Raw genomic sequence first — 87,354 nt, forward strand, 5'->3', positions numbered from 1 at the left:
CTGGCGCGGTCACAGCCGTTCAGTGTCTCGTGGATGCCTTCTATAGTGGGAAGGGATTCACGGGGCCTGAACGGCTTTTTGTTATCCTTGTCAGACTATGGGCGGAGCGTGCCTTATCCTGCTCTGCTTCGGTGCCGTCGGGCCCGCCAGTGGCCGCGTCTGCCGCAGTTTAGTGCGCGATCGTGCCTTTTCTTTTCCATCAAACAAGCACTGCATGAACTATCCTCATCCGCTGATCGCCCGTGAAGGCTGGCCATTCCTGGCCGGCGCCTTTCTTATCTCGCTGCTGGTCCATGCCAGCGCGGGTTTCTGGTGGGCATTGCCGTTGTGGATCATCACGCTGTTCGTGCTCCAGTTCTTCCGTGATCCGCCGCGCCCGATTCCCGCGCAACCGAATGCCGTGCTGGCACCCGCCGACGGGCGCATCGTCTCGGTGGAAAAGGTCCAGGACCCGTATGCCGGCCGTGAAGCGCTGAAGATCAGCGTGTTCATGAACGTGTTCAACGTGCATTCGAACCGCGCTTCGGTTGACGGTCAGGTCGAAAAGCTCGAATACTTTCCGGGCAAGTTTGTCAACGCCGACCTGGACAAGGCATCGACAGAGAACGAACGCAATGCGCTGGTGATCCGCCGCGCCGTCGATGGCCAGATCGTGACACTGGTGCAGGTGGCAGGCCTCGTGGCACGCCGCATCCTGTGCTACACCCGCGTCGGCGAAAGCCTGTCGCGCGGCCAGCGCTATGGGTTTATCCGTTTCGGTTCCCGCGTGGACGTCTACCTGCCGCTGAATGCGCGACCGCGTGTCACCATCGGTGAAAAGGTCTCGGCATCGTCGACGATCCTCGCCGAGCTGGATGAACTGAAGTAAGCGACAACCAGACAGGAGCGCTGTAATGGTTGCCTTCCATCGACGCAACAAGCGGAACACCAATGGCAACGTGACGCACCTGCGTCCGTTCCGCCACAACCAGCTGCGCGGCGCGGATGAGCTGGACGACGATGTCGCGGATGACCAGGACATCATCTACGAGCGTCCGCGCCGCCGCGGTATCTACCTGCTGCCGAATGCGTTCACCACGGCAGCGCTGTTCGCCGGCTTCTTTGCCATCGTGCAGGCCATGAACATGCGCTTCGACGTGGCGGCCATTGCGATCTTCGCCGCGATGGTGCTCGATGGCATGGACGGGCGCGTGGCGCGCATCACCAACACGCAAAGCGCGTTCGGCGAACAGTACGATTCGCTCTCGGACATGACCTCGTTCGGCGTGGCGCCAGCCCTGGTGATGTACGAATGGATCCTCCATGACCTCGGCAAATGGGGCTGGATCGCGGCCTTTGTCTATTGCACGTGCGCAGCCCTGCGGCTGGCGCGCTTCAATGCCAATATCGGCGTGGTCGACAAGCGCTTCTTCCAGGGGCTGCCGAGTCCGGCGGCCGCGGCGCTGGTCGCCGGTTTTGTCTGGCTGGTGATCGACAACAAGCTGCCGGTCAAGGAACTGTGGATGCCGTGGGTGGCGTTCGGCATCACGTTGTATGCCGGGCTGTCGATGGTGTCGAATGCGCCGTTCTACAGCGGCAAGGCGCTCGATGTCCGCTACCGCGTGCCGTTCGGCATGATGGTGCTGGTACTGGTGCTCTTCGTGCTGGTGTCGACCGATCCGCCGGTCGCCCTGTTTGCACTGTTTGTCGCCTATGCGATTTCCGGCTACGTACTGTGGGCCTGGCGCGGCATTCACGGCCAGCCCGGGGTGGCCAGGCGGGCGCGCGATAGCGGCAATCACTAGTTGATGCGAAGGGGAAGGGCGCTGCGGCGCCCTTCGTGCTTTGCAGCGGGACGCTTCACCACGGGTTCCGCTTTGCCATGGCAGCCACCATGGCATGGATTCTGTGTTTCCACTCACCGTCAGGAGGATGTCATGGGCATGTTCGACTTCATCAAGGAAGCGGGGGAAAAGCTGTTCGGCACCGGCGAGGCCAAGGCCGCGCAGGCCGCCGCGACGGCCGACGCATCGGCCGAGAACGTGGATGCGGCCAACCGCGCTGCCGGCGATGCCATCGAGGCGTACATCAAGCAGATGGGTCTCGATGCCACGGGCCTGATGGTGCAGGTGGATGGCTCCCAGGGGCTGGTGACCGTTTTCGGCGTGGCGCCCGACCAGGCTACGCGGGAAAAGATCGTCCTGTGCTGCGGTAACGTTCAAGGCGTGGACAAGGTCGAGGACAAGATGTCGGTCAACGTCGAGTCGTCCGAGTCGCAGTGGCACACCGTGGTCAAGGGCGACACGCTGTGGGCGATCTCGCAGGCGGCCTACGGCAACGGCGCCGAGTACAACCGCATCTTCGAGGCCAACAAGCCAATGCTGTCTCACCCCGACAAGATCTACCCGGGCCAGAAACTGCGGATTCCTCCGAAGGGCTGAGACCGGCGCCGACCTTGCCCGTGATTACCCGTCTTGCATGGGCGCGGCAACTCCGCTATATTCCTTGCCATGATTTCGCGCCAAGCCCTACTCGCCCGCACCACCCTAGGTGGCCTACTAGGCCATCAGGTCGGGACGCGCGTGCGCTAAGGCTACCCATACCTTAGCGCGGAATCACCAAGGAATTTTCCAACGCCCCGGCCTGCATCGATGCACGCCGGGGCGTTTTGCATTCCCGCATCAGGGATGCGCGAAACAGGCGATACCCGGCGGCACGATGGCGGGGACCGCACACGATAAAGCCCAGGAGCTCCAATGTCTGACAAACTCATCATTTTCGACACCACCTTGCGCGATGGCGAGCAGTCGCCCGGCGCCTCGATGACGCGCGAGGAAAAGATCCGCATTGCGAAGCAGCTGGAGCGGCTGAAGGTCGACGTGATCGAGGCTGGCTTCGCGGCAAGCTCCAACGGCGACTTCGAAGCCATCCGTTCGATTGCCCAGGTCGTCAAGGATTCGACCATCTGCTCGCTGGCCCGCGCCAACGACAAGGACATCGCCCGCGCTGCCGAAGCGCTGAAGCCGGCCAATTCGTTCCGTATCCACACGTTCATCGCCACCTCGGCGCTGCACATGGAAAAGAAGCTGCGCATGACGCCTGACCAGGTGTATGAGCAGGCCCGCCTGGCCGTGCGCTTTGCGCGCCAGTTCACGGACGATATCGAGTTCTCGCCGGAAGACGGCAGCCGCTCGGACATGGATTTCCTGTGCCGCGTGCTCGAAGGCGTGATTGCCGAAGGGGCGACCACCATCAACCTGCCGGATACCGTGGGTTATGCCGTGCCGGAAGGCTATGCCGGCCTGATCCGTTCGGTGCGCGAGCGTATCCCCAACTCCGACAAGGCCGTGTGGTCGGTCCATTGCCACAATGACCTCGGCATGGCGGTGGCGAACTCGCTGGCAGCCGTGAAGCTCGGCGGCGCCCGCCAGATCGAGTGCACGATCAACGGCCTGGGCGAGCGTGCCGGCAATACCAGTCTCGAAGAAGTCGTGATGGCCGTGAAGACGCGCCGCGATTACTTCAATCTCGACGTCGGCGTCGATACCTCGCAGATCGTGCCGGCCTCGAAGCTGGTGTCGCAGATCACCGGCTTCGTGGTCCAGCCGAACAAGGCCGTGGTCGGCGCCAATGCGTTCGCGCATGCCTCGGGCATCCACCAGGACGGCGTGCTGAAGGCGCGCGACACCTACGAGATCATGCGTGCGGAAGATGTGGGCTGGACCGCCAACAAGATCGTGCTGGGCAAGCTGTCGGGCCGCAACGCGTTCAAGCAACGCCTGCAGGAGCTGGGTGTCGAGCTCGAAAGCGAAGCCGAGGTCAATGCCGCCTTCGGCCGCTTCAAGGAACTGGCCGACCAGAAGGCCGAGATCTTCGACGAAGACATCATGGCCATCGTCTCGAACGAGGCGCAGCATGACGCCAACGAACACTATCGCTTCATCTCGCTGTCGCAGCGCTCGGAAACGGGGGAGCGTCCGCGTGCCCGCGTGGTGTTCAACATGGATGGCCAGGAGCACGCCGGCGAAGGCGAGGGCAATGGTCCGGTCGATGCCACGCTGCACGCGATCGAATCGCAGGTGAACAGCGGCGCCGAGATGGTGCTGTACTCGGTGAACGCCATCACCGGCGGTACCGAGGCGCAGGGCGAGGTGACGGTGCGTCTGTCCAAGGCCGGCCGTATTGTCAACGGTGTCGGTACCGACCCGGATATCGTGGCGGCATCGGCCAAGGCCTACCTGGCCGCGCTGAACAAGCTGCACGACAAGGCCGTCCAGAAGATCAACCCGCAGATCTGATTTTCAGACCCGCATCCTGGCGCCGTTCCTACCCGGAGCAGCGCCGGGGGCGAAGGGCTTACCGGCCCTGAACGCCCGAACCAGCCCGCCGGCCATCAAGCATGGTCCGCGGGCTGTTTTCATGGGGTGGCGCAAGCGTAGGGTCAGACTTCGCGCCACATGGGCCGAAGATACTGATCGTTGCTGAGAACATTCGACAAATCCGCGCATCGGCTCCGCATTTCGGCTGGGAACGGCGCGGCATTCTGATTTGCCGCGGCGCGGGCGCTGCCTTACCATGCGCCCTTTCGTGGAGGCATGGCATGTGGAAACAGGCGAAGGGTTGGCTGGCAGTTGGCCTCATGTGGTTGGCAGCGGGAGCCCAGGCGCAGGAGCCGATCCGGCTCGGCATGATCGACGGGCTGTCCGGGCCGTTCGCCAATGCCGGCGATGCCGTGGTCCGGAATCTGCGCATCGCGATCGAGCGGATCAATGCGCGGGGCGGCGTGAAGACGGCTCAGGGCAAGCGCCCGATGGAGCTGGTGACCTTCGACAGCAAGGGCAACGTCGACGAAAGCCTGATCCAGTTCCGCGGGCTCGTGGACAAGGGCATTCCCTTTGTCCTGCAAGGCAACAGCTCGGCGGTGGCGAGCGCGCTGGTGGCGGCAATCAACCGGCATAATGCCCGGCAGCCCGACGCCCGGGTACTGTTCCTGAACTATTCGGCCGTCGACCCGAGCCTGACCAACGAGAATTGCAGCTTCTGGCATTTCCGCTTCGACGCCAGCGCCGACATGCGCATGCAGGCACTGGCCGAAGTCATCCGGCAGGACCGCGCGGTGCGCCGCGTGTACCTGTTCAACCAGGACTACAGCTTCGGCCATCAGGTGTCGCGCTCCGCGCACGAGATGCTGGCGGCCAAGCGGCCGGACCTGCAGTTTGTCGGCGACGAATTCCACCCGATCGGCAAGATCAAGGACTTTGCGCCCTACATCGCCAAAATCAAGGCCAGCGGGGCCGACGCGGTGGTGACAGGAAACTGGGGCAATGACCTGACGCTGATGGTCAAGGCTGCACGCGAAGGCGGCCTGCAGGCCAGGTTCTATACCTTCTACGGCAATGGACTTGGCGCACCCGCCGCGATGGGGGATGCCGGCGTGGGTCGTGTGCTCGCCGTGGCGGAATGGCACCCGAACGTCGGTGGGGTCGCCTCGGACGCCTTCTACGAGCAGTTCCGCGCCCGCTACCCGGACCCAAGGGACGATTACGTGCACCTGCGCATGCAGATGATGGTGGAAATGCTGGCGCGCGCGATTGAGAAAGCCGGCTCGACCGATGCCGTGCAGGTAGCCCGCGCGCTGGAGAACATGCGATACGTCAATGACTTCCATGAGGCCACGGTGCGCGCCGACGACCACCAGGTGCTTCAGCCGCTCTATGTCTCGGTCATGGAGCGGCAGGGCGGCGAAGTACGATTTGACAACGAGGGCTCCGGCTACGGCTTCCGCACGGTGCGCAAGCTCAAGGCCGCCCAGACCACGCTGCCGACGACGTGCCGTATGCAGCGCCCATAGCGAGTCGGGTCAGGGAAGAGGAAGGCAGGCTGGCCTCCGGAAAGGCTTTCCGCTATAATCCGCGGCTGTCGTCACCCGGTATTCCCGGCGTGAGGGCAGATGCCAGTTTATGCATGGCACGACGCAAGCGGCGCATCCCGCGCTGTGGCGTTCGCAAGTAAAAGGAAATCATCATGGCATTCGCCAATATCAACAAGTCTGAAGTCATTCAGCAGTTCGCCCGTGGCGCCAACGACACTGGCAGCCCCGAAGTTCAGGTGGCCCTGCTGACCACCCGCATTAACGAACTGACCCCGCACTTCAAGGCCAACATGAAGGACCACCACAGCCGCCGCGGCCTGCTGCGCATGGTGAGCCGTCGTCGTCGCCTGCTGGACTACCTGAAGTCCAACGACGCTGACCGTTACCGCGCCCTGATCGAAAAGCTGGGCCTGCGCAAGTAAGGATTGGCTGGCATGGCAGCGCGATTCCAGGGTTTGCACGGTTTCGCGTGACGCCTCGATGCCTGCTTCAGCACTGCTGGGGCAGGCATTTTGCATTTCTGGCGGGGCAACGCATGCCCGGTCCGCAATGCAGTAATACTTGAGTGATCTTCGCTTCACTGGACCTGAGGGGATTCCGATTCGCCGGTCCCCCGTTGCGGCAAGCCCCGCAACGGAGTAAGTTGCTCTTTTTCATGGTTTTCAGTATCCGGATCGGCCAAGGAAACGGGGTTTTGTGTCATTCCAGCGCGGCATCGGCAACCGTGCCGCGCTGGAATGGCATAGCACTTCCCTGCCACTGCGACTGTTTCCGGCAGTTAGCCTGCGGCTGAGAACGCAGGCGGCGCACGCCGAGCAATGATTCCGGCGTGCACGCAAGACAAGGAATGCAAATGTCCATGTTCAACAAAGTAGTCAAGCAGTTCCAGTGGGGCCAACATTCGGTCCGTATGGAAACCGGTGAAATCGCCCGCCAGGCCGGTGGCGCGGTGCTGGTCGACGTGGAAGACACCGTCGTGCTGGCGACCGTTGTCGCCGCCAAGAGCCCGAAGGCCGGCCAGGACTTCTTCCCGCTGACCGTCGACTACATCGAAAAGACCTACGCTGCCGGCAAGATCCCCGGTGGCTTCTTCAAGCGTGAAGGCCGTCCGTCGGAAAACGAGACCCTGACCTCGCGCCTGATCGACCGTCCGCTGCGTCCGCTGTTCCCGGAAGGCTTCTACAACGACGTACAAGTTGTCGTGCACGTGGTGTCGCTGAACCCGGACGTGCCGGCTGACATCCCTGCGCTGATCGGTGCCTCGGCCGCGCTGGCCGTGTCGGGCATTCCGTTCAGCGGTCCGGTGGGCGCTGCCCGCGTCGGCTACAAGGACGGCCAGTACCTGCTGAACCCGACCCGTTCGCAAATGGCGACTTCGGACCTCGACCTGATCGTCGCCGGTACCGAGCGCGCTGTGCTGATGGTGGAATCGGAAGCGAACCAGCTGTCGGAAGATGTGATGCTGGGTGCCGTGGTGTATGGCCACGAGCAGATGCAAACCGCGATCAATGCGATCCACGAACTGGTCCGTGACGGCGGCAAGCCGGAGTGGGACTGGGCCGCTGCGCCGAAGAACGAAGCGCTGATCGCCAAGGTCACCGAAGTGGCGCTGCCGCTGCTGCAGGAAGCCTACCAGCTGCGCCAGAAGTCGGCCCGCAGCCAGAAGCTGAAGGAAGTGTCCGCCAACGTGGCGGCCGCGCTGGCAGCCGCCGGCGTGGAAGCCGACAAGGTGGAAGTCGGCAACATCATGTTCGACCTGGAAGCCAAGATCGTGCGCGGCCAGGTGCTGGCAGGGGAGCCGCGTATCGACGGCCGCGACACCCGCACCGTGCGCCCGATCGAGATCCGTTCGTCGGTCCTGCCGCGCGCCCACGGTTCGGCGCTGTTTACCCGCGGCGAGACCCAGGCACTGGTGGTGGCTACGCTCGGTACCAAGAGCGACGAGCAGATCATCGACGCGCTGGCCGGTGAATACCGCGACCGCTTCATGCTCCACTACAACATGCCTCCGTTCGCCACCGGCGAAACCGGTCGCGTGGGCAGCCCGAAGCGCCGCGAAATCGGCCATGGCCGCCTGGCCAAGCGCGCACTGATCCCGGTGCTGCCGAAGGACGACGAGTTCGCCTATACCATTCGCCTGGTTTCGGAAATCACCGAATCCAACGGTTCGTCGTCGATGGCTTCGGTCTGCGGCGGTTGCCTGGCACTGATGGACGCCGGCGTTCCGGTCAAGGCGCACGTGGCCGGCGTGGCCATGGGCCTGATCCTGGAAGGCAACAAGTTCGCCGTTCTGACCGACATCCTCGGTGACGAAGACCACCTGGGCGACATGGACTTCAAGGTCGCGGGTACCGACAACGGCATCACCGCACTGCAGATGGACATCAAGGTGCAGGGCATCACCAAGGAAATCATGCAGGTTGCCCTGGCGCAGGCCAAGGAAGGCCGCCTGCATATCCTGGGCGCGATGCACAGCGCCATGGGCCACGCCCGCACCGAACTGTCGGCGCACGCTCCGCGCATGATCACCATGAAGATCCATCCGGACAAGATCCGCGAAGTGATCGGCAAGGGCGGCTCGACCATCCAGGCGCTGACCAAGGAAACCGGCACCACCATCGACATCCAGGAAGACGGCACCATCACCATCGCCTCGACCTCGACCGAAGGCATGGCCGAAGCCAAGCGCCGCATCGAAGGCATCACCGCCGAAGCCGAAGTGGGCAAGATCTACAACGGCACGGTGCTGAAGCTGCTGGACTTCGGCGCGATCGTGAACATCCTGCCGGGCAAGGACGGTCTGCTGCATATCTCGGAAATCGTCAACGAGCGCGTGAAGGACATCAAGGACTGGCTGAAGGAAGGCCAGCAGCTGCGCGTCAAGCTGATCCAGGCTGACGAGAAGGGCCGTCTGCGCCTGTCGCTGAAGGCCGCGCTGGCGGAAGAGGGCGGCAGCATCAGCCCGCAGACGCACGCCGAAGCAGCGCCGGCTCCGGCTGCGCCGTCGGACCAGCAGCAGTAAGCTGAATCCGGCGCCGCCATCCGGCGGTATCGAAGAAAAAGCGGCTGGCGATGTCCAGCCGCTTTTTTGTTTACACTGCCGGGCAACCCAATTGAGCGACCGCTCTCACCGACACGCCGCGATGGCCTCTTGCGTCGCGCGCGAGACCAAGAAAAGGAGCAGCAATGCAAGCCATCGAGATTCGCGAATACGGTGCGCCCGAAGTCCTGCAGGAGACGCAACGCCCCGACCCGGTGGCGGGTGCCGGCGAGATCCTGATCCGCGTGGCCGCGGCCGGCGTCAATCGCCCCGACGTGTTCCAGCGCACCGGCAACTATCCGGTACCGCCCGGCGCGTCGGACCTGCCTGGCCTCGAAGTGGCTGGCGTCGTGGTCGGTGGAGACCTCTCCCATGCGGATAACCGCTTCGGGCTCAAGGTTGGCGATCGCGTCTGCGCGCTCGTGCAAGGCGGCGGCTATGCGCAACTGTGCACGGCGCCGGTGGCCCAGTGCCTGCCGGCTCCGAAGGGCCTGAGCGATATCGAAGCCGCGGCGCTGCCGGAAACCTTTTTCACCGTGTGGAGCAATGTGTTCGACCGCGGTTACCTGGGCCAGGGCCCGCGCGGAAAGGATGAGACGCTGCTGATCCAGGGCGGCTCCAGCGGCATCGGTACAACCGCGATCCAGATTGCCAAGGCGCTCGGCTACAAGGTGTTCGTCACGGCCGGTACCGATGAGAAATGCAAGGCCTGCGAGGATCTCGGCGCAGACCGTGCCATCAACTACAAGACCCAGGATTTCGTTGCCGAAGTGGCCACGCTGACCGCTGGCAAGGGCGTCGACGTGATCCTCGACATGGTGGCTGGCTCCTATCTGGGCCGTGAGTTGAAGTGCATTGCCGACGATGGCCGCATCGTCATCATCGCGCTGCTTGGCGGCGCCAAGGCGGAGATTCCGCTTGGCGATATCCTGCGCCGCCGAATCACGGTCACTGGCTCCACCCTGCGTCCGCGGTCCGCGGCATTCAAGGGGCAGATCGCCCAGGCGCTGCATCAGCAGGTGTGGCCGCTGCTCGAGGCGGGCAAGATCAAGCCGGTGATCCACAAGGTGTTTCCGGCGGCCCAGGCGGCCGAAGCCCATCGGCTGATGGAATCCAGCGAGCACATCGGCAAGATCGTCCTGACCTGGTAAGCGGCCTTGAAAAGTTGCCGCGCCGGCCTGGCCGCGCGCGGTAGCGCCGGTCCCCTGCCGCAAGCTACAATAACGGGTTTGATTTGGGAGGGGACCCCGTGAGACAAAAGCTCGTCATCGGCAACTGGAAGATGCACGGCAGCCTGGCCGCCAACGCCGCGCTGCTCGAGGGAATCAAGGCTGCACCGGCGCGCGCGCGGCTGGCAGTCTGCGCACCTTTCCCCTATCTTGCACAATGCCAGGCGATGCTGAACGGCTCGCAGGTGGTCTGGGGCGCACAAGATGTGTCTGCCGAGGCGCGCGGCGCCTTCACTGGCGAGGTGGCTGCGTCCATGCTGGGGGAGTTTGGGTGCACCTACGCGCTGGTGGGTCACTCGGAGCGTCGTACCTACCATGCGGAAACGGACGCGGTGGTTGCCGCGAAGGCGCTGCGCGCGCTGGAATTCGGCATCCTGCCAGTGATCTGCGTTGGCGAGACGCTTGCCGAGCGCGAAGCTGGCCAGACCGAGGTCGTCGTGGGTCGGCAGTTGCAAGCAGTCCTGGACGCGCTGTCAGTTGAGCAACTGGGTCGCGTGGTTCTGGCCTACGAGCCGGTCTGGGCGATCGGCACGGGCAAGACCGCGACCAGCGAGCAGGCGCAGGCCGTGCACGCTTTCTTGCGCGGCCAGGTTCGCGAGCGTGACGCCGGCGTGGCGGAGCGCATGGCGATTTTGTACGGCGGCAGTGTTAAGCCGGACAATGCGGTCGAACTGTTTTCCATGCCCGATATTGACGGAGGCCTGATTGGTGGTGCCTCGTTGAAATCGGAAGATTTTCTCGCGATCGGCAACGCCTGAATGCCCGTCGCGCCGGATATCCGATCAGGCAAGTAACGCTAAATTTATCCAAATGGCAATTTTCAAGACTTTGTTGGTACTGGTGCAAGTGTTGTCGGCGCTGGGCGTCATCGGCCTGGTGCTGATTCAGCACGGCAAGGGTGCCGATGTAGGTGCGGCGTTCGGGTCAGGTGCTTCTGGCAGCCTGTTCGGCGCCACGGGCTCCGCAAACTTCCTGTCGCGCACGACTGCGGTGCTGGCGACGCTGTTCTTCATCTGCACGCTGAGCCTGACGCTGATGGGTAACTACAAGCCCGCCGCGTCGCTGGGCGTGATGGGCTCGGCCCCGGTGACCACGCCGGCTCCGGCTGCTGGTGCCTCAGCGCCTGCTGCGGCGGCTGCGGACGCCTCGGCTCCGGCTGCGCCTGCGGTTCCGAAATAATCGAGCGGCCTTGTATTCGATTCCTGATTTTTTTTGCAGTTGTGCGTTGAACAATGCAGCAAAGCGGGTTAGAATCCAAGGCTTGAAACGATTCCCCAGCGATGGGGCTTGAGCAAAGGCAAAAACCTCTGCGAAAGCTCTGAAGGGCCTGAAAACCCGGCGCCAGGCAATATTGTTTCTCCCCCAGCCGACGTGGTGAAATTGGTAGACACGCTATCTTGAGGGGGTAGTGGCGAAAGCTGTGCGAGTTCGAGTCTCGCCGTCGGCACCAAAAAACTTGATCGAAGTCCGCTGTCGGGCAATGCTCCCGGCAGGGGGCTTTGGCAATCCGCAAGGCGGCGCGCCAGCAGTTTCGGCATAGCGCCTGGGGTGGGCAACAGGACGCCGCTTCAGCTGGTGCTGTTGACAACATTCCAGATAAGGCTGGCCGTACCTTGACTCTCGAAGCCTACTTCCCCGTTCTCATCTTCATCATCTTCGGCGTTGTGCTCGGCATAGCGTTGATGTCGATCGGTCGGATCCTCGGCCCGAACAAACCTGACCCCGCGAAGCTGTCGCCATACGAGTGCGGCTTCGAAGCGTTCGAGGACGCGCGCATGAAGTTCGACGTGCGCTACTACCTCATCGCCATCCTGTTTATCCTGTTCGATCTCGAAACCGCCTTCCTGTTTCCGTGGGGTGTTGCCCTCAAGGATATTGGCTGGCCGGGATTCATCGCCATGGGCGTGTTTCTGCTGGAATTCATCGTGGGCTTCGTCTACATCTGGAAAAAGGGCGCGCTCGATTGGGAGTGATGTGAAATGGCAATCGAAGGCGTTCTCAACGAAGGCTTTGTCACGACTACCGCTGACAAGCTGATCAACTGGACCCGCACCGGGTCGCTGTGGCCGATGACTTTTGGCCTGGCCTGCTGTGCCGTGGAAATGATGCATGCCGGCGCCGCGCGCTACGACCTGGACCGCTTCGGCGTGGTGTTCCGCCCGTCGCCGCGCCAGTCGGACGTGATGATCGTGGCTGGCACGCTGTGCAACAAGATGGCGCCTGCGCTGCGCAAGGTCTACGACCAGATGGCCGAGCCGCGCTGGGTCATCTCGATGGGCTCTTGCGCCAATGGCGGCGGCTACTACCACTATTCGTATTCGGTGGTGCGTGGCTGCGACCGCATTGTGCCGGTGGATATCTACGTGCCGGGCTGCCCGCCCACGGCTGAAGCGCTGATCTACGGCGTGATCCAGCTGCAGAACAAGATCAAGCGTACCAACACCATCGCGCGCAAGGGCTGACATGGCGAAGCTTGAGACCCTGAAGGCCGCGCTCGAGAAAGTTCTCGGCAAGCGCGTGCAGAAACTGATCGAGGCGACTGGCGAGCTGACGCTGATCGTCAAGGCCGACGACTACCTGGAAGTGTCCCGCATCCTGCGCGACGATCCCGCGCTGCGTTTCGAGCAGCTGATCGACCTGTGCGGCGTGGACTATTCCGACTACGGCGACGGCGCCTGGGACGGCCTGCGTTTTGCGGCTGTGTCGCACCTGCTGTCGGTGACCTACAACTGGCGCCTGCGCGTGCGCGTGTTTGCCCCGGATGATGAGTTCCCGGTCGTGCCGTCGGTGATCGACGTGTGGAATTCGGTGAACTGGTTCGAGCGCGAAGCCTTCGATTTCTACGGCATCGTATTCGAAGGTCACCCGGACCTGCGCCGGATCCTGACCGACTACGGCTTTGTTGGCCATCCGTTCCGCAAGGATTTCCCGACCTCGGGTTACGTGGAAATGCGCTATGACCCGGAGCAGAAGCGGGTCATTTACCAGCCGGTGACGATCGAACCCCGCGAAATCACGCCGCGCGTGATCCGCGAGGACAACTACGGCGGCACGCAGCACTGATTACGCGCCATGGCAGATATCAAGAATTACACCCTGAACTTCGGCCCGCAGCACCCGGCCGCGCACGGCGTGCTGCGCCTGGTGCTGGAGCTGGACGGCGAAGTGATCCAGCGCGCCGACCCGCACATCGGCCTGCTGCATCGTGCCACCGAAAAGCTGGCCGAGCAGAAGAGCTGGATCCAGAACGTTCCCTACATGGACCGTCTCGACTACGTGTCGATGATGTCCAACGAACACGCCTACGTGATGGCGATCGAGCGGCTGCTCGGCATTGAAGTGCCGGTGCGCGCCCAGTACATCCGCGTGATGTTCGACGAAATCACCCGCCTGCTGAACCACCTCATGTGGATCGGCGCGCATGCGCTCGACGTGGGTGCCATGGCGGTGTTCCTCTACGCGTTCCGCGAGCGCGAGGACATGTTCGACATGTACGAGGCGGTGTCGGGCGCGCGCATGCACGCGGCCTACTACCGTCCGGGCGGCGTCTATCGCGACCTGCCTGACACAATGCCGCAATATCGGGCGTCCAAGGTTCACAACGAGCGTGCCATCAAGGCCATGAACGAAGCGCGTTCGGGCTCGCTGCTGGACTTTATCGAGGACTTCACCAACCGGTTCCCGAAGTACGTCGACGAGTACGAGACGCTGCTGACCGACAACCGGATCTGGAAGCAGCGCCTGGTGGATATTGGCGTGGTGAGCCCGGAACGCGCGCTGCAGATGGGCTTCACCGGTCCGATGCTGCGCGGCTCGGGCATCGCCTGGGATCTGCGCAAGAAGCAGCCGTACGAGGTGTACGACAAGATCGACTTCGATGTGCCGGTGGGCGTGGGCGGCGACTGCTACGCGCGTTACCTCGTGCGTATCGAGGAAATGCGCCAGTCCAACCGCATCATCAAGCAGTGCATCGAATGGCTGCGCCGCAATCCGGGCCCCGTGATCACGGACAACCACAAGGTTGCGCCGCCGTCGCGGGTGGACATGAAGTCGAACATGGAAGAGTTGATCCACCACTTCAAGCTGTTCACCGAAGGCATTCACGTGCCCGAAGGCGAGGCCTATGCAGCGGTGGAGCATCCGAAGGGCGAATTCGGTATCTATGCGATCTCGGACGGCGCGAACAAGCCTTACCGCCTGAAGATTCGCGCGCCCGGCTATGCGCACCTGGCCGCGCTGGACGAAATGGCCAAGGGCCACATGATTGCTGACGCGGTGACGATCATCGGTACGCAGGACATCGTCTTCGGCGAAATCGACCGCTAATCACGGACCGCCGGCCCGGACGACGATCCGGGCGCTTTCTTGCCACGAGGGCAGGGAGCGGCGGGGACACCGCGGCGGAACGGCAGGGCCTCAGGCCCGCCGGCGGAACAGGCAGCGACGGCTGCAAACCTGCGGATGCAAGCCCCGGTACGCTGCCTCCGCCGTTTTACTGCAATGACCATGCTATCAGCAGAAGCTCTCAAGGAAATCGATCGCGCGATCGCGAAGTATCCGGCCGACCAGAAGCAGTCGGCCGTGATGGCGGCGCTTGCCGTGGCACAGGGCGAGGTGGGCTGGGTTTCCCCCGAAGTCATGCAGTTCGTCGCCAGCTATCTCGACATGCCGCCCGTGTGGGTGGAAGAGGTGGCGACCTTCTACAACATGTACGACACCAAGCCGGTGGGCAAGTACAAGCTCGCTGTCTGCACCAACCTGCCGTGCGCCCTGTCGGGCGGCGAGCGGGCCGGCGAGTACCTCAAGCGCAAGCTCGGCATCGACTACAACGAGACCACCGCCGACGGCTGCTTCACGCTCAAAGAGGGTGAGTGCATGGGCGCCTGCGGCGACGCGCCGGTAATGATCGTCAACAATACCCGCATGTGCAGCTTCATGAGCGAAGACAAGCTCGACGCGCTGGTCGAAGAGCTGAAGGCCGACGCTGCCGCCAAGGGGGCAAAGTAACATGACCTCTCTGCACGACCGTCACATCCAGCCGCTGATCCTGGCCGGCCTGGACGGCAAGAACTGGCACCTGGAAGACTACGTCAAGCGTGGTGGCTACCAGCAGCTCAAGCGCATCCTGACCGAGAAGATCCCGCCCGAGCAGGTGATCGCCGACGTCAAGGCCTCGGGCCTGCGCGGCCGTGGGGGCGCAGGCTTCCCGACCGGCCTGAAGTGGAGCTTCATGCCGCGTACGTTCCCGGGCCAGAAGTACCTCGTCTGCAATACCGATGAAGGCGAGCCCGGTACGTTCAAGGACCGTGACATCATCCGCTTCAATCCGCACTCGCTGATCGAGGGCATGGCCATCGGCGCGTACGCGATGGGCATCACCGTGGGCTACAACTACATCCACGGCGAGATCTGGAACGAGTACAAGATCTTCGAGGAAGCCCTCGAAGAGGCGCGTGCAGCCGGCTTCCTGGGCGACAACATCCTGGGTTCGGGCTTCAATTTCCAGCTGCATGCCCACCATGGCTACGGTGCCTACATCTGCGGCGAGGAAACCGCGCTGCTCGAATCGCTGGAAGGCAAGAAGGGCCAGCCGCGTTTCAAGCCGCCGTTCCCGGCCAGCTTCGGCCTGTACGGCAAGCCGACCACCATCAACAACACCGAGACCTTTGCCGCGGTGCCGTTCCTGCTGGCCATCGGCCCGGAGAACTACCTGAAGCTCGGCAAGCCGAACAACGGCGGCACCAAGATCTTCTCGATCTCGGGTGACGTCGAGCGTCCCGGCAACTATGAGATCCCGCTGGGCACGCCGTTCGCCAAGCTGCTGGAACTGGCTGGCGGCATGCGCGGCGGCAAGCGCATCAAGGCGGTGATTCCGGGCGGCTCGTCCGCGCCGGTGGTGCCGGGCGAGATGATGATGGCGTCGGACATGGACTACGACTCGATCGCCAAGGCCGGCTCGATGCTGGGCTCGGGCGCCGTGATCGTCATGGATGAGACGCGCTGCATGGTGCGCTCGCTGCTGCGCCTGTCGTATTTCTATTTTGAAGAATCGTGCGGCCAGTGCACGCCGTGCCGCGAAGGCACCGGCTGGCTCTATCGCATGGTCAATCGCATTGAACACGGAGAAGGGCGCCAGGAAGACCTGGACCTGCTCAATAACGTCGCGGAAAACATCATGGGCCGCACCATTTGCGCGCTCGGCGATGCCGCGGCGATGCCGGTCCGCGGCATGCTCAAGCACTACTGGAAAGAGTTCGAATATCACGTCGAACACAAGCAGTGCATGGTTCCGGCCTACATCTAAGCGTGGCAGAACATGGTTGAACTCGAGATCGACGGCAAGAAGGTAGAGGTTGCTGAAGGCAGCCTGGTGATGGAAGCCGCCCGCAAGCTGGGCACCTACATCCCGCACTTCTGCTACCACCGCAAACTGTCCATCGCGGCGAACTGCCGCATGTGCCTGGTTGAAGTTGAAAAGGCGCCCAAGGCGCTGCCCGCCTGTGCCACACCCGTGACGCCAGGCATGAAGGTCTTCACCAATTCGGAGAAGGCCGTCAAGGCGCAGAAGTCCGTGATGGAATTCCTGCTGATCAACCACCCGCTCGACTGCCCGATCTGCGATCAGGGCGGCGAATGCCAGCTGCAGGATCTGGCCGTGGGCTATGGTGCATCGGAGTCGCGCTACAAGGAAGAAAAGCGCGTGGTGTTCCACAAGAACGTGGGCCCGCTGATCTCCATGGAGGAGATGACCCGCTGCATCCACTGCACCCGCTGCGTGCGTTTCGGCCAGGAAGTGGCCGGCGTGATGGAGCTGGGCATGCTGAACCGCGGCGAGCATTCGGAAATCACGACGTTCGTCGGCCAGACCGTGGATTCGGAGTTGTCGGGCAACATGATCGACCTGTGCCCGGTCGGCGCGCTGACCAGCAAGCCGTTCCGCTATTCGGCCCGTACCTGGGAACTGGCTCGCCGCAAGTCGGTGTCGCCGCACGACGGCCTCGGTGCCAATCTCGTGGTCCAGAGCAAGAACCAGCGCGTCATGCGCGTGCTCCCGCTTGAGAACGAAGACGTCAACGAGTGCTGGATCTCGGACAAGGATCGTTTCGCGTATGAAGGCCTGAACAGCGCCGACCGCCTGACCCGCCCGCTGCTGAAGCAGGGTGGCCAGTGGATCGAAACCGACTGGCAGACCGCGCTCGAATACGTGGCCAATGGCCTGGCGAGCATCAAGCGCGACCATGGCGCCGACCAGATCGCTGCGCTGGCGAGCCCGCACAGCACGCTCGAAGAGCTGTTCCTGCTGGGCAAGCTGATGCGCGGCCTGGGCAGCGACAACGTCGACTTCCGTCTGCGCCAGTCCGATTTCTCGACAGCGCTGAAGGGCGCGCCGTGGCTCGGCATGCCAGTGGCCGAGGTGTCCACCCTGCAACGCGTGCTGGTGATCGGCTCGTCGCTGCGCAAGGACCACCCGCTGCTGGCTGCGCGCCTGCGCCAGGCTGGCAAGAAGGGCGCCCGCGTTGCCGTGCTGGGTGCCGGCGGTGAAGACCTGCTGATGCCGCTGGCCGCGCGTATCGACGTGGCGCCGTCGGGCTGGACTGCAGCGCTGGCCGGTGTGGCCCGTGCCGTGGCCACCGCCAAGGGCGTTGCCGCACCCGCTGGCACCGAGGGTTTTGATGGTGGCGATGCTGCCGGCAAGGCTGCGGAAGCCCTGCTGTCGGGCGAGCGCCGCGCCGTGTTCCTCGGCAACGAGGCCGTGCGTCACCCGCAATTCGCCGCGCTGCACGCGCTGGCACAGTGGATCGCGACGGAAACCGGCGCTACGCTGGGCTTCCTGACCGAAGCTGCGAATACGGTCGGCGGTTATATCGCCGGCGCGCTGCCGAAGCAGGGCGGTGCCAATGCCCAGGCGATGCTCGAGTCGCCGCGCAAGGCCTACGTGCTGCTCAACACCGAACCCGAGTTCGACGCTGCCGACCCGCAGAAGGCCCTGGCCGCGCTGGCCCAGGCCGGCACGGTGGTGGTGCTGTCGCCGTTCCGCTCGGAAGCGGCCATGCAGTATGCCGACGTGATCCTGCCGGTTACGCCGTTCACGGAAACCGCGGGCACCTTCGTCAACTGCGAAGGCCTGCCGCAGAGCTTCAACGGTGTCGTGCGCGCGCTCGGCGAATCGCGTCCGGGCTGGAAGGTCCTGCGCGTGCTGGGCAACCTGCTGGACGTCGCCGGTTTCGACTACGACAGCGCGGAAGCGGTTCGTGCCGAAGTCCTGGCCGCGCCGGTTGCACCGCAGCTGAACAACGCCACCGACGCGCCGATCCGCGTGAGCGCGGCCGCTGCCAATGGCATCGAACGCATTGCCGATGTGCCGATCTACCACGCCGACCCGATCGTGCGCCGCGCCGAATCGCTGCAGTTGACCGCCGCGGCCCGCCGCGCGCAGCAGGTGGCGCTGTCGGCCGACCTGTTCGCCGGCTTGGGTATCCAGTCGGGTGATCCGGTCCGCGTGACGCAGGGCGAAGGCAGCGTGGTGTTGCCGGGCGTGCTGGAAAACACGCTGCCGGCCAATACGGTGCGCGTCCCGGCCGCAACCCCGGCCGCGATGAGCCTCGGTGCGATGTTCGGTACGGTCAAGGTCGAGAAGGCCGTGGACCTGTCCGCCGGCCAGAAGGCTGCGGCAACGGCCGGGGCGGCCTGAGCCATACAAGAATAGCGAGAAAGCAACATGATCGACTGGATTACCTCGCAAGGCCACGCCATCTTCGGCGGCGCTTGGACGCCGCTGTGGATCCTCATCCGGGCCGTGCTTATCGTGGTGCCGCTGCTGCTGTGCGTGGCCTACCTGATTCTGTGGGAGCGCAAGCTGATCGGCTGGATGCACGTGCGTCTGGGCCCGAACCGTGTCGGCCCGCTGGGCCTGCTGCAGCCGATTGCCGACGTGCTGAAGCTGCTGCTCAAGGAAGTCATGACGCCGACGCAAGTCAGCAAGGGCATGTACCTGATTGCCCCGCTGATGGTGCTGATGCCGGCCGTGGCCGTCTGGGCGGTGATTCCGTTCCAGGCCGAAGTCGTGATGGCCAACGTCAACGCCGGTCTGCTGTATGTGATGGCGATCAGCTCGGTGGGCGTCTACGGCGTGATCCTGGCCGGTTGGTCCTCTAACTCGAAGTACGCGTTCCTGGGCGGCATGCGTGCCGCCGCGCAGATGGTGTCGTACGAAATCGCCATGGGCTTTGCCCTGGTGACGGTGCTGATGGTGTCGGGCAGCCTGAACCTGTCGGCCATCGTCAACAGCCAGAACGCGGGCTATTTCGCCGACATGGGCATCAACGTCCTCTCGTGGAACTGGATTCCGCTGCTGCCGATGTTCGGTGTGTACTTCATCTCGGGCGTGGCTGAAACCAACCGTCACCCGTTCGACGTGGTGGAAGGCGAGTCGGAAATCGTTGCTGGTCACATGATCGAATACTCGGGCATGGGCTTCGCGCTGTTCTTCCTGGCCGAGTACATCAACATGATCATCATCTCGACGATGACCGCGCTGATGTTCCTGGGTGGCTGGGCGCCTCCGTTCTCGAGCTTCCTGACCAATCTGATCCCCGGATTCTTCTGGCTGCTGATCAAGGTATTCCTGCTGCTGTCCGTCTTTATCTGGATTCGCGCCTCGTTCCCGCGCTACCGCTATGACCAGATCATGCGTTTGGGCTGGAAGGTGTTCATTCCCCTGACCGTCGGTTGGCTGATCATCGTGGCGATCTGGATCAAGTCGCCTTGGAATATCTGGCACTGAACAGCCAAGCGAGGACGCGCACACTGCAACGATGCGGTGCGCGCCTCGGGAAACACTAGGAAGCAATTGTCATGCTGCTCGCCATCAAGGACTTCTTCAACAGCCTGCTCCTGAAGGAACTCTTCAAGGGCATGGCGCTGACCGGCCGCTATCTCTTCGCGCGCAAGGTCACCGTCCAGTTCCCGGAAGAGAAGACGCCGATCTCGCCGCGTTTCCGCGGCCTGCACGCGCTGCGCCGCTACCCCAACGGGGAAGAGCGCTGCATCGCCTGCAAGCTGTGCGAGGCCGTATGCCCGGCACTGGCCATCACGATCGAGTCCGACGTGCGTGCCGACGGCACCCGCCGTACCACGCGCTACGACATCGACCTGACCAAGTGCATTTTCTGCGGCTTCTGCGAAGAAGCCTGCCCGGTCGACGCAGTCGTCGAAACGCCGATCCTGGAATACCACGGCGAGAAGCGAGGCGACCTGTACTTCACCAAGGACATGCTGCTGGCAGTGGGCGACCGCTACGAGCCGCAGATTGCCGCGGCCAAGGCTGCGGACGCCAAGTACCGCTGAGATCGGTTGGCGCCGGCGTCACCGGTGCCGCCCAGTGAATTTGAATCGGGCTCCGCAAGGGGCCAATGGAAGGATGCCGCAAGCGCGGGCCACCCAAGGGGGGGAGTCTGTGCCGAAGGCCAAGAGAGGATCCGACACGGACCATGGAACTCACGACCACCATCTTCTACGTCTTTGCGCTGGTGCTGGTGCTCTCCGCACTGAAGGTCATCACCGCGAAGAACCCGGTGCACTCCGCACTGTTCCTCGTACTGTCGTTCTTCACGGCTGCGGCGATCTGGCTGTTGCTCAAGGCGGAATTCCTCGCCATCCTGCTGGTGCTGGTGTACGTCGGCGCCGTGATGGTGCTGTTCCTGTTCGTGGTGATGATGCTCGATATCGACATCGAACACCTGCGCAGGGACTTCTGGACTTACGTACCGCTCGCGTCGGTCGTTGGCGCGCTGATCATTGCTGAAATGGCCATCGTGCTGGTGCGCAATTTCATCGGTACGGTCGCGCCGGTGGTGGCGCCTGGCTCGCAGGACCCGAACTACTCGAACACGGCCGCGCTGGGCAAGCTGATCTACACCGACTACATCTACGCCTTCGAAGTGGCCGGCATCATCCTGCTGGTGGCCATCATCGCGGCTGTTGCGCTGACCATGCGTCGTCGCAAGGACGTGAAGGCCCAGGATATCTCGTCGCAGTTGCGTACCCGCCGCGATGACCGCGTGCGCCTGGTGGCCATGGCAGCGGAAAGCCAGTCCGCCCAGGCCGATGCCGCGGCGACCGCCAACAAGAACTAAAGCCACGGAGAAACGCTGTGCTCTCACTCGCCCATTTCCTCGTGCTCGGTGCGATCCTGTTCGCGATCAGCATCGTTGGTATCTTCCTGAACCGCAAGAACGTGATCGTGCTGCTGATGGCGATCGAACTCATGCTGCTTGCGGTCAATATGAACTTCGTCGCCTTTTCGCACTATATGGGCGACCTGGCTGGTCAGGTTTTCGTTTTCTTCATCCTTACGGTGGCCGCTGCCGAGTCGGCAATCGGTCTGGCAATCCTGGTTGTGCTGTTCCGCAACCTGGACACGATCAACGTGGACGACATGGATACCCTGAAGTACTGATATTCATGACGCACTACGCAATGAACCAAGACCGCTCACCGCTCGCACACCAATAAGCGTCCTATGGCAACCACGCTCAACCCCAACCTGCTGCTCGCGATTCCGCTTGCGCCGCTAGTCGGCTCAGCGATCGCCGGCCTGTTCGGCACCAAGTTCTTTGGTCTGTTTTCCTCGGAGTCGCGCGGCGGCCGCATGGTGGCCCACACCGCGACGATCCTCGGCGTGGCCATTGCCTGCGTGCTGTCGGTGATGGTGCTGCTCGACGTGATGAACGGCGCGAGCTACAACGGCACCGTCTACGAGTGGATGGCCATCGGCGACCTGAAGATGGAAGTCGGCTTCCTGGTCGATTCTCTGACGGCCATGATGATGGTGGTGGTGACCTTCGTGTCGCTGATGGTGCATATCTACACCGTCGGCTACATGGACGGCGACCCCGGCTACAACCGCTTCTTCTCGTACATCTCGCTCTTCACCTTCTCGATGCTGATGCTGGTGATGAGCAACAACTTCCTGCAGCTGTTCTTCGGCTGGGAAGCGGTGGGCCTGGTGTCGTACCTGCTGATCGGTTTCTGGTACACCCGCCCGACGGCCATCTTCGCGAACCTGAAGGCGTTCCTGGTGAACCGTGTCGGCGACTTCGGCTTCATCCTTGGCATCGGCCTGCTGCTGGCCTACAGCGGCAGCATGAACTACGCGGACGTGTTCGCCGCCCGCGAGAAGCTGGCGACCGTCATCTTCCCGGGCACCGACTGGATGATGCTGACGGTGGCCTGCATCTGCCTGTTCATCGGCGCCATGGGCAAGTCGGCCCAGTTCCCGCTGCACGTCTGGCTGCCTGACTCGATGGAAGGCCCGACCCCGATTTCCGCGCTGATCCACGCCGCAACCATGGTGACGGCCGGCATCTTCATGGTCAGCCGCATGTCGCCGCTGTTCGAGCTGTCGGACACCGCGCTGTCCTTCGTCATGGTGATCGGCGGCATTACGGCGCTGTTCATGGGCTTCCTGGGCATCATCCAGAACGACATCAAGCGCGTGGTCGCGTACTCGACGCTGTCGCAGCTCGGCTACATGACGGTTGCGCTGGGCGCTTCGGCTTACTCGGTCGCCGTGTTCCACCTGATGACCCACGCGTTCTTCAAGGCGCTGCTGTTCCTTGGCGCGGGTTCGGTCATCATCGGCATGCACCACGACCAGGACATCCGCAATATGGGCGGCCTGCGCAAGTACATGCCGATCACGTGGATCACCTCGCTGGTGGGTTCGCTGGCGCTGATCGGCACGCCTTTCTTCTCGGGCTTCTACTCGAAGGATTCGATCATCGAAGCGGTGGCCGAGTCGCACCTGGCGGGTTCGGGCTTTGCCTACTTCGCGGTGCTGGCTGGCGTGTTCGTGACGGCGTTCTATTCGTTCCGCATGTACTTCCTGGTCTTCCACGGCAAGGAACGCTGGGGCCAGAACCATGCTCACCACCCGCATGAAGGCGACCACGAGGAAGAAGAGGTCTCGCATGACCACCACCATGGCCTGGCTGCCGGCGAGAAGCCGCACGAGTCGCCGTGGGTCGTGACGCTGCCGCTGGTGCTGCTGGCGATCCCGTCGGTCATCATCGGTGCGATCGCTATCGAGCCGATGCTGTTCGGCGAGTTCTTCAAGCACGGCGTGGCGTTCAAGGACGTGATCTTCGTCGGCGAGAACCACCATGCCATGAAGGAACTGGAAGAAGCGTTCCACGGCTGGGTGCCGATGGCGATCCATTCGCTGACCACCCCGGTCCTGTGGCTGGCGATTGCCGGTGTGGTGCTGTCATGGTTCTTCTACATGAAGCGCCCGGACATCCCCGAGGCGATCAAGAACCGCTTCTCGGGCGTGTACACGCTGCTTGAGAACAAGTACTACATGGACGACATCAACCAGGCCGTGTTCGCACGCGGTGCCCGCCTGCTGGGCACCGGCCTGTGGAAGGGTGGCGACCAGAGCTTTATCGACGGCCTGTTCGTCAATGGTTCGGCGCGCGTGGTGGCCTCGTTCGCCGCCGCCAGCCGCTACCTGCAATCGGGTTACATCTACCACTACGCATTCGCGATGATCGTGGGCATGCTGGCGCTGCTGACGCTCACCGTAACCGGCGTGATCGGCACCAAGTGATAGGCACCGAGTAAGGAAAACAAAGAAATGGTTCTGTCTTTCGCAATCTGGCTGCCTATCTTCTTCGGCTTGCTGATACTGGCCTCGGGCTCGGACCGCAGCGCCTGCTACGTGAGGTGGATGTCGCTGTTCGGCTCGATCGTCAGCTTCATCGTCACGCTGCCGCTGGTGTTCCACTTCGACAAATCCACCGCTGCGATGCAGTTCGTGGAGAAGTCGTCCTGGATCGAGCGCTTCAACATCCAGTACTACCTGGGCGTTGACGGCATCTCGATGTGGTTCGTCGTGCTGACCGCCTTCATCACCGTGATCGTCGTGATCTCGGCCTGGGAAGTGATCACCGAACGCGTGGCCGAATACATGGCTGCGTTCCTGATCCTGTCGGGCGTGATGGTCGGCGTGTTCTGCGCGCTGGACGGCATGCTGTTCTACGTGTTCTTCGAAGCCACGCTGATCCCGATGTACATCATCATCGGCGTGTGGGGCGGCCCGAACCGTGTGTACGCGGCCTTCAAGTTCTTCCTGTACACGCTGCTGGGCTCGCTGCTGACACTGATCGCGCTGCTGTACCTGTACAACAAGACCGGTACCTTCGAAATCCTGCAATGGCACCAGGCCAAGCTGTCGATGAACGAGCAGATCGCGCTGTTCATCGCCTTCTTCATGGCATTCGCCGTCAAGGTGCCGATGTGGCCGGTGCACACCTGGCTGCCCGACGCCCACGTCGAGGCGCCGACCGGCGGTTCCGTGGTGCTGGCCGCGATCATGCTGAAGCTGGGCGCCTACGGCTTCCTGCGCTTCTCGCTGCCGATCGCGCCGGATGCAAGCCATTCGCTGTCCGCGTTCATCATTACCATCTCGCTGATCGCCGTCATCTACATCGGCCTGGTGGCGCTGGTGCAGGCCGACATGAAGAAGCTGGTGGCGTACTCGTCGATTGCGCACATGGGCTTCGTGACGCTCGGTTTCTTCATCTTCAATGAAATCGGCATCGAAGGCGGCATCGTGCAGATGATCTCGCACGGCTTCATCTCGGGCGCCATGTTCCTGTGCATCGGCGTGCTGTACGACCGCGTGCACTCGCGCCAGATCGCCGACTACGGCGGCGTGGTGAACACCATGCCGAAATTTGCCGCGCTGTCGGTGTTCTTCGCGATGGCCAACTGCGGCCTGCCCGCGACCTCCGGTTTCGTTGGCGAGTTCATGGTGATCCTGGGTTCGGTCGAGTACAACTTCTGGATCGGCCTGCTCGCGGCCACCGCCCTGATCCTCGGCGCTGCCTATTCGCTGTGGATGGTCAAGCGCGTGATCTTCGGCGACATCGTGCACCAGCACGTCCGCGAACTGGTGGACCTGAACAAGCGCGAATTCCTGATGCTGGGCCTGCTCGCCATCATGACGCTGTACATGGGCCTGCACCCGAAGCCCTTCACCGACGTGATGCACGCGTCGGTGGTCAACCTGCTGTCCCACGTGGCGCAGTCGAAGCTGTAATCGGGGAGAGATAACACTATGCAACCGTCCTCGACTCTCGCCTCCGTGGCGCCGATTATTTTCCTCGCGGTGTCGATCGCCGCGGTCAACTGGATCGACCTTGCCCGCGGCAAGGGCAAGCCAAGCGTCGCCTACCCGCTGTCGCTGCTGTTCACGCTGGTGCTGACGGTCTGGTTCGGCATCAACGCATCGACCGGCGAAACGCACTACGCGTTTGCCAACCTGGTCGTGATCGATCCGCTGGCCAATGTGCTGTCGGCATTCTGCTCGGCCGGCCTGTTCATGACGCTGGTCTACACCCGCCGCTACCTGGCGGACCGCGACATGTACGCGGGCGAGTTCTACCAGCTCTCGCTGTTCGCGCTCGGCGGCCAGATCGTCATGATCACCGGCAACAACTTCCTGACCCTGTACCTGGGCCTGGAACTGCTGTCGCTGTCGTCCTACGCGCTGGTGGCACTGCGCCGCGAAAGCCGCGTGACGTCGGAATCGGCCATGAAGTACTTCGTGCTGGGCGCGCTGGCTTCGGGCTTCCTGCTGTACGGCATCTCGATGATGTACGGTGCGACCGGTTCGCTGAACCTGGGCGAAGTGTTCCGCGTGGTCGAGTCGGGCCGCGTCAATACCACCATGCTGGCGTTTGGCGTGGTCTTCATCGTCGCCGGCTTGTCGTTCAAGCTTGGCGCCGCGCCGTTCCATATGTGGATTCCGGACATCTACCAGGGTTCGCCGACCGCGGTGACGCTGCTGATCGCCGGCGGCCCGAAGGTGGCGGCATTCGCGCTGATCCTGCGGGTACTGGTCGAAGGCCTGCTGCCGCTGGCCGCTGACTGGCAGACCATGCTGGTGGTGCTGGCCGTCCTGTCGCTGGCCATCGGCAACCTGACCGCCATCGTCCAGACCAACCTGAAGCGGATGTTGGCTTACTCGACCATCTCGCACATGGGCTTCATCCTGCTGGGCATGCTGTCCGGCGTGGTGGCCAACAAGGTGGATGGCGCGGCGAACGCCTACAGCGCGTCGATGTTCTACTCGGTCACGTACCTGCTGACCACGCTGGGCACCTTCGGCCTGATCCTGCTGCGTACCACGAAGGGCTTCGAGGCGGAAACGCTGGAAGACCTGAAGGGCATGTCGCGCCGCAATCCATGGTTCGCGTTCCTGATGCTGGTGATGATGTTCTCGCTGGCCGGCATTCCGCCGACCGTGGGCTTCTACGCCAAGCTGGCCGTGCTTGAGGCCGTGGTGAAGTCGGGCATGACCTGGCTGGCCGTGGTGGCGGTGCTGTTCTCGCTGATCGGTGCCTTCTACTACCTGCGCGTGGTCAAGCTGATGTACTTCGATGCACCGGTCGGCGAAGAGCCGCTCGAGGCTACCACCGGCCTGCGTTCGGTGCTGAGCCTGAACGGCGCGGCAGTGATCCTGCTGGGCATCTTCCCGGCTGCGCTGATGAACCTGTGCTACCAGGCCATCCGCGCAACGCTGGCCTCCTGAACGCAAGAGGCAGCAAGGCATGAGTTCCCCGACGGGCGGCTGGTTTGTCATCTTGCTGGCACTGGTTTGTGCCAACCTGCCGTTCATCAACCAGCGCCTGTTCGCGGTGATCCCGCTGCGCTGGAGCCGCAAGCCCCTGTGGCTGCGGCTGGTGGAACTGATCTGCCTGTATCTGGCGGCCGGCCTGGCCGGCTTTGCGGTGGAGGCGAGCCTCGGCAACGCCTTCCCGCAGGGCTGGCAGTTCTACGCCATTACGGCGTGCATGATGCTGGTGTTCGCCTTCCCCGGCTTTACCTGGCAGTACCTCGTCAAACACCGCACGGCCTGAAGCCGGTCATAAAGCCGCCGGGCGTGCCAATCACCCGGAGCGCTCATGACGGAAAAGACCCAGGACCACCTAGCCCCGCCTGAAGGCGATGCAGGGCTGAAGGAAGTCTGCGTTGCTTCGGCGACCGTCCATCGCGGCAAATTCCTCACGCTGAAGCAAGACATCGTCCGCCTGCCCGACGGCAAGCAGACCGGCCGCGAGTACGTCGTACATCCCGGCGCGGTCATGATGATTCCGCTGTTCGACGATGGCACCGTGCTGATGGAGCGTCAGTTCCGCTACCCGGTAGGCGAAGTCATGCTCGAATTCCCAGCCGGCAAGCTGGACCCGCAAGAGGGCGCGCTGCGCTGCGGCGAGCGCGAGCTGGAAGAGGAGACCGGCTATAGCGCCGCGCGCTGGGATTACCTGACTCGCATCCATCCCGTCATTTCGTACTCCACCGAATTTATCGACGTGTTCCTTGCGCGCGACCTGACCGCGGGCCAGGCGAAGCTCGATGACGGCGAGTTTCTCGAAACCTTCATCGTCCCGGCCGGCCGGGTGCTCGACTGGGTGCGTCAGGGCCGCATTACCGATGTCAAGACCATCATCGGCGCGTTCTGGCTGGAGAAGGTAATCTCTGGGGTCTGGCAGCCCGGCGAGCAGCCGCTTCCATCCTGAAGCGCTGAAGAAAAACGGCGATAGCCGGCCAAAGAACGGAGCGATGTGCTTCTCGCGACACATAGATGCGGGAAATCCCTTTGGGGAAAAATTAGCACGACCGTTCACAAAATTTCGATTCACAGATACTATTGCCTTTGACGGGCTGGAAAGATCATGAAGGTGCTCGACCTGCGTTGTGCGCAAGACCATCGTTTCGAGGGCTGGTTTTCCTCCGAGGATGATGCGCAGTCGCAAATCGCAAGTGACCTCGTCCAATGCCCGGTCTGCGGTGACCACGCGGTGAGTCGGCTGCCGAGCGCGCCGCGCCTGAATCTCTCGGGCGCGACGCCGGTGCAGCGCGGCCACGCGAAGGCAGGGCAGGCGGCGCCAGCGCCGGCCGCCCTGGAAGCCTTGCAGGCGGCCTATATGAAGGCCGTTCGGCAGGTGATGGCGCAGACCGAGGACGTTGGCGACCGCTTTGCCGAGGAGGCCAGGCGCATGCATTACGACGAGGCACCGGAGCGCGGCATCCGCGGTTCGGCTTCCCCGGAAGAGGTGCAGGCGCTGGCGGAAGAGGGCATTGAAACGATCCCGCTCGTGGTGCCGGATGCATTGAAGCAGACGGCTCACTGAATTGCGTCCTGTGCCCGTGGTTGTCGGCGCAAGACGCGCAGGCAGAACTACTTGCCGGCACCGTGCCGGCATCACTGGAGACGGGCATGGATCTCAATTACTCGGCGTCCGACAACGCCTTCCGCGAGGAAGTGCGTAGCTGGCTGGAAGCCAATCTGCCGGCGGATATCCGCGGCAAGGTGCTGAACCATCGCCGGCCCAATCGCGACGACCTGGTGCGCTGGCACAAGATCCTGGCGGGCAAGGGCTGGTCGGCACCGCACTGGCCCGTGCAATACGGCGGCACCGGCTGGAACGCCACGCAGCGCCATATCTGGGACGAGGAAAACGCCCGCGTCGGCGCTCCCGGCGTGCTGCCCTTCGGCGTTGCCATGGTCGCGCCCGTGATCATGAAGTACGGCAACGAACAGCAGAAGTCGTACTACCTGCCGCGCATTCTGGACTGCACCGACTGGTGGTGCCAGGGCTACTCGGAGCCTGGCTCGGGCTCCGACCTGGCATCGGTCAAGACCCGCGCGGAGCTGACCTCCGACGGCAAGCACTACATCGTCAACGGCCAGAAGACCTGGACCACGCTCGGCCAGCACGCCGACATGATCTTCTGCCTGGTGCGCACCGATCCCGAGGCCAAGAAGCAGGAGGGCATCTCGTTCCTGCTGATCGACATGAAGACGCCGGGCATCACCGTGCGTCCGATCATCATGCTCGACGAAGAGCATGAGGTGAACGAAGTGTTCTTCGACAACGTCAAGGTACCAGTGGAAAACCGCGTCGGCGACGAGAACAAGGGCTGGACCTACGCCAAGTACCTGCTCGGCCACGAGCGCACCGGCATTGCCCGCGTCGGCAATTCCAAGCGCGAGCTGGGCTTCCTGAAGCGGGTGGCGCGCCAGCAGCAGAAGAACGGCAAGCCCCTGCTGGAAGATCCGGTGTTCGGCGCCAAGGTCGCCGCGCTGGAAATCGAACTGATGGCGCTGGAGATCACCGTGCTGCGCGTGGTGTCGAGCGAAGCCGCGGGCAAGGGCCCCGGCCCGGAAGCCTCGATGCTGAAGATCAAGGGCACCGAGATCCAGCAGATGCTGACGGAACTGATGGTCGAAGCCGTTGGCCCGTACGCCCAGCCGTTCGACCCCGCCTACCTGGAGTGCGAGCACGAGCACGCGGTGACCGGCTACGACGATGCCGCCCCGCTGGCCGCCTACTACTTCAACTATCGCAAGACCTCCATCTACGGCGGGTCCAACGAAATCCAGCGCAACATCATCAGCCAGATGATCCTGGGGCTGTGAGGAGACACGGAACATGAACTTCAATCTCAGCGACGAACAAAAGCAGCTGGCTGACGCCGTACGCCGTTTCATCGACAAGGACTACGATTTCGAGTCGCGCAAGAAGCGCTATGAGAGCGAGACTGGCTATGGCGAATCCGCCTGGGGCTCGATCGTCGAGCTCGGCCTGACCGCGCTGCCGGTGCCGGAAGCGCAGGGCGGCTTCTCCGGCAAGGCGCTGGACATGATGGTGGTGCAGCAAGAACTGGGCCGCGGCCTGGTCGTCGAGCCGTACCTGGCGACCGTCGTGGGCGCTTATGCCCTGGGCCTGGCCGGTGGCCAGGAAGCGCTGCTGGAGCAAGTGGCCGGTGGCGAACTGAAGCTCGCGGTGGCGTTCAACGAGCCGCAGGCGCGCTATGAGCTGAACAACGTGCGCGTCACCGCGCGCGACGGCAAGCTCAACGGCCGCAAGACCGTGGTGCTGCATGGCGGCCAGGCCGACAAGCTGATCGTGTCGGCACGCACCGGGGGGGCGGACGCAGATCGTGACGGCATCTCGCTGTTCCTGGTCGACGCCAGGGGCGCCGGCGTCAGCATCAAGGACTACCGCACCATCGACAACCTGCGCGCGGCCGATGTCACGTTCCAGGATGCCCCGGCGCAATTGCTGGGCGAAGCTGGCAAGGCCTTCGAGCAGGTCGAGCAGGTGGCCGACTACGCCGCGGTGCTGCTGTGCGCCGAGGCCGTGGGCGTGATGGACACGCTCAACGCCGCAACGCTCGATTACGCCAAGCAGCGCCAGCAGTTCGGCGTGGTGATCGCGCGCTTCCAGGCGCTGCAGCATCGGATGGTCGAGATGTTTATCCAGGCCGAACAATCCCGCTCGATCACGCTGCTGGCCGCAGCCCGCTTTGAAGAGTCGACGCCGGAAGAGCGCCGCCGCTACGTATCGGCTGCCAAGGCCCGCGTTGGCCAGGCCGCGCGCTACGTCGGCCAGGAGGCCGTGCAGATCCACGGCGGCATGGGCGTGACCAACGAACTGCCGGCCGCGCACATGTTCAAGCGCCTGACGCTTATCAACACCACGTTCGGTGACGTCGATCACCACCTGGGACGGTTTGCCGCCCAGGCAAGCTTCCAGCAAGCTGCCTGATCGAGTCAATGCCCCAGTCGAAACCGCGCCGTAGTCCAGGCGCGGTTTTTTTCTTTGCGCGCAGTTAGGGGCGGGTTCGGCAAATACGGACGCACGCCGTTACCTGCCATGCGAATATCGCGATGACAAGTCAAAAGTCAGCGACAACGGAGATATGACCGATGCTGTATTTCGAGGACTTTGCAGTCGGCAGCCGCCGCGAACTCGGCTCCTACCTCGTCACCGAGGAAGAGATCCTCGGCTTTGCCCGCCAGTATGACCCGCAGCCATTCCATATCGACAAGGAGGCCGCGGCCAAAAGTATCTATGGCGGCCTGATTTCGAGCGGCTGGATGACGTGCTCGATCATGATGCGCCTGCTGGTGCTGAGCAGCACCGGCAAGTCGGCGAGCATGGGTTCGCCGGGCGTCGACGAGATCCGCTGGCTCAAGCCGGTCTATGCCGGCGACACGCTGACTGTCGTGCTCAATGTGCTGGATTCCCGGCCATCGCAATCCAAGCCGGATCGCGGTGTCGTCCATACCCAATGGGAAGCCACCAACCAGCGCGGCGAACTGGTCTGCACGGTCAAAGGCATGGGCATGTACGGCCGGCGCCCCGCCTGAGATCGCCCCCAACCTAAACAACGAGGAGATAACGGACATGCGCACCATCGCATCGCTCGAAGAACTGGAAAGCCTGCAAGGACAGGAGGTCGCCATCAGCGACTGGATGGAGATCACCCAGGAGCAGGTAAACCTGTTTGCCGAGGCGACCGGCGACCACCAGTGGATCCACGTCGACGTGGAGCGCGCCAAAAAGGAATCGCCTTACGGTGGCCCGATCGCGCATGGCTTCCTGACGCTGTCGCTGGTACCCAAGTTCATGCACAACGCGCTGCACATGCCGTCGAAGATCGGCGTGAACTACGGCCTGAACCGCGTGCGCTTCACCGCGCCGGTGCCCGTGGGCAGCAAGCTGCGCGCGCGTATCAAACTGCTGAAGGTCGAGCGGCTCGACCCGCTGCCCAAGTCGCCTGAACTGGTGGGCGCCCAGTCGACCTGGGAAGTGACGATCGAGCGCGAGGGCAGCGACCGTCCGGTGTGCGTGGCGGAGTCGATTAGCCGCCGCTACGGCTGAGCCATTGTTGTTTTGTTGATACAGGAAGAAAAAAACCGCCGTCCGGCGGTTTTTTTCGGTTTTTAACGTTAATGAGGATGTTGCAACACATTTTTAGCGGCGCGAACGACGCTTTTAAGAATTGTCCGATTTTCTGAACAGTGTGTTCTGTGCTGTTGGGTTTACCCGTAATGCTGCATTGCGGTACAGTCGCGCCCACGATGTTTTACGTGTTGCGCATTCCGGCCGGAAACCGCGCTTGCCCACAAGGCAGGCTTGCCGGGAAGTGCAAAAACCTCGTGGTTCAACGCTACCCGGCCGCAGTTTCGAGCCGGGACCGTTCGCGGTTTCGGCCATCAATTGCCGCAGTGCCCCCGCCTAAGGCGAGCCGCTCGCGCAGTCGTCAGTTGTCCTTCCGTGTTCATGGCGTTGTCAGGCCGCATGGTCATCCGGCGTTAAGTCCGCCAGACCCCAACGCCAGCTAAGGACACGTCCTTCAGGTTTTCCCTCAGCCCAACGCCTCTTGCTTCCGGCATCAGGCGGTGAAGCCACGCTTTGCCCAAGCGCGGCCTAACCAAACCAGTCGTGACATGAAGAAACCCATACTGCCGCGGTGGACGCGGTCCCTGCCAAGCCTCGGCCTGCTCTTGCTGCTCGCCGGCTGCAACATGACGCTGCTCGACCCGAAGGGGCAGGTAGGCGTCGACATCAAAGGCATCATCCTGATCGCCACCTGGCTCATGCTGCTGGTGGTGGTGCCGGTGATCATCCTGACGCTGGTGTTCGCCTGGAAGTACCGCGCAAGCAATACCTCGGCACGCTATGAACCCGACTGGTCGCACTCGACCGCGATCGAAGTCGTGGTGTGGCTGATTCCCTGCCTGATCATCATCGCGCTGGGCATCATCACGTGGAAGTCTTCGCACGACCTGGACCCGTACAAGCCGCTCGAATCGAAACAGAAGCCGATCACCGTCGAGGCGGTGGCGATGAACTGGAAGTGGCTGTTCATCTATCCGGAACTGAAGATCGCGACGGTCAACCAGATCGCGTTCCCGGTGGGCACGCCGGTGAACTTCAAGATCACCTCCGATTCAATCATGAATTCGTTCTTCATCCCGCAACTGGGCAGCCAGGTTTACGCGATGGCGGGGATGGAGACCAAGCTGCACCTGATTGCCAACGAAGCCGGCACGTATGACGGCATGTCCGCCAACTACAGCGGCGGCGGCTTCTCGGGCATGAAGTTCAAGGCGACGGCCATGTCGAACTTCGAGTTCGACGCGTGGGTCGCCAAGGTGCGCGCCTCCGAACGTCAGCTCGCCAGCGCGGACTACAAGGTCCTGGCGCAGCCGAGCGAAGCGGAGCCGGTTGCCTACTACGGCAAGGTCGAAGACGGCCTGTTCACCGGCGTCCTGCACCAATACATGGGCAACGACGGCCATGCCATGGCCCGCGAGGGTTTCGATGGCGGCCCGATCTGCACGTCGCGTAACACGCTCGGCGAAGAGCGGGTGTCCATGGCCACGCCGGCCAAGCCGGCGCTGGGCGCGCAATCCTAGGAGCAATGATGTTTGGCAAATTGAGTTTGTCGGCGATTCCGTTTCATGAGCCGATCATCATGGTCGTACTGGCCGGTGTCGCCCTCGGCGGCGCTGCGCTGCTAGGCGCGATCACGTATTTCAAGAAGTGGGGCTACCTCTGGAATGAGTGGTTCACTTCCGTCGATCACAAGAAGATCGGCGTGATGTACTGCCTGGTCGCGCTGGTCATGCTGCTGCGCGGCTTTTCCGACGCGCTCATGATGCGCATGCAGCTGGCGCTTGCTACCAACGGTGCCCACGGCGTCCTGCCGCCGGAACACTACGACCAGATCTTCACCGCCCACGGCGTGATCATGATCTTCTTCGTGGCCATGCCGCTGATGACGGGCCTGATGAACCTCGTGGTGCCCCTGCAGATCGGTGCGCGCGACGTGGCCTTCCCGTTCCTGAACACGCTGTCGTTCTGGCTGTTCGTGTCGGGCGCCATGCTGGTGAACGTCTCGCTGGGCGTTGGCGAATTCGCCAAGACCGGCTGGCTCGCTTACCCGCCGCTGTCCGGCCTGGACTTCAGCCCGGGCGTGGGGGTGGACTACTACCTCTGGTCCTTGCAGATTTCAGGGTTGGGCACGCTGCTGACCGGCGTGAACTTCCTCGTGACCATCCTGAAGATGCGCGCCCCGGGCATGACCCTGATGCGCATGCCGGTGTTCACCTGGACCGCCCTGTGCACCAACGTGCTGATCGTGGCCGCCTTCCCGGTGCTGACGGTGTCGCTGGCACTGCTGGGCCTGGACCGCTACTTCGACATGCATTTCTTCACGAACGATGGCGGCGGCAATGCCATGATGTACGTGAACCTGATCTGGATCTGGGGCCACCCCGAGGTGTACATCCTGATCCTGCCGGCGTTCGGTATCTTCTCTGAAGTCATCGCTACGTTCTCGGGCAAGAAGCTGTTCGGCTACAAGGGCATGGTGTACGCGACCGCGGCCATCATGGTGCTGTCGTTCATCGTGTGGCTGCACCACTTCTTCACGATGGGCTCCGGTGCGAACGTCAACGCGTTCTTCGGTATCACGACCATGATCATCTCCATCCCGACCGGGGTGAAGATCTTCAACTGGCTGTTCACGATGTACCGTGGCCGCGTGCAGATGACCACGCCGGTGCTGTGGACGCTGGGCTTCATGATCACCTTCGTGATCGGCGGCATGACCGGCGTGCTGATGGCCGTGCCGGCAGCCGACTTCGTGCTGCACAACAGCCTGTTCCTGATCGCCCACTTCCACAACGTGATCATCGGCGGCGTGCTGTTCGGCTACCTGGCGGGCATCACCTACTGGTGGCCGAAGGCGTTCGGCTTCAAGCTGAACGAGCGTCTGGGCAAGTACGCCTTCTGGTGCTGGCTGGTGGGCTTCTATTTCGCCTTCATGCCGCTGTACGTGCTGGGCCTGATGGGCATGACCCGTCGCCTGAACCACACCGACAACCCGGCCTGGACGCCGTGGCTGTACCTGGCCGTGGTCGGCGTGGTGTTCGTGGCGCTGGGCATCTTCTTCCAGGTGCTGCAGATCGTCGTGTCGATCCGCGACCGCAAGAAGCTGGCCGACGTGACCGGCGACCCGTGGGGTGGCCGCACGCTGGAATGGGCAACTTCGTCGCCGCCGCCGTTCTACAATTTCGCGCACACCCCGGTGGTGCGTGACCTGGACGCGTTCGCCGATATGAAGGCGCGTGGCGAAACCATCCCGACCAGCGGCTACGAGCAGATCCACATGCCGAAGAACACCGGCGCCGGTTTCTGGATGGGCCTGTTCAGCCTGGTGCTGGGCTTTGCCCTGGTCTGGCACATCTGGTGGCTTGCCGCCGTGGGCCTGGTTGGCATGGTGGTGTCGTTCATCCGCCGCGCCAACGATGACCACATCGACTACTACGTGCCGGCCGCCGAGGTCGAGCAGATTGAAACGCGCCAACTGCAGCGCATTGCTTCGCAGGCCTGATAACCATGTCGACAGAAGTCCTTGATCGCTTCGGGGCGGCGCAAGCCCCGGCTCATGCGCACTCGCATGACGACACGCACGACCACGCGCACCACGACACCAGCGAGAACACCATCTTTGGTTTCTGGCTGTACCTGATGAGCGACTGCATCCTGTTCGCGTGCCTGTTCGCCGCGTTCGCCGTCCTGCGCGGCGAAGTGGCGGGTGGCCCGTCGGGCAAGGAGCTGTTCGAGCTCAACTACGTGCTGACCGAGACCTTCATCCTGCTGTTCTCGTCGATCACGTACGGCTTCGCGATGATCTCGCTGCAGAACCGCTCGAAAGTGCGGGTGCTGGTCTGGCTGGCTATCACGTTCGCGCTGGGCGCCGCGTTCATGTACATGGAAATCAATGAATTCCATCACCTGATCGCCGAAGGCGCCGGCCCCAGCCGCAGCGCGTTCCTGTCGTCGTTCTTCACGCTGGTGGGCACCCACGGCCTGCACGTCGCAAGCGGCATGGTGTGGATGCTGGTCCTGATGTGGCAAGTCAGCAAGAAGGGCCTGACCCCGACCATGTCCAAGCGCCTGAACTGCCTCAGCCTGTTCTGGCACTTCCTGGACGTCGTGTGGATCGGCGTCTTCACCGTGGTCTACCTGATGGGGGCAATGTAAATGGCTCAGCAACACGCAGCATCGGCCCACGCCGAGTCGCACGGCCACAGCAGCTTCAAGTCCTATGTGATCGGCTTCGTGCTGGCGGTGATCCTGACCGTCATCCCGTTCAAGATCGTGATGGACGGCACCATGGACCGCGGCACGACCCTGCTGATCATCCTCGGCATGGCCGCGGTGCAGGTCGTCGTGCACCTGAAGTACTTCCTCCATATGGATGGTTCGAAGGAACAGCGCTGGAACGTGATGTCGTTCCTGTTCACGCTGCTGATCCTGTTCATCGTGCTGGCCGGCTCGCTCTGGATCATGCACAACATGAACGCGAACATGATGCCGTGGATGATGAAGTAATCGTCTCTGGACGATAGACAACGGGGCCTTCGGGCCCCGTTCTTGTTTGTGGCGGTGCATCGCGCACCGTGGCGCGGCATTCCTCCCGGCGCCTTCCCATTTTCGGCGCCGGCGTGCCCTCGGCCTCGCTTGCACCCGATTGCGCCGTGCACGCGCGCGGTGCGTCTCGTTCGTTCCCGTCCGGCACCAGCATGGTGCTTTCGCGCGGTATCTCCCTGGAATTGTCTCTTGCCGGTCGCCCCGGCGGCGTCTGGCCATCCGTCGATGTCCTGGCGAGCCATGGCACGGTAGTTGCGGATGCACCACCCGGGGAGCGTTGAGTCCCGTAACCAAACGACAAACTGGGAGCTGCAATGAAACGACGTGACATGCTGAAGCTGTCGGCGGTAGCCGCCGCGGCCATGATCGGCGCGAGCCCGCTGGCGATGGCGCAGTCCAAGGACCCGATCAAGATCGGCATCCTGCATTCGTTGTCCGGCACCATGGCCATCTCGGAGACGTCGCTCAAGGACGTCGCGCTGATGACCATCGACGAGATCAACAAGAGCGGTGGCGTGCTCGGCCGCAAGCTGGAGCCGGTGGTCGTGGATCCGGCGTCGAACTGGCCGCTGTTCGCCGAGAAGGCGCGCCAGCTGATCACCAAGGACAAGGTTGCGGTCACGTTCGGCTGCTGGACTTCGGTGTCGCGCAAGTCCGTGCTGCCGGTCTATGAAGAGCTGAACTCGCTGCTGTTCTACCCGGTGCAGTATGAAGGCGAGGAGATGTCCAAGAACGTCTTCTACACCGGCGCAGCACCCAACCAGCAGGCCATTCCGGCGGTCGAGTACCTGATGAGCAAGGAAGGCGGCGGCGCCAAGCGTTTCTTCCTGCTCGGCACCGACTACGTCTATCCGCGCACCACCAACAAGATCCTGCGCGCGTTCCTGAAGAGCAAGGGCGTGGCCGACAAGGATATCGAAGAGGTCTACACCCCGTTCGGCCATAGCGACTACCAGACCATCGTCGCCAACATCAAGAAGTTCTCGCAGGGCGGCAAGACCGCCGTGATCTCCACCATCAACGGCGACTCCAACGTGCCGTTCTACAAGGAACTCGGCAATGCGGGCCTGAAGGCCAAGGACGTGCCGGTGGTGGCCTTCTCCGTGGGCGAAGAAGAACTGCGCGGCATCGATACCAAGCCGCTGGTGGGTCACCTGGCCGCATGGAACTACTTCATGTCGGTCAAGAACCCCGAGAACGAAGCGTTCAAGAAGCAGTGGGCAGCCTGGGTCAAGGCGAACAACCTGCCCGGCGGCGACAAGCGGGTGACCAATGACCCGATGGAGGCCACCTATGTCGGCATCCATATGTGGGCACAGGCCGTGAAGAAGGCCGGCACGACCGATCCCGACAAGGTGCGCGCGGCCATGTATGGCCAGACCTTCAAGGCGCCGGACGGCTTCACGCTGACCATGGGCGACAACCATCACCTGTTCAAGCCGGTGATGATCGGCGAAGTGAAGGGCGACGGGCAGTTCACCGTGGTGTGGAAGACCGCCAAGCCCATCCGCGCGCAGCCGTGGAGCCCGTTCATCTCCGGCAACGAAGGGAAGCCGGACAAGGTGATGTAAGGCAGCGTGCCACACCCTGGCAGGCGTGCATCGCCGGCTCTTCGTGGCCGGCGGTGCGCGTCCCTGCCGGTCTCCTGATCCAAGAGAAAACAGGTCGCGACCACGCGCCGCTCATTCGCCAGCACCTATGTCCCAATCGTTACCGAAGATCGCCATATCATGGCTGCGCGCCATGCTGGCTGCGCTGCTGCTTGCCGCGCCGCTATGGGCGGCCGCCGCAGGCGCACTGACGCAGGCCGACCTCAAGCCATTGGCCGAGGACGATTTCGATGCCAAGACCGCGGCCCTGTCCGCGCTGGCCAAGGCTCCTCCCGAGCAGGCCGGCCCCATCCTCAAGGCGCTGCAGGACGATTCGCTTCAGTACGCCCCGTCGGTGGGCATGGTGCGCCAGGAAGGCGACAAGACCGTCGATGCGATCACCGGCAAGCCGGTCACGGTCAAGGCCGGCGAGCTGGAATCGCTGACCCTGAACAACAGCCTGCGCGCCATCGTGGACAGCGCCGCGAGCGGTCTGCAGTTGCAGTCGCCCGATATCGCGGTGCGCTCGCAGGCCATCAATACGCTGTACGACCAGCCCGAAAGTGCCTCGCGCGCCGGCGTGGAAGCCGCGCGCAAGGTGGAGGCCGATCCCGGCCTGCGCGCACGGCTGGACGTGATCTGGGCCACCACCGTGCTGGCCGAGGAGACGAACGCCGGCGACAAGGCACAGCGTGACGCGCGGCTCGAGGCCATTGGCATCCTGGGCCGCGACAGCAATCCGCAAAGCCGCCAGAAGCTGGCGCCCTTGGTCGAACGGGGCAGCGATGGCAAGTACCGCGAACCGGATGTCGAAGTACGCGTGGCCGCGCAGCAGGCACTCGATGCATTGCGCAGCGACCAGCGCCGCGCCGACCTGATCGGCAACCTGTTCGCCGGCCTGAGCCTGGGTAGCGTGCTGCTGCTGGCGGCGCTGGGCCTGGCGATCACCTATGGCCTGATCGGCGTCATCAACATGGCGCACGGCGAGTTCCTGATGATCGGCGCGTATGCCACCTACGTCGTGCAGACGCTGTTCCGCACCTACGCGCCCGGCGCGTTCGACTGGTATCTGCCCGCAGCGCTGCCGGTCTCGTTCCTCGCCGCGGGTATCGTCGGTTTCGTGCTGGAACGCCTGGTGCTGCGCCATCTCTATGGCCGTCCGCTGGAGACGCTGTTGGCCACGTTCGGCGTGAGCCTGCTGCTGATGCAGGCCGTGCGCACGCTGTTCGGCGCGCAGAACGTGGAAGTGGCCAACCCGGCCTGGATGAGCGGCGGCGTCGAATGGATGCCGGGCCTGGTGATCCCGTACAACCGCATCGTCATCATCCTGTTCGCGCTGGCCGTAGTGGCCGTTGCCTGGGCCGTGCTCAATCGTACGCGCCTTGGCCTGTTCGTGCGCGCCACCACGCAGAACCGCACCATGGCCGCCTGCGTGGGCGTGCGCACGTGGAAGGTGGACAGCTACGCCTTTGCCTTCGGCGCGGGCATTGCCGGCATGGGTGGCTGCGCGCTGTCGCAGATCGGCAATGTCGGCCCGGACCTGGGCCAGGCTTACATCATCGATTCGTTCATGGTCGTGGTGCTGGGTGGCGTCGGGCAGCTGGCGGGCACGATCGTCGGCGCGTTCGGGCTCGGCATCATCAACAAGTTCATCGAGCCGTTCTACGGCGCGGTGCTGGCCAAGATCTTTGTCCTGGTGCTGATCGTGCTGTTTATCCAGAAGCGGCCGCAGGGACTTTTCGCGCTCAAGGGGCGCAGCGCGGAGGCATGATGCAGAGCTTTCATTCCAATTCGCCGGCCACGCAATTTCGGCTTGCCGTGCCCGAACGTCAGCCGCTGTTCACCGGGCGCGGTTGGACTTTGCTGGTGGCCTTGACGGTGGTGGTTGCCATCGGCGTGCCGGTGTGCGCGCTGCTGGTGCCTGAGGGCCATCCGCTGCACCTGTCGGCTTATGCGCTGACGCTGATCGGCAAGATCATGTGCTATGCGCTGGCCGCCATTGCGCTGGATCTGGTGTGGGGCTACTGCGGCATCCTGAGTCTTGGCCATGGCTTGTTCTTCTCGCTGGGCGGCTACGCAATGGGCATGTACCTGATGCGCTCGATCGGCCGTGAAGGCGTGTACAAGAGCGACCTGCCGGACTTCATGGTGTTCCTCGACTGGAAGGAGCTGCCCTGGTTCTGGCACGGCACCGAGCACCTGGGTTATGCGTTGCTGCTCGTGGTGCTGGTGCCGGGAGTGCTGGCCTGGCTGTTCGGCTTCTTCGCGTTTCGCTCGCGCATCAAGGGCGTGTACCTGTCGATCATCACGCAAGCCATGACGTATGCGGCGATGCTGCTGTTCTTCCGCAATGAAACGGGTTTCGGTGGCAACAACGGGTTCACCGACTTCAAGCGCATCGCCGGTTATGCGGTGGCCGCACCGCAGACACGCACCGCGCTGTTCGTGCTGACCTTCCTGGCGTTGCTCGCCGGATTCGTGGCCTGCCGCTACATCGTCACGTCCAAGCTCGGCCGCGTCGTGACCGCCGTGCGCGATGCCGAGATGCGCGTGATGTTTTCGGGCTACAACCCGCTCGGCTACAAGCTGTTCGTCTGGACGTTCTCGGCCGTGCTGTGCGGCATTGCCGGCGCGCTGTACGTGCCGCAGGTGGGCATCATCAACCCGGGCGAGATGTCGCCGGGCAACTCGATCGAGATGGCTGTCTGGGTGGCGGTTGGCGGCCGCGGCACGCTGATCGGACCGGTGATCGGGGCCTTCCTCGTCAACGGCGCCAAGACGATGTTCACGGCCTACTTCGCCGAGTACTGGCTGTTCCTGCTCGGCGCGATGTTCGTGCTGGTCACGCTGTACCTGCCTGATGGCGTGATTGGCCTGTTGAAGCGCCTGCGCGAGCGCAACCGCCGCACGGAGCCGGCGGCCGGGAACGATCCTGTATCCAGCCCTGCCGTGGCGGGGCGCACCGGAGGCGAAGCATGAATGCCGCGCTCGAATACGGCCAGGCGGAAAGCGGCAATGCGACGGGACTGGGCCGCGTGATGGAGCCCGGCACGATCGATGTGTCGCATGGTCCGATCCTCTACCTTGAAGACCTGACGGTGCAGTTCGGCGGCTTTCGCGCGCTCAACAAGCTGAGCCTGTCGATCGACCACGGCGAGCTGCGCTGCGTGATCGGCCCCAACGGCGCGGGCAAGACCACGATGATGGATGTCATCACCGGCAAGACCGGCCCGCGCAATGCCAATGTCAGCGGCCGCGTGTTCCTGGGCCAGACCATCGACCTGATGCGCATGACCGAGCCGCGCATCGCGCAGGTCGGCATCGGCCGCAAGTTCCAGAAGCCGACGGTGTTCGAACAGCATGCCGTCTGGGAAAACCTGGAACTCGCGATGAAGGCCGACAAGCGCTGGTGGTCGTCGCTGCGCGCGCGGCTCACGGGGGAAGGGCATCGGCGCATTGAAGAAACACTCGCGCTAACCGGTCTCGAGGACGAGGCCTACCGCCCGGCGGGACTGCTGTCGCATGGCCAGAAGCAGCGCCTGGAGATCGGCATGCTACTGATGCAGCAGCCGCAACTGCTGCTGCTGGACGAGCCCGTGGCCGGCATGACCGATGAGGAAACCATGCAGCTCGCCGCGTTGCTGAACAGCCTGCGCGGCAGCTGCTCGATGATGGTGGTCGAGCACGACATGGAATTTGTCGCGGCGCTGGCCGGCGACGAAGGCAAGGTCACGGTGCTGGCCGAAGGCAGCTTGCTGGCGGAAGGCACGCTGGAGAGCGTCAAGCGCGACGAACGCGTGATCGAATCCTACCTGGGAAGATAGCCATGCTGCAGGTCAATGCACTGAACCAGTTCTATGGCGGCAGCCATATCTTGCGGAACGTCTCTTTCGAAGTGCCGGGCGGCAAGCTGACCACGCTGCTGGGCCGCAACGGTGTCGGCAAGAGCACCTTGCTCAAGTGCCTGATGGGCGTGGTGCCCACGCGCAGCGGCAGCATCCAGTGGGATGGCCGAGCGCTGGAGAAGAAGGCGCCCTATGAGCGAGTTTCGGCCGGCCTTGCCTACGTGCCGCAGGGGCGCGAGATCTTTCCGCGGCTGACAGTGGAAGAGAACTTGCTGATCGGTGCCGCCAGCCGCGCGCGGCCTTCGGGCGTACCGGATCGCATCTACCAGTTGTTCCCGGTGCTGCGCACCATGCGCCAGCGCCGTGGCGGCGACCTGTCGGGCGGGCAGCAGCAACAGCTTGCCATCGGCCGCGCGCTGATGAGCGAGCCGGGCCTGCTGATCCTCGACGAGCCGACCGAAGGCATCCAGCCGTCGATCATCCAGGACATCGGGCGTGCGCTGCGTCTGCTGGTCGACGAGTTCGGCATGACGGTGCTGCTGGTCGAGCAGTACTACGAGTTCGCGCGCCATATCGCCGATCACTACGTGGTCATGAGCCGCGGCGAAGTCGTGGCGAAGGGCGAGGGGGCCAATATGGAGCAGGATGGCGTGCGGGAGCTGATTGCCGTGTAAGCGTGCCAGGCGGGACAGCGAGTACTGCGCGCTGCGCTTTCGCGTCGGCGGCCGGCGCGCTATGATTTCCGGCATCCGCTGCGGCGCTTGCTGCGGCTCGCGCCCCCCCTGCGTCGCCGGTCTACTCATCGAGCCATGCGTCATCCTGATTTTCCCGCCACCGTCGCCATGCTGCCTTCATGGCAGGCCAGCTTGCGCCTGCGCTTTGCCGCACGCGGCGAGCGTACCGTGCTGGCCCTGCGCCAACACCAGGGACCGTTGATGGTGCAGAAGCCGCTTTATCCCGAAGGCGGCATCTGCCACGCCGTCATCCTGCATCCGCCGGCAGGCGTGGCGGGCGGCGACAGTCTCGATATCGCGTTGCATGCGGAAGCCGGCGCGCACGCGGTGATCGCGACGCCCGGTGCCACCAAGTGGTACAAGTCGCTCGGCCGTGATGCGTGCCAGCATGTGCGGCTGACCGTGGATAACGGCGCCCGGCTCGATTGGCTGCCGCAGGAGAACATCGTATTCGACGATGCGCGCGCGCGCATCGTGACCGAACTCGATATCGCGTCGGGCGGCAGCGCCATCGGCTGGGATGCCGTGGTGCTCGGGCGGCAGGCGTCCGGCGAGCAATGGGCGCGCGGCGCGCTCTGGCTCGACACGCAGGCGCGCTGCGACGGGCGCGCGTTATGGATCGAGCAATCGCATCTGGACGCCGCCTCACCGTTGCGCGGTGCGTTGCCAGGGCTGGATGGTATGTCCGTGCTGGGCACGCTGTGGGCGGTGGGCAGCGCAGCCACGCAGGAACTTGCCGAGACGCTGGCCGAGCGCCTGCCGCTCACGGAGGACCTGCGCGCAGGCGTGACCTGCCTGTCGTCACCGGCGCAGTCGATGCTGCTGCTGCGCGTGCTGGGGCGGCAGATTGAGCCAGTCAGGCAACTTTTGGTCGACGCGTGGAGCGCGCTGCGCGAGCCGATCCACGGCGTGCCGGCACGGCCGCTGCGGCTGTGGGCGACATGAGCTATCAGGAATCAGGCATTCGAGAACGACAAGGACAACCACGATGGAACTGACACCGAGAGAGAAAGACAAGCTGCTGATCTTCACCGCCGCATTGCTGGCCGAACGTCGGCGCGCGCGCGGGCTCAAGCTCAACTATCCGGAATCGGTGGCGCTTATCACTGCCGCAATCATGGAAGGCGCGCGCGATGGCCGCACCGTGGCCGAACTGATGCACGAAGGCACCACCGTGCTGAGCCGCGAAGACGTGATGGATGGCGTGGCCGAGATGATTCCCGAGATCCAGGTCGAAGCGACGTTTCCGGATGGCACAAAGCTTGTCACCGTGCACCATCCGATTATCTGACAACACCAACAACATCCACCGAGAGCCGCTATGAAACGTTTCGCATGCTCGCGCCTGGCCATGGGCGCCACGCTGTCCTTCGCTGCCGTCTCCGCGTTCGCCCACCCGGGCCATGATGCCGCTACCGTTGCCGCCAGCCTGTGGGCAGGACTGCTGCATCCGTTCACCGGCGCCGATCACTTGCTGGCGATGGCTGCAGTGGGGGTCTGGAGCGCACTGGGCGCGCGCTCGGCTGCAGAGACACTGCGCCTGCCGCTCGCCTTCGTTACGTTGATGCTGGCCGGTGCCGCGCTGGGGCTGTCCGGGCTGGTGCTGCCAGCCGTTGAGCCGATGATTGCCGCCTCGCTGCTGGTGGTCGGCGTGCTGGTAGCGATGCGCGCAAAGCTGCCGGCATGGGCCGGCATGGCAATCGTGGGCAGCTTCGCTGTGTTCCATGGCTATGCCCACGGTGCCGAGCTGCCCGCTACGGCCGCGGCGGCCCCCGCAGTGCTGGCCTATGTCGGCGGCTTCGCGGTGGCGACCATGGTGCTGCACCTCCTTGGCATTGTCGCGGGTACGGTCCTGCGCCATCGTGCGGGCTGGCTCGCGCGCGTGGCCGGAGCGGGGGTGGCGCTGTACGGTGCCGGCCTGCTGGTTGCGTGAGGAGACGACAATGATGCCCGGTGAACTGATGCCCGCCGATGGTGAGATCGAACTCAATGCCGGCCGGTCCACGGTAAGCGTGACGGTTGCCAATACTGGCGACCGTCCGATCCAGGTCGGCTCGCATTTCCATTTCTACGAGACCAATGCGGCACTGTCGTTCGACCGCGCAGCCGCGCGCGGCTTCCGTCTCAATATCGCGGCCGGCACCGCGGTGCGGTTCGAGCCGGGCCAGACGCGTACCGTGGAACTGGTGGCGCTCGATGGTGACCGTATCGTCTACGGCTTCAACGGCAAAGTCATGGGAGCGCTGTGATGGTGAAGATCTCCAGGCAAGCCTATGCCGAGATGTTTGGCCCGACCACCGGAGACCGCGTGCGCCTGGCCGACACCGGGCTCGTGATCGAAGTCGAGAAGGACTTCACGATCTACGGTGAGGAGGTGAAGTTCGGCGGCGGCAAGGTGATTCGCGATGGCATGGGGCAGAGCCAGCGCATGGCAAAGGACTGCGTCGATACCGTCATCACCAATGCGCTGATCGTGGACCACTGGGGCATCGTCAAGGCGGATATCGGCTTGAAGGGCGGACGCATCGCGGGGATCGGCAAGGCCGGCAATCCGGATATCCAGCCGGGCGTGACCATCGTGATTGGTCCCGGCACAGAAGTGATTGCGGGCGAGGGCATGATCGTTACCGCAGGCGGTATCGATACGCATATCCACTTCATCTGCCCGCAGCAAATCGAAGAGGCGCTGATGAGCGGCGTGACGACCATGATCGGCGGCGGCACAGGCCCGGCCACGGGTACGTTCGCGACTACCGTGACGCCGGGGCCGTGGTACATGGAACGCATGCTGCAGGCCATCGATGCGTATCCGATGAACATCGGGCTGCTTGGCAAGGGCAATGCAAGCCAGCAGGCGCCGATCCTTGAACAGGTAGAGGCAGGCGCCATTGGCCTCAAGCTGCACGAAGACTGGGGCACGACGCCTGCGGCAATCGACACCTGCCTGTCGGTGGCCGATGCAACCGATACGCAAGTAGCGATCCACACCGATACGCTTAACGAAGCGGGGTTTGTCGAGGCGACCATCGCCGCGTTCAAGGGCCGCACCATTCACACGTATCACACCGAGGGCGCCGGCGGCGGCCATGCTCCGGACATCATCAAGGTGTGCGGCGAGGCCAACGTGCTGCCGTCGTCGACCAATCCGACGCGGCCCTACACGGTCAACACGCTGGACGAGCATCTCGACATGCTGATGGTGTGCCACCACCTGGACCCGTCCATTGCCGAGGATATCGCCTTCGCAGAAAGCCGCATCCGCCGCGAGACCATCGCCGCCGAAGACATCCTGCACGACCTTGGCGCGTTCTCGATGATCTCTAGCGATTCGCAGGCCATGGGACGCGTGGGCGAGGTCATCATCCGCACCTGGCAGACCGCGCACAAGATGGCCGCGCAGCGCGGCAAGCTGCCGGGCGATCCACACGATGCGCGTGGCGGGCACGACAATTTCCGCGTCAGGCGCTATATCGCCAAGTACACGATCAACCCGGCGCTGACGCATGGCATCGCGCATGAGGTAGGTTCGATCGAAGTGGGCAAGTGGGCGGACCTGGTGCTGTGGCGTCCGGCGTTCTTCGGCGTGAAGCCAAGCCTGATCCTGAAGGGCGGGATGATCGCCGCCGCGGCGATGGGCGACCCCAATGCCTCGATCCCGACGCCGCAGCCTGTGCACTACCGTCCGATGTTCGCGTCGGCGGGCGGCGCGCTGCACCGGTCGTCGCTGACCTTTGTCTCACAGGCCGCGATCGCTGCGAATGTCGGTGAGCGTTACGGCCTGGCCAAAACGCTGTCGGCGGTGCGCGGTACGCGCACCGTGAGCAAGCGCGACATGGTGCACAATGACTGGCAGCCTCACGTCACCGTAGATCCGGAAACCTATCAAGTCGTGGCCGATGGCCAGTTGCTGATGTGCGAGCCCGCCACCGAGCTGCCCATGGCGCAGCGCTATTTCCTGTTCTGACATTCTCCAATGCTGAAGATCGACAAAGTCCTGAGCGCCCCGCACGGCATCGCCACCGTGCTGGTGCGCCGCGCCCCGAAGCTGGTCCTGCCGTTCTCGGAACGCAGCAAGAGCCGCCTGCGCGCGGTGCTCGACAATGGGGAAGAGGCCGCGCTGTTCCTGCCGCGCGGCACAGTATTGCGCGGCGGCGACCTGCTGGTGGCGGAAGACGGCGGCTTTATCGAAGTCTTGGCCGCGCCGGAACGCGTGCTGGAAGTCCGCGCCGTGGACTCGCAGGCGCTGATGCGCGCGGCGTATCACCTGGGCAACCGGCACACGCCGGTGGAGGTGGGGCGCGATTATTTACGGCTGGAGTTCGATCCGGTGCTGGCGGACATGCTTGCGCGTCTAGGCGTGCAGGCCGTTCAAGCGCAGGCGCCATTCGAGCCAGAAGCGGGTGCGTATGGCGGTGGTCACAAGCACGGGCATGACGCGACGTTCTCCGAGGATTATGCGGCGGCGCAGGCGGTGTTTCGTGAGCATCATGGCTCGCACTCGCACTCGCACTCGCACTCGCACTCGCACTCGCACTCGCACTCGCACTCGCACTCGCATGAGCATGAACATGAACATGAACATGAGCATGATGAGAATTGTCGGCACAAGCATTGATGACGTTGCACTGAAGCGGGGGCAAATGAAAGAGCCGATGCACCGGAATTTGCCAGCGCCCGAGCTCCCCTCTCCCCGCAAGCGGGAGAGGGGAGTGTGGTGTTGCTTGATGTCAATGTGGTCATGACACCGCTGCGCCAACTCATCTCCCTGTTGCACCTGGCTTCCCCCGCACTCCCCATCGGCGGCTTCAGCTACTCGCAAGGACTCGAAGCCGCCGTCGACAGCGGATACGTGCGAGATGCCGATTCCGCCGAGCACTGGATCCGCGACAACCTCCTGCATGTGCAAGCCCAATGCGAGGCCCCGCTATGGCTGCTGCTCCATCGCCACTGGCGCACCATGGATATCGATGCAATACGCAAGTGGAACGACTGGTTCCACGCCACGCGCGAAACATCGGAATTGCGGCTCGAGACCGAGCAGATGGGCTGGTCGCTCGCGAAGCTGGTAGTGCAGATGGAATGGGGCGACCTGGCATTGCGCCAGCAGTTGGCCGCGCTGTCGCCAACGTGCCTGCCCACCGCCTTTACCGCTGCGTGCGTCGCGCTGGAGATCGACGAGCGCGAAGGGCTGGCCGCCTATTGCTTCAACTGGGCGGAGAACCAGGTCGCTGCCGCCATCAAGGCGGTGCCGCTGGGCCAGGTGGCCGGGCAGCACATGCTGCGGCGCCTGCACGATGCGGTGCTGGCTGCAGTGGGCGATGCCGTGCAGCGCGCCACGGCATCGCCGCCGCAGCTTTCCACCTTTTCACCGATGCTGGGTTTGCTGTCGTCACGGCACGAAACGCAGTATTCCCGATTGTTCCGTTCCTGAATCAGGATGCCATCATGTCCCTGGCTCGTACCAAGAAGAACCCTCCGCTGCGCATTGGCGTCGGCGGTCCCGTCGGCTCCGGCAAGACCACACTGCTGGAGATGCTGTGCAAGGCGATGCGCGACCGCTATGACCTGGTCGCCATCACCAACGACATATACACCAAGGAGGACCAGCGCCTGCTGACGATCTCCGGCGCGCTGCCTGCCGAGCGCATCATGGGGGTCGAAACCGGTGGCTGCCCGCACACGGCCATTCGCGAAGATGCGTCGATCAACCTTGAAGCCGTCGACCGCATGCTGGCGCGGTTCCCGGATGCCGACGTGGTCTTCATCGAGTCAGGCGGCGACAACCTCGCTGCGACGTTCAGCCCGGAGCTGTCCGACCTCACCGTCTACGTGATCGACGTGGCCGGCGGCGAGAAGATCCCGCGCAAGGGCGGACCGGGTATCACCAAGTCGGACCTGCTCGTCATCAACAAGACCGACCTTGCGCCGTATGTCGGCGCATCGCTCGAGGTGATGGAAAGCGATGCGCGCAAGATGCGCGGCGAACGCCCGTTCGTGATGGGCAGCGTCAAATCGGGGCAAGGGCTTGATGAAGTGATCCGCTTCATCGAGCGCCAGGGCATGCTGGGCCTCTGAGCCCGCTCATGCCTGCCTGTAGTTGCCCTTGCGCGCCAGCGCACGGGCCACGGCCGCGACCAGGTCGACCTCGACTTCGTTGAGTTCGGCCATGTGCCGCATCGTGGCTTCTATCGCCGCATTCTGCGCATTGCCGAACACCGAGCGCGGTTCTTTCACCTGGGCCACGGCGCCGCCGTGCTTGGGGAAATCGAGCATGTCCGAGGGCGGCACGCCGAGCGTATCCGCGAGCATGCAGATGTTGAGCAGCGCCAGGTTGCGCTTGCCTCGTTCTATGCCGCTCAGGTACGAACGGGCCAGTCCGCTTTCCAGGGAGAGTGTTTCTTGCGACCAGCCACGCTGCTTGCGCAGCCTGGCAAGATGCAATCCGAATTGTCTGAGAGTCTGGTCAGTCATGATCGATGTGACAGTTCTGCGGAACAGGACACTAGAAGTTTGACGCTGCGGCCACGACAACTTATATTCTCACTCACCATTGGTGCCTGATCCGCAGTTCAAGGGATGTGCAAAAAAGGGCGCAGCACCGTGGCAGGAACCGGGCGGCCTGATGGCCGTGCCAAACGGGGCAACACGCAAGGACAGGCTCGCGTCGAATGCGCGGGTGTCGTTGCGTTAATGGGGACCATCGTGTCTCCTTCGCTCTGTCAGGGGATTGCCATGCAGATCTATTCGCTGTTCGACGCGCCCATGCATTCTTTTGGCCGCGGCCACGCCGCTTCCGCGGGCCTTCATATCGGATTTCATTCACGCTTGTTGCCAGCCTGCGCGGGGCCGGGCAGCACGTGCGACTTGATCTTCCTGCCGGCCGGTCAATCGCAGCGCGCCTTCATGGCCATGCGCGGCGAATGGTGGGCTTGCCTGCGCGGCGGCATCCGCATCGCCGCGCCCGGTCACGACGCGGTGCTGATCGGCTGTGGTGATATGTTCGCGCCAATGCCGGGCATGCCGATGCAAGTCCGCGCGGCGATCGACAGCATCCTGGTCCGCGTCGTCCCCGATGATAGTTCCGCCTCTGGCGACGCCGCGTCATTCGAAGACACCTTGTTGCAAGGTGAGCTGTCATACGGCGCGCTGGGATGTCTGGCCACGATGCCAGACGACGTCAGCGACGAGCTGGGACTCGTCTACGGCGGCACGCAGCCAATGCCGGTCACGCGCGCAGGATTCGCGCAATTGATGGCAGGGACGTGCGTTCAGGTCGGCGGCCTGCTCTGGGCGCTATGCCATCGCGGCGCGCTTTGCGTACGCTGGTCGCAGGGTGGGGAGACTTATCTGAATTTCATACAGCCCGGGACGTTGTTCGTGCCAGACCCGCATGAGTCGTACAGCCTTGAGGCATTGCTGCCCTCTGCCGGCTTGCTGTGTTGCAGTGGCGCGGCCCTGGCCGGGGTGCGCGATTATCGCGAAGCTTCGCGAAGGTTGCCCGGCGCGAGGTCCGGTGTCGTGGAGATGACGCATGCGCCGTACGGAAATCAGGAGGCATGCGTGCCGGCCTGAGCGACGGCGTCGCCCCGGGCGGCATGCAAGCCGCGCCCCGGGGCAGTCTGGCATCAGTGACGCTTGTACTGAGTGGTGCCGAACAGCATTTCGCGCGCCTTGTCGTCCTGCAGCGGCTTGCGCGCATTGGCCAGGACTTCCACGCCGCGCTTGACCGCCGGACGTTCGGCGATGGCGTTGAACCAGCGCTTGAGGTCCGGATAGTCGTCGAGTTCCACGCCCTGGTTCTGCCAGCTGCGCAGCCACGGGAAGGTGGCGATGTCGGCAATCGTGTACTGGTCGCCGGCCAGCCATTGGTGTTGCGAGAGCCGCGTGTCGATCACGCCGTACAGGCGCCTGGCTTCATTCGTGTAGCGATTGACCGCGTACTCGATCTTTTCCGGCGCATAGATGCGGAAATGGTGGGCCTGGCCGAGCATCGGGCCGACGCCGCCCATCTGGAACATCAGCCACTGCAACGCTTCGTACTTGCCGCGCACGTCTTCGGGCAGGAACTTGCCGGTCTTGCCGGCGAGGTAGAGCAGGATGGCGCCGGACTCGAACAGCGAGATCGGTGCGCCATCCGGGCCGTTGCTATCGACGATGGCCGGGATCTTATTGTTGGGGCTGATTTTGAGAAAGTCGTCGCCGAACTGGTCGCCCGCGCCGATGTTGACCGGGTGGACCTTGTATTCGAGGCCGCACTCCTCGAGCATGATATGGACTTTGTGGCCGTTGGGCGTCGGCCAGCTGTAGACATCGATCATTGCGAGAAGTCTCCTGACTGCATAACGAAATTCCAGGGAAGGGTTTCGACCGATTTAAGCACAGAAGAAAAAAACGCGCAGACAGGCTGCGCGTTTCCATACCGCCGGCAGGGCTGCCCGGCAGTTCTGCCGGGGCGAGCTCAGAAGCCGCGTGCCACCGGCATCTTCACTTCCTTCGGGTCGATGCCCATGTGCTTGGCCAGCTCGAGCTTGGCGATGGCGTTGCGGTGCACTTCGTCCGGACCATCGGCCAGGCGCAGCGTGCGCTGGTGGGCCCACCAGTTGGCCAGCGGGAAGTCGCTCGATACGCCGGCCGCGCCGTGCACCTGGATGGCCCAGTCGATCACCTTCAGCGCCACGTTAGGGGCCACCACCTTGATCATCGCGATCTCGGCCTTGGCCACCTTGTTGCCCACGGTGTCCATCATGTAGGCAGCCTTGAGCGTGAGCAGGCGGGCCATTTCGATTTCGCAGCGAGCCTCGGCGATGCGTTCCTGCGTGACGCCCTGGTTGGCGACCGGCTTGCCGAACGCCACGCGCGACAAGGCGCGTTTGCACAGCAACTCCAGTGCGCGCTCCGCGACACCGATGCTGCGCATGCAGTGGTGGATGCGGCCCGGGCCGAGGCGGCCCTGGGCGATCTCGAAGCCGCGGCCCTCGCCCAGCAGAATGTTCGACACCGGCACGCGCACGTTCTTCAGTTCGATCTCCATGTGGCCGTGCGGCGCGTCGTCATAGCCGAACACGGGCAGGAAGCGCTTGATGGTGATGCCCGGCGTGTCGGCCGGCACCACGACCATCGACTGCTGCTCGTGGCGCCCCGCGTTCGGATCGGTCTTGCCCATCACGATGTAGACCTTGCAGCGCGGATCGCCGGCGCCCGACGACCACCACTTGGTGCCGTTGATCACGTAGTGGTCGCCGTCGCGCTCGATGCGGCATTCGATGTTGGTGGCGTCCGACGATGCGACGGCGGGCTCGGTCATCAGGAAGGCCGAGCGGATCTCACCGGCGAGCAGCGGCTCGAGCCATTGGTCCTTCAGTGCCTCGGACGCGTAGCGCTCCAGGGTTTCCATGTTGCCGGTGTCGGGCGCGGCGCAGTTGAAGACCTCGGCCGACCAGGGCACCCGGCCCATGATCTCGCACAGGGTTGCGTATTCGAGGTTCGACAGGCCTTGCGGCGCGCGCGGCGAGCGCGGCAGGAACAGGTTCCACAGGCCGGCTTCGCGCGCCTTGGGCTTCAGTTCCTCGATCACCTTGCTCGGCACCCAGGCGTTACCGGCCTGGCGGTTGGCGTTGATCTCTTCGTAGAAGCGCTTTTCGTTCGGGTAGATGTGCTGGTCGAAGAAGGCCAGCAGCTTGGCCTGCATCTCCTTGACCTTCGGCGTGTATTCGAATTGCATGTGGTCTCCTCGTAACCAGGGTGGTGCGCTACGTCACGGCGCGGCATGAGCCGATGCAATGCACTCTATCCGAAACCTGGTAATAACAAAAATGAATTTTCTGGATTTGCCAGTATCAATGTCCTGCATTCCATGCCAGAATGGCAGCCATGCAGCTATCCCGCATCGACCTCAATCTCTTTGTGGTGTTCGACGCCATCTACAGCGAAGGCAGCATCACCGCGGCTGCGCGCCAGCTCAACCTGACGCAGCCCGCCGTGAGCCATGCGCTGGGCCGCTTGCGCGGCCTGTTCGATGACCCGCTGTTCGAGCGCCGCGGGCAGGGCATGGCGCCGACGCCGCTGGCGCGCTCGCTAGCCTCGGAGATCCGCACGGCGTTGCAGTCTTTCGCGCGCACGCTGCAGGACACGCCGCATTTCGATCCGGCCAACACCGTGCGGCGCTTCACCATCGGCATGCGCGACGCGCTGGAATCGACGTTGCTGCCGCCGCTGATGGCGCGCGTGACGGCCGCGGCCCCGCAGGTGGAGATCGCCGCGATCCGCTTTGACCGGCGCGAGATGGAATCCGAACTGCTGGCCGGCACCATCGATACCGCGATCGATATCCTGCTGCCGGTATCGCCGGCCATCCATCACGCGCCGTTCATGGCGGACCCGATGGTCGTGCTGGCGCGCCGAGACCATCCGCTGGTCAAGAAGGAACTGACGCTCGAACGCTACCTGGCCGCGGAACATGTACACGTGTCCTCGCGGCGGCGCGGTGCGGGCCTGGAAGACCAGTCTTTGCACCGCATGGGGCTGACGCGCCGCGTAAGGCTGCGCTGCCAGCATTACGCAGCAGCCTGCCGCGTGGTGAGCTGCACGGACCTGCTGGCCACGCTGCCGCTGCGCTATGCACGCATCGCCAACGAGCCCTATGCCAACCGCATCCTGTCGCTGCCGTTCAAGGTGCCGTCGCTCGAACTGCATCTGTACTGGCATGCCGGCGGCGAGAACGACGGCGCCAATCGCTGGCTGCGCGAGCAGCTCATGACGGTGATGTCATCGCTTGGCGGCGGCACGACGGAGCCGGCACCAGCGGCCTGATGCCTTTCTGTGCAGCGCGAACGGGTCACACGTAAGCCATTGTTAGCAGGCTGGACGCTCGCATACCCCCTCCCTACCATCGTCGGGTCACGTCTGCCCCCGGCCTCACCTCGCACGCCCGCGCCTGCGCTCCGGTGATGTCCTGCTGCGCCCGCCTGCCGGGCTGCCACGGGCAGTATCTCCATCAGAACCACGACCATCCAGATCGATGAACGGGAAACGCCTGCCTGCTGAACACGCATCCATTTCAATCCATTCACGCGCTGAGCCGCTGCGCCTGCGAATTTTGTGTGGCGCCGCGCTGTTGTCGGTCCTTGCCGCCTGTGGCGGCGGGGGCGAGGGAGATGGCGGCGGTACGGCCGCGGCCGGCGGCGCACAGCCGTCAGGGCAGAGCGCGTCGACCCAGGCTGCGGGCACGGCTGTTACGGCGGGCGGCTGCTATACGGTCAGCGGCGCCAGGCCTGCGGCGCCGGCCGGCGGTGGCGTGACGCTGCTGCCCGCGCTCGGCAGCGCCGTCGGCAACTATCGCGTGCTCGACGACGCGCGCAGCGCAGGCCTCTGCTTTGCCAACTACCGGCGCGAGCAAGTCGGCCTGCCGCCGTTAGCGGCTCGCGATGCGCTCAACAACGCGGCGCAGAACCACACCGCCTACATGCTCGCCAACCAGACGCTGACGCATGATGAAGTCTCGGGCAAGCCTGGCTACACCGGCGCTACGCCGGACGCGCGTATCCAGGCTGCATATCCGACCAATGCCAACGCAGAGGTGGTGGCAGCGGCGAATAAGTGGACGTCGGTCGCCAACGCACAGCTTTCGCTGTCGCCGAAGGACTCGCTTGTATCGGATCTCATCAACGCGCCATTCCACCGCGCCGCGCTGCTGGGCAGCTACGGCTCTGCCGGCAGTGGCTATGCGGAGAGCGTGGGCCCCAATGGCGGCGGCACTGCCGCCTACTACTACCAGACCGTCGACCTTGCCGACGCATCGAAGGGCGGCACGGATAGCCAGATGGTCGCGTATCCGTTCGACGGGCAGGCCGACGTGCCGGCCAGCTGGGTCAACTCGGAAAGCCCCAATCCGGCGCCGGGCTACGACGGCAAGACGATGGGTTACCCAGTGTCGCTGCAGGCGATCAACGCCTCGCTGCAGTTCGATGCCGACAGCTTCACCATCACCGACGCGCAGGGTCGCAATGTCGATTGCCTGAAGGTGGACAGCCGCTCGTCGGGCCTGTCCGGCGCGGCACGCGGGCTGGCGATCTGCACGCCGCTGGCCCCGCTGGCAAGCGGCCAGCGCTACAGCGTCGCCGTGAGCGGCAAGCTCGGCGCGCAGCCGGTCAGCCTGAACTGGTCGTTCACTACGCACTGAAGCCGGCTTGATTGGCGCGTGGCAACTGGCTTGCCGTTCTCGCCTGGCCCGAAGGAGAAATCGGTCAACTGCTTGTTCGGCATGAAGCCGCAAGCAGGCGGGATCCATGGTCCCGCCTTTCTGGTTTCTATCGGGCTTTCTTCAATATGCCGGCACGTCAGGCATCCAACTTGACGCCCGCTGCTTTGACCACCTTGGCCCAGCGAGCCTCCTCGGTCTGGTAGAAGCGGCTGGTTTCCACCGGCGTCATCGTCACCACTTCCGCACCTTGTCCCGCGAGCTGCGCGCGGATTTCGGGCGAGCGGATGATGCGGACCAGTTCGGCGTTGACCCGGTTCACGATGGCATCGGGCATGCCGACCGGTGCCATCACGCCTTGCCAGGTGCCGGATTCAAAGCCAGGCACGCCCTGTTCGGCGATGGTCGGCGTCTGGCCCACCAGCGGCATGCGCGTGCGCTTGGAAACCGCAATCAGCTTGAGCTTGCCGGCCTGCACCTGCGGCAGCGTGGCCAGCATGCCGTTCATCAGCACCTGCGCCGTGCCGCCGACGGTATCGGCAATCGCCTGCGAACCGCCCTTGTAAGGCACGTACTGCCACTTTGCGCCGGTAGCCTGGGCCACCGCCACGCCGGCCAGGTGAGGCGCGCTGCCGATGGCCGTGACGGCGAAGTTCAGCTGCGTCGTCCGCGACAGATCGACGAGTTCCTTCAGGTTCGACACCTTGACCGACGGATGCACGACCAGCAGGTGGGGCGAATAGGCCAGCATGGCTACGCCCTTCAGGTCCTTGGACGGATTGAAGGTGAGCTTGGTATAGACCGACGGGCTGATGGCCAGCGCGCCCACGTCGCAAAGCAGAAGCGTATGGTTGTCCGTGCCGGCCTGCGCTGCCATGGCGGCACCGATGTTGCCGTTCGCGCCCGGGCGGTTGTCGACCACGATGGACTGGCCGAGCGCCTCGCCGAGCTGCTTGCTGATCATCCGGGCGATGATGTCCGACGAGCCACCGGCGGGGTAGGGCACGATCAGTCGGATCGGGCGATTGGGCCACGCATCGGCGGCGTGGGCGAGGCGCGGCACCGCCACGGAGGCGCCGCCAAGCGCGCCGAGGGTTGCCAGGCCCGATGCCTGCTGCAGGAACGTGCGACGGGAGGTCATACAATGTCTCCAGAAATCTTTAAATTATCAGTCGTCATACAACATGGTTTGCATGGTAGACGGATTCTGGCGATTCCGATATCGGGAAAATACTGAAATTTCCCATTACCTCCAACAACGGGACGGGTTAGAAGGCCACAAACGCAACAACGCGCCGTAGCGCGTTGTTGTATGATGACTTGGCCCCGCCCGGTAAAATCAGGGGCTGCCAGTCAGGTGCTTATTGCTTCGCCTTCTGCGCGTACTTCCAGCCGATCTCGGCCATCGGGCGCGCACGCTTGCCAGCGTCGAGCGCCTGCGCCGATGAAGCCGTGCCATCGACCACGCGCTTCATGATGCCCTGCAGGATGCCGGCGATGCGGAACATGCTGAAGGCCAGGTAGAAGTTCCAGTCGCCGGTGATGGGGCGGCCGGTGCGCTGCTCGTACAGGCGGCGATAGGCGGCCTCGTCGGGGATGCCCAGCGCGGCATGGTCGAGGCCCGCGATGCCGCGGAACTGGCCCGGCGCGATATGCCAGCTCATGCAGTGGTAGCCGAAGTCGGCCATCGGGTGGCCCAGCGTCGACAGTTCCCAGTCGAGCACGGCCAGCACGCGCGGCTCGGTCGGGTGGAACATCAGGTTGTCGAGGCGGTAGTCGCCGTGGACGATGCAGGTGAGGTCGGCGTCTTCCTGCGGGATATGCTGCGGCAGCCAGTCCATCAGCGCATCCATGGCCAGAATCGACTCGGTCTCCGACAGCTTGTACTGCTTGCTCCAGCGTTCGATCTGGCGCTGGAAGTAGTTGCCGGGCTTGCCGTAGTCGCCCAGCCCGATGGCCTGGTAGTCGACGCTGTGCATGGCCGAGATCACGCGGTTCATCTCGTCGTAGATGGCGGCGCGTTCCGTCGGCGTCATGTCCGGCAGCGACTGGTCCCACAGCACGCGGCCGCTGACAAATTCCATGATGTAGAAAGCGCGGCCGATCACCGATTCGTCCTCGCACAGCGCATACATCTTAGCGACCGGTACGTCGGTGCCGGCCAGCGCGGCCATCACGCGGTACTCGCGCTCGATCGCATGGGCCGACGGCAGCAGCTTGCTCTTGGGGCCGGGCTTGGCGCGCATCACGTAGGTCTGGCCCGGCGTGACGAGCTTGAAGGTCGGGTTGGACTGGCCGCCCTTGAACTGCTCCACGCTCAGCGGGCCGGCAAAGCCTTCCACATGCTGGCGCATCCAGGCTTCCAGCGCGGCGATGTCAAAACGCTGCTGGTCCGCCACGGGGCGCGTGCCTTCGAAGTGCGATACGTTGCTGCTCATGCTGTCTCCGGTGATGTTCTGGTGCTATCGGGTATGAGGGTATGACGTTCGGTGTGCGGGCTGGCACCTCAGGCAGCGGGCTGCCGTCCGCGCAGGTACTGGTGCAGCAGGACTTCCATGGTGGTGTGGCGCGAGCCGCTATGCACAGGCGTAGGCGGCGAATAATTGGTCATGCGCACGACCCAGTCGAGCGGATCGTCGCCCATGTCGAGCACATTGATGCAACCCGCGGTCTGCAGCAGCGAGCCAAAGAACACGCGCCGGCCGCAGGTGATGGCCTGCGACAGGATCGCGCGATTGGTGCCGCCATGCAGCACCAGCAGCACCGTATCCCAGCCCGGGTCGTCACGCAGTCGTTGCAGGGCAGGCAGGACGCGGTCGAGAAACTGGCCGATGGTCTCGCCGTTCAGGAAGCGCTTGTCCTCGGATACCTCGCCTTCAAAGGCGCCGACGAAGGCGTCGCGCAGGTCCTCGGTAGCAATGGCCGACAGGTCGCCGCCACGGATCTCCCGGAGATCGGGCCAGACTTCGGGCTGTACGTCCCGCATTTCGGGCAGTTCGGCCAGCACCAGTTCGGCGGTTTCAACGGTGCGGGGCAGGCCGCTGACGATGATGCGGTCGAAGCGGATTCCCTCCGCCGCGAACGCGCGCCCGGCGGCGGTGGCCTGCATGCGGCCGGTCTCGTTGAGCGGCACCATCTCGGGCAGCGCGGGACAGCCGCCTTCATCGAAGTATGAGACGGCGCCATGGCGCATCAGGTAGATGCGGCGGCGCGAGGACGGCGGCAATTCCATGCATGTCTCCCATCATTCGAGCAGGCCCGTCTTGCGCGGGCTGGCTGCGGCGGCGCAAAGCGCCGCGGTGATCAAGGCAACCTTCAGCGGTAGCGCGGCTTGCGCTTTTCCAGGAAGGCGCCAATGCCTTCGCCGCCATCCGGATGGTGAAGGGCCGCCACGAAATTGTCGCGCTCGGCCGCAAGGTGTTCAGTCAGCGACGCAGCCGCCGCATGGTTGATCAGGCCCTTGATGCGGCCGACCGCATGCGGCGACTGCTCGGCCAGCCCCTCGGCCAGCTGCAGCGCTTCGGTCAGTGCCTGGCCCGGAGGCACCACGCGGTTGACCATGCCGAAATGCGCGAGCCTGGCGGCATCGATTGGCTTGCCTTCCATCATCAACTCGCTGGCCAGGGCACGCGGCAGCGCGCGCGCCAGTTCATACGAGCCGCCGCCATCGGGCGTCAGGCCGACCTTGACGTAGGCCATGACGAACTTGGCATCGCTCGCGGCCACCACGAAATCGCAGGCCAGCACCACCGAGAACCCCGCGCCGGCAGCCGCACCTTCCACTGCCGCGATAACCGGCTTCGGGAACGCGTGCAGCGTCTCGATCCAGTGGTTCAGTGTCTCGATGCTCTCGGCCTGGACTTCGGGTGGCTTCGAGCGATTGCCGAGCAGCCGGTTCAGGTTGCCGCCGGCGCAGAAGATGCCGTCGGCGCCGGTGATGATGACCGCGCGTAGCGAATCATCGCTGGCGGCGGCGTTCAGCGCTTCGAACGAAGCGGCGTAGATGTCCGGATGCAGCGCGTTGCGCGCTTCCGGGTTCGAAATGGTCAGTACCAGCGTCGAATCGACGCGGGATGAAAGCAGTTGCGCGGTCATGGGCAGCCTCGGGTGTTGCGGGGGCAGGGGAGCCGAGGCTCCTCAGTTCTCTTCGGTCAGCAGCGACAGGCCCAGGCCCGCACGGCGCCACAGCCACGGGCTCGGACGGTAGCGCATGTCGCCGGTCAGGGCTTCCATATTGCGCAACGTCTCCAGCACCAGTTGCGGGCCGACAGCGTCGCCGAGTGCCAGCGGGCCCTTCGGATAACCCAGGCCCAGGTTCACGGCCAGGTCGATGTCCGCCGGCGAGGCAATGCGCTGCTGCACGATATCGCTGGCGATGTTGATGATGCAGCAGAGCACGCGCTGGGCAATGAAGCCGGCCGAGTCGCGGATCACCGTGACCGGCACGCCGTCGCTGGCGAACAGGCCATGCGCGGCGTCGCGCGCGGCGGCGCCGGTGGCGGGCGTGGTCATCAGCGTGCGGCGTTTGGTGGCCTCGAACGGCAGCAGCGTGTCGATGGCCACCGTGCGCGAGGCGTCCAGGCCTTGCTGGAGCGCGCAGGTGGTGGCATCGAGGCCCAGCGGCGTGACCACGATCAGCGCATCGGCGGAAGGCCGGTCACCGCTCTCGGGCGTGATGCCAAGTGCGCCGAGCAGCTTCGTCACCATGGCGTGGCCGCGTTCGCTGGCACGGCTGACCCACACGCTGCCCGGACGTGCCGACGGGACCGCGGCCGTGGCCGGGACCTGCTTCTGGCCATCCACGTAGCGGTAAAAGCCGGCGCCGGCCTTGCGCCCGACCAGGCCGCCGACCGAGCGGATCGCCGTGATCGGCGACGGACGGTAGCGCGGCTCCTGGTAGAACTGGTTGTAGATCGATTCCATCACCGGGTGCGACACATCGAGCCCGGTCAGGTCCATCAGCTCGAACGGCCCCATGCGGAAGCCCGCTTGCTCGCGCATGACGTTGTCGATGTCGGCGAAGCCGGCCACGCCTTCCTGCGCGACCTTGATGCCTTCGATATTCATGCCGCGGCCGGCATGGTTGACGATGAAGCCAGGCATGTCCTTGCAGCGCACCGGCGTATGGCCCATGCGGCGCGACAGGGCCATCAGCGCATCGCCCACAGCCGGGTTGCCGGACAGGCCGTCGATGACTTCGACCACCTTCATCAGCGGCACGGGATTGAAGAAGTGGTAGCCAACCACGCGGCCGGGTTCCTTCGCGCCGACGGCGATGGCGGTGATCGACAACGACGAGGTGTTCGAGGCGATGACCGCGTCAGGACGTAGCACCGCTTCCAGCTTCGCCACGAGATCGCGCTTCACTTCAAGCTTCTCGACGATGGCTTCCACCACCATGTCGCAGCCGGCCAGGTCTTCGAGCGCGCCACAGGGCTTCACGCGGGACAGCGTGGCCTCGGCGTCGGCAGCGGAGATCTTGCCCTTTTCAGCCAGCTTGCCAAGCGTATCCTGCAGATACTTGCGCGCAGCTTCCACCGCTTGCGGGTTGGCGTCGTACAGATTGACGGTGAGTCCGGCCTGCGCCGCGATCTGGGCGATGCCGCGGCCCATGGCGCCGGTACCCACGATGCCGAGCGTCTCGATGGTGAAAGTGCTCATATTGCGTCCCTGAAGTTGTGGTTAAATTAGCACGATCGTACGTTTTATGCACCTTTCCGGAAATAGCCGGAACGCGGGCAACGTGCGCTGATCGGCCAGTCCGGCGGCATCGGAAGACCGGAATGGCCCACAATGGCTTTGGGCTTCGCGCCCGCAAGCATGATTCCAACAGGAGAGAGACGACATGCTGAAACTGTGCGGGTTTGCCGCCAGCAACTACTACAACAAGGTCAAGCTGGCACTGCTGGAAAAGAATGTGCCGTTCGAAGAAGTGCTGGCATGGATCGGCGAGACCGACCTGGCGGCCACGCCGGCGGGCAAGGTGCCCTACATGATCACCGAATCGGGGTCGCTGTGCGAGTCGGAGGTGATCAACGAATACCTGGAAGCCGCCTATCCGCAAACGCCGCTGCTGCCGCGCGATCCCCTGCAGGCCGGCAAGGTGCGCGAAATCATCACTTTCCTGGAGGTGTACCTGGAACTTACCGCGCGCGAACTGTATCCGGAAGCCTTCTTCGGCGGCAAGGTCAGCGATAACGTGAAGGAGCGCCAGCTCAAGCTGCTGACGCGCTATATCCCGGCGTTCGCCAAGCTGGCGAAGTTCTCGCCGTTTATCGCGGGAGATTCCTTCACGCTGGCCGATTGCGCCGCAGCGGTCCACCTGCCGCTGATCTCTTCGTGCACGAAGATCATCTATGGCAAGGACCTGCTGGCCGACCTGCCGGTCAGGGACTACCTGAAGACGCTGTCGGAGCGCCCCTCGGTGCAGAAGGTCAATGCCGACCGCAAGGCGAATACCGAACTGATGATGAGCCGGAACAAGTAAAACGGCCAAGGTGCCGAACGTAAACGCCCGCGGCATGCCGCGGGCGTTTACGTGTCGTTGATCTCGACCCTAGAGCTTCGCCAGCCGCTCCAGCGCCAGTGCCAGCGTCTCTTCCTTCTTGGCATAGCAGAACCGCACCACGCCCGATTCACGCGGCTGCGTGTAGAAGGCCGAGACCGGGATCGCCGCCACGCCGATCTCGCGCGTCAGCCACATCGAGAAATCCGCTTCGCTCAAGTCCGAGATCGCGGAGTAATCCACGCACTGGAAATAGGTGCCTTCGGACGGCAGCAACTTGAAGCGCGTGTTGGCCAGCCCCGCGCGGAAGTAGTCGCGCTTGGCCTGGTAGAAGGCGGATAGTTCCAGGTACGGCGCGGGGTCGGCCATGTAGTCGGCCAGGCCATGTTGCACCGGCGTATTCACGGTGAACACATTGAACTGGTGGACCTTGCGGAATTCCGCCGACAGCGCCGCCGGCGCGGCTACGTAGCCGACCTTCCAGCCGGTCACGTGATAGGTCTTGCCGAAGCTCGACACCACGAAGCTGCGCCGCGCCAGTTCCGGATGACGCGAGACCGAGGCGTGCGGCTGGCCGTCATAGACCATGTGCTCGTAGACCTCGTCCGACAGCAGCAGGATGTCGGTGCCGGCCAGCAGTTGCGCCAGCTTTTCCATGTCGGCGGCGCGCCAGATCGTCCCGGTCGGGTTGTGCGGCGTGTTGATCAGAATCATCCGCGTGCGCGGCGTGATGGCTGCCGCCAGGCGGTCGAACGGCACGCGGAACGACGGTGCTTCCAGCGTGACGGGCACGGCGGTCGCCCCGGCCAGCTCGATGGCAGGCAGGTAGCTGTCGTAGCACGGCTCCAGCACGATCACCTCGTCGCCAGGATGCACCGCGCACAGGATGGCCGTGAGGATGCCCTGCGTGGCGCCGGCCGTGACGGTGATCTCGCTTTCCCAGCTGTAGCGATGGCCGTACAGCGTCGCGATCTTGTCGGCAATGGCCTGGCGCAGGCGCGGCACGCCCGCCATCGGCGGGTACTGGTTGTGGCCGGCGCGCATGGCGTCGGTCACGGCATCGACGATGCGCGGATCGCAATCGAAATCCGGAAATCCTTGCCCCAGGTTGACAGCGTTCTTCTCGGCGGCCAGCGCCGACATCACGGTGAAGATCGTGGTGCCGACCGAGGGCAGGCGCGATGCGGGCGGCGTCAGTGGGGCGAGGGCGGAGTCTGCGGACATGGGCTGCAACGTTGGAGTGCGATGGCTGAAAACGGCTTGCCGGACCGGGCTATAGCGGCAACAGCGGCCATTCTAAAGGGATTCGGGGCGATCAGGCTGCAGCGCCCAGCGCGGCCAGCCACTGGCCGAACGCGGGCGGCGTCATCACTTCCACGCCGCTGGAGCGGCGCAGTCGGCTCCGCAGCTTGAGCACGGCCTTGTCCTTCGACACCAGGCAGGCGGCCCGCGAGAAGTGCGCGAGTTCGACGAACTTCTGGTCGTCGGTGTCCTTGCAGCGCGGCAGCCGGATGGCGTCGGCGTCTTCCTGAGCGGGCAGGGGTTCCAGCGTGCTGAAGCGGTCCACGACCGCGAGCGCCGCGTCGATATCGACGGCAAAGCGCGCGAATTGCGGATAGGCCAGCACACGGCGCAGTTCTTCGCGGCAGTCGGCGCGGATCACCGGGGCGATGGTGCCGGCTTCCAGTGCCGCGCGGATCGGCGTGCAGTGCGGGTCGCCGAACACCAGCAGGTCGACCCAGATATTGGAATCCAGCACCACGCGCGGGGCAGGGCTGGCATTGGATGTGATGTCGGCGGCGCTGGGTGACGAGGTGTCGCCGGAAGCGTCGCCGGAAGTCGGGTTGGTCATTCGCTACAATCTTGCCTTTGTGTTTCCCGCGATTTTGCCATGCTCATCGTCCTGTCTCCCGCGAAGTCCCTGGACTACGAGACACCCGCGCGCATCGAGACCCATACGCTGCCCCGTTTCATCGACCGTTCCGCCGTGCTGATCGAGCGCCTGCGCAAGCTCGCGCCGCAGGATGTCGGCGCGCTGATGGACATCTCCGACAAGCTCGCGGTGCTCAACGTCACGCGCTACGCGGACTGGTCCGAGTCGTTCACCGCCGCCAACAGCAAGCAGGCGGTGCTGGCCTTCAACGGCGACGTCTACGACGGCTTCGATGCGAAGAGCCTGTCGGCCGATGACCTCGGCTTCGCGCAGAAGCATGTGCGGATCCTCTCCGGCCTGTACGGCGTGCTGCGTCCGCTGGACCGGATGCAGCCTTACCGCCTCGAGATGGGCACGCGCCTCGATAACGCCGCGGGCAAGGACCTCTATGCGTTCTGGGGCGACGCTGTCACGCAGCTGCTCAACGGCGACATGGCCGCACTCAAGCACGAGGGCGCACCCACGCTGGTCAACCTGGCGTCGGAAGAATATTTCAAGGTGGTGCGCCCGAAGGTGCTGAATGCGCGCATCATCACGCCGGTGTTCGAGGACTGGAAGGGCGGCCGCTACAAGATCATCTCGTTCCACGCCAAGCGCGCGCGCGGCACCATGGCACGCTATGCGGTCACGCATCGCGTCACGGAGCCGGCCGCGCTCAAGCGCTTTGCCGAAGACGGCTATGCGTTCGATGCCACCGCTTCCGACGACGGCCGCTGGGTGTTCCGCCGCCGAATCGAAGACTGAACCTACCCACGGAGCCGCCCGTCATGCCTTCCGCCCTGCATATCTCGACCCACTTTGATTCCGGCGCGATCGAAGTCGAAGCGCTCGATCATGCCGACGATATCCGCCTGCGCATCCGCGCCGATTCCCACGCGGAATTCCGCCAGTGGTTCCACTTTCGCCTTCAGGGTGCGGCGGGGCAGCCGTGCCGGCTGAAGTTCCTGAATGCCGGCGAATGTACCTATCCGGACGGCTGGCGCGATTACCATGCGGTGGCGTCGTATGACCGCGCCAACTGGTTCCGCGTGCCGACGCGCTACGACGGCCAGGTGCTCACCGTCGAATTCACGCCCGAACATGACAGCGTATGGCTGGCGTACTTCGAGCCCTATCCGGAAGAGCGGCACCTGTCGCTGCTGGCGACGTGCCAGCGCTCGCCGCTGGCGAAGCTGTCGCACCTCGGCAGCACCGTCGATGGCCGCGACCTGACCCGCGTCACCGTGGGCCAGCCGGGCCCCGGCAAGAAGACCATCTGGATGATCGCGCGCCAGCATCCGGGCGAAAGCATGGCCGAATGGTTCTGCGAAGGCGTGCTGCAGCGCCTGACGGGCAGCGGTATGTGGGCGCACGACCCGGTCGCGCGCCGGCTGCTCGAGCGCGCGGTGTTCCATATCGTGCCGAACATGAACCCGGATGGCTCGGCGCGCGGCAACCTGCGCACCAATGCCGCCGGCGCCAACCTGAACCGCGAATGGATGACGCCGAGCCCCGACACCAGCCCCGAGGTCTGGCACGTGCGCCGCGCGATCGAGGCCACCGGCTGCGATCTGTTCTTCGACATCCACGGCGACGAGGGCCTGCCCTACAACTTCGTCGCCGGCAGCGAGATGCTGCCGAGCTTCACCGAGAAGCAGCGCGACGAGCAGGCACGTTTCATCGAAGCCTTCAAGCGCGTCTCGCCCGACTTCCAGGACGTGCACGGCTATGCGGCCAGCAAGTACAACGCCGACGCGCTCAAGCTGGCGTCCAAGTACATCGGCCACACCTTCGGCTGCCTGTCGCTGACGCTCGAAATGCCGTTCAAGGACAATGCCGACCTGCCCGATGCCGCGGTTGGCTGGAATGGCGCGCGCAGCGCGCTGCTGGGCACGGCGATGCTGGAGGCTATCCTGGAGTTTCTGGGCTGAGACTGCCGCAGCGAGCACAAAAGGCCCGCCATCATGCGGGCCTTTTTGCATCGGCTTTTTCCGTCGGCTAGTGCTTCTTCTTGCTCGTGCTCTTGCCGGACGAATTCGACGAAGAGGAAGATGCCTTCGCCGAAGACTTGCCCGACGCGCTGCTCTTGGTCGATGCCGTTGACGAGGCCTTCGACTTGCCCTTCGCGCCCTTGTGGCTCTTGCTGGACGACGCATGGCGGGAGGCCTGTACGGCCGGTGCCGCAGCGGGTTCCGAGATCGTGGCGCCGCTGCTGTCCAGCAATTCATAGGCCAGCATCATGCCATCGTCATAGCCGCAGCGGACCTTGACCTGCTGCCATGGCTCCTCGCCGCGGCGCTTGTGGGCCAGGGCGGAGAATGTCACCACGGAGTTGACCGGCACGGCCTGCTTGCCTGGCGAGAAGCGTCCGTTCCACGGTTCCACCGTGGCCTGGCCGCTGGCGAGCGCGCCGGTGGGGATCTTGAGCGCATCGTAGGTGGCCGAGCGCGGCACGACCCAGCTGGCGTGCGCGGCGCAGTCGGCGACGTCGCTCGTGGCGCTCTCCGTCTTCATCAGCTGCTCGCGCATCTTCGCGCGGTATTCGGCAAGGCTGACGCGGCCACGGTCGGGCAGGGTGATGGTCTTGGTCGGTTCGGTGGCGGCGCCAGTGGCGGGCGTTGCCGGCGCAGCGGGCGCGACGGCGGGGCGGGCGGGGGCCGCGGCGGCCGCGGACTGGCTGGCGGCATCCGTGCCATCAGCTGGCATATTGGCGCAGCCCGCCAGCACCAACGCACCGGTGACTGCGGCGGCCAGCATGCTGAGGCGGCTGCCGATCAGTTTGGAAATTCGTCGGATCACGGTGTCTGTCTTGCCATTCCGGCAAGCATGGGTTCGCAAAGGATTGCCATGATAGAGGAAACCTATCTTGGGAAGTTCCTAAACTTTGTTACCCATTCTTGTTATGCACCAATCATTGCGTGGCTTTATCAGAAAGCCCGTACGTTGTGCAACTGAGATGAACCCGGATGCAGCGTGCTGCATCCGGGCATCTTGCGCCGCGGCTCAGGGCAGGGCGCGGGCAGGCATGGACCGCGTGAACTTCAGCAGGTCGTCGAGCATGGCGTTCAGGTTGTGCCGCAGCTTGGCAAAGCCGGCCGTATGGGTCAGCCCGGCTTCGTCCATGTAGAGCTTGCGGTTGATCTCGAGCTGCAGGCTGTGGCGGCCAGTCTGCGGCTGGCCCACCACGCGCACGATTTCCACGCCCTTGTACGGGTGGTTGCGCCAGACGTCATAGCCCAGGTCCTTAAGCATGCCTTCGACACGGTCGGTGAAGCGCTTGTCGCAGGTGGTGCCGTCACGGTCGCCGATCACGAAGTCGGGATGCTGCAGCCCTGGAAACTCGGTGGCGTATTGCGCCGCCTGGCTCGGCATCGAATGGCAGTTGATGTGCCATGCAGCCCCGTGCGCGGCCACGGCATGATCAGCCAGCTTCTGCAGTTGCGCGTAGTACGGCAGGTAGCAGCGGTTGATGCGCGCCTGCACTTCTTCCACGCTCAGCTTGCGGTCGTAAATCGCTTCGCCGGTGTCGAGCACGCGCCAGACCAGGCCCTTGCCGAGACGGGTCTTGGCCGTGACCTGCTTCGCGCCGGGCCACGGCGCGTCGAGCAGGGCCTCGTCGATTTCCTCGAGTCCGCGGTTGGCGTCCAGGTAGCTGCGCGGAAAGCCCGCGCACAGCAGCGGAATGCCGCGAGCCGGGGCACCCGCGTAGAGTTCGTCGACAAAGGTGTCTTCGGCCTGCCGCAGCAGCGGCAGGGGCAGGCTTGCATCGGGACGGAAGTCCGTGGGATAGACGGTGGCGCTGTGCGGCGAATCAAGGAACAGCGCGCTCGCCGGGCCTTCCGGCTGGTAAAGCTGGTACGGACTGTCCGCGGTATTTCGGTCTGCTTCGGTCATGGTGCGGCGGCAATCAGTCGAGGGAGATCCTGGCCGCGGCGGCCACGCGCTTGTTCTTGGCCACTTCGCTCTTGATCTGCGCGGCAAACTGCGCAGGCGAGTTGCCCACTGGCGTGGCGCCCAGCTTTTCCAGTTTAGCCTTCACCTCGGGCAACGCCAGCACCTTGATCGCTGCCGCGTTCAGCTTGCCCTGCAACTCGGCCGGCAGGTTTGCCGGGGCGATCAGGCCGAACCACGCGGCGTCGTTCACTTCGGGCAGGCCCAGTTCGGCGAAGGTCGGCACATTCGGCAGTGCCGCCACGCGCTTGGGCGCGGCCACGGCCAGTGCGCGCAGCTTGCCGCCTTCGATAAACGGCAGCGACGACGGCAGGTTGTCGAACAGCACCTGGACCTGGCCGGCCAGCGCGTCGTTCAGCGCGGGGCCCACGCCCTTGTAAGGCACGTGCAGCAGTTCGCTCTTGCTGCTCATCTTGAATAGCTCGCCCATCATGTGCGAGACGCTGCCATTGCCGGCCGAGCCATAGGCCAGCTTGTTCGGCTGCGAGTGCGCCAGCGCGATGAACGACTTCATGTCGGTGGCCTTCACCGACGGATGGATGCTCATCACGTTGGGCACGGAGGCCAGGTTCGTGATGGTCGTGAAGTCCTTGGTGGCGTCATACGACAGCCGCGGGTACACCGCCGGGTTGATGCCGTGCGTCGAGGCCGTGGCGATGCCCAGCGTGTAACCGTCCGGCGCGGCCTTGGCCAGGTAGGCGGTGCCGATGCTACCGCCCGCGCCGCCGCGGTTGTCCACCACGACGGCCTGGCCGAGCTGCTGGCCCAGCTTGTCGGCGACGATGCGCGCCACGATATCGGTCGTGCCGCCGGCCGGGAAGGGCACCACCAGCGTGATCGGCTTGTTCGGGTAGTTGTTCTGGGCGGCGGCGGGCAGCGCGGCGCAGGCGGCAAAAGCGGCCGAGGCCGCGACGAGAACGCGGAAGACTTGTCGACGTTGCATGGTGGTTGGGAAGAAGAGGGAAGCAGATTGGGAGAAAAGCGGTTTCCCCGATTCTGCTCGCGCCAGCAAGGCCTCGGCAAACGAATTAAAATCGCACGGTCATTCCATTTGGTCGTGAAGTTGAGGTGATGTATGCGGCGTATGATGCCGTCGATGACCGAGTTGCAGGCGTTTGAGGCTGCTGCCCGCCACAACAGTTTTACTGCAGCCGCCCGCGACCTGCACGTGACGCAGGGGGCCGTCAGCAAGCAAGTGCGCAGTCTGGAATCGCGGCTCGGGGTGGCGTTGTTCGAACGGGTCCGGCAGCGGCTGGAACTGACTCCGGCGGGAGCGCGCTTTCTGGAGCGCATCCGCCCGACGCTGGACGAGATCGAGGCCGCCACGGTCGAGGCCGCGGGCCGCGAGCAGCCGGGCGGCATCCTCCATATCGCAAGCATGCCCACGCTCGGTGCCAAGTGGCTGATTCCGCGGCTGCCTCAATTCTTCGCGCACCATCCTGAAGTGCAGCTGGAGTTTATTCCGCACGCACAGGGCTATGTCTTTGACGAGCCCGAACTGGATGCGGCCATCCGCTTCGGCGTAGGCGTATGGCCGGGCAGCGTGGCGGACTACATGATCGGGCGCGAGATCGTGCCGGTGTGCCGGCCCCGCTTGCTTGGTGAACCAGCGGGGTCGCCGGAAGCATTGCTGCAGTACCCGCTGTTGCACCACACCACGGTGCCCGAAGCCTGGCCGGACTGGTTCGCGGAGCTTGGCGTTCCCCCACGCGACGCCTGGGCCGGCGCGCGCTTCGATCAGTTCTCGCTGCTGACGCAGGCCGCGTTGTCGGGCCTTGGCATCGCCCTGATCCCGCGTTGCCTGATCGAGGAAGAGCTGGCCAACGGTGCGCTGGTGATCGCGCATCCGGCGCGCGTGCTGAGCAACAAGGGCTACTACCTTTGCTATCCCGAGCACAAGCAGCATCTGCCGGCGCTGCAGACCTTCCGTGCCTGGCTGATGGAAGGCGCCGACGCGCGCGGCTGACTGCGTGCCAACAATAAAAAAAGGCGCTGTGCCGCGCCTCTTTTGTGCTTCCTTACTTCGACAACACCTTCATCGCCGATTCCAGTCCCGCCAGCGTGACGGGATACATGCGGCCTTTCATCAGCTGGTTGATGACCGTGATCGACTGGCGGTATTGCCACAGGCCTTCCGGTTCCGGGTTGAGCCAGACGAAGTGAGGGAACTGCTCCGTCATGCGGTTCAGCCACACCGAGCCGGCCTCGGCGTTGTTGTACTCGACCGAGCCGCCGGGCTGCAGGATCTCGTACGGGCTCATGGTGGCGTCGCCGACGAAGATGATCTTGTAGTCGGGCGTGTACTTGTGCAAAAGGTCCCACGTCGCCAGCTTTTCCGCATGGCGGCGGCGGTTGTTCTTCCACACGTGGTCGTACAGGCAGTTGTGGAAGTAGTAGTACTCCAGGTGCTTGAACTCGGTCTTGGTGGCCGAGAACAGCTCTTCCACGCGCTTGATGTGGTCGTCCATCGAGCCGCCCACATCCATCAGCATCAGCACCTTGACCTTGTTGTGGCGCTCGGGCCGCAGCTTGATGTCGAGCAGTCCGGCATTGGCGGCCGTGGCATGGATGGTGTCGTCCAGGTCCAGTTCGGTGTCGGCGCCTTCGCGCGCGAAACGCCGCAGGCGGCGCAGCGCCACCTTGATGTTGCGCGTGCCCAGCTCGACCTGGTCGTCATAGTCCTTGTAGGTACGCGCTTCCCATACCTTGATGGCCGTGCGGTTGCCCTTGGACGGTCCGCCGATGCGGATGCCCTCCGGGTTGTAGCCGCCATGGCCGAACGGCGAAGTGCCTCCGGTGCCGATCCACTTGTTGCCGCCCTCGTGCTTTTCCTTCTGCTCTTCGAGCAGTTGCTTCAGGCGCTCCATGAGCTTGTCGAGTCCGCCCATGGCCTCGATCTTGGCCTTTTCCTCGGCCGAAAGCTCGCGCTCTAGCGTCTTCTGCAGCCAGTCGAGCGGAATGTCGGACTTCCAGTCGACCAGGCTTTCCACGCCCTTGAAATAGGCGCCGAAGGTCTGGTCGAACTTGTCGAAGTGCTTCTCGTCCTTGACCAGCGTCATGCGCGACAGGTAGTAGAATTCGTCGATCGACGGCGAGATGACCTGGGCCTTGAGGGCTTCCAGCATGGTCAGGTATTCCTTGACCGAGACCGGCAGCTTGGCGTGGCGCAGCGAGAAGAAGAAATCGATCAGCATGGTGCCTCGCGATCAGTGGCAGCGGGGCGGCGCGCTCAGCGCGGCCGCTCGAGCTGGAATTGCAGGTGATTGCACACCGCCGGCCATTCGCTGGCGATGATCGAGAACACCACCGTGTCGCGCAGCGAACCGTCCGGCATGCGCATATGGTTGCGCAGCACGCCGTCCTGTTTCGCGCCCAGGCGCGCAATGGCCGTGCGGCTCTGGTGGTTCATCCAGTGCGTGCGGAACTCCACGGCGATGCACTCGAGCTGTTCGAACGCATGGCGCAGCAACATCAGCTTGCACTCGGTGTTCAGCGGCGTGCGCTGCACGCGGCGCGCGTACCAGGTCGAGCCGATCTCCACGCGCCGGTTGGCCGCGTCGATGTTCATGTACGTCGTCATGCCGGCCAGCTCGCCATCGGCGTCGCGCACCGCGAACGGCTGCATCGAGCCTTGCTGCTGCAGGCCCAGGCGCCGCGCGATCTCGGCCTCCATGCGATCGGGCGCTGGCACGGTGGTGTACCACAGCTTCCACAGGTCGCCGTCTTCGGCGGCAGCGCGCAGGCCTTGCGCGTGCTCGGCCCGGAGCGGCTCGAGCGTGGCGTGCCGGCCCGACAGCGTGACGGGTTGGATGAAGTCGCTCATCAGCGGTTGGCGCGGTTCATGAACACTAGGCGCTCGAACAGGTGCACATCCTGCTCGTTCTTAAGCAGCGCGCCATGCAGCGGCGGGATCGCGGCCTTCTTGTCCGGGCTGCGCAGCGCCTCGGCCGGAATGTCCTCGGCCATCAGCAGCTTGAGCCAGTCGATCAGTTCCGACGTCGACGGCTTCTTCTTCAGGCCCGGCAGGTTGCGCATCTCGTAGAACGATTCCAGCGCGGCGGCCACCAGTTCGCGCTTGATGCCGGGGTAGTGGACGTCGACGATCTGCTGCATCGTCTCGGCATCCGGGAACTTGATGTAATGGAAGAAGCAGCGGCGCAGGAACGCGTCCGGCAGTTCCTTCTCGTTGTTCGAGGTGATGATCACCAGCGGGCGATGCCTGGCCTTTACGAGTTCGCGCGTCTCGTAGACGTAGAACTCCATGCGGTCGAGTTCGCGCAGCAGGTCGTTCGGGAATTCGATGTCGGCCTTGTCGATCTCGTCGATCAGCAGCACCACCTGTTCGTCCGCTTCAAAAGCCTGCCACAGCACACCCTTGACGATGTAGTTGCGAATGTCGTGCACGCGGTCATCACCAAGCTGCGAATCGCGCAGCCGCGATACGGCGTCGTACTCGTACAGGCCCTGCTGCGCCTTGGTGGTCGACTTGATGTGCCATTGCAGCAGCGGCATGCCCAGCGCCGCGGCCACTTCCTCGGCCAGCATGGTCTTGCCGGTGCCCGGCTCACCCTTGATCAGCAGCGGACGCTGCAGCGTTCGCGCGGCATTGACGGCCAGCTTGAGGTCGTCCGTGGCGACATACTGGTCACTACCTTCGAAACGGACCTGCTGGGCGGAGGTGGCTTGGGCGGAAGCGTTGGCGGTGTTTGACATGAGGCAACCTGAAGTGGACGGCCGGGTAGCTGGCCGGATAAGGCCAGGGTCGGCGTGATTAGTGCAGTCTCTTCGCGCTGTCACGCGCGCTTTCATTATGGAACCCGGACGAGCCTGAGCGGTGCCGAGGCGCCGCTGCGGCAAGATCCGCGAACGGTCGTTCGTAATTCCTGGATGGGTCAGTATAAAAGACCTTTACCGTTCTTGTTGGCGCCGGCTGACATTAGGGTTGCTCCCCGGTCATCGGCTGGACTGCCAGGTGCCGCCTGCTGTACAATGCGGCGGTTTGACGCGCCCCCACGTCCAGTTCTCCAGCATCCGGCAGTCCGCGTTCAGAAGTCCCTGCGGTCCGACGGGTCGCGGTGATTGCGAGAGGTGGTCCCAGAATGGTGTTCCACATCCCGGCAACGAACCGGATGCGACAGTCTGATGGATTGCCAGCAGGCACCCACGGGCTGCCAGGCTTCCCGCAGAAGCATTCTGAGACCGTCTCCGCCCGGCAGGGCAGGTCACGCACGGTTTAACTTCCAATCCGCTAAGACAATGAAAAAGCTCCTCACGATGGTGGTGCTGGGCGCGGCTGCAACAGCAGCGCTGGCACAGGAAGTCAAGGGCAATGGAGACGCTGCCAAGGACAAGGTTGCAATGTGCATCGGATGCCACGGCATTCCGGGCTACCGTGCGTCGTTCCCGGAAGTCTATGAAGTCCCGATGCTCGGCGGCCAGAGCGCCAAGTACATCGAGAACGCACTGAAGGGCTACCAGAAGGGCGATCGCAAGCATCCGACCATGCGCAGCATTGCCGCGTCGCTAACCGACCAGGACATCGCCAACCTGGCGGCCTACTACTCGCAGCAGAAGGCCGGTTCGCAGAACAACACCTTGAAGTGAGAGACACCGCAACCATGAAGACGCTTCAGACGCTTTCGTTCGCGATTGGCGCACTCGTGCTGGGTGCCTCCGCCGCCACTGCTTCGGCAGCCGACCTTTCCGCCGGCAAGGCGCTGGTCGAGAAGGGCAATTGCGTGGCCTGCCACGGCGCTGGCCTGAATGCCCCGATTTCTCCGGACTATCCCAAGCTGGCTGGCCAGCATGCCGACTATCTCTATCACGCGCTGATGTCGTACCAGGTGTCGGGCGTGCCGCAGGTGGGCCGGTCCAACGCGATCATGGCTGGCCAGGTCAATGCCAACCCGGCCGTTACGGACAAGGCTGGCAAGCCGCGCCCGTTCACGCGCAATGAACTGAAGGACATCGCTGCCTACATCGAGTCGCTGCCGGGCGACCTGGTGCTGAAGAAGTAAAAGACGTCTCGGCGATTAGTCGCCTTGTAGTCGCCAAAAGCCGCTTCCCGTGAGGGGGCGGCTTTTTTGCGTCTGGAGGCAGCGGTCCCTATGCCGCCGCGTGCAGCAAGGTAAAGGAAGGGCCCGTGCAACCGGCCGAGATCGAGTCCGCCAGCACCTGCGACCTCGATGGCATGCTTCTCGCCGACTATGCCGGCCCGAAAGCGCAGATTTTCTATGCCGGCGATGCCCGGCCGCACTGGTTCTGCGACACGGTGGAGATGTTCCACACGCTGCTTAAGCCTGCACAGGCGAGGCCAGTGCGCGCGGTGTTCGTGCAGGACATGGCGCTCGCGGAGTGGGAGAGTCCGCGCGGCCACTGGTTCGACGCCACCACTGGCGTGTACGTGTTCGGCAGCAAGCGCCGCGGGCCGATGGGTCCGGCGATCGCGAGCTTCCGCGATGCTGCGGGCGCCCGCGCGTTCATGGATGGCTACGGCGGGAAGATGCTGGCTTATGCAGAGGTCACGACCGACATGGTCGACATCTGCGGCGGCGCATCGAACGACGGCCGGATGTAGCGCCACAGGCGGCGCACCACCGGCCGTCAATCAGGCGAGCGATATCAGTTGCCGCTGCCGCCTGCCAGGCGGCGGGCCTTGACGGCTTCGGCCAGCGTTTCCAGCACCTTGACCGAATCGTCCCAGCCGATGCAGGCGTCTGTCACGGACTGGCCATAGGTCAGGCTTTCCACCGGCGTGCCCTGCACGTGGTCCTGGCGTCCCGCGACCAGGTGCGATTCGACCATCACGCCGACGATGCGGTCGTCGCCGGCGGCGAGCTGGCGACCGATGTCCTCGCATACCAGGATCTGGTTCTCGTGCTTCTTGCTGCTGTTCGCGTGCGAAGCATCGATCATCAGGCGCGCGGCCAGGCCGGATTTGGCGATGGCGTCGCAGGCTTCCTGCACGCTGGCGGCATCGTAGTTCGGCGCCTTGCCGCCGCGCAGGATGATGTGGCAGTCCTCGTTGCCCGAGGTCGACACGATCGCCGAGTGGCCGCCCTTGGTCACGGACAGGAAATGGTGCGGCTGCGACGCGGCCTTGATCGCATCGACGGCGATCTTGACGTTGCCGTCGGTGCCGTTCTTGAACCCGACCGGGCACGAAAGTCCCGACGCGAGTTCGCGGTGCACTTGCGATTCGGTCGTGCGCGCGCCGATCGCGCCCCAGCTGACCAGGTCGGCGATGTACTGCGGGCTGATCATGTCCAGGTACTCGGTGCCGGTCGGCACGCCCATCTCGCTGATGTTCAGCAACAACTCGCGCGCGGTGCGCAGGCCGTCGTTGATCTTGAAGCTGCCGTCCATGTACGGGTCGTTGATCAGGCCCTTCCAGCCGACCGTGGTGCGCGGCTTCTCGAAGTAGACGCGCATCACGACTTCCAGTTCATTGGCGAAGCGCTCGCGCTGCACCTTGAGCAGCTTGGCGTATTCGAGCGCGGCCTTGGTGTCGTGGATCGAGCATGGGCCGATGATGACGATCAGGCGGTCATCCATGCCGTGCAGGATGCGATGCATCGACTGGCGCGCGGCGTAGATCACGTCCGAAGCCTTTTCGGAGCAGGCGAACTCGCGGATCAGGTGCGCGGGCGGCAGCAGTTCCTTGAGTTCACGGATGCGCAGGTCGTCGGTGTTCTTCAGCATGATGAGTCCGGTCTTGTGAGGTCGTGGAAGTTGTCTGGGCGAAGCAGGGAAAAAAGCAGATATAAAAAAAGCCGCCAGTCTCGCTGGCGGCTTTTTCTTTTCGGTTCGGGGCGCTTACAGCCGTCCCTCCCTATCCGCCAGCGGTGTGGGTTCGCTAAAGAAGTAAAAGTAAAACTTAGCGGACATGGCGGAGAAGGGCAGGGCTGGGGTCAGCGTGAATTCGATTTTGTTTCGAAGCGCGGCTTTTATGCTGCGCTGCGTGACAGAGGGGCAGGAAATTGCGCGAACACCGTCAAAATTTCGGGTCGCGGCGATCACCTGCGCGACCGCGAAGCATCTTTATAGCGCTTTTTGCAAGGGTTGGCAAGTGCCGCGCCGGGCTTCGTGATGCCCTTGGCGCGGCCGCCACGCTCAGGCCGTGCCGCCCACCGTCATGTTTTCGATGCGCAGCGTCGGCTGGCCGACGCCCACGGGCACGCTCTGGCCTTCCTTGCCGCACACGCCGACGCCCGAGTCCAGCCGCATGTCGTTGCCGATCATGGTGACGTCCTTGAGCGATTCCGGGCCATTGCCGACCAGCGTGGCGCCCTTGACCGGATAGGTGATCTTGCCGTCCTCGATCATGTAGGCCTCGCTCGCCGAGAACACGAACTTGCCGTTGGTGATATCGACCTGGCCGCCGCCGAAGTTCACGGCATACAGGCCCTTCTTCACGCTGGCGATGATTTCCTGCGGGTCCTTGTCGCCATTGAGCATGTAGGTGTTGGTCATGCGCGGCATCGGCAGCGCGGCATAGCTTTCGCGGCGGGCGTTGCCCGTCACGGGCATCTTCATCAGGCGGGCGTTGAGCGTGTCCTGGATATAGCCGCGCAGGATGCCGTCCTCGATCAGCGTGGTGCACTGGGTCGGGTTGCCTTCGTCGTCCAGGTTGAGCGAGCCGCGCCGATTGGCCAGCGTGCCGTCATCGACCACGGTCACGCCCTTGGCCGCCACGCGTTCGCCCATGCGGCCTGCGAAGGCCGACGAGCCCTTGCGATTGAAGTCGCCCTCCAGGCCGTGGCCGACCGCTTCGTGCAGCAGCACGCCGGGCCAGCCCGGACCGAGCACCACGGTCATCGCGCCGGCCGGGGCGGGGCGAGCTTCCAGGTTGACCAGAGCGGAAGCCACGGCTTCGTCCACGTACTGCTGCAGCAGGGCATCGGTGAAATAGCCGTAGGCGTAGCGGCCGCCGCCACCGGACGAACCGATCTCGCGCCGGCCGTCCTGTTCGGCGATGACGGTGACGGACACCCGCACCAGCGGACGCACGTCCGCGGCGAGCACGCCGTCGCTGCGCGCCACCAGCACCACGTCGTATTCGCCCGCCAGTCCGGCCATGACCTGCACCACGCGCGGATCCTTGGCGCGCGCCATGCGCTCGACGCGTTCGAGCAGCGCCACCTTCTCGGCGGCCGCCATCGAGTCGAGCGGGTCGTTCGGCGTGTACAGGTTGCGGCCCGTCTTCGAGGCCAGTTCGCTGGCCACCTTGACGCGGCCGCTGCCGGAACGGCCGATGGTGCGCGTGGCCGCCGCGGCCTGCGACAGGGCCGGCAGGCTGATGTCGTCCGAGTAGGCGAAGGCCGTCTTGTCGCCCGAGACCGCGCGCACGCCCACGCCCTGGTCGATGCTGAAGCTGCCCGACTTGACGATGCCTTCCTCCAGGCTCCACGCCTCGTTGCGGGTGTACTGGAAATACAGGTCGGCGTAGTCGACCTTGTGCGTGAAGATGTCGGCCAGCACGCGCTGCAGCCTGGCTTCGTCCAGGCCATACGGCGCCAGCAGCAGTTGCTGCGCGGTGGCAAGGTTGCGGATTCCGAGATCGCCGGCGTTCATGAACAGTCCTTTTCTTTCTTGCTGGGCGCCGGCATGGGAGCGGCGCCGTATAGTCAGGTTGAGGCGGGGGCTTTCGCCAATGCTACAGCACCCGGTGTCGCAGTGCGGGCAGGTTCTGCCGGACTTCGGCCAGCCGCGCGGGGTCGATCACGCCGGTGACGACACCTTCGCCCTCGGGCAGCACGGCCAGCAACTCGCCCCACGGATCGACCAGCATCGAATGGCCCCAGGTGCGGCGGCCGTTCTCGTGCTTGCCACCCTGTGCGGCGGCAAGCACATAGCACTGGTTTTCGATGGCGCGGGCGCGCAGCAGGATTTCCCAGTGCGCCTGCCCCGTGGTGTAAGTGAAGGCGGCAGGCATCAGAATCAAGCTCGCGCCGTCGTCGCCTGCAAGGCCACGGTAGAGTTCGGGAAAACGCAGGTCGTAGCACACCGACATTGCCACGCGTCCGCACGGCGCGTCGAAGCTGACCGGCGTGCTGCCTGCCAGGATGGTGCGCGATTCGTCATAGCTTTCGGTGCCGCGCGTAAAGCCGAACAAGTGGATCTTGTCGTAGCGGGCCACGCGTTCACCGCGCGGGTCGAATGCGAGCGAGGTGTTGTAGACGCGTGCGTCGTCGCCGCACCACATCGGCAAGGTGCCGCCTACCAACCAGATGCGGTGGCGTCGCGCGGCATCGGCCAGGAATTGCTGCACCGGGCCGTCGCCGTCCTGCTCGCGGATGGCGATCTTGTCGGCTTCGCGCTGGCCCATCATGCAGAAATACTCGGGCAGCAGCACCAGCTCCGCACCGCCGAGCGCGGCTTCGGCAATCAGCGTTGCCGCGCGCGCGAGGTTGGCATCGACCGACGTGCCGGTCACGGTCTGGATGGCGGCAACACGAAACGGGGCAGGGGCTTGCATGGATCGCTTCCTTGGACGAGGGCACGCCGTGACACCGCCGGCTCAGGGCTAGAAGGCCGGTTCGGTGCGGTTCTGGTACGTCGGGTGTTGCGCCTTATTGTCCCCCACTTTGCCGATCTCCGGGTTGGCCCAGCTGCCCGTGATGCGGTAGTGCTGCGTGAACGCCTTGGAGAACTCGTCGGCGAACAGCAATTGCGCGGCGAGCGTGCCGATGCCCAGCACCGGGTTGATAAAGGCGGCCGCCACAGACGTGGTGGTGGCGTTGATGCGCGGTATCACCCGGACATCCAGGTCCTGGGTTTCGCGCAGCAGGTTGGCTGAACCCGACATGTTCGCGATGATCTGCGGGCTCCTGAGTTCGAAATCCTGGATCGATCCCACGCCGTTCTCGATCGTGCCTGCGCCGGAGATACGGTCGAACAGCAGCCCGCGCCCGGACAGCGTGCGGAAATCGAGCGAGGCAAAGCGCAACAGGCCCTGCAGGCTCAGCACGCCAAGCAGGCGGGCGGCACCGGGTTCGACGCTCAGGATCTGGCCATTGTCGAGGTCCAGCGACAGCCGCCCCGCCAGGGTCGGGTAGTCGATCGACATGGGCGAGCCGCGCCATGCCACGCGTCCCTCCAGCTTGCCCTTGCCGTCGCGCAGCGTGTGCGGCAGGCCCAGGCGCTCCAGCGTGGCGCCGGCGTCGCGGATATCGATCGAGAACGTCAGTGCCGTGCGGCGCGGCGCGTTGGCCGGGTCACCGTCGCGCAGCCGGCGCGGCACGCGCCAGGTGCCGCTGCCGGTCAGCGTGGCGCCCGGCTGGTCGATCAGCAGGCGTTCGAGTGTCCAGACCGGTTCATCGCCGCTCTTGCTGCTGCGGGCCACGACCTCCAGCTTGCCGAAGTCGTGCCCGCGCAGCACGAACTGCTCGGCGACCAGGTCGATGGACGGCAGCGTGTCGATGCTGCTGGCGATGGCGTCGACGACATTGTGTTCGTCGCTCGCGTCGGGCACGTTCAGGCGGCTCAGGCGCAGGCGCATGGCGCCGGAGCCCGGGCCCTCGGCGCGCCACTGCATCTTGCCGGCGATCTGGCGCGAGTCCAGGTTCACGTCCCAGCCGCCGGCCTCGCGCATGGCCTCGATCGTGACGTCGTCGATGGTGCGGCCCGCGGCCCTGAGCGTGCGCATGCGCGCGTTGATGCGCTCGGGCAGGAACGCGGGCGGACTGGCGCGGCGGCTGCCGTCGCCGTGCATGCCGCCCAGGCTGGCGAGCGCGGCGCGCCAGCCATCGAAATCGAACTGGTCAAGCGTGGCCGCTGCCGTGACGCCGCTGGCGGGCAGCGGCGCCGCCTGCTGCAGGCCGATGCCGCCGGCCACCACCTCGGTGTCGCCGCCATTGCGGTCGGGGCGCAGCAGGTAGCGGGCATTGAGCGCACCGCCAAGCTGGACCACCATCTCGTCCAGCCCGGTGCGTCCGGGCGCAGGGCGAAGATCGAAACGCAGCGGCATTTCCTGTGCGGCGGGCTTGGCCAGCGGCGCGGGCAGGCTGATGGCCATGCCGTTCAGGTCGGAGCTGACCTGCACCTGCATCTGGCGTTCGCGCACGCCGAACACCGCGCTGTAGCCCGTGTTGCCTTCGAGTCTGGCCGCCAGCGCCGCTACGGCGGAGCCGGAGGCCGCTTCGCGCATGCCTGCCGCCGTGGCATCGCCGTTGGCGGTGACGCGCACGCCACCGTCGGGCTGCGAGCCGCCGCCGAGGCGGACTTCGCCGCCGAGGAAGCGTGCTCGCATATTCACGAGCTGGAAGCCGCGCTCGTTGAAGGCGATGATGCCGCTGGCCCCGCCGAGTTGCGGGGTTTGCGCGTTGAGCACGACATCGTTGCCGGGGAAGCGGAAGGTGCCGTCGACACGCGCGGCATTGGCGTTGGTCAGCGGCATGTCGAGCTTGAGCCTGAGTTCGCCGTTTCCCTGCGCGCGCGAGTTGTCCGCCACGTGTCCGGTCCACTCGCGCACCGGCGAGGCCGCCATGTAGTGCAGGAAGCCTTGCACCGCGCCGCTGGCGCCGCCGTCGATTTCGAGGCGCCCGTGGTCGCTCAGATCGTCGATGCGGCCGTTGACATCCTGCAGCGTGACGCCGGCGATGCCCTGGACCGTGGCCCGCCGCGCCAGGAACGTCATGCCGCCGCGCTCGAACAGCACCTGTCCCTCGATATCGGCAAAGGTCGGCCACAGCGGCGCGCCACCCGGGTTGGCCTCGTGTGCCGCGATCTGGTACCTGACTTGGCGGATCGGTACTTCGACGCGAAAGTCGCCGGCCTTCTCATGGGGAGCGTGGAACGGGAAATGCGTGAGGTCGCCCTTGAGCACGAAGCGCACGCCAGCCGCCTCGCCACCGGCCAACGCGCCGGCCAGGTAGTGGCGTGTCCCGGCGGGAATGCCCAGCGGCAGATAGCGCGGCACGCGTGCCACCTGCGCCCGGCTGAGTTCGCCGCTCAGGTCGGCGATGCCCGCTTCACTGTCGCCGCCCGTGCGCCAGGAGCCGCTCACGGTGCCGGCCGTGTCGGCATTGGCGAAGCGGATGTTCGACACGTTCACCGTCATCTTGCCGTCCTGGCGGGTCCAGTGCACGTCGCCGGCAATCTCGTCGAAGGGCAGGCGAGGCTCGTCGAACATGCCGGGCAGCACCAGCGCGGCGCTGGCGCCTTCGAAATGGACCGCGCCTTGCCGGTCGTCGAAACTGAACGTGCCTGACAGGTTGGCAAAGCCCGGCGTGCCCAGGTTGGGCTTGCCGTTGGCGCCGACCGCGGGTACCGCCGGCTGGCCGTTGACCGAGACGTTGCGCAGCGTGCCCTGCACGGCGTAGTGGGCCTTGCCCGGACGCCGTTCGAGCATGCCCGCGCGGTCGCGGCTCCAGGCCACGTTCAGGTTGTCGATATGGCCGGCCGGCTGCAGCGCGCGCAGCTGGCGCAGCACCGCGGTATCGACCGGCATCGACGTGGCCAGTGCACGCACGGTGTTCAGGTCGAACGTTGGGGCCTTTAGCGAGAACTTGCGCAGCTCGCCCTTGTTGTCCATGGCCCAGCCCAGCGTGACCTTGCGCATGCCTTCGCGCCACGCGTTGTCGTTGGCGGAAGGCGGTCCGTCTGCGGGCCGCGGTTGCCACAGCAGGGTGTCGATCGTCAGCAGGTTGCTGCCGTCACGCTCGCTGCGATGCAGGAGGAAGGCCTGGGCATTGGCAAGCTGCAGCGCTTCGCTGGCGCCCGCAAGCTGCAGGTCGATGCCGCTGCCGCGCAGCCGTGCCTGGCTGCGCACAATGCGGCCGCCATGGAACTCCAGCGAGCCGTCCGTGCTGAAGCTGCCGCCCGTCACGCGCTCGAACACGGTCAGGTAGCGCTGCACGACCGGAAGCTGCAGTTGCGTGATGTCCCAGCTTGCCTGCCCGGACCAATGGCGCCAGTTGCCGGCGCTGTGCAGGTAGTCGTGGCGCAGGCTGGCGCGCAGCACCAGCGGCCGCGGCGCCAGCGCCTCGGACTGCGCTTCCAGGCTGATCTCGTGGCGCTGGCCGCTGCGCCGCGCGTTGAAATGGATCTGGGCCACGTCCAGTTGCGGCAGGTGGCCCTTTTCGTCGAGCCAGCGCAGCTTGCCGTCGCGCAGGTCCAGGTTGCCCTGGGCCATCAGCCAGTCCAGGAAGCGGTTGTCTTCGGTGTTGCCGCCGGTGGTGTCGACCGCCATGCCGGCAACCAGCAGCTTGCCCTCGGGCGTGCGGCGCACCAGCACATCGGTCTGCGTTGCGCTGAGTGTCTCGAACTGCAGGTTCATGCTGAACAGCGAGCGCCACGCGAGCTGGCCATCCAGCGAGCCGGCCGAGAGCAGCGTGCGCTGCTGGGGGTCGACCACCTTCAGGCCGTGAGCACGGAAGGCCGGGTGCCAGCCATTCCAGTAGGTATCCAGCGAGTCGATGGTCAGCTTTGCCGACAGCGCGAGCGAGCCGCGGTCTTGCAGCCATTGCCGCGCCGCCGAGGCCTGCGGCCAGAGCACGAAGCGGATCATCAGGCCCGCCACCAGCGCCAGCGCAGCCAGGACCAGCGCCAGGCGCAGCAGGGTGCGGCCCAGGCCGCGCCACACCGGATGGCGCACGGCCGCGCGCACCGACGCGGCACAGCCGCGTGCAAACGCGCGCGCGCGCCGCGCCGGCGAGACCGGGGCAGCAGTCGACGGGGAGGCAATGGAAGCGGCCAGGCTGGCGACGGCTTCCTGGCTACCCGCGCCCGCGTTGGGGGTGGAGCCGTCAGCAGGGTTTGGGGCGCGGCTGGACATGCGCAGATTATCCGACAATACTAGCCGCTCTCCAATCTGGCGCCCGGCCTTGGTATGTTGCAAACACCTGACACGCGATGGGTGCAGCGGGCGCGCCGCACCTGTTCACGCATTTCAAGCTACTGGAATGACTGCCTCTGATCCGACGAGTTCCGCCGTGGGCAATGCCGCTGAAATCCAACCCGGCCAGAATGACGTAGGCGCCACGGCCGGCCAGCCGCTGTGCGACATGGCTTGCGGCGCATTCGCCACTACCGCTGCTACCGGGCCGGAACCGGTCGATTTCGGGGGCCACGTATTGTACTCGGCCTCGAGTTCGCATTACGCGCGCCGCGTGCTGCTGGCCCGGCCGGAGTTGGCCGGCATCGTGGCGGCGTCCGCAACCGGGCCGCTGTCGCGGGCCTGGATGAGCGAGCGCCTGAAGGCGTTGCAGGAGCCGTCGGCCGACGTGGAGGAATCCGTCAAGCGCGCGCTGCGGCGCCTGCGCGCCGAAGTCATGTGCGTGGCGATCGAGCGCGACCTGCGCGGCCAGGCGACGCTGGCCGAGGTCACGGGGGCCATGACGGATCTCGCCGAGCTTTGCATCCAGCACGGCCTGGCGATGCTCGGCGACGACCTGGCCGCCACCTTCGGCAGGCCGGTCGGCGAGCAAAGCGGCGAAGTGCAGGAACTCGTCGTGGTCGGCATGGGCAAGCTGGGCGGACGCGAACTCAATGTCTCGTCCGACATCGACCTGATCTTCCTGTATGACGAGGACGGCGAGACCCGTGGCGGCTCGCGCAGCCTGTCCAACCACGAATACTTTATCCGGCTGGGCCGGCGCCTGATCAACCTGCTGGCCGACGTGACCGGCGACGGCTACGTGTTCCGCGTGGACATGCGCCTGCGGCCCAATGGCGATGCCGGTCCGCTGGCTTGCAGCCTGGGCATGCTGGAGGAATACCTGGTGGTGCAGGGCCGCGAGTGGGAACGCTACGCGTGGATCAAGGGCAGGGTGGTGTCGGCGCTCGACACGGCGCACGCGCAGCGCACCGCGGACCTGCTGGCGCGCCTGACCACGCCCTTCGTGTTCCGGCGCTACCTGGACTATGGTGTGATCGCCGCGATCCGCTCGCTGCACGCGCAGATCCGCAGCGAAGCCGCCAAGCGCAGCGGCGGCCTGCCCGGGCATGGCGTCAACCAGCGCTCGTTCAATATCAAGCTCGGACGTGGCGGCATCCGCGAGATCGAGTTCATGGCGCAGGTGTTCCAGCTCATTCGCGGCGGGCAGGACCCGGCGCTGCGCGTGCGGCCCACGCTCGAAGTGCTGAATGTCGCGGTCGACCGGGGCCTGCTGCCCGCAGCCCAGGCTGCGCAGCTGGCCGATGCCTACCGCTTCCTGCGCCAGCTCGAACACCGCCTGCAGTATCGCGACGACGCCCAGACCCACCACCTGCCGACCGCGCCCGAAGAGCAGCTCGCCGTGGCGCAGATGATGGGCTGCGCCGACTGGCCCGAGTTGCTGGGCAAGCTGGCCGCGCTGCAGGAGCCGGTGGCGCAGCAGTTCGAGGCCACGTTCTCCGATCCCGACGCTTCGCCGTGCGAGGCCCTGTGGCCCGGCATCGTGCTGGAAGACCAGCAGGCGCGCAGTACGCGGGAGGCGCCGGACCAGAGCGGCCCGGATACCGAGGTGTCGCCGTGCCAGCGCCTGCAGGAAGCCGGCTATACCAATTGCCCGGGCCTGCTGGACCGGCTGCGCGCCATTGCCACGTCGCTGCGCTACCGTGCGCTGTCGGAATCGAGCCGCGTGCGCTTCGACCAGCTCGTGAACCGCGCGCTGGATCTTGCCGCCAGGCAGGAGGACGCGGACAGCACCATCACGCGCTTTATCGATTTCCTCGAGGCGATCAGCCGCCGCGCCTCGTACCTCTCGCTGCTGTCGGAATACCCGCAGGCCATGGACCGCGTCGCGCATACGCTGCACGCGTCGCGCTGGGCGGCCACGTATCTGACGCGCCATCCGCAACTGCTCGATGAACTGCTCGACAGCGATGCGCTGGCCGGCGCCCCCGACTGGCCCGCGTTCCGCCGGCGCCTGTCCGAGCGCCTGCTCGACGCCGACGGCCAGATCGAGCAGCAGATGGATGTCCTGCGCCGCGAGCATCATGTCGAGACCTTCCGCATCCTGCTGCAGGACCTGCAGGGGTTGCTGACGGTCGAGCAGATCGCGGACCGGCTGTCCGAACTGGCCGACGCCATGCTGGAGGTCACGCTGGAAACGGTCTGGCGCCAGCTCGCCACGCGCCACTGCGAGACCCCGCGCTTCGCCGTGATCGCCTATGGCCGCCTGGGCGGCAAGGAACTGGGCTATGCCTCGGACCTGGACATCATCTTCCTGTATGAAGACGGGCATGAACGCGCGCCCGACGTGTACGCGGCCTATGCGCGGCGGCTCATCACCTGGCTGACCAGCCATACGGCGGCCGGCTCGCTGTTCGACGTCGACATGCGGCTGCGCCCCAACGGCGCGGCCGGCCTGCTGGTCACCAGCTTCGATGCGTTCCGCCGCTACCAGCTGCGCGAAGGCGATAACACCGCGTGGGTCTGGGAGCACCAGGCGCTCACGCGCGCGCGCTTCTGTGCGGGCGATGCGTCGATCGGCGCGCGCTTCGAGGCGCTGCGCGACGAGATCCTGCGCCAGCCGCGCGACGCCGCCGCGCTGCGCGACGAGATCGTGCAGATGCGCGGCAAGGTGGCGGAAGGACATCCGAACCCGACACCGCTGTTCGACCTCAAGCATGACCGTGGCGGCATGGTGGATATCGAATTCACCGTGCAGTACCTGGTGCTGCTGCATAGCGGGACCCACCCGCAGCTCACGCGCAATGCCGGCAATATCGCGCTGCTGCGCGAAGCCGGCGAGCTGGGTTTGATCGACGCCACGCTGGCGGTGCAGGTCGGCGACGCCTACCGCCAGTTCCGCGCGCTGCAGCACCAGCTGCGGCTGGACGGGCAGGACCAGGCTCGCGTGCCGGCCGCGCAGGTGGCGGAACTGACCGCGCGCGTCACGGCGCTCTGGCAGGCCGTGTTCGGTGCCGCCTGATCCGGCCCGGCCCGGCGCAGCATGGCCGGGCATGCTGGCCGCCATCGCCGTGGTCTGGGGGCTGTCGGCCTTGATGAGTTTCGTGCCATGGCTGCACGCGCACGGCCTCTACCTGCGCGACGCCGTGCGGGGCGGCGAGTGGTGGCGGCTCGTGACGGCCATGTGGGTACACCTGGACTGGCGCCACTGGCTTGCCGATGCCTGCGCGGCCGCTGGCCTGCTGCTGGTCGCCGGCCGTGCGGTGCGTGTACGTGAAGCCCTGCTGGTACTGGTGCTCTGCGGCATCGCGGTGCAGGTGGCGTTGCTGCGCGTGCCGGCAATCGTCTGGTATGGCGGATTGTCCGGCGCACTGCACGGGCTGGCCTTGTGGGCGGCACTGAGCGTGATGCGCGTGCCCGGCTTGCCGCGGGCGATAGGGGGGCTGCTGAGCCTTGGCGTGATGGCCAAGGTGTGGTTGGAGCAATCGTGGCTGGCGCCGGTGGTGTTCGAGCCGTCCTGGGGCTTTGGCGTGGTCCGCGCCGCGCATGCGGCCGGCGCCGTGGCGGGCCTGGCATGCTGGCTGCTGCAGGAATGGTGGCGGGGCCGGCGCGCGCCAGCCCCGGATCGAGGCTGACGGCGCTCAACCGCGGCGCCGCAGCGAGAAGGCCAGCAATCCGGCCACGCCGAGCAGGGCCGCCTGCCAGGGCGCCATCGCGCCGCCGCCGCCCCCCGATGATGGGGCCGGCGGTGCCGCCGTGGTGTTGGCCGCCGCGGTCAGCGCCCCAGCGGCATCGAGCAGGCCCGCGCCGCACACGCCCGGATTGGTCGTGCAGTAGGTGCCGGACGGATGCGGCCGTGCCGAACTCTTTAACGCGGCCGTGACCTGTGCCGGTGAAAGCGTGCCATTGACGGACAGCATCAGCGAGACCACGCCCGATACCATCGGCGCCGCGAAGCTGGTGCCCTGCGAGTTGATGGTCTTGTAGGCGCCGAGGGAGGTAGTGCCATCGTTCGAGAGCGTGCGGATCTCCGACACCGCCGTCGTGCACATGCCGTTCACGACCTTGGAATTGCCGCAGCCGCCGCCAGGCGCGCTGATCGTGACCTGCGGCCCGACACTGGCAAAGCTCGAGTTCTCGCCGTCATTGACATGCGCGGTCACGGCAATCACGCCGCTGCAGTCAGCCGGCGCTTCCACCGCCCCGCCGCTGTTGCCGGCAGCCACGACCACCGACACGCCGCGCCCGACCACATCGTTGATGGCCTGCTGCTCGATGCTGGTGCAGGTGCCGCCGCCGAGGCTGATATTGATCACGCGCGCGGGGTTCACGTTGTCCGGCACATTGGGGACGCTAATGCCGGCAGCCCAGCGCATGCCGTCCACCGTGTCGGAGAGCAGGGCGCCGCAGCGTCCGGCAACCCGTACCGGCAGGATGCGCGTGTTCCAGTCGACCCCGGCAATGCCCTGGCCATTGTTGGTCAGGGCGCCCAGCACGCTTGCCACGCGGGTGCCATGCCAGGAGTTGGACGTGGCCGTGGTAGTCGGTGTGGAGCTGCCCGGACAGAGAAAGCCTGAGGGCACGTTATCGCCAGCGTCAGTGGGATCGCTGTCGCGGCCGTCGCCGTCATTGGAGACCGTGGTGCTGCTGATGAAATCGTAGCCGGCAACCAGCTTGGCGGCCAGGTCAGGGTGGGGCAGATAGCCGGTGTCGAGCACCGCGACCACGATGCCCGCGCTGCCGCGCGAGCGGTCCCATGCGCGCGGCAGGTTGGCGCCGCCGATGGCGGTGCCGGTGCCCATCATGTACGGCTGGGCCGAGGCGAATTCGGGATCGTTGGGAATCGTGTCGTGCAGGTGCAGCCAGCGGTCAGGCACGGCGTCGGCGACGCGCGGATCCTGGCGCAACGTGGCTGCCAATGCCTCCGGATCGGGGTGGCTGCCGTCGGCCGTGCCCACCAGGTCAGTATTGCCTGCCATGCTTCGCCGCACGGCGAGGTTGACGCCCGAGTGGCTGCGCAACTGCTGCAGGCGGTCTTCGCCGGCCGCGGTGCCATGCTTGGCATCGCCCATCGCGCCCGACGCACTCGGCGTGAGACTGGTATCACGCCAGCGTACGATGACATTGCCGGTATAGGCGGGAGACGCCTGAACGCCGTCGGCCGCCAGCGTGGCCGGAGCATGGATTGCCCAGCCCAGCGCCATGAGCGCTGCGGCGAGCCATCGGAGGGCAGCGGCGCGGCTGCGCCTGGAAACCTGGTGCGACAGGTGCGGCATGAACGCCTCCCGGTGCGCCCCGGGGGGGGGGGGGGGGGGGGGGGGCCCCCCCCCCCCCCCCCCGGGCGGGGGGGGGGGCGGGAG

The 87,354-nt window shown here is 64.8% G+C and carries 81 protein-coding genes and 1 tRNA gene; 61 read left to right on the plus strand and 21 right to left on the minus strand.

Annotated elements, in window-relative coordinates; all coding sequences use genetic code 11:
* The first annotated feature begins 214 nt into the window (after positions 1-214).
* The 49 genes from AC3FKG_RS06370 (at position 215) to ureG (ending at position 48,669) form a co-directional block, all read left to right on the plus strand.
* The gene (locus AC3FKG_RS06370; RefSeq protein WP_483710911.1) at positions 215-868 is read left to right on the plus strand and encodes a phosphatidylserine decarboxylase; all 654 of its coding nucleotides are present in this window, start codon (positions 215-217) and stop codon (positions 866-868) included.
* A gap of 25 nt (positions 869-893) precedes the next feature.
* The gene (pssA, locus tag AC3FKG_RS06375) at positions 894-1,784 is read left to right on the plus strand and encodes a CDP-diacylglycerol--serine O-phosphatidyltransferase (RefSeq protein WP_483710912.1); all 891 of its coding nucleotides are present in this window, start codon (positions 894-896) and stop codon (positions 1,782-1,784) included.
* Between the two features lie 132 nt (positions 1,785-1,916).
* The gene (gene lysM / locus AC3FKG_RS06380; protein WP_483710913.1) at positions 1,917-2,420 is read left to right on the plus strand and encodes a peptidoglycan-binding protein LysM; all 504 of its coding nucleotides are present in this window, start codon (positions 1,917-1,919) and stop codon (positions 2,418-2,420) included.
* A gap of 315 nt (positions 2,421-2,735) precedes the next feature.
* Complete coding sequence (locus AC3FKG_RS06385) at positions 2,736-4,277, plus strand: 2-isopropylmalate synthase (RefSeq protein ID WP_483710914.1); 1,542 nt, start codon at positions 2,736-2,738, stop codon at positions 4,275-4,277.
* A 302-nt stretch (positions 4,278-4,579) separates the two neighbouring features.
* Positions 4,580-5,830, plus strand: a complete 1,251-nt coding sequence (locus AC3FKG_RS06390; RefSeq protein WP_488742698.1) for a branched-chain amino acid ABC transporter substrate-binding protein — start codon at positions 4,580-4,582, stop codon at positions 5,828-5,830.
* Positions 5,831-6,003: 173 nt separating this feature from the next.
* Positions 6,004-6,273 (plus strand): 30S ribosomal protein S15, encoded by a 270-nt coding sequence (rpsO, locus tag AC3FKG_RS06395; protein ID WP_483710916.1) that lies wholly within the window; start codon positions 6,004-6,006, stop codon positions 6,271-6,273.
* Positions 6,274-6,704: 431 nt separating this feature from the next.
* Positions 6,705-8,873, plus strand: a complete 2,169-nt coding sequence (pnp, locus tag AC3FKG_RS06400) for a polyribonucleotide nucleotidyltransferase (RefSeq protein WP_483710917.1) — start codon at positions 6,705-6,707, stop codon at positions 8,871-8,873.
* Between the two features lie 164 nt (positions 8,874-9,037).
* Entirely contained in the window at positions 9,038-10,042 is a 1,005-nt protein-coding gene (locus tag AC3FKG_RS06405; protein WP_483710918.1) for an NAD(P)H-quinone oxidoreductase, read from the plus strand.
* A gap of 98 nt (positions 10,043-10,140) precedes the next feature.
* Entirely contained in the window at positions 10,141-10,878 is a 738-nt protein-coding gene (gene tpiA, locus AC3FKG_RS06410) for a triose-phosphate isomerase (RefSeq protein ID WP_488742699.1), read from the plus strand.
* A gap of 52 nt (positions 10,879-10,930) precedes the next feature.
* The gene (gene secG / locus AC3FKG_RS06415; RefSeq protein WP_483710920.1) at positions 10,931-11,299 is read left to right on the plus strand and encodes a preprotein translocase subunit SecG; all 369 of its coding nucleotides are present in this window, start codon (positions 10,931-10,933) and stop codon (positions 11,297-11,299) included.
* 186 nt (positions 11,300-11,485) lie between these two features.
* A tRNA-Leu gene (locus tag AC3FKG_RS06420) sits at positions 11,486-11,570 on the plus strand.
* Positions 11,571-11,733: 163 nt separating this feature from the next.
* The gene (locus tag AC3FKG_RS06425; RefSeq protein ID WP_483711464.1) at positions 11,734-12,093 is read left to right on the plus strand and encodes an NADH-quinone oxidoreductase subunit A; all 360 of its coding nucleotides are present in this window, start codon (positions 11,734-11,736) and stop codon (positions 12,091-12,093) included.
* Positions 12,094-12,099: 6 nt separating this feature from the next.
* Positions 12,100-12,582, plus strand: a complete 483-nt coding sequence (locus tag AC3FKG_RS06430) for a NuoB/complex I 20 kDa subunit family protein (protein WP_011297145.1) — start codon at positions 12,100-12,102, stop codon at positions 12,580-12,582.
* Between the two features lies 1 nt (position 12,583).
* Positions 12,584-13,183, plus strand: coding sequence for an NADH-quinone oxidoreductase subunit C (locus AC3FKG_RS06435; RefSeq protein WP_488742700.1), 600 nt, complete (start codon positions 12,584-12,586; stop codon positions 13,181-13,183).
* Positions 13,184-13,192: 9 nt separating this feature from the next.
* Positions 13,193-14,446 carry an NADH-quinone oxidoreductase subunit D gene (locus AC3FKG_RS06440; RefSeq protein WP_483710922.1) on the plus strand — a complete coding sequence of 418 codons (1,254 nt, stop codon included), beginning with the start codon at positions 13,193-13,195 and terminating at the stop codon, positions 14,444-14,446.
* Positions 14,447-14,626: 180 nt separating this feature from the next.
* Entirely contained in the window at positions 14,627-15,127 is a 501-nt protein-coding gene (gene nuoE, locus AC3FKG_RS06445) for an NADH-quinone oxidoreductase subunit NuoE (protein WP_488742701.1), read from the plus strand.
* 1 nt (position 15,128) lies between these two features.
* Positions 15,129-16,424: an NADH-quinone oxidoreductase subunit NuoF gene (gene nuoF / locus AC3FKG_RS06450; RefSeq protein ID WP_483710924.1), complete on the plus strand. Its 1,296-nt coding sequence runs from the start codon at positions 15,129-15,131 to the stop codon at positions 16,422-16,424.
* Between the two features lie 12 nt (positions 16,425-16,436).
* Complete coding sequence (gene nuoG / locus AC3FKG_RS06455) at positions 16,437-18,812, plus strand: NADH-quinone oxidoreductase subunit NuoG (RefSeq protein ID WP_488742702.1); 2,376 nt, start codon at positions 16,437-16,439, stop codon at positions 18,810-18,812.
* Between the two features lie 27 nt (positions 18,813-18,839).
* A complete protein-coding gene (gene nuoH, locus AC3FKG_RS06460) occupies positions 18,840-19,904 on the plus strand; it encodes an NADH-quinone oxidoreductase subunit NuoH (RefSeq protein WP_483710926.1) in 1,065 nt (354 codons plus the stop codon).
* A gap of 71 nt (positions 19,905-19,975) precedes the next feature.
* Entirely contained in the window at positions 19,976-20,467 is a 492-nt protein-coding gene (gene nuoI / locus AC3FKG_RS06465; protein ID WP_011297152.1) for an NADH-quinone oxidoreductase subunit NuoI, read from the plus strand.
* Positions 20,468-20,610: 143 nt separating this feature from the next.
* Positions 20,611-21,255: an NADH-quinone oxidoreductase subunit J gene (locus AC3FKG_RS06470; RefSeq protein WP_483710927.1), complete on the plus strand. Its 645-nt coding sequence runs from the start codon at positions 20,611-20,613 to the stop codon at positions 21,253-21,255.
* A gap of 17 nt (positions 21,256-21,272) precedes the next feature.
* The gene (gene nuoK / locus AC3FKG_RS06475) at positions 21,273-21,578 is read left to right on the plus strand and encodes an NADH-quinone oxidoreductase subunit NuoK (protein WP_011297154.1); all 306 of its coding nucleotides are present in this window, start codon (positions 21,273-21,275) and stop codon (positions 21,576-21,578) included.
* A 63-nt stretch (positions 21,579-21,641) separates the two neighbouring features.
* A complete protein-coding gene (gene nuoL / locus AC3FKG_RS06480) occupies positions 21,642-23,729 on the plus strand; it encodes an NADH-quinone oxidoreductase subunit L (protein ID WP_483710928.1) in 2,088 nt (695 codons plus the stop codon).
* Positions 23,730-23,756: 27 nt separating this feature from the next.
* Positions 23,757-25,223, plus strand: coding sequence for an NADH-quinone oxidoreductase subunit M (locus AC3FKG_RS06485; protein ID WP_483710929.1), 1,467 nt, complete (start codon positions 23,757-23,759; stop codon positions 25,221-25,223).
* 18 nt (positions 25,224-25,241) lie between these two features.
* Positions 25,242-26,717, plus strand: a complete 1,476-nt coding sequence (gene nuoN, locus AC3FKG_RS06490) for an NADH-quinone oxidoreductase subunit NuoN (protein WP_483710930.1) — start codon at positions 25,242-25,244, stop codon at positions 26,715-26,717.
* 19 nt (positions 26,718-26,736) lie between these two features.
* A complete protein-coding gene (locus AC3FKG_RS06495) occupies positions 26,737-27,045 on the plus strand; it encodes a DUF2818 family protein (protein WP_483710931.1) in 309 nt (102 codons plus the stop codon).
* A 45-nt stretch (positions 27,046-27,090) separates the two neighbouring features.
* Positions 27,091-27,705 carry an NUDIX domain-containing protein gene (locus AC3FKG_RS06500; protein WP_488742703.1) on the plus strand — a complete coding sequence of 205 codons (615 nt, stop codon included), beginning with the start codon at positions 27,091-27,093 and terminating at the stop codon, positions 27,703-27,705.
* 156 nt (positions 27,706-27,861) lie between these two features.
* On the plus strand, positions 27,862-28,320 hold the full coding sequence (locus AC3FKG_RS06505) for a DUF1178 family protein (protein ID WP_483710933.1): 459 nt from the start codon (positions 27,862-27,864) through the stop codon (positions 28,318-28,320).
* Positions 28,321-28,406: 86 nt separating this feature from the next.
* Positions 28,407-29,609 carry an acyl-CoA dehydrogenase family protein gene (locus tag AC3FKG_RS06510; RefSeq protein WP_483710934.1) on the plus strand — a complete coding sequence of 401 codons (1,203 nt, stop codon included), beginning with the start codon at positions 28,407-28,409 and terminating at the stop codon, positions 29,607-29,609.
* A gap of 13 nt (positions 29,610-29,622) precedes the next feature.
* Complete coding sequence (locus AC3FKG_RS06515; protein ID WP_483710935.1) at positions 29,623-30,741, plus strand: acyl-CoA dehydrogenase family protein; 1,119 nt, start codon at positions 29,623-29,625, stop codon at positions 30,739-30,741.
* 161 nt (positions 30,742-30,902) lie between these two features.
* Positions 30,903-31,346, plus strand: coding sequence for a MaoC family dehydratase (locus AC3FKG_RS06520; protein ID WP_483710936.1), 444 nt, complete (start codon positions 30,903-30,905; stop codon positions 31,344-31,346).
* Positions 31,347-31,383: 37 nt separating this feature from the next.
* The gene (locus AC3FKG_RS06525) at positions 31,384-31,860 is read left to right on the plus strand and encodes a MaoC family dehydratase (RefSeq protein WP_483710937.1); all 477 of its coding nucleotides are present in this window, start codon (positions 31,384-31,386) and stop codon (positions 31,858-31,860) included.
* A 569-nt stretch (positions 31,861-32,429) separates the two neighbouring features.
* Positions 32,430-33,401 (plus strand): ubiquinol oxidase subunit II, encoded by a 972-nt coding sequence (gene cyoA / locus AC3FKG_RS06530; protein WP_483710938.1) that lies wholly within the window; start codon positions 32,430-32,432, stop codon positions 33,399-33,401.
* 8 nt (positions 33,402-33,409) lie between these two features.
* A complete protein-coding gene (gene cyoB / locus AC3FKG_RS06535) occupies positions 33,410-35,383 on the plus strand; it encodes a cytochrome o ubiquinol oxidase subunit I (RefSeq protein ID WP_483711465.1) in 1,974 nt (657 codons plus the stop codon).
* Positions 35,384-35,388: 5 nt separating this feature from the next.
* On the plus strand, positions 35,389-36,036 hold the full coding sequence (cyoC, locus tag AC3FKG_RS06540; RefSeq protein WP_483710939.1) for a cytochrome o ubiquinol oxidase subunit III: 648 nt from the start codon (positions 35,389-35,391) through the stop codon (positions 36,034-36,036).
* Positions 36,037-36,387, plus strand: a complete 351-nt coding sequence (gene cyoD / locus AC3FKG_RS06545) for a cytochrome o ubiquinol oxidase subunit IV (RefSeq protein WP_483710940.1) — start codon at positions 36,037-36,039, stop codon at positions 36,385-36,387.
* Between the two features lie 353 nt (positions 36,388-36,740).
* The gene (gene urtA, locus AC3FKG_RS06550) at positions 36,741-37,997 is read left to right on the plus strand and encodes an urea ABC transporter substrate-binding protein (protein WP_483710941.1); all 1,257 of its coding nucleotides are present in this window, start codon (positions 36,741-36,743) and stop codon (positions 37,995-37,997) included.
* 127 nt (positions 37,998-38,124) lie between these two features.
* A complete protein-coding gene (urtB, locus tag AC3FKG_RS06555) occupies positions 38,125-39,786 on the plus strand; it encodes an urea ABC transporter permease subunit UrtB (RefSeq protein ID WP_488742704.1) in 1,662 nt (553 codons plus the stop codon).
* A complete protein-coding gene (urtC, locus tag AC3FKG_RS06560; protein ID WP_488742801.1) occupies positions 39,786-40,994 on the plus strand; it encodes an urea ABC transporter permease subunit UrtC in 1,209 nt (402 codons plus the stop codon). The genes urtB and urtC overlap by 1 nt, the downstream gene beginning before the upstream one ends.
* A complete protein-coding gene (gene urtD, locus AC3FKG_RS06565) occupies positions 40,991-41,839 on the plus strand; it encodes an urea ABC transporter ATP-binding protein UrtD (protein WP_488742705.1) in 849 nt (282 codons plus the stop codon). The genes urtC and urtD overlap by 4 nt, the downstream gene beginning before the upstream one ends.
* A gap of 2 nt (positions 41,840-41,841) precedes the next feature.
* Positions 41,842-42,534 (plus strand): urea ABC transporter ATP-binding subunit UrtE, encoded by a 693-nt coding sequence (urtE, locus tag AC3FKG_RS06570; RefSeq protein ID WP_483729821.1) that lies wholly within the window; start codon positions 41,842-41,844, stop codon positions 42,532-42,534.
* A 135-nt stretch (positions 42,535-42,669) separates the two neighbouring features.
* Complete coding sequence (locus AC3FKG_RS06575; protein WP_488742706.1) at positions 42,670-43,539, plus strand: urease accessory protein UreD; 870 nt, start codon at positions 42,670-42,672, stop codon at positions 43,537-43,539.
* 43 nt (positions 43,540-43,582) lie between these two features.
* Positions 43,583-43,885, plus strand: coding sequence for an urease subunit gamma (locus tag AC3FKG_RS06580; protein ID WP_483710946.1), 303 nt, complete (start codon positions 43,583-43,585; stop codon positions 43,883-43,885).
* Positions 43,886-43,915: 30 nt separating this feature from the next.
* Positions 43,916-44,527 carry a HupE/UreJ family protein gene (locus AC3FKG_RS06585; protein WP_483710947.1) on the plus strand — a complete coding sequence of 204 codons (612 nt, stop codon included), beginning with the start codon at positions 43,916-43,918 and terminating at the stop codon, positions 44,525-44,527.
* 10 nt (positions 44,528-44,537) lie between these two features.
* Entirely contained in the window at positions 44,538-44,843 is a 306-nt protein-coding gene (locus tag AC3FKG_RS06590) for an urease subunit beta (protein WP_483710948.1), read from the plus strand.
* Positions 44,840-46,558, plus strand: a complete 1,719-nt coding sequence (ureC, locus tag AC3FKG_RS06595) for an urease subunit alpha (RefSeq protein ID WP_488742707.1) — start codon at positions 44,840-44,842, stop codon at positions 46,556-46,558. The genes AC3FKG_RS06590 and ureC overlap by 4 nt, the downstream gene beginning before the upstream one ends.
* Positions 46,559-46,567: 9 nt before the next feature.
* On the plus strand, positions 46,568-47,209 hold the full coding sequence (gene ureE / locus AC3FKG_RS06600) for an urease accessory protein UreE (RefSeq protein WP_488742708.1): 642 nt from the start codon (positions 46,568-46,570) through the stop codon (positions 47,207-47,209).
* Positions 47,210-47,332: 123 nt separating this feature from the next.
* Positions 47,333-48,025 (plus strand): urease accessory protein UreF, encoded by a 693-nt coding sequence (locus tag AC3FKG_RS06605; RefSeq protein WP_488742802.1) that lies wholly within the window; start codon positions 47,333-47,335, stop codon positions 48,023-48,025.
* Between the two features lie 14 nt (positions 48,026-48,039).
* On the plus strand, positions 48,040-48,669 hold the full coding sequence (gene ureG / locus AC3FKG_RS06610) for an urease accessory protein UreG (protein ID WP_483710951.1): 630 nt from the start codon (positions 48,040-48,042) through the stop codon (positions 48,667-48,669).
* A gap of 6 nt (positions 48,670-48,675) precedes the next feature.
* On the opposite strand, the gene AC3FKG_RS06615 is transcribed toward ureG, so the two are convergent.
* Positions 48,676-49,065, minus strand: a complete 390-nt coding sequence (locus tag AC3FKG_RS06615) for a helix-turn-helix domain-containing protein (RefSeq protein WP_483710952.1) — start codon at positions 49,063-49,065, stop codon at positions 48,676-48,678.
* 261 nt (positions 49,066-49,326) lie between these two features.
* Between AC3FKG_RS06615 and AC3FKG_RS06620 the strand changes: the two genes are divergently transcribed.
* Positions 49,327-50,166 carry a hypothetical protein gene (locus AC3FKG_RS06620; protein ID WP_488742709.1) on the plus strand — a complete coding sequence of 280 codons (840 nt, stop codon included), beginning with the start codon at positions 49,327-49,329 and terminating at the stop codon, positions 50,164-50,166.
* A 53-nt stretch (positions 50,167-50,219) separates the two neighbouring features.
* On the opposite strand, the gene AC3FKG_RS06625 is transcribed toward AC3FKG_RS06620, so the two are convergent.
* A complete protein-coding gene (locus tag AC3FKG_RS06625; protein WP_488742710.1) occupies positions 50,220-50,912 on the minus strand; it encodes a glutathione binding-like protein in 693 nt (230 codons plus the stop codon).
* A gap of 140 nt (positions 50,913-51,052) precedes the next feature.
* Entirely contained in the window at positions 51,053-52,315 is a 1,263-nt protein-coding gene (locus AC3FKG_RS06630; protein ID WP_488742711.1) for an acyl-CoA dehydrogenase family protein, read from the minus strand.
* Between the two features lie 149 nt (positions 52,316-52,464).
* On the opposite strand from AC3FKG_RS06630, the gene AC3FKG_RS06635 reads away from it, so the two are divergent.
* Both AC3FKG_RS06635 and AC3FKG_RS06640 read left to right on the plus strand, forming a co-directional pair.
* Positions 52,465-53,403 (plus strand): LysR family transcriptional regulator, encoded by a 939-nt coding sequence (locus AC3FKG_RS06635; protein WP_483710956.1) that lies wholly within the window; start codon positions 52,465-52,467, stop codon positions 53,401-53,403.
* A gap of 208 nt (positions 53,404-53,611) precedes the next feature.
* Positions 53,612-54,772: a CAP domain-containing protein gene (locus AC3FKG_RS06640; protein ID WP_488742712.1), complete on the plus strand. Its 1,161-nt coding sequence runs from the start codon at positions 53,612-53,614 to the stop codon at positions 54,770-54,772.
* 157 nt (positions 54,773-54,929) lie between these two features.
* Here the strand turns inward: AC3FKG_RS06640 and AC3FKG_RS06645 are convergent, their stop codons facing one another.
* The 5 genes from AC3FKG_RS06645 to AC3FKG_RS06665 form a co-directional block, all read right to left on the minus strand.
* Complete coding sequence (locus AC3FKG_RS06645) at positions 54,930-55,931, minus strand: Bug family tripartite tricarboxylate transporter substrate binding protein (protein ID WP_488742713.1); 1,002 nt, start codon at positions 55,929-55,931, stop codon at positions 54,930-54,932.
* Positions 55,932-56,151: 220 nt separating this feature from the next.
* Complete coding sequence (locus tag AC3FKG_RS06650; RefSeq protein ID WP_488742714.1) at positions 56,152-57,228, minus strand: phosphotransferase; 1,077 nt, start codon at positions 57,226-57,228, stop codon at positions 56,152-56,154.
* Positions 57,229-57,296: 68 nt separating this feature from the next.
* Positions 57,297-58,022, minus strand: a complete 726-nt coding sequence (locus AC3FKG_RS06655) for a histidine phosphatase family protein (RefSeq protein WP_488742715.1) — start codon at positions 58,020-58,022, stop codon at positions 57,297-57,299.
* Between the two features lie 83 nt (positions 58,023-58,105).
* A complete protein-coding gene (locus AC3FKG_RS06660) occupies positions 58,106-58,885 on the minus strand; it encodes an oxepin-CoA hydrolase, alternative type (protein ID WP_483710961.1) in 780 nt (259 codons plus the stop codon).
* A gap of 42 nt (positions 58,886-58,927) precedes the next feature.
* Positions 58,928-60,451 (minus strand): 3-hydroxyacyl-CoA dehydrogenase, encoded by a 1,524-nt coding sequence (locus tag AC3FKG_RS06665; RefSeq protein ID WP_488742716.1) that lies wholly within the window; start codon positions 60,449-60,451, stop codon positions 58,928-58,930.
* Between the two features lie 184 nt (positions 60,452-60,635).
* Between AC3FKG_RS06665 and AC3FKG_RS06670 the strand changes: the two genes are divergently transcribed.
* Positions 60,636-61,277: a glutathione S-transferase gene (locus AC3FKG_RS06670; protein ID WP_488742717.1), complete on the plus strand. Its 642-nt coding sequence runs from the start codon at positions 60,636-60,638 to the stop codon at positions 61,275-61,277.
* A gap of 69 nt (positions 61,278-61,346) precedes the next feature.
* Here AC3FKG_RS06670 and AC3FKG_RS06675 read toward each other — a convergent pair whose 3' ends face one another.
* Both AC3FKG_RS06675 and AC3FKG_RS06680 read right to left on the minus strand, forming a co-directional pair.
* Entirely contained in the window at positions 61,347-62,519 is a 1,173-nt protein-coding gene (locus tag AC3FKG_RS06675) for a pyridoxal phosphate-dependent aminotransferase (RefSeq protein ID WP_483710964.1), read from the minus strand.
* Positions 62,520-62,610: 91 nt separating this feature from the next.
* Positions 62,611-63,147, minus strand: coding sequence for a putative toxin-antitoxin system toxin component, PIN family (locus AC3FKG_RS06680; RefSeq protein WP_488742718.1), 537 nt, complete (start codon positions 63,145-63,147; stop codon positions 62,611-62,613).
* Between the two features lie 39 nt (positions 63,148-63,186).
* On the opposite strand from AC3FKG_RS06680, the gene yaaA reads away from it, so the two are divergent.
* Complete coding sequence (yaaA, locus tag AC3FKG_RS06685; protein ID WP_483710966.1) at positions 63,187-63,972, plus strand: peroxide stress protein YaaA; 786 nt, start codon at positions 63,187-63,189, stop codon at positions 63,970-63,972.
* A gap of 23 nt (positions 63,973-63,995) precedes the next feature.
* The gene (locus AC3FKG_RS06690) at positions 63,996-65,138 is read left to right on the plus strand and encodes a M14 family metallopeptidase (protein ID WP_488742719.1); all 1,143 of its coding nucleotides are present in this window, start codon (positions 63,996-63,998) and stop codon (positions 65,136-65,138) included.
* Between the two features lie 67 nt (positions 65,139-65,205).
* Here the strand turns inward: AC3FKG_RS06690 and AC3FKG_RS06695 are convergent, their stop codons facing one another.
* The 3 genes from AC3FKG_RS06695 to AC3FKG_RS06705 form a co-directional block, all read right to left on the minus strand.
* Positions 65,206-66,006 carry a BspC domain-containing protein gene (locus AC3FKG_RS06695; RefSeq protein WP_483710968.1) on the minus strand — a complete coding sequence of 267 codons (801 nt, stop codon included), beginning with the start codon at positions 66,004-66,006 and terminating at the stop codon, positions 65,206-65,208.
* A 204-nt stretch (positions 66,007-66,210) separates the two neighbouring features.
* Complete coding sequence (locus AC3FKG_RS06700) at positions 66,211-67,101, minus strand: N-formylglutamate amidohydrolase (RefSeq protein ID WP_483710969.1); 891 nt, start codon at positions 67,099-67,101, stop codon at positions 66,211-66,213.
* A gap of 13 nt (positions 67,102-67,114) precedes the next feature.
* Positions 67,115-68,101, minus strand: coding sequence for a tripartite tricarboxylate transporter substrate binding protein BugE (locus AC3FKG_RS06705; RefSeq protein ID WP_483710970.1), 987 nt, complete (start codon positions 68,099-68,101; stop codon positions 67,115-67,117).
* A 132-nt stretch (positions 68,102-68,233) separates the two neighbouring features.
* On the opposite strand from AC3FKG_RS06705, the gene AC3FKG_RS06710 reads away from it, so the two are divergent.
* Positions 68,234-69,124, plus strand: a complete 891-nt coding sequence (locus AC3FKG_RS06710) for a LysR family transcriptional regulator (RefSeq protein WP_488742720.1) — start codon at positions 68,234-68,236, stop codon at positions 69,122-69,124.
* A 52-nt stretch (positions 69,125-69,176) separates the two neighbouring features.
* Here the strand turns inward: AC3FKG_RS06710 and AC3FKG_RS06715 are convergent, their stop codons facing one another.
* Genes AC3FKG_RS06715 through AC3FKG_RS06725 form a run of 3 tightly spaced genes read right to left on the minus strand, consistent with a single transcriptional unit; the run spans position 69,177 to position 71,871 of the window.
* Positions 69,177-70,352, minus strand: coding sequence for a vWA domain-containing protein (locus tag AC3FKG_RS06715; protein ID WP_483710972.1), 1,176 nt, complete (start codon positions 70,350-70,352; stop codon positions 69,177-69,179).
* Positions 70,353-70,387: 35 nt separating this feature from the next.
* Entirely contained in the window at positions 70,388-70,981 is a 594-nt protein-coding gene (locus tag AC3FKG_RS06720; protein WP_488742721.1) for a GNAT family N-acetyltransferase, read from the minus strand.
* Complete coding sequence (locus AC3FKG_RS06725) at positions 70,981-71,871, minus strand: AAA family ATPase (RefSeq protein WP_483710974.1); 891 nt, start codon at positions 71,869-71,871, stop codon at positions 70,981-70,983. The genes AC3FKG_RS06720 and AC3FKG_RS06725 overlap by 1 nt, the downstream gene beginning before the upstream one ends.
* 543 nt (positions 71,872-72,414) lie before the next feature.
* Between AC3FKG_RS06725 and AC3FKG_RS06730 the strand changes: the two genes are divergently transcribed.
* The 3 genes from AC3FKG_RS06730 (at position 72,415) to AC3FKG_RS06740 (ending at position 73,735) form a co-directional block, all read left to right on the plus strand.
* The gene (locus tag AC3FKG_RS06730) at positions 72,415-72,762 is read left to right on the plus strand and encodes a c-type cytochrome (protein ID WP_483710975.1); all 348 of its coding nucleotides are present in this window, start codon (positions 72,415-72,417) and stop codon (positions 72,760-72,762) included.
* A 14-nt stretch (positions 72,763-72,776) separates the two neighbouring features.
* The gene (locus AC3FKG_RS06735) at positions 72,777-73,175 is read left to right on the plus strand and encodes a c-type cytochrome (protein ID WP_483710976.1); all 399 of its coding nucleotides are present in this window, start codon (positions 72,777-72,779) and stop codon (positions 73,173-73,175) included.
* Positions 73,176-73,300: 125 nt separating this feature from the next.
* A complete protein-coding gene (locus AC3FKG_RS06740; protein WP_488742722.1) occupies positions 73,301-73,735 on the plus strand; it encodes a nitrous oxide reductase accessory protein NosL in 435 nt (144 codons plus the stop codon).
* A gap of 44 nt (positions 73,736-73,779) precedes the next feature.
* Here AC3FKG_RS06740 and aroG read toward each other — a convergent pair whose 3' ends face one another.
* The 4 genes from aroG to AC3FKG_RS06760 all read right to left on the minus strand — a co-directional run bounded on the left by aroG (position 73,780) and on the right by AC3FKG_RS06760 (position 81,934).
* Positions 73,780-74,859: a 3-deoxy-7-phosphoheptulonate synthase AroG gene (gene aroG / locus AC3FKG_RS06745; RefSeq protein ID WP_483710978.1), complete on the minus strand. Its 1,080-nt coding sequence runs from the start codon at positions 74,857-74,859 to the stop codon at positions 73,780-73,782.
* Between the two features lie 411 nt (positions 74,860-75,270).
* Complete coding sequence (tldD, locus tag AC3FKG_RS06750; RefSeq protein WP_483710979.1) at positions 75,271-76,731, minus strand: metalloprotease TldD; 1,461 nt, start codon at positions 76,729-76,731, stop codon at positions 75,271-75,273.
* An 82-nt stretch (positions 76,732-76,813) separates the two neighbouring features.
* A complete protein-coding gene (locus AC3FKG_RS06755) occupies positions 76,814-77,635 on the minus strand; it encodes a carbon-nitrogen hydrolase family protein (RefSeq protein ID WP_488742723.1) in 822 nt (273 codons plus the stop codon).
* A 48-nt stretch (positions 77,636-77,683) separates the two neighbouring features.
* Positions 77,684-81,934: a YhdP family protein gene (locus AC3FKG_RS06760; protein ID WP_488742724.1), complete on the minus strand. Its 4,251-nt coding sequence runs from the start codon at positions 81,932-81,934 to the stop codon at positions 77,684-77,686.
* A gap of 229 nt (positions 81,935-82,163) precedes the next feature.
* Between AC3FKG_RS06760 and glnE the strand changes: the two genes are divergently transcribed.
* Together glnE and rrtA are read left to right on the plus strand one after the other, a co-directional pair.
* The gene (gene glnE / locus AC3FKG_RS06765; RefSeq protein WP_483711468.1) at positions 82,164-85,016 is read left to right on the plus strand and encodes a bifunctional [glutamate--ammonia ligase]-adenylyl-L-tyrosine phosphorylase/[glutamate--ammonia-ligase] adenylyltransferase; all 2,853 of its coding nucleotides are present in this window, start codon (positions 82,164-82,166) and stop codon (positions 85,014-85,016) included.
* A gap of 31 nt (positions 85,017-85,047) precedes the next feature.
* Positions 85,048-85,629, plus strand: a complete 582-nt coding sequence (gene rrtA / locus AC3FKG_RS06770; protein WP_488742725.1) for a rhombosortase — start codon at positions 85,048-85,050, stop codon at positions 85,627-85,629.
* Between the two features lie 6 nt (positions 85,630-85,635).
* On the opposite strand, the gene mprA is transcribed toward rrtA, so the two are convergent.
* Positions 85,636-87,270, minus strand: a complete 1,635-nt coding sequence (gene mprA / locus AC3FKG_RS06775; RefSeq protein ID WP_483710983.1) for an MprA protease, GlyGly-CTERM protein-sorting domain-containing form — start codon at positions 87,268-87,270, stop codon at positions 85,636-85,638.
* Positions 87,271-87,354: the final 84 nt, after the last annotated feature.

Source organism: Cupriavidus sp. 22TCCZM04-2 (genome assembly GCF_057798895.1).

Excerpts from the sequence above, each read along its gene's own strand:
- urtE (WP_483729821.1), top strand. The coding sequence starts at position 41,842 with ATGCTGCAGGTCAATGCACTGAACCAGTTCTATGGCGGCAGCCATATC.
- AC3FKG_RS06730 (WP_483710975.1), top strand. The coding sequence starts at position 72,415 with ATGAAAAAGCTCCTCACGATGGTGGTGCTGGGCGCGGCTGCAACAGCA.
- AC3FKG_RS06515 (WP_483710935.1), top strand. The coding sequence starts at position 29,623 with ATGAACTTCAATCTCAGCGACGAACAAAAGCAGCTGGCTGACGCCGTA.
- AC3FKG_RS06520 (WP_483710936.1), top strand. The coding sequence starts at position 30,903 with ATGCTGTATTTCGAGGACTTTGCAGTCGGCAGCCGCCGCGAACTCGGC.
- AC3FKG_RS06575 (WP_488742706.1), top strand. The coding sequence starts at position 42,670 with ATGCGTCATCCTGATTTTCCCGCCACCGTCGCCATGCTGCCTTCATGG.
- AC3FKG_RS06630 (WP_488742711.1), bottom strand. The coding sequence starts at position 52,315 with ATGCAATTCGAATACACGCCGAAGGTCAAGGAGATGCAGGCCAAGCTG.
- AC3FKG_RS06755 (WP_488742723.1), bottom strand. The coding sequence starts at position 77,635 with ATGCAAGCCCCTGCCCCGTTTCGTGTTGCCGCCATCCAGACCGTGACC.
- cyoA (WP_483710938.1), top strand. The coding sequence starts at position 32,430 with ATGAAGAAACCCATACTGCCGCGGTGGACGCGGTCCCTGCCAAGCCTC.
- rpsO (WP_483710916.1), top strand. The coding sequence starts at position 6,004 with ATGGCATTCGCCAATATCAACAAGTCTGAAGTCATTCAGCAGTTCGCC.
- AC3FKG_RS06660 (WP_483710961.1), bottom strand. The coding sequence starts at position 58,885 with ATGACCGCGCAACTGCTTTCATCCCGCGTCGATTCGACGCTGGTACTG.
- AC3FKG_RS06470 (WP_483710927.1), top strand. The coding sequence starts at position 20,611 with ATGGAACTCACGACCACCATCTTCTACGTCTTTGCGCTGGTGCTGGTG.
- AC3FKG_RS06390 (WP_488742698.1), top strand. The coding sequence starts at position 4,580 with ATGTGGAAACAGGCGAAGGGTTGGCTGGCAGTTGGCCTCATGTGGTTG.
- AC3FKG_RS06640 (WP_488742712.1), top strand. The coding sequence starts at position 53,612 with ATGAACGGGAAACGCCTGCCTGCTGAACACGCATCCATTTCAATCCAT.
- ureG (WP_483710951.1), top strand. The coding sequence starts at position 48,040 with ATGTCCCTGGCTCGTACCAAGAAGAACCCTCCGCTGCGCATTGGCGTC.
- glnE (WP_483711468.1), top strand. The coding sequence starts at position 82,164 with ATGGCTTGCGGCGCATTCGCCACTACCGCTGCTACCGGGCCGGAACCG.
- ureE (WP_488742708.1), top strand. The coding sequence starts at position 46,568 with ATGCTGAAGATCGACAAAGTCCTGAGCGCCCCGCACGGCATCGCCACC.
- AC3FKG_RS06665 (WP_488742716.1), bottom strand. The coding sequence starts at position 60,451 with ATGAGCACTTTCACCATCGAGACGCTCGGCATCGTGGGTACCGGCGCC.
- nuoF (WP_483710924.1), top strand. The coding sequence starts at position 15,129 with ATGACCTCTCTGCACGACCGTCACATCCAGCCGCTGATCCTGGCCGGC.
- AC3FKG_RS06505 (WP_483710933.1), top strand. The coding sequence starts at position 27,862 with ATGAAGGTGCTCGACCTGCGTTGTGCGCAAGACCATCGTTTCGAGGGC.
- AC3FKG_RS06715 (WP_483710972.1), bottom strand. The coding sequence starts at position 70,352 with ATGCTGATCGATTTCTTCTTCTCGCTGCGCCACGCCAAGCTGCCGGTC.
- urtB (WP_488742704.1), top strand. The coding sequence starts at position 38,125 with ATGTCCCAATCGTTACCGAAGATCGCCATATCATGGCTGCGCGCCATG.
- nuoL (WP_483710928.1), top strand. The coding sequence starts at position 21,642 with ATGGCAACCACGCTCAACCCCAACCTGCTGCTCGCGATTCCGCTTGCG.
- AC3FKG_RS06710 (WP_488742720.1), top strand. The coding sequence starts at position 68,234 with ATGCGGCGTATGATGCCGTCGATGACCGAGTTGCAGGCGTTTGAGGCT.
- AC3FKG_RS06495 (WP_483710931.1), top strand. The coding sequence starts at position 26,737 with ATGAGTTCCCCGACGGGCGGCTGGTTTGTCATCTTGCTGGCACTGGTT.
- AC3FKG_RS06705 (WP_483710970.1), bottom strand. The coding sequence starts at position 68,101 with ATGCAACGTCGACAAGTCTTCCGCGTTCTCGTCGCGGCCTCGGCCGCT.
- rrtA (WP_488742725.1), top strand. The coding sequence starts at position 85,048 with ATGCTGGCCGCCATCGCCGTGGTCTGGGGGCTGTCGGCCTTGATGAGT.
- AC3FKG_RS06700 (WP_483710969.1), bottom strand. The coding sequence starts at position 67,101 with ATGACCGAAGCAGACCGAAATACCGCGGACAGTCCGTACCAGCTTTAC.
- urtC (WP_488742801.1), top strand. The coding sequence starts at position 39,786 with ATGCAGAGCTTTCATTCCAATTCGCCGGCCACGCAATTTCGGCTTGCC.
- AC3FKG_RS06580 (WP_483710946.1), top strand. The coding sequence starts at position 43,583 with ATGGAACTGACACCGAGAGAGAAAGACAAGCTGCTGATCTTCACCGCC.
- secG (WP_483710920.1), top strand. The coding sequence starts at position 10,931 with ATGGCAATTTTCAAGACTTTGTTGGTACTGGTGCAAGTGTTGTCGGCG.
- cyoB (WP_483711465.1), top strand. The coding sequence starts at position 33,410 with ATGTTTGGCAAATTGAGTTTGTCGGCGATTCCGTTTCATGAGCCGATC.
- AC3FKG_RS06680 (WP_488742718.1), bottom strand. The coding sequence starts at position 63,147 with ATGACCAACCCGACTTCCGGCGACGCTTCCGGCGACACCTCGTCACCC.
- AC3FKG_RS06585 (WP_483710947.1), top strand. The coding sequence starts at position 43,916 with ATGAAACGTTTCGCATGCTCGCGCCTGGCCATGGGCGCCACGCTGTCC.
- AC3FKG_RS06605 (WP_488742802.1), top strand. The coding sequence starts at position 47,333 with ATGACACCGCTGCGCCAACTCATCTCCCTGTTGCACCTGGCTTCCCCC.
- AC3FKG_RS06625 (WP_488742710.1), bottom strand. The coding sequence starts at position 50,912 with ATGATCGATGTCTACAGCTGGCCGACGCCCAACGGCCACAAAGTCCAT.
- AC3FKG_RS06385 (WP_483710914.1), top strand. The coding sequence starts at position 2,736 with ATGTCTGACAAACTCATCATTTTCGACACCACCTTGCGCGATGGCGAG.
- AC3FKG_RS06690 (WP_488742719.1), top strand. The coding sequence starts at position 63,996 with ATGCCTTCCGCCCTGCATATCTCGACCCACTTTGATTCCGGCGCGATC.
- AC3FKG_RS06620 (WP_488742709.1), top strand. The coding sequence starts at position 49,327 with ATGCAGATCTATTCGCTGTTCGACGCGCCCATGCATTCTTTTGGCCGC.
- AC3FKG_RS06525 (WP_483710937.1), top strand. The coding sequence starts at position 31,384 with ATGCGCACCATCGCATCGCTCGAAGAACTGGAAAGCCTGCAAGGACAG.
- pssA (WP_483710912.1), top strand. The coding sequence starts at position 894 with ATGGTTGCCTTCCATCGACGCAACAAGCGGAACACCAATGGCAACGTG.
- nuoN (WP_483710930.1), top strand. The coding sequence starts at position 25,242 with ATGCAACCGTCCTCGACTCTCGCCTCCGTGGCGCCGATTATTTTCCTC.
- nuoG (WP_488742702.1), top strand. The coding sequence starts at position 16,437 with ATGGTTGAACTCGAGATCGACGGCAAGAAGGTAGAGGTTGCTGAAGGC.
- urtA (WP_483710941.1), top strand. The coding sequence starts at position 36,741 with ATGAAACGACGTGACATGCTGAAGCTGTCGGCGGTAGCCGCCGCGGCC.
- AC3FKG_RS06405 (WP_483710918.1), top strand. The coding sequence starts at position 9,038 with ATGCAAGCCATCGAGATTCGCGAATACGGTGCGCCCGAAGTCCTGCAG.
- AC3FKG_RS06590 (WP_483710948.1), top strand. The coding sequence starts at position 44,538 with ATGATGCCCGGTGAACTGATGCCCGCCGATGGTGAGATCGAACTCAAT.
- AC3FKG_RS06430 (WP_011297145.1), top strand. The coding sequence starts at position 12,100 with ATGGCAATCGAAGGCGTTCTCAACGAAGGCTTTGTCACGACTACCGCT.
- aroG (WP_483710978.1), bottom strand. The coding sequence starts at position 74,859 with ATGCTGAAGAACACCGACGACCTGCGCATCCGTGAACTCAAGGAACTG.
- AC3FKG_RS06725 (WP_483710974.1), bottom strand. The coding sequence starts at position 71,871 with ATGTCAAACACCGCCAACGCTTCCGCCCAAGCCACCTCCGCCCAGCAG.
- AC3FKG_RS06760 (WP_488742724.1), bottom strand. The coding sequence starts at position 81,934 with ATGTCCAGCCGCGCCCCAAACCCTGCTGACGGCTCCACCCCCAACGCG.
- AC3FKG_RS06645 (WP_488742713.1), bottom strand. The coding sequence starts at position 55,931 with ATGACCTCCCGTCGCACGTTCCTGCAGCAGGCATCGGGCCTGGCAACC.
- AC3FKG_RS06650 (WP_488742714.1), bottom strand. The coding sequence starts at position 57,228 with ATGAGCAGCAACGTATCGCACTTCGAAGGCACGCGCCCCGTGGCGGAC.
- AC3FKG_RS06485 (WP_483710929.1), top strand. The coding sequence starts at position 23,757 with ATGGTTCTGTCTTTCGCAATCTGGCTGCCTATCTTCTTCGGCTTGCTG.
- AC3FKG_RS06670 (WP_488742717.1), top strand. The coding sequence starts at position 60,636 with ATGCTGAAACTGTGCGGGTTTGCCGCCAGCAACTACTACAACAAGGTC.
- yaaA (WP_483710966.1), top strand. The coding sequence starts at position 63,187 with ATGCTCATCGTCCTGTCTCCCGCGAAGTCCCTGGACTACGAGACACCC.
- nuoI (WP_011297152.1), top strand. The coding sequence starts at position 19,976 with ATGCTGCTCGCCATCAAGGACTTCTTCAACAGCCTGCTCCTGAAGGAA.
- AC3FKG_RS06655 (WP_488742715.1), bottom strand. The coding sequence starts at position 58,022 with ATGGAATTGCCGCCGTCCTCGCGCCGCCGCATCTACCTGATGCGCCAT.
- AC3FKG_RS06615 (WP_483710952.1), bottom strand. The coding sequence starts at position 49,065 with ATGACTGACCAGACTCTCAGACAATTCGGATTGCATCTTGCCAGGCTG.
- AC3FKG_RS06435 (WP_488742700.1), top strand. The coding sequence starts at position 12,584 with ATGGCGAAGCTTGAGACCCTGAAGGCCGCGCTCGAGAAAGTTCTCGGC.
- lysM (WP_483710913.1), top strand. The coding sequence starts at position 1,917 with ATGGGCATGTTCGACTTCATCAAGGAAGCGGGGGAAAAGCTGTTCGGC.
- AC3FKG_RS06635 (WP_483710956.1), top strand. The coding sequence starts at position 52,465 with ATGCAGCTATCCCGCATCGACCTCAATCTCTTTGTGGTGTTCGACGCC.
- AC3FKG_RS06735 (WP_483710976.1), top strand. The coding sequence starts at position 72,777 with ATGAAGACGCTTCAGACGCTTTCGTTCGCGATTGGCGCACTCGTGCTG.
- pnp (WP_483710917.1), top strand. The coding sequence starts at position 6,705 with ATGTCCATGTTCAACAAAGTAGTCAAGCAGTTCCAGTGGGGCCAACAT.
- AC3FKG_RS06370 (WP_483710911.1), top strand. The coding sequence starts at position 215 with ATGAACTATCCTCATCCGCTGATCGCCCGTGAAGGCTGGCCATTCCTG.
- AC3FKG_RS06500 (WP_488742703.1), top strand. The coding sequence starts at position 27,091 with ATGACGGAAAAGACCCAGGACCACCTAGCCCCGCCTGAAGGCGATGCA.
- urtD (WP_488742705.1), top strand. The coding sequence starts at position 40,991 with ATGAATGCCGCGCTCGAATACGGCCAGGCGGAAAGCGGCAATGCGACG.
- cyoC (WP_483710939.1), top strand. The coding sequence starts at position 35,389 with ATGTCGACAGAAGTCCTTGATCGCTTCGGGGCGGCGCAAGCCCCGGCT.
- AC3FKG_RS06720 (WP_488742721.1), bottom strand. The coding sequence starts at position 70,981 with ATGAGCGACTTCATCCAACCCGTCACGCTGTCGGGCCGGCACGCCACG.
- tldD (WP_483710979.1), bottom strand. The coding sequence starts at position 76,731 with ATGAACGCCGGCGATCTCGGAATCCGCAACCTTGCCACCGCGCAGCAA.
- nuoH (WP_483710926.1), top strand. The coding sequence starts at position 18,840 with ATGATCGACTGGATTACCTCGCAAGGCCACGCCATCTTCGGCGGCGCT.
- AC3FKG_RS06675 (WP_483710964.1), bottom strand. The coding sequence starts at position 62,519 with ATGTCCGCAGACTCCGCCCTCGCCCCACTGACGCCGCCCGCATCGCGC.
- cyoD (WP_483710940.1), top strand. The coding sequence starts at position 36,037 with ATGGCTCAGCAACACGCAGCATCGGCCCACGCCGAGTCGCACGGCCAC.
- nuoE (WP_488742701.1), top strand. The coding sequence starts at position 14,627 with ATGCTATCAGCAGAAGCTCTCAAGGAAATCGATCGCGCGATCGCGAAG.
- AC3FKG_RS06440 (WP_483710922.1), top strand. The coding sequence starts at position 13,193 with ATGGCAGATATCAAGAATTACACCCTGAACTTCGGCCCGCAGCACCCG.
- AC3FKG_RS06510 (WP_483710934.1), top strand. The coding sequence starts at position 28,407 with ATGGATCTCAATTACTCGGCGTCCGACAACGCCTTCCGCGAGGAAGTG.
- mprA (WP_483710983.1), bottom strand. The coding sequence starts at position 87,270 with ATGCCGCACCTGTCGCACCAGGTTTCCAGGCGCAGCCGCGCCGCTGCC.